The 115,343-nt window shown below is 54.1% G+C and carries 100 protein-coding genes, 1 tRNA gene and 3 pseudogenes (2 of these 104 only partly in view); 51 read left to right on the forward strand and 53 right to left on the reverse strand.

Annotation, left to right across the window (positions count from 1 at the left end):
- The 14 genes and pseudogenes from EPD59_RS05845 to EPD59_RS05910 form a co-directional block, all read left to right on the forward strand.
- Positions 1-169, forward strand: the 3' end of a protein-coding gene (locus EPD59_RS05845) for a quinol:cytochrome C oxidoreductase (protein WP_133271971.1). 1,148 nt of this gene lie to the left of the window's left edge; the window shows 169 of its 1,317 coding nt (coding positions 1,149-1,317); its start codon lies beyond the left edge, outside the window; the stop codon is at positions 167-169.
- A gap of 95 nt (positions 170-264) precedes the next feature.
- Positions 265-1,332: a cytochrome c oxidase subunit II gene (locus EPD59_RS05850; RefSeq protein WP_133271972.1), complete on the forward strand. Its 1,068-nt coding sequence runs from the start codon at positions 265-267 to the stop codon at positions 1,330-1,332.
- A gap of 27 nt (positions 1,333-1,359) precedes the next feature.
- Positions 1,360-3,216 carry a cytochrome c oxidase subunit I gene (locus EPD59_RS05855; RefSeq protein ID WP_240731636.1) on the forward strand — a complete coding sequence of 619 codons (1,857 nt, stop codon included), beginning with the start codon at positions 1,360-1,362 and terminating at the stop codon, positions 3,214-3,216.
- A 162-nt stretch (positions 3,217-3,378) separates the two neighbouring features.
- Positions 3,379-4,455, forward strand: a complete 1,077-nt coding sequence (locus tag EPD59_RS05860) for a COX15/CtaA family protein (protein WP_133271973.1) — start codon at positions 3,379-3,381, stop codon at positions 4,453-4,455.
- Positions 4,456-4,507: 52 nt separating this feature from the next.
- The gene (gene cyoE, locus EPD59_RS05865) at positions 4,508-5,359 is read left to right on the forward strand and encodes a heme o synthase (protein WP_133274605.1); all 852 of its coding nucleotides are present in this window, start codon (positions 4,508-4,510) and stop codon (positions 5,357-5,359) included.
- 12 nt (positions 5,360-5,371) lie between these two features.
- Positions 5,372-5,959, forward strand: coding sequence for a cytochrome c oxidase subunit 3 (locus EPD59_RS05870; protein WP_133271974.1), 588 nt, complete (start codon positions 5,372-5,374; stop codon positions 5,957-5,959).
- A gap of 21 nt (positions 5,960-5,980) precedes the next feature.
- Complete coding sequence (locus EPD59_RS05875) at positions 5,981-6,754, forward strand: cytochrome c oxidase subunit 3 (RefSeq protein WP_133271975.1); 774 nt, start codon at positions 5,981-5,983, stop codon at positions 6,752-6,754.
- Positions 6,755-6,836: 82 nt separating this feature from the next.
- Positions 6,837-7,178, forward strand: a complete 342-nt coding sequence (locus EPD59_RS05880) for a cytochrome C oxidase subunit IV family protein (protein WP_133271976.1) — start codon at positions 6,837-6,839, stop codon at positions 7,176-7,178.
- A gap of 3 nt (positions 7,179-7,181) precedes the next feature.
- Positions 7,182-7,859, forward strand: a complete 678-nt coding sequence (locus EPD59_RS05885) for an SCO family protein (RefSeq protein WP_133271977.1) — start codon at positions 7,182-7,184, stop codon at positions 7,857-7,859.
- Positions 7,831-8,387, forward strand: a pseudogene (locus EPD59_RS05890) (DUF420 domain-containing protein). Before EPD59_RS05885 ends, EPD59_RS05890 begins: the two are co-directional and overlap by 29 nt.
- A 130-nt stretch (positions 8,388-8,517) precedes the next feature.
- The gene (locus EPD59_RS22295; RefSeq protein ID WP_240731637.1) at positions 8,518-8,679 is read left to right on the forward strand and encodes a hypothetical protein; all 162 of its coding nucleotides are present in this window, start codon (positions 8,518-8,520) and stop codon (positions 8,677-8,679) included.
- A 118-nt stretch (positions 8,680-8,797) separates the two neighbouring features.
- Complete coding sequence (locus EPD59_RS05900; protein ID WP_133271979.1) at positions 8,798-9,409, forward strand: hypothetical protein; 612 nt, start codon at positions 8,798-8,800, stop codon at positions 9,407-9,409.
- The gene (locus EPD59_RS05905) at positions 9,298-12,522 is read left to right on the forward strand and encodes a sensor histidine kinase (RefSeq protein WP_133271980.1); all 3,225 of its coding nucleotides are present in this window, start codon (positions 9,298-9,300) and stop codon (positions 12,520-12,522) included. The genes EPD59_RS05900 and EPD59_RS05905 overlap by 112 nt, the downstream gene beginning before the upstream one ends.
- A gap of 125 nt (positions 12,523-12,647) precedes the next feature.
- Positions 12,648-16,199, forward strand: a complete 3,552-nt coding sequence (locus tag EPD59_RS05910; RefSeq protein WP_133271981.1) for a hypothetical protein — start codon at positions 12,648-12,650, stop codon at positions 16,197-16,199.
- A gap of 6 nt (positions 16,200-16,205) precedes the next feature.
- On the opposite strand, the gene EPD59_RS05915 is transcribed toward EPD59_RS05910, so the two are convergent.
- The 7 genes from EPD59_RS05915 to EPD59_RS05945 all read right to left on the reverse strand — a co-directional run bounded on the left by EPD59_RS05915 (position 16,206) and on the right by EPD59_RS05945 (position 25,105).
- Positions 16,206-18,305 carry a beta-N-acetylhexosaminidase gene (locus EPD59_RS05915; RefSeq protein WP_133271982.1) on the reverse strand — a complete coding sequence of 700 codons (2,100 nt, stop codon included), beginning with the start codon at positions 18,303-18,305 and terminating at the stop codon, positions 16,206-16,208.
- 200 nt (positions 18,306-18,505) lie between these two features.
- Complete coding sequence (locus tag EPD59_RS05920; RefSeq protein WP_133271983.1) at positions 18,506-19,855, reverse strand: DUF58 domain-containing protein; 1,350 nt, start codon at positions 19,853-19,855, stop codon at positions 18,506-18,508.
- A 50-nt stretch (positions 19,856-19,905) separates the two neighbouring features.
- Complete coding sequence (locus EPD59_RS05925) at positions 19,906-20,841, reverse strand: AAA family ATPase (protein WP_240731638.1); 936 nt, start codon at positions 20,839-20,841, stop codon at positions 19,906-19,908.
- Positions 20,842-21,070: 229 nt separating this feature from the next.
- Positions 21,071-22,345 (reverse strand): DUF4350 domain-containing protein, encoded by a 1,275-nt coding sequence (locus EPD59_RS05930; RefSeq protein WP_165963489.1) that lies wholly within the window; start codon positions 22,343-22,345, stop codon positions 21,071-21,073.
- Complete coding sequence (locus EPD59_RS05935) at positions 22,342-23,067, reverse strand: DUF4129 domain-containing protein (RefSeq protein ID WP_133271986.1); 726 nt, start codon at positions 23,065-23,067, stop codon at positions 22,342-22,344. The genes EPD59_RS05930 and EPD59_RS05935 overlap by 4 nt, the downstream gene beginning before the upstream one ends.
- A gap of 53 nt (positions 23,068-23,120) precedes the next feature.
- Positions 23,121-24,131: a hypothetical protein gene (locus tag EPD59_RS05940; RefSeq protein ID WP_133271987.1), complete on the reverse strand. Its 1,011-nt coding sequence runs from the start codon at positions 24,129-24,131 to the stop codon at positions 23,121-23,123.
- A 20-nt stretch (positions 24,132-24,151) separates the two neighbouring features.
- Positions 24,152-25,105 (reverse strand): stage II sporulation protein M, encoded by a 954-nt coding sequence (locus tag EPD59_RS05945; RefSeq protein WP_133271988.1) that lies wholly within the window; start codon positions 25,103-25,105, stop codon positions 24,152-24,154.
- Between the two features lie 137 nt (positions 25,106-25,242).
- Here EPD59_RS05945 and EPD59_RS05950 point away from each other — a divergent pair, with 137 nt between their 5' ends.
- Positions 25,243-25,980: an RDD family protein gene (locus EPD59_RS05950; RefSeq protein WP_133271989.1), complete on the forward strand. Its 738-nt coding sequence runs from the start codon at positions 25,243-25,245 to the stop codon at positions 25,978-25,980.
- A 178-nt stretch (positions 25,981-26,158) separates the two neighbouring features.
- Here the strand turns inward: EPD59_RS05950 and EPD59_RS05955 are convergent, their stop codons facing one another.
- Positions 26,159-27,697: a bifunctional GNAT family N-acetyltransferase/carbon-nitrogen hydrolase family protein gene (locus tag EPD59_RS05955; protein WP_240731721.1), complete on the reverse strand. Its 1,539-nt coding sequence runs from the start codon at positions 27,695-27,697 to the stop codon at positions 26,159-26,161.
- Between the two features lie 496 nt (positions 27,698-28,193).
- Here EPD59_RS05955 and EPD59_RS05960 point away from each other — a divergent pair, with 496 nt between their 5' ends.
- Positions 28,194-28,442 (forward strand): hypothetical protein, encoded by a 249-nt coding sequence (locus tag EPD59_RS05960; RefSeq protein ID WP_133271991.1) that lies wholly within the window; start codon positions 28,194-28,196, stop codon positions 28,440-28,442.
- A gap of 78 nt (positions 28,443-28,520) precedes the next feature.
- Here the strand turns inward: EPD59_RS05960 and EPD59_RS05965 are convergent, their stop codons facing one another.
- The 9 genes from EPD59_RS05965 to EPD59_RS06005 form a co-directional block, all read right to left on the reverse strand.
- A complete protein-coding gene (locus EPD59_RS05965) occupies positions 28,521-29,177 on the reverse strand; it encodes a 3-oxoacid CoA-transferase subunit B (RefSeq protein ID WP_133271992.1) in 657 nt (218 codons plus the stop codon).
- A 25-nt stretch (positions 29,178-29,202) separates the two neighbouring features.
- Positions 29,203-30,510 carry a serine hydrolase domain-containing protein gene (locus tag EPD59_RS05970; RefSeq protein ID WP_133271993.1) on the reverse strand — a complete coding sequence of 436 codons (1,308 nt, stop codon included), beginning with the start codon at positions 30,508-30,510 and terminating at the stop codon, positions 29,203-29,205.
- An 84-nt stretch (positions 30,511-30,594) separates the two neighbouring features.
- Complete coding sequence (locus EPD59_RS05975) at positions 30,595-31,296, reverse strand: CoA transferase subunit A (protein ID WP_133271994.1); 702 nt, start codon at positions 31,294-31,296, stop codon at positions 30,595-30,597.
- Between the two features lie 70 nt (positions 31,297-31,366).
- Positions 31,367-32,320 (reverse strand): bifunctional riboflavin kinase/FAD synthetase, encoded by a 954-nt coding sequence (locus EPD59_RS05980; RefSeq protein ID WP_133271995.1) that lies wholly within the window; start codon positions 32,318-32,320, stop codon positions 31,367-31,369.
- Positions 32,321-32,331: 11 nt separating this feature from the next.
- The gene (gene truB / locus EPD59_RS05985; protein ID WP_133271996.1) at positions 32,332-33,162 is read right to left on the reverse strand and encodes a tRNA pseudouridine(55) synthase TruB; all 831 of its coding nucleotides are present in this window, start codon (positions 33,160-33,162) and stop codon (positions 32,332-32,334) included.
- A complete protein-coding gene (locus EPD59_RS05990) occupies positions 33,159-33,947 on the reverse strand; it encodes an undecaprenyl-diphosphate phosphatase (RefSeq protein WP_133271997.1) in 789 nt (262 codons plus the stop codon). Before EPD59_RS05990 ends, truB begins: the two co-directional genes overlap by 4 nt.
- A gap of 3 nt (positions 33,948-33,950) precedes the next feature.
- Entirely contained in the window at positions 33,951-34,274 is a 324-nt protein-coding gene (locus EPD59_RS05995; RefSeq protein WP_133271998.1) for a DUF3098 domain-containing protein, read from the reverse strand.
- A 59-nt stretch (positions 34,275-34,333) separates the two neighbouring features.
- Positions 34,334-35,233, reverse strand: coding sequence for a cell division protein FtsX (locus EPD59_RS06000; RefSeq protein WP_133271999.1), 900 nt, complete (start codon positions 35,231-35,233; stop codon positions 34,334-34,336).
- A 120-nt stretch (positions 35,234-35,353) separates the two neighbouring features.
- On the reverse strand, positions 35,354-39,922 hold the full coding sequence (locus EPD59_RS06005; RefSeq protein ID WP_133272000.1) for a translocation/assembly module TamB domain-containing protein: 4,569 nt from the start codon (positions 39,920-39,922) through the stop codon (positions 35,354-35,356).
- 305 nt (positions 39,923-40,227) lie between these two features.
- On the opposite strand from EPD59_RS06005, the gene tsaD reads away from it, so the two are divergent.
- From tsaD to EPD59_RS23530, 7 genes are all read left to right on the forward strand, one after another.
- Positions 40,228-41,238, forward strand: coding sequence for a tRNA (adenosine(37)-N6)-threonylcarbamoyltransferase complex transferase subunit TsaD (gene tsaD / locus EPD59_RS06010; protein WP_133272001.1), 1,011 nt, complete (start codon positions 40,228-40,230; stop codon positions 41,236-41,238).
- 153 nt (positions 41,239-41,391) lie between these two features.
- Positions 41,392-41,805: a thioesterase family protein gene (locus EPD59_RS06015; protein WP_133272002.1), complete on the forward strand. Its 414-nt coding sequence runs from the start codon at positions 41,392-41,394 to the stop codon at positions 41,803-41,805.
- Between the two features lie 28 nt (positions 41,806-41,833).
- The gene (gene smpB, locus EPD59_RS06020; RefSeq protein ID WP_133272003.1) at positions 41,834-42,304 is read left to right on the forward strand and encodes an SsrA-binding protein SmpB; all 471 of its coding nucleotides are present in this window, start codon (positions 41,834-41,836) and stop codon (positions 42,302-42,304) included.
- 138 nt (positions 42,305-42,442) lie between these two features.
- Positions 42,443-43,234 (forward strand): C40 family peptidase, encoded by a 792-nt coding sequence (locus EPD59_RS06025; protein WP_240731639.1) that lies wholly within the window; start codon positions 42,443-42,445, stop codon positions 43,232-43,234.
- 141 nt (positions 43,235-43,375) lie between these two features.
- Positions 43,376-43,867: an HNH endonuclease gene (locus EPD59_RS06030; RefSeq protein WP_133272004.1), complete on the forward strand. Its 492-nt coding sequence runs from the start codon at positions 43,376-43,378 to the stop codon at positions 43,865-43,867.
- A 142-nt stretch (positions 43,868-44,009) separates the two neighbouring features.
- On the forward strand, positions 44,010-44,594 hold the full coding sequence (locus tag EPD59_RS23525) for a fatty acid desaturase family protein (protein ID WP_317128464.1): 585 nt from the start codon (positions 44,010-44,012) through the stop codon (positions 44,592-44,594).
- A gap of 56 nt (positions 44,595-44,650) precedes the next feature.
- Complete coding sequence (locus tag EPD59_RS23530) at positions 44,651-45,073, forward strand: fatty acid desaturase family protein (RefSeq protein WP_317128465.1); 423 nt, start codon at positions 44,651-44,653, stop codon at positions 45,071-45,073.
- 67 nt (positions 45,074-45,140) lie between these two features.
- On the opposite strand, the gene EPD59_RS06040 is transcribed toward EPD59_RS23530, so the two are convergent.
- Positions 45,141-46,019, reverse strand: coding sequence for an alpha/beta fold hydrolase (locus tag EPD59_RS06040; protein WP_133272005.1), 879 nt, complete (start codon positions 46,017-46,019; stop codon positions 45,141-45,143).
- A gap of 398 nt (positions 46,020-46,417) precedes the next feature.
- On the opposite strand from EPD59_RS06040, the gene rpsA reads away from it, so the two are divergent.
- From rpsA to cphA, 3 genes are all read left to right on the forward strand, one after another.
- A complete protein-coding gene (rpsA, locus tag EPD59_RS06045) occupies positions 46,418-48,556 on the forward strand; it encodes a 30S ribosomal protein S1 (RefSeq protein ID WP_240731640.1) in 2,139 nt (712 codons plus the stop codon).
- Positions 48,557-48,752: 196 nt separating this feature from the next.
- Positions 48,753-48,823, forward strand: a tRNA-Cys gene (locus EPD59_RS06050).
- Between the two features lie 294 nt (positions 48,824-49,117).
- On the forward strand, positions 49,118-51,757 hold the full coding sequence (cphA, locus tag EPD59_RS06055) for a cyanophycin synthetase (protein WP_133272006.1): 2,640 nt from the start codon (positions 49,118-49,120) through the stop codon (positions 51,755-51,757).
- A gap of 85 nt (positions 51,758-51,842) precedes the next feature.
- On the opposite strand, the gene EPD59_RS06060 is transcribed toward cphA, so the two are convergent.
- Positions 51,843-52,790, reverse strand: coding sequence for a hypothetical protein (locus tag EPD59_RS06060; RefSeq protein WP_133272007.1), 948 nt, complete (start codon positions 52,788-52,790; stop codon positions 51,843-51,845).
- Positions 52,791-52,921: 131 nt separating this feature from the next.
- Here EPD59_RS06060 and EPD59_RS06065 point away from each other — a divergent pair, with 131 nt between their 5' ends.
- Positions 52,922-53,521, forward strand: a complete 600-nt coding sequence (locus tag EPD59_RS06065) for a methyltransferase (protein ID WP_133272008.1) — start codon at positions 52,922-52,924, stop codon at positions 53,519-53,521.
- Between the two features lie 16 nt (positions 53,522-53,537).
- Complete coding sequence (kdsA, locus tag EPD59_RS06070) at positions 53,538-54,362, forward strand: 3-deoxy-8-phosphooctulonate synthase (protein WP_133272009.1); 825 nt, start codon at positions 53,538-53,540, stop codon at positions 54,360-54,362.
- A gap of 19 nt (positions 54,363-54,381) precedes the next feature.
- Here kdsA and EPD59_RS06075 read toward each other — a convergent pair whose 3' ends face one another.
- On the reverse strand, positions 54,382-55,212 hold the full coding sequence (locus tag EPD59_RS06075; RefSeq protein ID WP_133272010.1) for an O-methyltransferase: 831 nt from the start codon (positions 55,210-55,212) through the stop codon (positions 54,382-54,384).
- Between the two features lie 58 nt (positions 55,213-55,270).
- Positions 55,271-55,657, reverse strand: a complete 387-nt coding sequence (apaG, locus tag EPD59_RS06080) for a Co2+/Mg2+ efflux protein ApaG (protein WP_133272011.1) — start codon at positions 55,655-55,657, stop codon at positions 55,271-55,273.
- A 107-nt stretch (positions 55,658-55,764) separates the two neighbouring features.
- Between apaG and EPD59_RS06085 the strand changes: the two genes are divergently transcribed.
- On the forward strand, positions 55,765-56,430 hold the full coding sequence (locus EPD59_RS06085; RefSeq protein WP_133272012.1) for a uracil-DNA glycosylase: 666 nt from the start codon (positions 55,765-55,767) through the stop codon (positions 56,428-56,430).
- An 84-nt stretch (positions 56,431-56,514) separates the two neighbouring features.
- Here the strand turns inward: EPD59_RS06085 and lepB are convergent, their stop codons facing one another.
- From lepB to EPD59_RS23540, 7 genes are all read right to left on the reverse strand, one after another.
- Positions 56,515-57,675 carry a signal peptidase I gene (gene lepB / locus EPD59_RS06090; protein ID WP_133272013.1) on the reverse strand — a complete coding sequence of 387 codons (1,161 nt, stop codon included), beginning with the start codon at positions 57,673-57,675 and terminating at the stop codon, positions 56,515-56,517.
- 149 nt (positions 57,676-57,824) lie between these two features.
- Complete coding sequence (dapB, locus tag EPD59_RS06095) at positions 57,825-58,544, reverse strand: 4-hydroxy-tetrahydrodipicolinate reductase (RefSeq protein ID WP_133272014.1); 720 nt, start codon at positions 58,542-58,544, stop codon at positions 57,825-57,827.
- Positions 58,541-59,149 carry a DUF5683 domain-containing protein gene (locus EPD59_RS06100; RefSeq protein WP_133272015.1) on the reverse strand — a complete coding sequence of 203 codons (609 nt, stop codon included), beginning with the start codon at positions 59,147-59,149 and terminating at the stop codon, positions 58,541-58,543. The genes dapB and EPD59_RS06100 overlap by 4 nt, the downstream gene beginning before the upstream one ends.
- A 55-nt stretch (positions 59,150-59,204) precedes the next feature.
- Positions 59,205-60,152 carry a ParB/RepB/Spo0J family partition protein gene (locus EPD59_RS06105; protein WP_133272016.1) on the reverse strand — a complete coding sequence of 316 codons (948 nt, stop codon included), beginning with the start codon at positions 60,150-60,152 and terminating at the stop codon, positions 59,205-59,207.
- 170 nt (positions 60,153-60,322) lie between these two features.
- Positions 60,323-61,129 (reverse strand): ParA family protein, encoded by an 807-nt coding sequence (locus EPD59_RS06110; protein ID WP_133272017.1) that lies wholly within the window; start codon positions 61,127-61,129, stop codon positions 60,323-60,325.
- A 99-nt stretch (positions 61,130-61,228) separates the two neighbouring features.
- Positions 61,229-61,603, reverse strand: a complete 375-nt coding sequence (locus EPD59_RS23535; RefSeq protein ID WP_317128466.1) for an MBL fold metallo-hydrolase — start codon at positions 61,601-61,603, stop codon at positions 61,229-61,231.
- Positions 61,604-61,620: 17 nt separating this feature from the next.
- A complete protein-coding gene (locus EPD59_RS23540) occupies positions 61,621-61,851 on the reverse strand; it encodes an MBL fold metallo-hydrolase (RefSeq protein WP_317128467.1) in 231 nt (76 codons plus the stop codon).
- Positions 61,852-62,000: 149 nt separating this feature from the next.
- Here EPD59_RS23540 and EPD59_RS06120 point away from each other — a divergent pair, with 149 nt between their 5' ends.
- Entirely contained in the window at positions 62,001-62,399 is a 399-nt protein-coding gene (locus EPD59_RS06120) for a hypothetical protein (protein ID WP_133272018.1), read from the forward strand.
- Positions 62,384-63,667: an ABC transporter substrate-binding protein gene (locus EPD59_RS06125; protein WP_240731641.1), complete on the forward strand. Its 1,284-nt coding sequence runs from the start codon at positions 62,384-62,386 to the stop codon at positions 63,665-63,667. Before EPD59_RS06120 ends, EPD59_RS06125 begins: the two co-directional genes overlap by 16 nt.
- A 72-nt stretch (positions 63,668-63,739) precedes the next feature.
- Here EPD59_RS06125 and yidC (EPD59_RS22300) read toward each other — a convergent pair whose 3' ends face one another.
- The 3 genes from yidC (EPD59_RS22300) to EPD59_RS06135 form a co-directional block, all read right to left on the reverse strand.
- Entirely contained in the window at positions 63,740-64,714 is a 975-nt protein-coding gene (gene yidC, locus EPD59_RS22300; RefSeq protein ID WP_317128522.1) for a membrane protein insertase YidC, read from the reverse strand.
- Positions 64,600-65,586, reverse strand: coding sequence for a membrane protein insertase YidC (yidC, locus tag EPD59_RS22305; RefSeq protein ID WP_240731642.1), 987 nt, complete (start codon positions 65,584-65,586; stop codon positions 64,600-64,602). Before yidC (EPD59_RS22305) ends, yidC (EPD59_RS22300) begins: the two co-directional genes overlap by 115 nt.
- A gap of 254 nt (positions 65,587-65,840) precedes the next feature.
- The gene (locus EPD59_RS06135; RefSeq protein WP_133272020.1) at positions 65,841-67,490 is read right to left on the reverse strand and encodes a CTP synthase; all 1,650 of its coding nucleotides are present in this window, start codon (positions 67,488-67,490) and stop codon (positions 65,841-65,843) included.
- 259 nt (positions 67,491-67,749) lie between these two features.
- Between EPD59_RS06135 and EPD59_RS06140 the strand changes: the two genes are divergently transcribed.
- On the forward strand, positions 67,750-69,126 hold the full coding sequence (locus EPD59_RS06140; protein ID WP_133272021.1) for a D-alanyl-D-alanine carboxypeptidase/D-alanyl-D-alanine-endopeptidase: 1,377 nt from the start codon (positions 67,750-67,752) through the stop codon (positions 69,124-69,126).
- Positions 69,127-69,129: 3 nt separating this feature from the next.
- Here the strand turns inward: EPD59_RS06140 and serA are convergent, their stop codons facing one another.
- The 7 genes and pseudogenes from serA to EPD59_RS06165 all read right to left on the reverse strand — a co-directional run bounded on the left by serA (position 69,130) and on the right by EPD59_RS06165 (position 74,756).
- Positions 69,130-71,031, reverse strand: a complete 1,902-nt coding sequence (gene serA, locus EPD59_RS06145) for a phosphoglycerate dehydrogenase (RefSeq protein ID WP_133274607.1) — start codon at positions 71,029-71,031, stop codon at positions 69,130-69,132.
- A gap of 160 nt (positions 71,032-71,191) precedes the next feature.
- On the reverse strand, positions 71,192-71,908 hold the full coding sequence (locus EPD59_RS06150; protein WP_133272022.1) for a DUF421 domain-containing protein: 717 nt from the start codon (positions 71,906-71,908) through the stop codon (positions 71,192-71,194).
- An 87-nt stretch (positions 71,909-71,995) separates the two neighbouring features.
- Positions 71,996-72,295: a DUF2179 domain-containing protein gene (locus EPD59_RS24035; protein WP_394347225.1), complete on the reverse strand. Its 300-nt coding sequence runs from the start codon at positions 72,293-72,295 to the stop codon at positions 71,996-71,998.
- A pseudogene (locus EPD59_RS23550) lies at positions 72,281-72,894 on the reverse strand (YitT family protein); the annotation flags it as partial. The pseudogene EPD59_RS23550 and the gene EPD59_RS24035, both read right to left, overlap by 15 nt.
- Positions 72,895-73,018: 124 nt before the next feature.
- Positions 73,019-73,303, reverse strand: a complete 285-nt coding sequence (locus EPD59_RS23130; protein WP_262712929.1) for a serine hydrolase domain-containing protein — start codon at positions 73,301-73,303, stop codon at positions 73,019-73,021.
- Complete coding sequence (locus EPD59_RS23135; RefSeq protein WP_262712930.1) at positions 73,249-74,190, reverse strand: serine hydrolase; 942 nt, start codon at positions 74,188-74,190, stop codon at positions 73,249-73,251. The genes EPD59_RS23130 and EPD59_RS23135 overlap by 55 nt, the downstream gene beginning before the upstream one ends.
- Before the next feature lie 239 nt (positions 74,191-74,429).
- Positions 74,430-74,756, reverse strand: a complete 327-nt coding sequence (locus tag EPD59_RS06165; protein WP_133272023.1) for a hypothetical protein — start codon at positions 74,754-74,756, stop codon at positions 74,430-74,432.
- Positions 74,757-74,951: 195 nt separating this feature from the next.
- Between EPD59_RS06165 and EPD59_RS06170 the strand changes: the two genes are divergently transcribed.
- The 5 genes from EPD59_RS06170 (at position 74,952) to EPD59_RS06190 (ending at position 79,323) form a co-directional block, all read left to right on the forward strand.
- On the forward strand, positions 74,952-76,151 hold the full coding sequence (locus tag EPD59_RS06170) for a helix-turn-helix domain-containing protein (protein ID WP_133272024.1): 1,200 nt from the start codon (positions 74,952-74,954) through the stop codon (positions 76,149-76,151).
- Between the two features lie 152 nt (positions 76,152-76,303).
- On the forward strand, positions 76,304-76,810 hold the full coding sequence (locus tag EPD59_RS06175; protein ID WP_133272025.1) for a hypothetical protein: 507 nt from the start codon (positions 76,304-76,306) through the stop codon (positions 76,808-76,810).
- Positions 76,811-76,877: 67 nt separating this feature from the next.
- A complete protein-coding gene (locus EPD59_RS06180) occupies positions 76,878-77,435 on the forward strand; it encodes a YceI family protein (protein WP_133272026.1) in 558 nt (185 codons plus the stop codon).
- Positions 77,436-77,506: 71 nt separating this feature from the next.
- Positions 77,507-78,697 carry a serine hydrolase domain-containing protein gene (locus EPD59_RS06185; protein ID WP_240731643.1) on the forward strand — a complete coding sequence of 397 codons (1,191 nt, stop codon included), beginning with the start codon at positions 77,507-77,509 and terminating at the stop codon, positions 78,695-78,697.
- A gap of 47 nt (positions 78,698-78,744) precedes the next feature.
- Entirely contained in the window at positions 78,745-79,323 is a 579-nt protein-coding gene (locus EPD59_RS06190; RefSeq protein WP_133272027.1) for a YdeI/OmpD-associated family protein, read from the forward strand.
- Positions 79,324-79,464: 141 nt separating this feature from the next.
- Here EPD59_RS06190 and EPD59_RS06195 read toward each other — a convergent pair whose 3' ends face one another.
- Both EPD59_RS06195 and EPD59_RS06200 read right to left on the reverse strand, forming a co-directional pair.
- Positions 79,465-80,421: an aldo/keto reductase gene (locus EPD59_RS06195; protein ID WP_133272028.1), complete on the reverse strand. Its 957-nt coding sequence runs from the start codon at positions 80,419-80,421 to the stop codon at positions 79,465-79,467.
- A gap of 150 nt (positions 80,422-80,571) precedes the next feature.
- Positions 80,572-83,373 carry a TIM-barrel domain-containing protein gene (locus tag EPD59_RS06200; protein WP_133272029.1) on the reverse strand — a complete coding sequence of 934 codons (2,802 nt, stop codon included), beginning with the start codon at positions 83,371-83,373 and terminating at the stop codon, positions 80,572-80,574.
- A gap of 384 nt (positions 83,374-83,757) precedes the next feature.
- On the opposite strand from EPD59_RS06200, the gene EPD59_RS06205 reads away from it, so the two are divergent.
- On the forward strand, positions 83,758-84,108 hold the full coding sequence (locus tag EPD59_RS06205; RefSeq protein ID WP_133272030.1) for a hypothetical protein: 351 nt from the start codon (positions 83,758-83,760) through the stop codon (positions 84,106-84,108).
- A gap of 99 nt (positions 84,109-84,207) precedes the next feature.
- Positions 84,208-84,549: a hypothetical protein gene (locus tag EPD59_RS06210; protein ID WP_133272031.1), complete on the forward strand. Its 342-nt coding sequence runs from the start codon at positions 84,208-84,210 to the stop codon at positions 84,547-84,549.
- Between the two features lie 71 nt (positions 84,550-84,620).
- Here EPD59_RS06210 and ggt read toward each other — a convergent pair whose 3' ends face one another.
- The gene (gene ggt, locus EPD59_RS06215; protein WP_317128470.1) at positions 84,621-86,387 is read right to left on the reverse strand and encodes a gamma-glutamyltransferase; all 1,767 of its coding nucleotides are present in this window, start codon (positions 86,385-86,387) and stop codon (positions 84,621-84,623) included.
- Positions 86,388-86,634: 247 nt separating this feature from the next.
- Between ggt and EPD59_RS23555 the strand changes: the two are divergent.
- The 3 genes and pseudogenes from EPD59_RS23555 to EPD59_RS06225 all read left to right on the forward strand — a co-directional run.
- Positions 86,635-86,988: pseudogene (locus EPD59_RS23555) on the forward strand (1,4-alpha-glucan-branching enzyme); the annotation flags it as partial.
- An 89-nt stretch (positions 86,989-87,077) separates the two neighbouring features.
- The gene (locus tag EPD59_RS06220) at positions 87,078-88,676 is read left to right on the forward strand and encodes an alpha-amylase family glycosyl hydrolase (RefSeq protein ID WP_317128471.1); all 1,599 of its coding nucleotides are present in this window, start codon (positions 87,078-87,080) and stop codon (positions 88,674-88,676) included.
- A gap of 150 nt (positions 88,677-88,826) precedes the next feature.
- Entirely contained in the window at positions 88,827-89,261 is a 435-nt protein-coding gene (locus tag EPD59_RS06225) for a VOC family protein (protein WP_133272032.1), read from the forward strand.
- Between the two features lie 75 nt (positions 89,262-89,336).
- On the opposite strand, the gene EPD59_RS06230 is transcribed toward EPD59_RS06225, so the two are convergent.
- The 3 genes from EPD59_RS06230 to EPD59_RS21515 are packed head-to-tail and all read right to left on the reverse strand — an operon-like array spanning position 89,337 to position 90,792.
- Positions 89,337-89,822, reverse strand: coding sequence for a DUF1905 domain-containing protein (locus EPD59_RS06230; RefSeq protein WP_133272033.1), 486 nt, complete (start codon positions 89,820-89,822; stop codon positions 89,337-89,339).
- Positions 89,823-89,863: 41 nt separating this feature from the next.
- Positions 89,864-90,415, reverse strand: a complete 552-nt coding sequence (locus tag EPD59_RS06235; protein ID WP_165963490.1) for a glycosyltransferase — start codon at positions 90,413-90,415, stop codon at positions 89,864-89,866.
- Entirely contained in the window at positions 90,352-90,792 is a 441-nt protein-coding gene (locus EPD59_RS21515; protein WP_165963491.1) for a hypothetical protein, read from the reverse strand. Before EPD59_RS21515 ends, EPD59_RS06235 begins: the two co-directional genes overlap by 64 nt.
- A gap of 194 nt (positions 90,793-90,986) precedes the next feature.
- Between EPD59_RS21515 and EPD59_RS21760 the strand changes: the two genes are divergently transcribed.
- Positions 90,987-91,796, forward strand: coding sequence for an alpha-glucosidase domain-containing protein (locus EPD59_RS21760; protein WP_205703486.1), 810 nt, complete (start codon positions 90,987-90,989; stop codon positions 91,794-91,796).
- Positions 91,763-93,415: a glycoside hydrolase family 31 protein gene (locus EPD59_RS06240; protein WP_205703487.1), complete on the forward strand. Its 1,653-nt coding sequence runs from the start codon at positions 91,763-91,765 to the stop codon at positions 93,413-93,415. The genes EPD59_RS21760 and EPD59_RS06240 overlap by 34 nt, the downstream gene beginning before the upstream one ends.
- Before the next feature lie 86 nt (positions 93,416-93,501).
- Here EPD59_RS06240 and EPD59_RS06245 read toward each other — a convergent pair whose 3' ends face one another.
- From EPD59_RS06245 to EPD59_RS06260, 4 genes are all read right to left on the reverse strand, one after another.
- The gene (locus EPD59_RS06245; protein ID WP_133272035.1) at positions 93,502-94,608 is read right to left on the reverse strand and encodes an esterase/lipase family protein; all 1,107 of its coding nucleotides are present in this window, start codon (positions 94,606-94,608) and stop codon (positions 93,502-93,504) included.
- Positions 94,605-95,558 (reverse strand): T9SS type A sorting domain-containing protein, encoded by a 954-nt coding sequence (locus tag EPD59_RS06250; protein WP_133272036.1) that lies wholly within the window; start codon positions 95,556-95,558, stop codon positions 94,605-94,607. Before EPD59_RS06250 ends, EPD59_RS06245 begins: the two co-directional genes overlap by 4 nt.
- Positions 95,559-95,646: 88 nt before the next feature.
- Entirely contained in the window at positions 95,647-96,564 is a 918-nt protein-coding gene (locus tag EPD59_RS06255; protein ID WP_133272037.1) for a rhomboid family intramembrane serine protease, read from the reverse strand.
- Positions 96,565-96,583: 19 nt separating this feature from the next.
- Entirely contained in the window at positions 96,584-97,408 is an 825-nt protein-coding gene (locus EPD59_RS06260; RefSeq protein WP_133272038.1) for a hypothetical protein, read from the reverse strand.
- A gap of 139 nt (positions 97,409-97,547) precedes the next feature.
- On the opposite strand from EPD59_RS06260, the gene EPD59_RS06265 reads away from it, so the two are divergent.
- The 4 genes from EPD59_RS06265 (at position 97,548) to EPD59_RS06280 (ending at position 100,593) form a co-directional block, all read left to right on the forward strand.
- Positions 97,548-97,871, forward strand: a complete 324-nt coding sequence (locus EPD59_RS06265) for a hypothetical protein (protein WP_133272039.1) — start codon at positions 97,548-97,550, stop codon at positions 97,869-97,871.
- Between the two features lie 50 nt (positions 97,872-97,921).
- A complete protein-coding gene (locus EPD59_RS06270) occupies positions 97,922-98,242 on the forward strand; it encodes a hypothetical protein (RefSeq protein WP_133272040.1) in 321 nt (106 codons plus the stop codon).
- A 192-nt stretch (positions 98,243-98,434) separates the two neighbouring features.
- The gene (locus tag EPD59_RS06275; protein WP_133272041.1) at positions 98,435-99,667 is read left to right on the forward strand and encodes a serine hydrolase; all 1,233 of its coding nucleotides are present in this window, start codon (positions 98,435-98,437) and stop codon (positions 99,665-99,667) included.
- Between the two features lie 311 nt (positions 99,668-99,978).
- Positions 99,979-100,593, forward strand: a complete 615-nt coding sequence (locus EPD59_RS06280) for a M15 family metallopeptidase (RefSeq protein WP_165963492.1) — start codon at positions 99,979-99,981, stop codon at positions 100,591-100,593.
- Between the two features lie 18 nt (positions 100,594-100,611).
- Here the strand turns inward: EPD59_RS06280 and EPD59_RS06285 are convergent, their stop codons facing one another.
- Both EPD59_RS06285 and EPD59_RS06290 read right to left on the reverse strand, forming a co-directional pair.
- Positions 100,612-101,034: a response regulator gene (locus EPD59_RS06285; RefSeq protein ID WP_133272043.1), complete on the reverse strand. Its 423-nt coding sequence runs from the start codon at positions 101,032-101,034 to the stop codon at positions 100,612-100,614.
- A 27-nt stretch (positions 101,035-101,061) separates the two neighbouring features.
- Entirely contained in the window at positions 101,062-103,908 is a 2,847-nt protein-coding gene (locus EPD59_RS06290; RefSeq protein ID WP_133272044.1) for a PAS domain-containing sensor histidine kinase, read from the reverse strand.
- A 586-nt stretch (positions 103,909-104,494) separates the two neighbouring features.
- Here EPD59_RS06290 and EPD59_RS06295 point away from each other — a divergent pair.
- The 3 genes from EPD59_RS06295 (at position 104,495) to EPD59_RS06305 (ending at position 110,977) form a co-directional block, all read left to right on the forward strand.
- Positions 104,495-106,126, forward strand: coding sequence for a glycoside hydrolase family 10 protein (locus EPD59_RS06295; RefSeq protein WP_240731723.1), 1,632 nt, complete (start codon positions 104,495-104,497; stop codon positions 106,124-106,126).
- 301 nt (positions 106,127-106,427) lie between these two features.
- Complete coding sequence (locus EPD59_RS06300; RefSeq protein WP_240731644.1) at positions 106,428-109,625, forward strand: SusC/RagA family TonB-linked outer membrane protein; 3,198 nt, start codon at positions 106,428-106,430, stop codon at positions 109,623-109,625.
- A gap of 32 nt (positions 109,626-109,657) precedes the next feature.
- Positions 109,658-110,977, forward strand: coding sequence for a RagB/SusD family nutrient uptake outer membrane protein (locus EPD59_RS06305; RefSeq protein ID WP_133272046.1), 1,320 nt, complete (start codon positions 109,658-109,660; stop codon positions 110,975-110,977).
- 73 nt (positions 110,978-111,050) lie between these two features.
- Here the strand turns inward: EPD59_RS06305 and EPD59_RS06310 are convergent, their stop codons facing one another.
- The 3 genes in view from EPD59_RS06310 to EPD59_RS21765 are tightly spaced (at most 57 nt apart) and all read right to left on the reverse strand, a layout consistent with a single transcriptional unit that may run on beyond the window.
- Positions 111,051-112,301: a hypothetical protein gene (locus tag EPD59_RS06310; RefSeq protein WP_133272047.1), complete on the reverse strand. Its 1,251-nt coding sequence runs from the start codon at positions 112,299-112,301 to the stop codon at positions 111,051-111,053.
- 55 nt (positions 112,302-112,356) lie between these two features.
- A complete protein-coding gene (locus EPD59_RS06315) occupies positions 112,357-113,898 on the reverse strand; it encodes a SusD/RagB family nutrient-binding outer membrane lipoprotein (RefSeq protein ID WP_133272048.1) in 1,542 nt (513 codons plus the stop codon).
- Between the two features lie 57 nt (positions 113,899-113,955).
- Positions 113,956-115,343: the 3' portion of a TonB-dependent receptor domain-containing protein gene (locus EPD59_RS21765; protein ID WP_205703488.1), read on the reverse strand. Its footprint extends 505 nt past the window's final position; only the last 1,388 of its 1,893 coding nucleotides appear in the window; its start codon lies off the right edge, out of view — the gene reads right to left on this strand; its stop codon occupies positions 113,956-113,958.

The following is a 115,343-nucleotide window of genomic DNA, read 5'->3' on the forward strand; positions in this document are numbered from 1 at the left end:
GATCATGCCTGCAACTATGAAAGGTGAAAGTGGGTTTGTAATTGAAATTGGTATTGCACTGATCTTTTTGGGCTCTTTCCTGTTGTTGTTTACAAAGCGTCTGTCTCAGGCGTCATTGGTGCCCGTGAATCATCCCTTTCTTGATGAAAGCGTGCATCATACAACTTAAAATTGATTTGAGTATCGGGTGGCATAGCATTCTAATTAATTAGTAGTGCTATCTACATTGCTCATAATCGCTGTACTCACATCTATCCCTAGATAATGATTGCTCTTGGTATCCTGCTGGTATTGGTGCTGCTTCTAGTCGTATTCGGCTTGTTGTTTCGCCTCCAGATCCTTACTTCCATCTTTTCTGGTAGCCTAACTCGTGAAATCGGGATGAGCAACCGAGTCAATGCTATCCTTATGATCATCTTCATGGTGGTTGGTGGAGGCGCATTCGCTTGGTCATTCATCGACAACTACGATAAGATGAATCCTCCTATTGCTTCTATTCATGGATATGCAGTGGAGAATATGTTCTGGACCACAATGATCATCTTGGGTGTAGCGTTTGCTCTCACCCATCTTATGCTGTTCATCTTCTCTTATCGTTATCAACATAAGGATGGACGTAGAGCTTTCTTCTTTTCTCACAACAACAAGATTGAGATAATCTGGACGTTGATCCCAGCAATCGTGATGGCAAGCTTGGTGTTTGCAGGCTGGAAAGAGTGGACCAAGATCACAGGGCCAGCTCCGAAGGACGCTATCGTTCTGGAAGTAATGGGTAAGCAATTCAACTGGCTGGTTCGTTATCCGGGTCGCGACCAAAAATTAGGTGTAGTTAACTACCGCTTAATTGACGCTACTAATGAATTCGGATTTGATCTGAATGACAATAATGCCATGGATGATTTCACTGTTAATGAGATCCATGTGCCAAAAGGACATCCCGTATTGCTCAAGATTCGCTCACGTGATGTACTACATGGCGTTTACATGCCAAACTTCAGGGTTCAGATGTACGCTGTGCCAGGTATGCCAACCAAGTTCTGGTTTACGCCTACTAAAACTACTGACGAAATGCGCGCTCAGTTAGGTAACCCAAAGTTTAATTATGAGTTAGCATGCTCCCAGATTTGCGGACGTGGTCACTTCGCTATGAAGGCAATAATAGTTGTAGATGAACCTGACGATTATGTAGCTTGGTTTGCTCAACAGAAATCGTTTTCAGAACAGAACCCTGATGTTTTGGCTAGTTTCAAACAGAAGTCTGATAAATTGGTTAAAACTAAGAATGCTGATGCGGCCGCTGTCTTAACTCCGGCTAACAAAGCTTCGCTCTAACTTACTTTATAACGCACGCTCAACTGTATGGCTGCTAATATTCCCACCAACGCTCCTGTGCATGGAACGCCCACTGTGCCTCATATTGAGCACGATGAGCACCTGCATCATGATGAGCACCACGAGCAAAGCTTCCTGACCAAGTACGTTTTTAGTCAGGACCACAAAGTAATTGCTAAACAATTTCTTATTACTGGTATTTTTTGGGCCATTTTGGGAGGCGCACTTTCTAGCCTCTTCCGAATCCAGTTAGGTTGGCCTGAGTCAACTATGTCATGGTTGACGCCTGTATTGGGCAAATGGGTTGAAGCGGGTAAACTTAATCCTGAGTTCTATCTTGCTCTTGTCACCATGCACGGCACTATCATGGTGTTCTTTGTGCTAACAGCTGGGTTAAGTGGAACATTTTCCAATTTTCTAATCCCACTACAAGTCGGAGCCCGCGATATGGCTTCAGGATTTATGAACATGCTTTCATACTGGTTTTTCTTTGCTTCCAGTATTATCATGTTCACCTCAATTTTCCTTGAAGCTGGCCCCGCGTCAGCTGGTTGGACAATCTATCCTCCGTTAAGCGCATTACCTCAGGCAATTCCAGGTTCAGGAGCTGGAATGACACTTTGGCTAGTGAGTATGGCTCTGTTCATCATCTCTCAATTGCTGGGTGGAGTTAATTATATCACAACAGTAATTAATCTACGGACACGTGGGATGTCAATGTCCAAATTGCCACTTACAATTTGGTCGTTCTTCTTAACAGCTGTTTTAGGTCTACTTTCTTTTCCAGTATTATTCTCTGCCGCTTTACTGCTAATATTTGATCGTTCGTTTGGCACCAGTTTCTTTTTGTCAGACATATACATAGCTGGTCAGGCATTGAGCAATACAGGTGGTAGCCCTATCCTGTTCCAGCATTTGTTCTGGTTCTTGGGACACCCTGAAGTGTATATTGTTATCATGCCAGCAATGGGTATGGTTTCAGAAATTCTAGCTACCAATTCACGTAAGCCAATCTTCGGCTATCGCGCAATGATTGGTTCACTATTGGGTATTTCATTGCTTTCCTTCGTCGTATGGGCTCACCATATGTTCGTAACAGGTATGAATCCCTTCTTGGGCTCAGTGTTTATGTTTCTTACATTGATCATTGCTGTGCCTTCTGGGGTTAAAGTATTTAACTGGTTGGCTACATTGTGGCGTGGAAATATCCGCTTTACTACGGCCATGCTATTTTCAATTGGCTTTGTATCACTGTTTATTTCAGGCGGCCTGACTGGTATTGTACTAGGCAACGCCGCTCTAGATATTCAGATGCACAATACATATTTCGTAGTAGCTCACTTTCACCTAGTGATGGGTAGTTCAGCGTTCTTTGGATTGTTTGCCGGTGTATATCATTGGTTCCCAAAGATGTTCGGACGTATGCTCGATGAAAAATTGGGTTACGTTCACTTTTGGCTCACCTTCATCGGTGTATACCTGGTATTCATGCCAATGCACTATGTTGGCATTGCTGGTTTTCCTCGTCGCTATTATGCCTTCACTGGATTTGATAGCTTCAGTCAATTTGCTGATTTGAATAAATTCATTTCTGCCGCTGCCATATTTGCATTCCTTGGTCAGTTCATTTTCATCTTCAACTTCTTTTATAGCATCTGGCGTGGTCGTCGTGCTACTGAGAATCCATGGAACTCGAACACATTGGAATGGACCACTCCTATTAATCCTGGTCATGGTAACTGGCCTGGCGCTATTCCAGCCGTACATCGTTGGCCGTACGATTATAGCAAACCCGGTGCTGAGAAGGACTTCATTCCCCAGAACGTACCATACTCACAAACCCAGTCATCTAATTTGCCGAATGAGCGGGAAATGGCGGAGTAGTCATTCCGAATTTTAAAAATGGAGTTGCCGTAACTACGGCAGCTCCATTTTTCATTAAAAGGGAAGTTCAGTATCGGCTGGCCGACCTGAATTTCCCTTTTTTTGGGTAGAAAAGTAATTCTGATTGTTGTATACATAACAATCAGACAATCCTTCAGTACAATGAAACCTGCCTTCGTGCGCCGCTTTCGCTTTATCGGTATCCTTACTGTTGCTGCTGTTTACTTACTTATTCTCGTAGGTGGAGTAGTAAGAAGCACTGGGTCAGGAATGGGGTGCCCTGATTGGCCTAAGTGCTTTGGCTCTTGGGTGCCACCAACTCATATCAGTCAACTCCCTGCTGACTATAAGCAAGTGTATACTGCTCAACGAGTAGCCAAAAACAAACGATTGGCAGCTACGCTACAGGTGTTCGGATTTAAGCAAGTCGCCAGCGACATATTTTCACACCCTACCCAATACATAGAAACTGATTTCAACGCTACTAAAACATGGATTGAATATCTGAACAGGTTATTAGGCGCGCTGATTGGAGTATTTGTTTTTCTGACTTTGATTTTTGCACTCCCTTACAGGCACCATGATAAGACTGTTTTTTGGCTTGCCTTCGGAAGCTTTATTCTGATAGGAGTGCAAGGGTGGTTAGGGTCATTGGTTGTATCTACCAACCTATTGCCAATAATGATAACGATCCATATGGGCTTAGCACTAGTGATAGTAGCTATGCTCATTTACGCTGTTGATCGCTCGCAACAAGACACAGAACACACCGAAATGATACCTTTTTCACCGATGCTAACGGCTGGGCTGTGGACGGTGACCTTGTTGACTTTCATACAAATAGTATTGGGTACACAAGTGCGGGAAGAAGTGGATTTAGTAGCCTCAGCCATGAGTTATGATAACCGTGCTAACTGGATAGATCAACTAGGGAGCATTTTTAAGGTGCATCGCACATTCTCTGTAGTGCTCCTACTATTGAACATATACGTTGCGTATCATGTGTATCAACTACCATCCAAACGGCTGCATGTCTTAATTACTGCGGTGCTTGGTTTCTTAGGATTGGAAATCCTGGCTGGTATGGTACTCGCTTACTTCGCATTGCCCGCTGCTGTACAGCCTGTACACCTTATGGTAGCTACGTTGTTGTTTGGGGGGCAATTTCTGACATTGGTAGCCTATCATCGAATGGCTAAATCAGTAGCGAAGGCCACTTATCCGCATGTTGTTGCGTAACTTTGCGGCCCCGTTTGACAAAGTTCAGACGGGTGTTTTGTACCCATCCTTGATGACGAAACTCAAAGCTTATTTTCAGCTGCTCAAATTCCGGCTTTCAATCACCGTGGCCTTCTCCAGTGCTATCGGCTACCTGCTAGGTGTCCACGAACTGGACTGGAGTCGTGCCTTGCTAGTAATGCTTGGCGGGTTAGCCGTAACAGGGTCAGCCAATACCATAAATCAGATTCATGAGCGAGATTTAGACAAGCTTATGAAGCGCACTGCTAAACGGCCTTTGCCTACAGGAGTACTAAGTATTTCAGAAGCTTGGGTGTTCGCAATAGTCTTAGGACTAGCAGGTTTAGGCTTGTTGGCTACTTATTTCAACTTGCTAACCGCCGCTCTATCTCTATTATCGCTCATCCTGTACGGCTTCATTTACACCCCACTCAAAACTATCTCCCCAATCTGTGTTTTTGTAGGAGCTATTCCAGGTGGTATGCCGCCTCTTATAGGCTGGGTAGCCGCTACAGGTGTATTAGGAGTTGAGGCTTGGGTATTATTCGGGATACAGTTTATGTGGCAGTTTCCGCACTTTTGGGCCATTGCGTGGGTTCTAGATGAGGACTATAAGCGAGCGGGATTCAAGATGTTACCTACTCCGGGGGGCAAAGATTTGCGCACAGCTTTCCAGATAATGACTTACACGCTTTTGCTCATTCCACTAAGCCTATTGCCTCTTCAGTTTGGAATGGCGGGTAAGATATCAGCGATGATTGCGGTGGTGTGCGGAGTATTGTTTCTCATGCAAACCTTTTACCTGATGCGCACTTGTTCCAAAAAGGCGGCGATGAACATCATGTTTGGGTCGTTTTTGTACCTGCCAATTGTTCAGATTGCGCTGGTGTTCGATAAATTATAATGCTTTTGCTGTATGCATCCTTCTGAAACGCTTACCGATAAAGAGACTGGCACCGGCCTGCATCCCTTACGGTTACTGCTCATTCTGCTCATTATTAGTATTCTGATGATGTTTGCGGGCTTAACAAGTGGCTACATTGTCCGCCGTGATGAGGGCAACTGGCTAGAGTTTGATCTGCCTACCGGGCTGCTGTTTAATACAATTATTATTGCCATTAGCTCTGCCACAATGCAATGGGCTTGGTTTGCTGCCCGCAAAGACAATCTGCGACAGGTTAAAATCGGAATGCTGGTAACCCTGGCTTTAGGGTTGCTTTTTCTAATTGGTCAGTGGCAGGTGTGGAGCGAATTAGTGAGCAACAGGGTATACTTTGGTGGGGCTGATTCTAATCCATCAGGCTCCTTTATGTATGTACTCACGGGGCTTCACGGATTTCACTTAATCACCGGACTTATTTTTCTCGTACTGGTAGTAGTTAAGAGTCTGCGCTATCAGGTGCATTCTCGCCAAATGTTGGCTATCACAAATGGAACTATCTACTGGCACTTCCTAGGAGCTCTTTGGTTGTACTTGTATTTGTTCCTACTTTTGAACCACTGATTTCGTCCTTACCCGCTTTATATGGCCACTACCTCCACGACACAGACTCTATCCTCGCCATCTACCCAAGAACAGCCACGCACTGGCACTTGGGATGGGGGCAATGAGCCTTTCAAGGCTAGCTATGGCAAGCTGATGATGTGGTTCTTCCTGTTGTCGGATGCCTTTACGTTTGCTGCCTTTCTGACCACTTATGGCTTGATGCGTCATCGCCATTTAGCTTATACCGGTACCAATGAGGCGTTTGAGTTTTCCACGGCTTATTGGCCTATTCCGGATAAAGTTTTTAACGCTTTTCCTGGACTTCACGGCATAGATTTGCCTCTAGGATTCGTGGCACTCATGACCATGATTCTCATTTTCAGCTCTGTCACAATGGTATTAGCTGTAGAGGCTGGCCATCGTATGGATAAGAATGATGTTCAGAAGTGGTTGCTATGGACAATTTTGTTTGGTGCCACCTTTTTAAGCTGCCAGGCTTGGGAATGGTCTCACTTTATTGCCGGAACAGATGAAGGTACGTTAATGGAAGACGGTACGCGTTTCTTCGGGGCCAACCTGCAAAGAAACCAATACGGTCCAGTACTTTTCGCTGACTTGTTTTTCTTTATTACTGGTTTCCATGGTACCCACGTATTTAGTGGTATCTGCCTGCTGATTTGGTCATTCATTGCTACTACCAATGGCACCTTCGAGAAAAGAGGTCACTATGAGATGGTGGAGAAAATTGGTCTGTACTGGCACTTTGTAGACTTAGTATGGGTGTTCGTCTTTACTTTCTTCTACCTCGTTTAATTTCTTCAAAGCGCTACTCCTCATAAGAACGATCTGCATAATTGCATTTAATCGTTTGAGTTAAGATTTAATTTCAAAAGTTATGGCTCAACATAGCAGCAACCAGCCTCAACAGCTAGGCGAAATCCCGAAGCCCAATACGGGTTGGATTTGGAAGACATTCTGGGTACTTGTAGGTATTACAGCACTTGAGTTCGTATTCGTATTCCTTATGGATCCGGGTACCCTGCGTAATACAATATTTATTATTCTTACGATTTTCAAAGCCTTCTTTATTGTGGCTGAATTCATGCACTTGAAGCATGAAACGAAAGGACTAATCTGGACTATCCTGATTCCTATGGGTCTCCTGATTTGGCTATTGGTAGCCTTAGTTAGTGAAGGATCTTATGTAGGAGAGTCGATTCAAAATGCTCTTAAGTAAGTAATGAGGCCCAAACAAACATTGTTTCTGGGCCTCATTCTTTTGGTACCGGTACTGGCTTTTTTATTTCTTAAGTCATTCGGTACAAACCGTTACGCGTTGCCATTTTATTTACCTGATCGTGTTGATTCAACACTAATTGGTGATAAGTGGCAACGCGATACTGTTTTTCATCAGTTAAAGGATTACAGCTTCTCCTCTCAAACCGGGCGAGTTATTGGCCAGAAAGATTTAAAAGATGGCCTTTATATAACAAGCTTCTTTTACACAGCCTGCCCTCAAGACTGTGCACAACGATACAGCCAACTCACGCGTGTACAAGAGAAGTTTCGCCTAGAGCCAAGGGTTCGGTTAGTTTCTTACACCGTAAATCCAACGCAGGATTCAGTATCTGTGTTGGAGCGTTACGCGGAGCAATACGGGGCTATAGCAGGTAAATGGTTCTTTTTGACTGGTGACAAAAATCAACTTAACCGGTTATTAACGGAAGAGTACCGACTTCCTGCTCTCAAGGGGGAGACACCAGCTATACAACACAGTCAGCAGCTGTTCTTGGTAGATCGTAACCACCGGATACGAGGCATTTATGACGGTACAAAAGCGAGAGAAATTGACCGCCTGATCACCGAAATTACCGTGTTGCTTTACACTTATGACCACAACAACGAACCCCGCTCTTAAGCCGGGTGATTTTACGAAATACAAAATCATTTTGGGGATTCTAGCAACTGTAGTGCCCCTGCTGGTTGCTATTCTGCATTACTTCCCCAATACATTTCGCGTTCCAGGTGCAGAAGTAAAGTTTTTGCCGGCCCTTAATGCCATCCTGAACTCACTAACAGCCATATGCTTGCTACTTGGCTTTTACTTTATTAGGAACAAGCAAGTAGCACGTCACCGAGCTATGATGTCTACTGCATTCGCGCTGGGGGGCATTTTTCTCCTTTCCTATGTGGTATATCACTCTCAGGTCGATTCAACTCGGTTTGGGGTGAGGGCACCATCAGGTATGTATATTTCTTTTTACTGCTCACGCATATTGCCTTGGCTGTAGTAACGGTAGGGTTGGTGTTATTTACGCTCTACTTTGCTTTGACTGAGCAGTTTACCAAACACCGTAAGATAGCCCGTTGGGCATTTCCGGTTTGGCTTTACGTATCTGTAACGGGTGTTATCGTGTACTTTATGATTTCGCCTTACTATACCTAGAAGTAAAGAAACTTTGTCCTTAAGAAAGTGTTGAAATAGTATGAGAAAGGCAGCTATTACCGGTTTGTTTACCTTCCTGTTGGGCTTATTGCTTTGTATAGCCCCCATTTCGACACAAGCTCAATGCTCCATGTGCAAAACTCAGGTTGAGTCGGCGCGAGGCGATAAAGACGAATATGACGCATCTGGCCTGAATAAAGGTATTTTGATGCTTATGACGGTGCCTTATGTATTGATGGGAGTTGTTGGATTTATTTGGTATCGGCACAGCCAGGCGAAAAAACAAGGGTAAGTGTACTGACGTCCTGATAAAAAGCAGGGTTTCTAATAGAATAGGAAATGCCGCCGAATGGCGGCATTTTTGTTGAAAGCCTATTCTCATCTGTAGTGCTTCAGCATCCTAATTGCCTTTGAAGTTAGTCCGTTCGTCTCCACTGGTTTTGCTGTTGGCCGCCACGCTTTGCTTTGTGGCCGCCTACCTGAGCAATCGTTATGGCCAAGTGCCGGCAGTACTATTGCGCGCCGAAACGACGCGTCTGCAAAACCTAGTTATTGAGGCGCAACGCACAGCGGAGCGCGAGGCTGACGAAGTTGCTGAGCGCTTACAGGGACAAACTCTCAATTTCAATTCCCTTGTTGGTTTAACAACGTATCCGTGTTTCGTATTTGAGGGCGAGAAGCTGCTGTATTGGTCTGATCATACAATTCGGCCGGAGGTCGCTAATGTGGTCCAGAACTTTCGTGAGAAGCTGGTGGACATGCGGTTTGGGCAATACTTGGTACTGCGCCGCCCAGTAGGTTCTCACATTATTCTAACCTATATCCCTCTGGAAAAGCGGTACGGAATCAGTAACCGCTACCTGCGCGAGGGCGCTGAACAAGCTTTGTTTCGGGGGCAAATGTTCGGCTGGTGGTCAACAACAACCCCCGATTACCCCGCCTGTTTTCTGAGGAGGGCGACTACCTCTTCTCCATTGAAAGTTCTGCTCCCGATCCGGTTACGGGCAAATATCTGCCTGTAGGGTTTTTGCTGTTGGGTTTCGGGTTGTACTTAGCGGGCTGGCTCCGCTTGGCTATTGGCTTCTTTTCTGCAGGCAAGGTATTAGCCGGAGTAGGCTCCGTCGTATTGTCACTCATGGCAATGCGAGCAGCTTTGCTGTTTTTAGGGCTTCCCTTCTCGCTGGTAGAAGTTCCTCTGTTCGATCCGCGCCTGTACGCTGCTTCGTGGCTTTCGCCTTCACTAGGCGACCTGCTAATCAATGCCTTCCTGTTTGTGGCATTGTCCTATTACGCCCTGCTATTATTCCGACGCTACGGCATCGTGCGCCGGATACGGCAGATCCGTCGTTTTTATTTGCTATTCATTATAGGCACTGCGGCGGTATTGAGCTTTTATGGCTTATTACAGCTTCTATTTAGCTTTTACTCCAATAGCTTCAATAACTCCCAACTCGTACTCGATGTGACGCAGAGTATCGACGTGTCGGTATTCAAAGGGCTGTTATGTCTGGCTATCATACTGCATACGGGGAGCTACCTGGTCGGTTTTTATATGCTGTCCCAGCTATTTATCGCCTCCGTTCGGCCGGCTACGCGCAGTGTAGGTATCATATTATTAGGGCTGACTACGCTTACAGTTTTGCCTTTGGGGCTGGCCTTCAGCCTGACCAGTGGAATACTGCTAGGACTTACGTTGCTCTTCTTCTTCATCGTGCGGCTGACGGGCTTACGTCAAGTAGCGTCGGTGGTACCATATCAAGTGTACCTGTTTATCTTCTTGATGCTGGGCGTAAGCTCCGTAGTGGGAGCTTTGGCCTTGTATGAGCACTTTGATCGGCAGCTAGTCATAAATAAGCAGCGGATTGCTAGCAACTTATTGGTGGATAATGACTTACAAGGTGAGTACCTGCTAGCAGAGCGTTCGCGCCAGATGGCCGCCGACCCATTGATCCAAACGATGCTGGCGCGCCCCTTCGCCAACCAAGATGTAGTGCGGCAGAAGATCGTGAAGTATTATTTGCGTGACTATTTCGATAAATATGAGATTGTAGTCACGCTCTTTGACCCGGCCGGCCGCTCGCTGGACGGTAATGAGGAGACACTGAATTTGCCTCAGCTCCGGCGACGCCTTTTGCGTACGGCCCTTTCTACGGACCATCCCGACTTATACCTCATTCATAACAGCAACTCCTTTAGCTCCCGGCGCTATGTGGCTTTTGTGCCGGTCGTGACTTCCGCAGGAGGCACAAGTACCGTTCTGCTGGAGCTTTCACTTAAAAAGCTGACAGCCTACAGCGTAGTACCTGAGCTGTTGGTCGATCAGAAGTTTTTCCAGCCTGGTCTCGGCTCCGACTTAAGCTATGCCGGTTACGAAAACGGACGTCTTGTGTATAAGGAAGGTGATTTTGATTACGTAAACCAGCTTACTCCGGCTCAGCGACAAGATCCGCGCTTATACAGTGTGGGGTTATCAGTTGATGGCTTCCACCATCTGGCCGTTCGGGGTGCCCAGCATCGCATGGTGGTAGTGACAACGGCCACCTATGCTTTCGACGATTGGTTGGCTAACTTCTCCTTCCTGTTTTTGCTGCACACTTTCTTTAGTCTGCTGGTGCTGGGGGGCTATATGCTGGCGCGGGGACAGTATTTCCAAGTATTTCGTACTACGTTCAGCACCAAAATTCAGCTGTTTCTCAACTTTGGTATCCTCGTTCCGCTTCTTATTGTGAGTATCGCGACGGCTAGCCAGGTGACCTCGTCGTACCAGCGGGATTTGCGGCGCACCTATGAGCGAAGGGGCAAAACGGTGCAGGAAAATCTGCTGAAAAATCGGGCGCTACTGGCTGATTCGTCTGGCCGGGCCGCCCTGATTGATTTGGCTGAAAACGTGTCAGATCTGACTGAAACCGATTTGAATCTGTATGGCGCCGATGGTAGCTTACAAGTGAGCAGCCAGCCCTTGATTTTTGAGTCAGGTCTGCTGAGCACCTTGATGCACCCGCGAGCAGTAGCTGAGTTGTCGGAAAAAGGACAGCCGCAAGTATTGCTTACCGAAACAGCTGGCTCCCTATCTTTTAATACTCTGTATCTGCCGCTGCGAGCGGTGGTGCGGCCCGGCCGCCCCGATGTAGTGGTTGGTTACGTTGGAATTCCCTTCTTTGACTCCGAGAAAGAGCTTGATAATAAGCTTATCGAGTTGATTTCCACCATTCTGAACATCTTCACGGTGATGTTCATCATCTTTTTGGTGCTGGCATTCGTCGCCTCCCGAATCCTAACAGCTCCACTCAAAATCATCACGGAGAAACTCAAACAAACCACGCTTACGGGCCAAAACGAGATGCTGGCCTACGAGTCATCGGATGAAATTGGGCTGCTGGTGCGGGAGTATAATACGATGCTGCTGAAGCTGGAGGAAAGTAAGCAGGAGCTGGCAACTCAGGAAAAAGAAGCAGCGTGGCGCGAAATGGCGCGCCAAGTGGCACATGAAATCAAGAATCCGCTGACGCCCATGAAGCTTTCGCTCCAGTATTTGCAGAAAGCCATTGCCGAGCGCCGCCCTAATACGGAGGAGTTGATTGGTAAAATATCCCAAACACTCATCACGCAAATCGATGTGCTCAGCGACATTGCTACGTCGTTCTCTACCTTCACCAACCTGCCGGCCATGCGGCCCGAGCGGCTGGATGTAGTGCCTATTTTACGACGTTGCGTGAGCTTACACAAAGGTGGAGTGGGAGAGGGCAGCATTCGACTAAAAGTGCCAGCTGACGCGAAGAGTGGCCGGTACGTAGTCTTTGCCGACGAAAACCTGTTGGTTCGTACGTTCAACAACTTGCTTATCAACGCCATGCAATCGGTGCCGGAGGGAAGAAAGCCGCAGATCAATGCCAGCCTGGAGCTTCGCGGAACCGACCGTATTGTAATTTGCATCGCCGATAATGGCGCCGGTATTCCCGAGGATGTGCAGGCGAAGGTGTTCGTGCCTAACTTCACTACCAAAACCTCCGGGTCGGGAATTGGCTTAGCCGTGGCCCGGCGAGGAATTGAAAGCGCTGGGGGGCAAATTTGGTTTGAGACGGAGGAAAATGTGGGCACACGGTTCTGTATTGAGCTGCCATTGGCACCCGAGTAAAAGTTGAGTGTGGTGTCACGTACCTTTTATCTGCTTGCTTAGCTCTATTCCAGCATAGCGGCACGAATCTCGCGGCTTCGCACGTTGTGAAGCTGAAAAAAGCCCCCGCTTGAAACACACGTAGCATGAGTAGCAGCTTTACGCAAAGTCTTCCGCGTTTCAGCCTGCTGCTCACGTTTTTGCTGTTGGCTCAGATGGTGGCAGCGCAGCAAATAGGTCCGCCTACTACACGCCGGTGCCGTTGGGTGCGCCTGCTGGCTAACCGTGATACGACAGACTTTTCCTTGCCCGATACCCTAACGATTGTTCCGGCGTCGGTAACGGCTAATGGGCGCTCCGTTGGCTACAATCCCAATACCGATCAATACCGGATTATCCGGCCGTCGCGGCGTTTTCCGGCCCCTGATCCTGGTCACCCGGATATCATGTTCCAGCCCACCGGGCCCGATTCAGTGCTGGTCTGTTACCGGGTGCTGCCGTTGCGGTTGGCGGCCCCAGTAGCTCGCCGCCCGCGCACGCTCATCGACAGCGTCAATTTTGCCCCCCGCTCATTCGGTTACAATAATTTTGCGGTGAAAGAGCAGATTCTAGCGACGCCGGGCATCAACAAAACGGGTAGCTTGGCGCGGGGGATTTCCTTTGGTAATACGCAGAACGTATTTGTGAACTCGGCCTTGAATCTGCAATTGGAGGGCAAACTCACCGATCAGATTAACCTCACGGCCGCTATTTCCGACCAGAATGTGCCGTTTCAGCCCGAAGGCAACACCCAGCAGTTACAGGAATTCGACCGCCTTTATATCACCCTTACCCACCCGCGCTGGAGCCTGACAGCCGGTGACGTCGTGCTGCGCAACCGCCCCGATTATTTTCTGCGCTTTTACAAAAACGTGCAGGGCGCCGCTGTGGAGGCAAAGCTGACACAGGGCGTCGGCAAACGCAGCGTAACTACTGCCGCCGCCGGTGTTGCCAAAGGAAAGTTCGCCTCCATGGAATTGCCGCCTCTGGAAAACGTACAGGGGCCATACCGATTGCGCGGCACAAATGGTGAGCAGTTTATCGTGGTTCTGGCTAATTCCGAGCGGGTGTACCTCGACGGCAGGCTGATGACGCGAGGCTTCGATTTCGATTATATCATTGATTACAACCAAGCTGAGGTTACGTTTTCGCCCCAGCACCTTATTACCCGTAACTCACGCATCCGGGTCGATTTTGAGTATTCTGACTTCAATTATGCCCGCTCGCTTTTCGATCTGAATCATTATCAGGAGCTAGGCAAGATGAGCTTGCATCTGAATTACTACCGTGAGTCTGACAATCCGGACAACTCACCTAACCTGATTCTAAACGAAACCGACCGTGAGCTGCTGCGCAACATCGGCGATAACGTGAGCTTGGCTACTACTCCTGGCGCCGACTCAGTTGCCTACGACCGCCGCCAAGTACAGTATCGCCGCGAAGTCCTGACGCTGCCCGGCCAAGAGCCCTTGCCCATCTTTGTGTACAGTACTGACTCCACACGGGGCGTGTACAATGTGCGTTTCACGAATGTAACTCAAGGCGAAGGGGATTACATTCTGAGTACCAGCGCAGATAATATTAACGCAAATGGGCGCGTATTTCAGTACGTAGGAGGGGGGCAGGGTAATTACCGGGCAGAGCGTCGCTTGCCCACGCCTTTGCAAAAGCAGCTCGTGACGGCCGGCGCCAGCTACCGCGTCGATTCGACCACTACTGTATTTATGGACTTAGCTTCCTCGGAGCTGGATTTGAATCGATTCTCGCCGCAGTCAGATCAAGGACGGGCTTTTCGGGTGGGCTACGCGGTGCTTGATAAGCCAGTGAATCTGCCATTATTCAAGCAATACAAGCTGCGCTCTACGCTCGACTATGAATACAGCAGTCGGCAGTTTGCGCCCATCGACCGCTACCGCGATATCGAGTTTGACCGCAACTGGAGCACCGCTAGCACGGTGCAAGGCAATGCTGCTTTTCGGCCCGCCCGCGAGGATAATATCTTTAACTTCTCGGCTGGCTTGGTAAAAAACGAGAAGAATGCATTTTCCTACCGCCTCAGTCGGCGCTACCGGGCCGGCGAGGTGAGCGGTCTACAGCACTGGGTGGATGCAGCTCAGCAAATTGGTGACGTAGAGCTGCGTGGGGGGCTTTTTTTACTGAACTCGGAGGCAGGAGCACGCCAGTCGAACTGGGCGCGAGGTGAGGCAACAGCCCGATTTGTTCGGGGGGCAATTGTGCCGGGCTACGCATATCGTTTCGATAAAAACCGGGTGTCGTTGCCCGATGGCACTTCGCTCACATCGGCCAATTACTTCGATGAGCACTCTGTATTTGTGCAAAGCCGCGACAGCGCCACCACGCGCTTTCGCCTCGACTATACTTACCGCCGCGACCAAGCGCCACTCAATGACGAGCTGCGCACGCGCGGCCGAGCCCAAACGTGGCAAGGAATGTTTGCGAGTCGCTTAGGCAAAAACCAAGATTTATCCGTGCTGCTTACCTACCGCGACCTCGCCGCCCGCGATAGTGCTCGCCAACGCACCGTGCTGGGCAAGCTCGACTGGAATGCTTCTTTCTTCGATAATATGCTGCGCTCGGAGCTAAGCTACAGCGTAGCCACGGGCCGCGAATTGCGCCGCGACTACTCTTTTCTGCCCGTGCCGAATGGGCAGGGAACCCACTTTTACGCGGGCGATGCCAACGCTAACAATCGGCAGGACAAGGAAGAGTTTTTTGAGGCCCAAACACCCGACGCGCAGTATCGCACGCATATCAAGGTATTTCTGCCCACCGATGACTACATCATCGCCTTCACCAACCGCTTCAGCTACCGGCTCACTAGCAGCTTGCCCCGGCAATGGCGCGATCAGCCAGGTATTCGTGGTTTCGCAGCGCGGTTCACCAGCATCAGCACGGTTTCGTTGGATCGGCGCACCACCGAACGCGACCTTAGCTCTCGTCTCAATCCATTTGCCTTTCAAACCGAAGATGAGTTTTTGCTCTCGCTAAATAAGTTGCTACGCAATACACTGTATTTCAATCGATCCAATCCCATTTTCGGGGCTGAGTTCACAGTACAGCAAACCCAGCAAAAGGCGCTGCTCACCCAAGGCACGGACATTCGCAATCTGGCCAGCCAGTCAGTACTGTTGCGGCGGACGCTGGCTCATTCGTTTACGGGCCGCCTTATCACCACGCGCAGTATTCGGGAAAACACGTCGAACTATCTAGAAACCCGCAACTTTCGGGTGCTGCTCTACGAAGTAGCGCCCGAATTGAGCTACCAGCCAAGTCCTGCCTTGCGCTTTACCGGCACCTATCTGCATGCCAATAAGCGCAACACCTTCGCTGGACCTGATGAGAATACGCGCGGCGTTTTCGACGAATTGGGAGTAGAAACGCGCCTGAGTCAAGTGAGTAAGCGCACGCTCACAGCGGCTACACGGTATGTGCGCATTGATTTTGAAGGAAATCAAGCGTCGGTAGTAGCCCTGGAAATTCTGAATGCACTGCGGCCCGGCAACAATCTGACTTGGAACCTGAACGTGGAGCAGCGCCTGAGTAACGGTCTTAACGTTACGGTAGCCTACGACGGCCGCAAGCCTAACGGCCTAAGCGCCGTGCATACGGGCCGCATGCAAGTATCCGTGCTGTTTTAGAATAGCTTATTTGCTCTCAATCAACTTTCGGACACTGGCTACTATAGCCAACTCCGCCTGCCCGGCCGGCGCTTTCGCCACGTCGAGTTGCTTGAGGGCGGCGGTTTGCCAGGCGATGGGGGGCTTTTCGCCCTTCTCCATTTGCCGCAGCCGCTCCAGCGCCAGGGCCGAAATGCTGCTGAGTTGGGCCGAAAGTGGCGCATACTCCTGCAGGCTGGGCTGAGCAAGAAGCAACGGGCGCACGAGCGCATCGTTTAGCTGCCATTGGCGTAGCGGCGTCGTGACGGCCACGGCGGCTACTTTAGCTTCGGGAGTGAGAGCAGTGGATGTCTGGGGGGCATTTTGGCGCAGTCGCAGCAGATTTTCAACCGCTACGCCAAACTCACGCGCCGCATCCGATTCGGCGGGCGCGGCATCTACCAACCGATTTAAAGGCGTCAGGGTTGTGTACTTCATACCCTGAAAGTGCCGCTTATATTCCTTCACCGGCTCCAATACGCTGGCCAGGGTGCGCAGCGGAGCTACCTCTTGGCCAGCAGCCAACTGCGTCAGCAGTTTCTCCGGCGCACGCCGATGCTGCAGCCCCAATGTTTCGAGCAGGGCAGAAATGCCCCCCAGTCGGCGGTACATATCCGGCACGTCCTTCACGGTAGCCGGTGACCAAAGCCGTTCGGCAATAGCCGCCGCGCGTGGCCAGATGCGACTATCGACAATAACCGAATCGGCAAACTCCGCCCACATCGTAGCCTCCCCACCCAGGATGCGCTGCTTTTCTACGGCGGTTAGCGGTGCATCGGCAGGCAACGGGTCGTTGAGGTAATGCGAGGCGGCGCTGTAGTTTAAGTCGATGTAATAGCCATTAGAGAGGATAGTGGTGTGACCGGCTTTCGCGGCCTCATATAGGCCTTTACGGCCGCGCCAGCTTTGAATAACGGCGTTGGGGGGCAAACCGGGCCCAAGGATTTCGTCCCACCCCACCATCTTCTTGCCACGTGCTGTTACCATCTGCAGAATACGACGATTGAAATAGGTTTGCAGGGCATGTTTGTCAGGTTGGCCTTTCGCGGTCATGAAACCTTTTTCCTTCATAAACTCTACGATGCGCGGATTGCGCCGCCACTGCCGCCCGTCGTTTTCATCGCCACCAATGTGGAAATATGGGTCAGGAAACAGCGTCGTCATTTCCCCAATTAAGGTGTCGAGAAGCTGATAGGTCGTTTCTCGGGTCGGATCCATAGCGATGTTGAGCACTCCCCAGCGTTGTGCCACACCATATATGGAGTCGTTGCTGGCCAGCACCGGGTAGGCGGCCAGCCAGCTAGTCGCATGACCGGGCATATCAAACTCCGGAATAATCCGAATGCCGCGGGCCGCAGCGTAGCGTAGCACATCGCGCACCTGTGCCTGGGTGTAGTATTGCCCTTCACTTCCTACTTCATGAAGCTGGGGCAATGTCTTGCTCTCTACCCGAAAGCCCTGATCATCCGACAAATGCCAGTGCAAAACGTTGAGCTTCACCGCCGCCATACCATCCAAATTGCGCTTAATAACGGCTACCGGCATAAAGTGGCGGGCCGCGTCAATAAGCAAGCCCCGCCAAACGAATCGGGGCTGATCGGTGATATCTACTTCGGGGAAATAAAAATTCTTCTTCTCTTTGGTCAGCAGTTGGCGCAAGGTTTCTAGCCCCCGCAAAGCCCCTAAGCTGGTGGGCGCATCCAGCGCAATTCCCGCCGGTGTCACCCGCAGACTATACCGTTCCTCATCGCCGGCCTCCACGCGTCCCGCCCGCCCGTAGCGTATGGTAAGATCGGCAGCTCCGGAAGTTGTAAACTCGGAAGTTAGGCGCTTGCCGTCGGTTTGCTGAATCAACCAGTTGCTCAAACGCTGCGCGGCGGCGAGCACGGCAGAGTCGGGAGCGGCCGGGGCATTGAGTTGGGTGCGCCAGGTATTTTTCAGAGCAAAACGACTCGTGCCCCATTTTACTTGGGCTGGCACCGGCAGTAAGTTGCGCGTTTGCGTCGAAGGCTGGGCGAAGCCGCTATAACTGCAAAACAGGAAGAAACAGATGAGAAAAGCGGAAGGCAAATAGAAGGGACGAGGCATACCAAAGCTGGAGCGGATGTGCGCTAAAAATACCAGGTTATTTCGTCCCGCCCCATCAAGCTCCGACTTTAGACCAGCACAGACACATGTATTCGCGCCTGCCTCACTGCTGAATTTGTTGTTGGCGCGCGGCTCCTGTCGTCCAACGGTTAGAAGTAAGGTTGAGCCTTTATCTAAAACACGACAGGAGGTAAAGATTTCTAAATCAGCCCGCGCGCTTTAAATTCTAGGTAGCGGTTTAATGTATTCACCGTTAATTGGTCGGGCGGGGTAAGGAGAGCGTGAATCCCGTAGCGCTGCAACTCGCGTACAATCTGACGTTTTTCTTGGGCGAATTTTTCCGCAATAGTTTGGTTATAGACGTCTTCCGTAGTGGCGGCAGGCGTGTCGAGAAACTGCCGAAGCTCAGTGTTTTCGAAGAAAATGACCAGTAGCAAATGGTCTTTGGCCAAGCGCCGCAGGTAGGGCAACTGCCGCTGCAAGCCGCTGAGTGTTTCAAAATTGGTAAACAGCAGAAGCAAGCTACGCTGCCGGATGCGGGTTTTGATATTAGTATACAGCAGCTCGAAATCTGTTTCTAAATACTTCGTGCGCTGCTTATATAGTACCTCTAGTAACTTCAATAAATGCCCCCCACGGCGGTCGGCGGGCACAATAGCGCCCATGCTATCGGAGAAAGTGACGAGGCCCGCTTTGTCGTGCTTGAGCATAGCAATATTGCTCACCACTAGCGTAGCGTTGATGGCATAATCGAGCAGGCTCAGGCCGTCAAATGGCATGCGCATCACCCGACCTTTATCGATCAGGCAATACACCTGCTGAGCGCGCTCATCCTGAAAGTGGTTGACTACCAGCGTATCGGCACCGCCGCTCGCTCGCCGGGCGGAAGCCTTCCAGTTGATGCTGCGCGGATCGTCGCCGGGCACGTAGGGGCGTATTTGTTCAAACTCCAAGCTGTGGCCCACGCGTCGAATACGCTTGACGCCTACTTCGCTGAGCCGATTGCTCAGGGCCAGCAACTCGTACTGCCGCATCTGCAAAAACGACGGATATACCGGTACCACCTGGTCTTGCCCATACCGAAACCGCCGCCGAACCAACCCCACTGGCGAAGCTGCAAACACATTGACGGCGCCGAAATGATATTCGCCGCGCTTTACTGGCCGCAACTGGTAGCGAATGACCTGCGTTTCGCCCGATTGAAGCTTCAACTGAAACAGCACGTCGCGGCGCTGAAACTGATGCGGAATTTCATCGATCACCTCTGTGCGGATGGTGAAGCGGTAATGATTTTCGAGATAGATGGCTACTTCGTTATCGCTGCCGTTGGCCAGCTTACTACCAATTACCCGCCGCCCAAATACGTGCCCGGCGCCCGAAGTGCCCGGCGCATATAGTAACAAACCATCTAGCAGCATCAGGGCCGTAAGGATGGCCAATACTGCTTGGGTTGGAAGTAGTAGCACTGGCAGGAAAAACGCTACGACAAACCCGGTCACGGTAAGTGCGAGGGCTAGAAAGAAGCGCCGGGTGAGGAAAAGCGTTTTCAACTAAGTAGGGTTGTCCAAAAGTTTGCCTGATAAATCTAAGCCTTCTGCATTTACCGTGGTACTTCAATCTGCTGCATAATCTGTTTCACAACTTCATCCGGGGTGCCGCCTTCCATCTCGCGCTCGGGGGTGAGTTGAATCCGATGGCGCAAAACAGGAGCTGCCAGAAACTGTACATCCTCGGGCGTTACGAAGTCGCGGCCACGCAGGGCGGCTAAGGCTTTAGCGCCGTTGAGCAGGGCCAGCGAAGCGCGAGGCGAAGCACCCAGGTAGAGGGCTTTGTGCGCGCGGGTCTGACCGACAAGGCGAGCAATATAGTCGAGAAGCTTCGGCTCTACATGCTGCTGCCGAACCTGCTGGCGCAGCTGCGCAATATCGGTGGCGGAAAGAACTGGCTGAACCGCTTCCAATGGTGTGCCACCAAACCCGGCATGATGCCCCTGCAGAATGGCTACTTCCTGCTCCAGATTAGGATAGCCAACACTTATCTTAAATAGAAAACGGTCGAGTTGGGCTTCCGGCAGACGATAAGTGCCTTCTTGCTCAATCGGGTTTTGAGTGGCTAACACCAGAAACGGCTCCTGCATGGGGTAGGTCACGCCGTCTTGGGTGATGTGATGCTCTTCCATTACCTCAAATAATGCCGCCTGCGTCTTAGCTGGGGCACGATTGATTTCGTCGATGAGCACAATGCTGGCGAAAATGGGACCAGGACGAAATTCGAATTCAGCCTTATTGGGGCGGAAAACGGAAGTGCCCAGCACATCTGAAGGCATCAGATCGGGCGTAAACTGCAGGCGGCTGAAAGGCACATCGAGGGTGCGGGCCAGTAGCTTGGCGGTGAGCGTTTTGGCTACACCAGGCATGCCTTCCAGCAGAACATGGCCATCGGCCAGTAAGGCAGTGAGCAGCAACTCTACCACCGCCTCTTGCCCCACGATAACCTTACCCAACTCCCGGCGAACAGCCTCAGCGCTGCTGCTCAAATGACTGAAGTCGCTGCGGGGGTAAATACTGGGTTTGGCTCAACCGCTGGGAGGGTAGTGGGGGGCAAATTTTCTGCTGGAGCCGAAGCGGCACTAGAGGTCGGGGAGAACGATTCTGATTCCATGAAAGGATTTGGGAAGAATATGTAGCGGCTAAGCTTTTAACACGATAAGCTCCTGCGCGATTAGATGGTTATATACCTCGATTTGTTGGTAACTCACAACATAACTACCGGCTCATGCGCCGAAACTCGCTAATGGCATGACTCAGTTGAAGTAACTGATGATCTGATACTTGTGGCGCGGTCCGAGTAAAGTTAATCAGGCGCAGTAGCTTGTCGACAGCCTCGCGCGTCACCCCGGACTTATGAGCTAGTCGTTCCCTGAAATGCTCGTCGTTGAGGTCTAGCTCGGGCTCGTGAAAGCGGGTGCGCAGGTATTCCAAAAACAAGTTTATCTTCTTGTCTGCCAGTTGGGTGTGGTCGTTTCCCTGACGGTAAAGCGCCGCTACCGTGTGAGTGAAAAGCAGCGTCGTATTGGGCAAAGGCTTGAGGATGGGAATAATGCGTTGGCGGCGCTTGGCCTCAAAAAAGATAAATAACAAACTACCAATACACGTCAGGTAAAAGGCCGCGCGCAACGCCGGATAGCGGAGCAGCACCCCTAGTAAGGATTTGCCCCCTAAGCGGCCCTGCTTCTGATATTCGTCCCACCAGGCCGGTCGCTCGGCGGGCAGATGGGAGAGGCTAGCAAAGGCGAAATCGCTGGTTTGAGGGCTAAGTACAAAGACGTTGGTAAACGCAATGGGTACCGAACACAGGTAAAAATGCCCCCCACCGTGCGCAACGCGTACCAGGACCGGGCGCCGCCGCTCATCACTAGCCAGCACGGTTGCTCCGGGCGGCAGACTATCGGTTACGAACCGCGTAGCCGCCAAGGTAGCAGGGTAGCGAAACCGACGAAGTGGTGCTAAGCCCGGCGTTTGAAAGCGCAACGTCACGGAGTCGGGCCGAACGGCAATAGAGTCAGATTGGCTGTCTGTCCTGAAGTGTGGGCGAAAGCTGAGAGCTTCGGCCGTGTCGAAGTGCAGGGTGTCGCGTAAGTCGCGGTCAAATTCCTCGGCCGCAATAAAGACATCATTGCCCTGAGCCACAAAGCGCAGCAGCGCGTGCGCATCCAATGAATCGAGGCGAAAAGTAGGTTGAATGAACACGTAGGAAGCTGCTGCCCTTCTGGCATTTGCCTTCCCCGAATTCCTTTTAGATTGTTTTGCTTGCCAAGCAGTTAGCTGGTTAAATATGGGTTCTCGCACCGTCTGCACGGAGTCGCGTAGTAGGTCGGGCAATAAGTCATAGAGGGCGTAGGTGCCGTAAGGAATCTTGTCGCGGTTAATGAACGTCTGGGTACGGTCTGCTGGCTTTGGCCGGTAATAATCGACGGCTATGTATATGCCAAACAGAACTAGAAGTCCCAGCAGATACAGTTGAAATTGACGATTTTTCATCGGGCGACAGTCTGAGGTACTTTCGTAATCAGGCCTACCTGGGCGGCGCGCACCTCGGCGTACTGGGCCGGGCTCAACTCCCATTCCCCATACCATGCGTACTCAAACTGCCTGGCCACTGTAATAAAAGCGGGCCGTAAGGCGTTGGGGGGCATTTCTGCGATGTAATCTGCGTTGGTTTTCTCCGGTCGCCAGTCAAGCAAGCCACGGTCGGTGAGTTGCTTCAATACACTCAGAAAACCCAGGCGCACTGCTAGGCGGTAGTTACCCGATTCTTCAGCGGCCGCCAACCGGGCCATGAAGTCGGGAGCGTAGATATCATCGGCCTCCGCAGTGTAGGAAAGGGTAGCCCGACGGGGTGCCCGACCAAATGCGCCCGTAAGATCGACCTGCAACAGACGTAGCACAATGAACACAAACGCTGCTAAAAAGCCGCCGTAGATGATATAGCGCCAGCCGTTTTTATAAGCAGGTGTTTGGTACCAATTGCTTATCCAACGCAGAAAGCGCCGCCATAGCGATTGGCTGGTATCGACAACGGGTGCTTCTTCCTCATACTGTAGCTCACGCTGCTGTCGTAGTGCTTGCAGGCGCGCCTGAGCCGGCCGCCGTACCTGCACACCATTAACAGCGGAATCTACTGGCTGAAGGGCGCGCGGGGTTGCCAGTAGTGGCCGCAGCACCAACAGACTCAACAGCAAAAAGATAGCCCGAAGCGACAAGGAGCAGAAGTAAAATAATGGCGCTGAAAATCAGTGAAATTTGCCCCCCAGCATTAGTATTCGCCCTCTTCTTCGGCGCGGTAACGTGCGGCGGCCACAGGCTGATCTGCCACGGCCGGTTGCCCAATGCGGCCCACCAGTCTATGTAGCCCTTCGCCCTCTTTGCGCTCTACCAAGTTGAAATACTGAAAAGCAATAGCCAGAAATAGCAACGGGTAAAGCATCATCAGGGCCATTGAACTCACCGTGTTTACGGCCACCACGAGCAGAGCATTGGGGGATGCAGCGTCCGGTGTGATAATAGACGTTATGTTGAGGAACGATTGGGGAATGAAAAATACGATAGCCATCATTCCAATAATCAAGAGCATGACCATAATCAGCCCAAACGTAGACCACCACTTACCCCATACAAGGTAGAAGCACCGGCGCAACGTGGCAAAAAAACCGAGCTCCTCTCGCACCCAAATAATGTGAAACAGGCTTAAGCTAAACATTACATAGAATGTAGCTATGTAGGCTACAGGCAAAAGCAACCCCGCCATCGACCCCAATACGGATAATAATCCGAATACCCCTAGAATCGGCAAAGTCGCGGCTATCATCACTACCGCCAGGCCAAGCGTAGCGAGCAGTGTACCAAAGAATCGGCGGCGCACGAGCGCCCATACATCTGCCACTTCGATGTCAGCAGCTGAATCAGCTTTCGACAAGGTAAGCGTCATGTAGCCGTAAGTAGTCAGAATAAGCAGCATGAAAGTTAAAAGGCTACCTAAAATAGCCAATACATACTCCGGGCTACCTATAAAGTCTACTAGTGGGGCCATAGACGCGTTCCCAGTTTTAGCAGCAGTTTTTACCTGCTGCATATACAGCTGCAAGCGTGATTGCATCAGTCCTGCCCCTATGCCACTTAGCAACGCCGCAGGCAGCACGATATACAGCATGCACTTGCCAAAGGGGCGAAAATGGGCTCGAACGAAGTCAAAAGATGCTTCGATTTTTTGGCCGAAATCGCGCTCTTTCAGGAAGTCGGCTGGTTGAGTAAAGGCAAGACGAGGCATAATAGAAAAAGATAACAGAGTCAGATAACGCGGTCGGTACGCCGGTGTAGCCACCACGGATAGACCACGAAGTAGCCCAGAATAAAGGTTAAGGAACCTCCAATGATGAGCAGGCTTAGCGCCAGTGGCATCTCGGTATGACGGGTCACGAAGCTTTCCAAAAAGCCGGCCACTACAAAAATCGGGACCAGGCCCAGGGCTAGCTTCAGGCCGTCGCGGGCACCCCGCCGGAAGGAATCAGCGCGCGAGTAGGTGCCCGGAAACAACAGGCTGTTGCCCATCACAAAGCCCGCCCCACCAGCCAGCACAATGGCCGAGATTTCCAGGGTGCCGTGAATCCAGATGGTCAGCACCGACTGTGCGCCTACGCCCTGGGCAAAAAAGAAATACTGGAAAGCGCCCAGCATTACACCATTCGTGAACAGCGACCAGGCCGTACCGAAGGAAAGGAGCGCGCCCATGGCAAAAGTGCGTAAGGCCACGAAAATGTTATTGCCTGTAATCATCAAAAACATCTCGGTTTGGCCCATACTCTTGTACACGGCCATCGGGTCGCCCCGGCGGATGTTGTTGAGGGTCTGGTTCACGTACTGGTCACCCAGGATCAGGCGCACAAACGTGTCGTCATAAGCTGCCGACAAAGTCCCGATGGCCGCCGACAGGCAAAAGAAAGCTAGGGCCCATAGTAGCGGCCGATGCGAGCGAGCCACTAGCAAGGGTAACTCAAGTCGCCAAAACCGCCCAAAACGGCCGGTATTCTCCTTTTTGTTTTTGTATAACGCTTGGTGTAGCTTGCCCGTCAGCTCATTCAGGTACTGCGTGGTCGTGGAGTCGGGGTAGAAAGTACGCGCGTACGATAGATCGTCGGTGAGTTCTACAAAGCGCGCCGCCAGCTCATCCGGATCGGTGGTGGGCTGACTGGTATAGCGTTGCCACTTCTGGGTATTTTGCCGCAAAAAAACCGCTTCACGCATACTGGTTAAAGGGCAGCTAAAGAGAAAGTAAGAATAGTTGGAAGCGGCAACACGCGGCGGCGGGCACTCTGGCAAATATATTGATTATCATCAGCGGGCCGTACGGACGGTGCCTGTTGTTTTGCACTTTTTTTAGCATGCGCACCATTCAGGTTCAAACCCCCCAGAACGTCACCGTCGAGTATGAAATCGGGGGCATTGGCGACCGCATCTTGGCGGCCCTCATCGATTACCTTGTCCTCTTCGTTTGGGGAGTAGTGTGCTTTGGGGTCGGAGCAGTGTTGCTGAGGACAGCATCAATCTCAAAAGCTGGAAATAGCTTAACGGTATTCTTAATTGCTTTTCTGGTCGGGATTCCATGGGTGTTTTATCACCTGCTCAGCGAAATATTCCTGAATGGCCAAAGCATCGGTAAGCGTGCCCGCGACCTAAAAGTTATTCGCCTTGATGGCACCCAGCCTGGCCTGGGTGACTATTTCTTGCGCTGGCTCCTGCGCCTGATTGATATCAGCCTGATGTCGGGCGCGGTGGCGGTTATCACCATTCTGATTAATGGTAAAGGCCAACGCCTCGGCGACCTGGCGGCTGGCACTACCGTCGTGCGCGTTAAAGCCAGTACACGGCTGGATGAAACCATCATGCTGCCCGATGCTAACTATCAGGTAGTATTTCCGCAGGCGGCTAGTCTCACTCCCGAAGATATTACGCTTATTCGGCAGCTCTTTCAGCAAGGCATGCAGCGTCAGAACTATCTGCTAATTAATGAAGTAGCCAATAAAGTAAAGAGCATAGCGGGAATCAGAACCGATTTACAGGATGAGCCTTTCCTACGCACCGTGCTCCGCGACTACGCCCACCTGCTAAATCAGGTATAAGCTGGCTGGGGGGCTTTTTAGCAAACCACCTGACGTCATCAAGCACCTGGCGAAAGAGGGAATGATTTAGGTTAATTATCATAACTGTTACCAGCCAGATACACTTGGTATATATCCTAGTAAAAAAGCCCCCAGAGACGTTTCTGGGGGGGCTTTTTTGCTAGGATGTCAGCAGAAGCTAGCCGGCTGCAATAGCTCTGCGCTTGCTCGTACGGGGTGCGCGCTCTTCGCCTTGGCTAAGCAATTCGTCATCGCGCTCGGCTTTTTTCACCACCCAGCTTACTGAATACAAATCCTTGCGACGGTCGCGGAGGTTACGCACGGCGCCGCTGCTGTTCAGGTCTTTGAGCAAGTCGAGGTCGAGGTCAGCAATGAGGGTCATCTCGGTGTTTGGCGTTGCCTCGGCCACAATGGCATCATGAGGGAAGGCAAAGTCGGAGGGACTAAACACGGCCGATTGCGAATACTGAATATCCATGTTCTCAACGCGGGGCAAGTTGCCCACGGAGCCTGTAATGGCTACATAGCACTCATTTTCGATGGCACGCGCCTGCGAACAGAGCCGCACCCGCTGATAAGCATTCTTGGTATCGGTCCAGAAAGGCACAAATAGGATTTTCATGCCCTCATCGGAAAGCATGCGAGCCAGTTCGGGAAATTCTACGTCGTAGCAAACGAGGATGCCAATTTTGCCAAAGTCAGTATCGAAGCACTTTAGCTTATCGCCGCCACGCATACCCCAATAGCTGGCTTCGTCGGGTGTTACGTGGAGCTTATACTGCTCGTCCATGGTGCCATCGCGGCGACAGAGGAAAGCCACGTTGTACAGCTTGCCATCTTCGTACACGGGCATGGATCCAGCCACGATATTGATGTTGTAGCTTACTGCCAGCTCCATCATCTTAGCTTTGATGGGCTCCGTAAATGCTGCCATAGCCCGAATGGCCACTGAAGGAGAATCTTCGTTGGTAAGCGCCATCAGCGGAGCGTTGAAAAACTCCGGAAACATCACGCAGTCCGACTTATAGCCGCTAACTGTATCTACGAAGAACTCAATTTGCTGCAACAGGTCTTCTAGGCTACGAGTAGCGCGCATTTGCCACTGTACAATACCAATGCGGACGTTACTTTTCTGGTTACCAATAAGCTTTTCCTCTTCCTCGTAGTACACATTCAGCCACTCCAACAACGTTGCAAAGGCTTTCGACTCAGAATCGTAGGGCAAGTAGCCACGAATGATTTTGCGCACGTGAAACTCATTGGAGAGCTGGAAAGTCAGGATTGGGTCGGTGATTTCCTTGTTGCGCACCATCTCCACGTATTTAGCCGGGGTCATTTGGTCGGCGTAGGCTGCGTAGCCCGGAATTCGCCCCCCAGCCACCATGGCGCGAAGATTCAGGTTTTCGCACAGTTCCTTGCGAGCATCGTAGAGACGACGCCCCAGGCGTAGAGAGCGATACTCAGGATCAACGAATACATCGACACCATAAAGCGTATCGCCATCAGGATTGTGGGTGTCGAACTTACCGTTGCCCGTTATCTTGGCGTAAGTATGCCGGTCGCCGAAGTCGCTGTATTGCACGATGATAGCCAACGCCGCTGCCACTAAGGTGCCATTGTCTTCAATACCAATCTGCCCCTCCGGAAATTTGCGAATCAGCGCCGCATACTCATCCGACGACCAGGAGCCCTCCATGTTGGAGTACACCTTATCCATTATGCCTTTCACCGCTTTAAAGTCGGAGCGGCGTAAGGTGCGGAGTACTAGCTTGTGCGCTGGGATAGCCGTGGGCGTAAGCAACTCCGGAATTGGCAGTGCTGGTTTGTCTGTTATTTTTTTGGCGTGGCTGCCACCGGTGCCGGTTTTGCCATTTGAACTGGTTGCCATAGGTAGTATGTGATATTGTAAACGAAATCGAAAGAAAAGGCCATTATCCAAGCAGCAGTGAGCTGCTAACAGACGACTTTACGGGTAGGGTACTCCGCATCGGGGCTTAAGGTTTGTACAAGGCTGTATTCAGCACCTGAATGGCCGCCGCCTTGCCCCGTCTCCGCCTGCAAGAAAACTGCTTCTAAGGCTGACTACCCCAGATGGAAAAGCGCATACTCGCCTAATAGGCCCTACACAAGATAAGCACTTGGCCGTGGCAGATAACTACTAGGGTATAAGATTCGTTTCTGGTAGTACAAATTCACCCTTAGCCTTTAGTCCCATGAATGCTGCGCGCCTTTTTCTGCTCCTTGCTGTTGCCTCCGTTGGGGCGTGTACCTCCGATCCGGCTGCTTCAGATGCCCCTACCACTACGGCTGATATGACTCCTCCGGATCCTTCAGCTGCTACTGATACGTCAGCTGTTGCTGAGCGAGTTGACTCAGCTGGCCCCGTGCGCCCCATCCCCAAGAATGTACCGTCTACGGAGTATTCAGCGCCAGCTACCAAAACCACAACAACAGGCAATTAGCATCAGTTGCCGTTCGGTGTACACGAGAGAAGCGGGCCATATAACCCGCTTCTTGCAACACATTCAGAGAGAAAGTAGCTACAACTGCATTTCAGGTACGTCGCCCTCAGGAACTACTAGCTTGCCGGCTGTTGCGGCCTTAATCTGCTCTACAGTTACGCCAGGTGCCCGCTCACGCAGCACAAAGCCATCGGGTGTGATGTCAATGACGGCTAGTTCTGTCACAATCTTTTTCACGCAGCGCAGGCCGGTAATGGGCAGCGTACAATCGGTGAGGAGCTTGCTGCTGCCGTCGCGGGCTACATGCTGCATGGCCACGATGATGTTTTTGGCCGAGGCCACCAGATCCATAGCACCCCCCATTCCTTTCACCATTTTGCCCGGAATCTTCCAGTTGGCAATGTCGCCGCGCTCGGATACTTCCATTGCTCCCAGGATGGTCAGATCGACGTGCTCGCCCCGAATCATACCGAAACTATCGGCTGAGCTGAAAAGGCTGGAGCCGGGTAGCGTGGTTACGGTTTGCTTGCCCGCGTTGATAAGGTCAGGGTCAACTTCGGCCTCTGTGGGGAAGGGCCCCATCCCCAACAGGCCGTTTTCAGATTGTAGTTCGACGTTGATTCCGGCCGGAATATAATTGGCGACCAGCGTCGGAATACCAATGCCTAAGTTGACGTAGGAACCATCGCGCACTTCCTGGGCGATACGTTTGGCGATACCGTGTTTGTCTAACATAATGGATGTGGGAGGAGAGGGCGGATTAGTTAGCGGAACCAGAAGCGGCTGGCGGCCCAGCAACTGCCTGCCGGACTTGCAGCTTGTATTTGCCGGCCAAGTCGCGGGCAGTAGTGTTTGGGTATTTTTGGGTATAAAGCAAGGCCACAATCTTTAGCTTGGGGTCAACCCAGTACGTAGTCCCAAAAATGCCCCCCCATTCATAAGAACCCTCAGACAGGCCGGATACTTCCGTGGTTTTGGGGGTAGTAATGCTGAAGCCCAGCCCAAATTTGTTCTGACCCTGCTCAATGGCTCCTATTTGATTACTGGTCATGAGGCGCACGGTGGCTGGTTTTAGGTAGCGTCGGCCGTTATATTCACCCTCGTTGAGAAGCATTTGTAAGAAAGCGGCGTAATCATCGATGGTTGAGGACAGACCTGCCCCGCCCGAGAAATACTTGCCGGCTTCTTTGGGGTAGTCGGGATTCATGCCGTACAGGCCGGTTTGCTTTACCGTGGCTTTCGCGGCATCCTCGGTGTAAAGCGCCGCCAGGCGGCTCTGCTTGTCGGCGGGTAGGTAAAAATAAGTATCGCGCATACCCAGCGGCTCAAATAGCCGCGTGCGCAGGTACTGATCAAGGGTTTGCTTACTGAGCACCTCAATGAGGTAGCCTAATACATCTACGCTCAAGCCATACGTGAATCGCTCGCCTGGCTGGTGCATCAGCGGAAGGGCACCTAGAGCGTTCATAGAGGTAGCTAGCGTACCATTTGGCGTACCAATACCGCTCGGAATGCGGGCTTTCGCGTAAATAGCCTTCGCTTCCTTCGAGCCGATAACGGGATAACTGATGCCCGAAGTGTGCGTCAGGAGCTGGCGGATGGTAACCTCTGATTTGGCTGGTACAGTGGTGTAGCTGGAGTCTTTTTCGTTAAAACTAGCCAGCACCTTAGGGTTTCGAAACGCTGGTAGGTATTTAGAAATAGGGTCGTCGAGCTGGAATTTGCCTTCATCGTAGAGTAGCATCAGCCCGACGCTGGTGATGGCCTTGGTTTGGGAAGCAATCCGGAAAATGGCGTCGGGCTTGAGGGGCGTTTTGGCCCCCGTATCATCAAAGCCAAAAGCTTTACGGTAGATGATTTTCCCATCGCGGGCAATCAGGGCAATAGCACCGGGCACGCGGTTATCGGCCGTGTATTCCTCCAGCAAGCGGTCGATGCCCGGTAGGGGGGCTAAGCTGGTAGTAAGAGTTCGCGGCTTGGTAGACTTCTGTTTCGGCGACGTGGCCGTTTGGGCGTAGGTGTGGCTGCCAAAAGCCAGCGTAAGGAAAAGAAGAACCGTGTTTTTCATAGCTAGCGTAGAGGCTTCTGCAGTTTGCGGAGGTGAGGCGGCTTCATACTGGACTCAGGCGTCGGCGTAGAGCAAGCCCAGACTTTAGCTGACGGTCCGTACAGTCCGTTGCTCAATACGCTTCTCGTAGTTTTTGCCCTCAAATATGCGCTGCACGAAGATGCCGGGCGTATGAATCTGGTTTGGGTCCAGCTCGCCGGCCGGCACGAGTTCCTCTACTTCGGCCACGGTAATTTTGCCGGCCGTTGCCATCATCGGATTGAAATTGCGGGCCGTGCCTTTATAGATAAGGTTGCCGGCCGTGTCGCCGCGCCAAGCTTTTACAAATGCATAGTCGGCGGTGAGGCCAGTCTCGAGCAGATACATCTTGCTTTTAAATTCCCGACTTTCCTTTCCTTCGCCTACCTCGGTGCCATAGCCTGCGGGCGTGTAAAACGCCGGAATGCCTGCCCCACCGGCCCGAATGCGCTCAGCCAGCGTGCCCTGCGGAATGAGCTCTACTTCTAACTCACCGGATAATAATTGCCGCTCAAACTCCGCATTCTCCCCCACATAGCTCGATATCATCTTGCGCACCTGCTTGGTTTGCAGTAGAAGCCCAATACCAAAATCGTCGACGCCGGCATTGTTACTGATACAGGTCAGTTCTTTTACTCCGAGGCGCAGCAGCTCCTGAATAGCATTCTCGGGAATGCCGCATAGGCCGAAGCCGCCGAGCATGAGCGTCATGCCGTCGGTGATGCCGTGCAGGGCCGCCTGGGCGTCGGCTACAACTTTGTTTATCATATCAGGTGGGTGGGGTAGTTGGGAGCGGGAAGTTAAAAGGATAATAGGTTTCGCGGAAGCAGACTACAAATTAGCCCCCCACTAAGTGCTGTCGAGCCGCATCGGCGTCCTTGGCCAATTGCGCCTTCAGCTCATCCAAACCCGTAAATTTCTGCTCATCACGCAGGCGGGCTATCAGCTGTATGGTCAGCGGCTGGGCGTATAAGTCGCCCGAGAAATCCAGCAGATGTACTTCAATGGTCTGCGCTAAATTGCCCCCCACGGTAGGGCGCACCCCGATATTGAGCATGCCCTGCTCTACATCGCCGGCGGCAGTGGTAGCCATTACGGCGTACACACCCTGAGCCGGCACCAGCTTAGAGTCCTCTGCCAGCTCCAGATTGGCGGTAGGAAAACCGATAGTGCGGCCGAGCTGCTTACCGCGTACAACAGTGCCAGTCAGGGAGTAAGAGTAACCGAGGTGGCGGTTGGCGGTGGCAATGTCGCCGCTAAGCAGGGCGCGGCGGATACGAGTGCTGCTTACCCCAACCGCGTCCACGTCTTCGCGCGGAATCTCTTCTACTTCCAGCCCGTAGCGGGCGGCGTTTTTGCTGAGGTATTCAAAGCCTCCTTCGCGGTTTTTGCCAAACCGGTGGTCATAACCAATCACCAGCTTTTTAGCGCCTACGGTGCGCAAGAGGAGTTGCTGAATGTATTCCTCGGAGGTCAATTGTGCGAATTCGCGGGTAAAGGGCACAATGAGCAGGTAATCAACGCCAAAGTGTTCGAGGCGCTCAATTCGCTCATCCAGAGTGGAAAGCAATTGCAAGTCGAGCGGCTCGGGGTGCGTGGGCGGCGGGTCCAGCACTAGGCGCGGGTGAGGCCAGTAGGTAATGACCACGGCGGGGCCGCCACTTTGCCGAGCCACTTCCAGCAGCCGGTGCAGAATTTTCTGGTGCCCTACGTGTACGCCATCGAAGGTACCGCTCGTTACGACGGCTTGACCTAGAAACGGGAAGTGCGCCGGGTCACGAAAAACTTGCATCTGCTGGATGGCTAAATGGCGGTAGAACTATTCCTGGGGGCTTTTTCGGCGTCGGTGGCAGAAGCTGCCGCAACGGTAGAAGCGTCGTAGTACGCTAAACCCTGACGCACTGGCCGACGTCGTTCGCCGGCCGGGCGCGTTGGCTTGGCTGGGTCAGCTTCGGGCCGCGGGGGCCGCAGTGCCTCAAGATCGGCTATGGTGAGAGCGTCCGATAAGGCGTACTCTCCAATGCGAGTGCGGGCGAGCTGAGTAAGATGCGCGCCACAACCAAGTGCTGCCCCAAAATCGCGGGCGAGGCTGCGGATGTAAGTGCCTTTGGAGCACACCACCCGAAACTGCACGTTGGGCAAGTCTATGCTCGTGAGCTCAAACGCGGTAATGGTAATCTGTTTGCTCTTGATTTCGGCAGTATCGCCGCGGCGAGCTACTTCGTAGGCCCGCTCACCGTTGATTTTTACGGCCGAGAATAGCGGTGGCGTCTGCTCAATAAGACCGATGAAAGGCGCAGTAGCAGCTTGCAGATCATCTTCAGTGAGGTGAGCGTAGGGAAGCTCCGCATCGACGGGCGTTTCGAGATCGAAGCTGGGTGTGGTCTGGCCAAGGCGAAAGGTACCAGTATATTCTTTCTCCTGCGCCTGAATGGTATCGATATCCTTGGTTTTCTTGCCGGTGCACAAAATAAGCAAGCCCGTCGCCAACGGATCGAGCGTGCCCGCATGCCCGATTTTCTTGATGCGCAGCATGTTTTTCACCTTGCGCACCACGTCAAACGACGTCCAAGTAAGCGGCTTATCCAGCAACAGAACCTCGCCGGCTTCAAAGTCAAACTCTTTCTGCTTCATATCAATTGCAGATCAATACCCAACCCTATCATTATCAGAATAATAACGCCGATGCCAATGCGATAGATGCCGAAAGACCGGAAACCAAAGCGCGAAACGAAGTTTACAAACGAATTGACCGCCAATAGCGCTACCACAAACGCCACCACGTTGCCAAAGGCCAGTACTTGCAAATCGCCGGGCTGGAGCGGGGTGATTTTGTAAGCTTTATAGAGTTGATACGCAGTAATAACAAACATGGTAGGCACCGCCAGCAGAAACGAAAAGTCGGCAGCGGACCGGCGGTCGAAGCCCTGGCTAAGACCACCCACAATGGTGGCCGCCGAGCGCGACACGCCCGGAATAAGGGCGATGCACTGAAACAACCCTATTTTAAACGCCTGCTTGAGGTTTGGCGTCGTCACTTGCTTACGCTCTCCACTGAACCACTGATCAACAAACAGTAGAATAATGCCCCCCAGAACCAGGGAAATGGCTACTACCGTCACGCTTTTCAATAATTCGGTGATTACGTCTTTCAGCACGAAGCCCAGAATGCCAAATGGAATGAAGGCAACGGCCAGCTTGAGATAAAAATCGAAGCTCTGCAAAAAGCGGCGCCAGTACAGCGCAACCACCGACAGAATAGCCCCAAACTGAATGGAGGTAATGTATACTTCCGTAAATGGAGCCTGCCCGATACCGAGCAGATTGGCCACAATAATCATGTGGCCGGTGCTTGATACCGGTAAAAACTCCGTCAGACCCTCCACAATAGCGAGGATCAGCGCATGCCAATAATTCATCTATTAACGCTTATAAGTAGGGCGCGCCGCCGGGGTAGGAACCGCTACTGGTGGCGCGACGCTGGCCGTTGAGGCCGCCTCCACTGAAATTGTCTCGGTGGGAGTCGAAATTTGCCCCCCAGGCTTGGCCATGATGGCAAAAAACTCAATTACAAACCCGACAACCAATAAAATGGGACCGAGTGTGATGCCCATAAACCCAAGGCCGTAGTCCGCAGTATCGAGGGTCATGGTGATAAAGCCCGCTACCAATACGGCCAAGCCTATAAACATGAGCCGATAATTACGGGGCCCAAATGCGAAATGGGAAGTGGGGCGTTGTTCCATGGAATCCAAATGGGGTTTCAAGCGGTGGTTCAGGCCAGCTTGATAAAAGTGAATTGATGTTAATATAAATCGTCGAGCGACATGCCCAGATACTTGCGTACGGCGCGGTAGGAGCTAAAAAAGCCAATAACACAGCCCAACACGACCATTAGCACCAGCAAAGCGCCGATTAAGCGTTCGTCGAGCAAAAGGCGAAGCTCATCTACCTGCAAGTACGCGTATTGCTGCAGCGCCAGCAGAATCAGAGCCGCCAATGCGCCGCTAACGAAGCCTTGCCAGGTAGCGCGCCGCAAAAATGGACGTTGAATAAAGAAGGAAGTGGCGCCTACTAGCTGCATGCTCCGAATAAGGAAACGCTGGGAGAATAGCGCCAACTTAATGGTATTGTTAATCAGAATGGTTACAACGAGCGTGAGTACTACGGCAAAGCCCAGTAGCACTAGGCTAAGCTTGCGGACATTCTGATTAATGCTCGTAATCAGGCTCTGTACGTATTGTACCTCGTGCACGCCGCTTTCGGCTCGCAGCTCCTGCTCTATTTTGCGTAGGTTGAGCGAGTCGGTGTACTCGGAATTGATGCGTAGGATATAGGCATCACGCAACGGATTATCGCCCAGAAATTGCTGAAAATCTTCGCCGGTTTGTTCAATGAACTGACGGGCACCTTCTTCCTTAGACAGGAAACGCACTTGAGGCTGCCGGTCGCGGAAGGCGATAAAGGGCTTGCTCGAAAAGGCTTGCTGCAAGCGCAGAAGCTGTGCTTCGGGGAGGTCGCGGTCTAGGTACACCTGCATTTCCAGGTTCTCTTTTACTAGGTTGGAAAGCTTGTGGGCATGAACCAGCAGCAGCCCAAAAAGCCCAATTACCAGCAACGCCAGCGTGATACTAAACACGACCATCGTGTGCGGGTAATTACCCAGCTTTTTCTTACGAGTGGACGAACGGGGAGGGGAAGCCATGCCGCAAAGGTAGGATTAGCAATTAGCAATGAACGCAATTACCCAATTTGAATTCGAAAAAAGCCCCCCAGGACCATCACAACGCAATCGTAGCCTTTCTCGATACAGCATAAATGCCGCTTACATAATGGTGCGAGGATCATCGTCGACGATGATGGCTTCGCGGGCTTTGCGGGCGGCTTCGTCGCGGCGACGGACGCGCTTACGGGCAAAAAGCTCCTGTAGCGAGTCAAATTGCTCCGTATGCAGCAAGCTGACGGCCGCGCGGGGTTGGTTGATGGTTTCTAAGTCGCGGGGCGTAGTCTGGTAGCGGAGGCGAGCCCGAAAACGGCCGTCAGCCTGGAGATAGTATTCTAGGCTTAGGTCGCCGAGCAGGGATGTTTGGGCCGTCTGATCGATGTCGCCGGAACCTGGTACGGTGCCCAAGTTGGTGGAATTGGTAAAGCCCCCTTCGCGGGTCACGCGCAGCCGGCCATTCATAAAGCTGTAACTCAGGCGCACTTGCAACGCCTGAAGCTGCTCTTGGGAAAGCCCGTTGAGGTTGAAGTCAATCTCCAGGTTCTGGTCAATTTGAGAGGTGAGCAGACCCAGTTGCGTCGAAAGAACTTGGCCCAAGCTGTTGCCCACCGTATTGTTGCTGCCGCTCAAGGAAAGCTGCGCGAAAGAGCCGGGGGGCGAAAGCTGCTTGAAGACCAGTAAGCTGAATACTTGGCGGTTCAGCTCCTGCTCATCATTGCGCAAAGAGTTCGTAAACGAAGCCAAATCGCCCTCCAAAGCGGAAGGAGCATCATTAAACTCAAGCCCTAGCTGAATGGCCGGTAGCAGCAACGGGCCCGTCAGGTTCATAACGGCCGTAACGGGAACCACCGCGCCCGCGCTGGGAGTAGCCGTGCCGAGCACTGGGGCCAATGACGTGCGCTGGGTGTAAGCAGCCGTTACGTTCATCTGGCCGTCCAATGGGTTGCCGTTCCAGGAAATGGTGCCGCCCGGCCGGACCACAAATTCCTTATTAATCAGGCCTTGCAAGGTGAAATTATAAGCCCCCCGCACGATTTCAATCTGCCCGTACATATTGAATTCGCCGCGGGTATCCACGTTTAGGCGCAACTGACCCACAGCCGTGCCCCGAATTACGTCGCCAGTGCTTTCGTCGAGAATAATCTCCACGTAAGCATCCTCGGTTACTGTCAGGTTGAAGTTGAGCTGCAGGCCCGAAAGATCCACGCGGCCAGCCGCTGCCGCTACGATGGGCACGGTGGAGGTGGTATCAGTAGGCAGATTACGATTCACAAACTTGATATAGCTGGCCTGCTCGGCTTTGGCTGCATTATCGAGGGGGAGCGAAACCCGGGTGCCGGCCTCGCTGCGTGCCGTAACGTTCACGGTTAAGTTATCGACGGGGCCGAATACGCGCGCCTCGCCCGTGCCGTAAGCGCGGCCGAAGTAGAGCTCGTTTTCCTTGCGGGTAGTATTGAGTAGCTGGAGCTTTCGGAAATCGGCACTCAGATTAAGCACCATGTTCTGAAAGCCTTGGTGTCGAATCTCCCCGTCGAGCGTGCCGGTATTGCCAAACACATCCCGCAGATTCACGTCCCGGAAGACAATACGGTCTTCGCGGAATGAGATGCGGTCGGTGAACCGGTAGGTAGTGCCCAGGTAGATGAACTTGAAGCGGCCATTACTTACATCCACATCGCCCACAAGATTGGGCGCGGCAAGCGGACCAGTCAGCCGCAGCCGACCAACGGCCGTGCCACGCATATTGTCGAAGAGCGTGCTTAGGAGCGGCTCCGCTATTTTCACCGGTGCACTATCCAGTACCGCGGTAAGGTCGAGCTGGCGGATTGGCTCGCGCGGCGCGACGGTGCCTGTCACTGTAAGTACCCGCTGTTGGCTGTTCATCACATCTAGGTTCACCCCCAGCTTACTGGTGGTATTATCCCAGTCGCTGCTGCCGGTGACGTTGCCGATCAGGATATCATCAAACCGAAGCGAATCGACGGCCAGCGAGCTATTAACAACCAAGGCTCCAAAAACGCCACTTACGGTTCCTTGCGCGTTAGCTACTCCCGTAACATTCTGCTTAGTGAGGGAGCTAAGCGTGGCCAACTCCAGATTCTGAACAGCCAGCTGTAAGGTTTTGGCCGGATCGGTGGAAATGAAACCCTGGGCACTCACTTGTTGAGCGCCATTCGAAAGAGTCAGGCTGCGAATGTCAATCTCTTTGCCTCCATTAGAAATCAAGACTACGTTTTCAGGCGCCAGCGTCCAGTCTTTGCCCAACAGGTTGACGCCCGACTGCCGGAATATCACCTGCACGGCTTGTGGTAAAAAAGCCACTGAGCCATTAATTGCCCCCCGGTTGGTGGTGCCGGTCTGGGCGAGCGAAGTCGAAAAATTAATCTTGTCCTGATCCCAGACGCCTTCCACGTAGAAGTTCTCCGTCTCCTTCAAGAGCGGAAGTTTTTGCTTTGCGGAAGTGATGTTAGCCTGCGCGAGTATTTCGGGTTGATAGGGCAGCTTGGAGGTGAGCAGTTCCATCGACGTATTTATGGCCCGAATGCTATCGTAGCGCAGGCTGTCAAATTGCCCGGCGAGCGTAAAAATAGAAGTGGGACCATTGCGAAAAGAACCGTCAACTCGTGAGTAGTCGGATATCTCCAGCTTTGGCACAAATAGCTGAATAACCGGATTCGCACGCTTCAGATAAAGATCTAAGTCGATAGCATACTCAGGAATTGCCCCCTGACGCTTCCGGCGGTAGTAGTTAGCGGTTTCAGTGTCGTTGCTCTCGAAGTTGAGCTGATACTCCTTGATGAGCGTTTGTACGTCGCGGGCTACGGTCGTGAAATTGAAGTCGCCGTTGGCCGTAAGATTCAATACTTCGGAGCGCACGGCCACGTTGCGCTGCCCATTCTGGCGTTGGCTTACAATATCGAGCGTATCGATGGCCACGTTGCGGCCGGCGTAGCCTACTTTAGTTTCGCGCAGGATAATGCGGCCAATCAGGTCATCGAGCTTCAAGCCTTGGAAACGCAGATCCGCTTTGGTGGCAACAGTAACGGCCTGATCGGTGAGGCCGAGGGCGCGCAGATCGGCGCGGCGTACCTGCGCGCGCACGTCGAAGGCTTGGCGGGCTTTGTTCAGGTCTACGCGGCCGTCGGCGGATATTTGCAGGGCAGGGTCATTCACAGCCAATTTACCCTCAAAGGTTTCGCGGCTGAACTGGCCATTGGTGGTGATGTTGCGGAGGCGGTAACCTTTCAGCCAAATGCTTTGCACCGTGGCATTGGCGCGCAGGCGGGCCCCTTCCGGCGTAAACCCAACGCCCTCTACCCGGCCGCTGAAGGCAATGTCGCGCACGGTGCTCTGGTCGCCCAGAAACTTGCCCAGCTGGAAGCCCGTTGTTTTTACTTGGCCTTCATAAGTAGAATAGCGAGGATCGGTTTTGAACTTGATGTTCACGTCCGACACCACGTTGCCAAGAGCAGTATTGAAAGAGCCGTTAGCGACGAAGTCGTTATAGAAGCCCAGAAATTGCCCTTTGAGCTGCACGGTACCTAAGCGCTGCACATAAGCCCAACCCTTCGCAGGTACGAATTTGCGGATGTCGCGCCCATCAATTACGGAGGGCTGCAAGCGCATTTCCACGAAGCTTTCCTTCAGGTTGGGCAGCCCTTCCACGTTGATGTTGCCCACCACGTGCGTGTTTTGCCCGTAGCGCACATCAAGGTTGCGGGTAGTAAAATTGGTGACGTAGCCTTTGGCCTCGCCGGAGAACAGCACCGTTTCGTTTAGGTCGCGGAGCTGGGGGGCAAAATGGGCGATGTCATCGGAGAAAAGTCGGGTGGGTCCCAGCCGCGCCGTTACGCGCACCGAATCGTTGAAGTGCGTGAAGTTGAGAAAGCGCTTATAATCGAAACGTACGTAGTCTTTGAGGTAGCTGCGGCCCACGCGCAGATCGGTGTTGGCAAACTCCCAGTAGGTGGGCGCAAACGTCATGTCAGTGTCCCAGTGCTGCACGCGGGTTTTCGAAGGCGTTTCCACGGCACGCATATCCCGAATTCGGGTGATGATGGTGTCGCCGTTCATTTTGATGCCCGAGAAGTCAGCATAGATGCTGTCGACCTGCATGTGCGCGTAATCGATGCCATATTTGACGCGCGGCTGGTTCTGTCTCTCCAGCACAAAGCGGCCGTTGCGGAGCCCAACGCTTTGAATCTGAAAATCGAAGGGCTTCTTGACTTTGGTGGTGTCGGTGGGGCCGAGAAGACGGCGCACAGCGGATACAAACTGACTTAGGTTGGTAGAGTCGGGTGCGTCGGCGTAGGTGACTAGGGCAAAACGCGGCTCATTTAGCACGAGTTGGCCCACGTGCAGATGGCGCGGATTTAACAGCGAAAACAGCTGGATGTCCGCTTCTGCCTGCCCAATGTGAAACAGCTCGCCTCCGCGCCGGTCCAGCACCTGCACATTCTGGAGCAGCACCCGCGAAAACGGCCGCACATCTACCCGCCCGATGCTAACGCGCTGACCCAGCTTATCCGACAAAAATGTGGCTGCTCGTTGTGCTACCCGCGTCTGCACGCTTGGTATCCGCAATGCCACCAACACCGTGCCCACAGCCAGCACCACAAGCAGGAGCAGCCCCAGCAGGATTTTGAGCAGTACGGAGATAAAACGGGGCACGGGAAGTAAATGAGCGAGAAGGAATGTAACGACGAAGATGCTGCTTTTCAGCTAATCGTTGTCCGGCCTTGGCTGTAGGCTGGGAGAAGGGATAAAAAAGCCCCCCGCTTCGCCACAAGCGCCACTGGTAGTAAAAGCTGAACTTGAGTACGCGTCAGACCATTTAACAAGTCAGAGGTTTAATGATTTAAACGACCTTTGTCTTAAAATATGCGGCCACAGACAAAAGTAATCCGTGCCCGTTTGATTTTTTATGTTGTGTTTCCGGCCCAATGCACCACGAGGGCTTTGATTTTCTGCACGCTATGTCATATCCTATAATTCTGGCCATCGAATCATCCTGCGACGATACCTCGGCTGCCGTGCTGGCTGGGGGGCAAATTCGCTCTAACGTAGTTGCCACCCAGCGCGTGCACGAACAATACGGCGGCGTGGTGCCGGAGTTGGCTTCGCGGGCCCACCAGCAGCACCTGATTCCGGTGGTGCAAGAGGCGCTGCGCCAGGCTGGCGTGACTAAAGCGGACCTCGACGCGGTGGCTTTCACCCAAGGGCCGGGGCTGCTGGGCTCGTTGCTGGTTGGTAGCATGTTTGCCAAAACCTTCGCGCTGGCATTAGGTAAGCCGTTGCTGGCCGTGAATCATATGCGTGCCCACATTCTGGCGCACTTTATTAATGAGCCACGGCCCACGTTTCCCTTTTTGTGCCTCACCGTGAGCGGCGGCCACACCCAACTGGTGGTGGTAAAAGGCCCCCCAGACATGCAGGTAATCGGCCAAACCATCGACGACGCGGCCGGCGAAGCCTTCGACAAAACCGGTAAGCTACTTGGCCTGCCGTATCCGGCTGGTCCGCACCTCGATAAGCTGGCCAGTACCGGCAGCCCCACGCGTTTCCCATTTCCGGTGGGCGCGATGCCTGGCTACGATTTCTCGTTTAGCGGCCTCAAAACGGCTGTGATGTACTTTCTGCGCCAGCAAACGGCCAAGAACCCGGAGTTCATCCAGGAAAACTTACCCGACCTCTGCGCCAGCATTCAATACACCATTATCCAAACTTTGCTGCGTCAACTCCAGCGCGCCGCCGCCGATTTGGGCTTGACACAGATTGCGCTGGCTGGCGGCGTGGCCGCGAATTCTGGTCTGCGTGCGGCTTTGCAGGCGTTGGCTGTGGAGAAAGGGTGGGCGGTATTTATTCCCGAGTTTCAGTACTGCACTGATAATGCCGCAATGGTTGCTATGACGGCTCACTTCCAGTTTGAAGCCGGTGATTTTGCCCCCCAGCTCGTTAGCCCTGACCCACGGTTGAAGCTGGGGTAGAAATGGTGCGAGTAAATAGGTAGGCGGTCATGCAGAGCGGTAGCGAAGCATCTCGCGTGCTGATGTTAGGTTAGTGATCCAGCTAAACACGCGAGATGCTTCGCTACCGCTCTGCATGACGGTCTGATTTCACGAGTCTTCACGTTACATGACATGAAAAACCCCTTTCAACCGGGCGACGTCAAAACTTATTCTTTCATCGTCACGGCGGCTGACTTTGCTACGATGGAAGGCCACACAGTGCACGACGTGCTAAGCACGTTTGCGCTGGGGCGAGGCATGGAGTGGGCGGGGCGGCTGTTTGTGCTGGAAATGCTGGAAGCAGGGGAGGAGGGGATTGGGACGATGCTGCACGTGGAGCACCACGCGCCGGCCTTCGCAGGCGAAACCGTTGAATTTCGCGCTACTTTTGCCGCCCTGGAAAATCGGGAACTGACTTGCGCCGTAGAAGTCCGAGTGGGTGCACGGCTGGTCGCAACTGGTCGTACCGGACAGCGCATCGTACAAAGCGAAAAACTGGCGGCTCGTTTTGCTGCCTTGCGCGCCGGTTCCCCAACATCTGCTTAATCAGCGCCTCACCGCGCTTTCTATTAGTATGGCCAAAGAAAAAGACGCTCCGCGCAAAGTCAATATTGTGAATCGCCGGGCCAGCCACGAGTATTCTTTCCTGACGAAGTACGACGCGGGCATGATGCTGCAAGGCACCGAAATAAAGAGTATCCGCGACGGCAACGTGAACATGCAGGATGGCTTCTGCATTTTCCACCCCGATGGCAGCCTGTGGGTGCACAACCTGTCTATCTCCAAGTACACCGAAGGCACTTACAACAACCACGAGCCTACCCGCGAGCGGAAATTGCTGCTCACCAAGCGTGAGTTGCGCCAGCTTTCTGATAAGAGCCAGGAGCAGGGTCTTACCATTATTCCCATCCGTTTGTTTGTAAGCGACCGGGGTTTTGCGAAGCTCGAAATTGCGTTGGCCAAAGGCAAAAAGCTCTACGACAAGCGCGAAGACATCAAAGCCAAAGACCAGAAGCGCGAAATGGACCGGGCGCGCGACTACTAAAGTTTAGGGCTAAATAGGGTGCATTTCCCTTATTAGGAATATAGCTTTGCCTGTGGTTGTTAGAAAACCGTTGCTACCAGACCGAATGGCCGGTAGTAGCAAGCTTTCTGGCTTCAAAACTTAAACTTTCGAACTTCCTTGGAATACGGAATTTGCCCCCTGAGCGTGGTGCCGGTGCGGGCCGAGCCTAATGATCGGGCCGAAATTGTCACCCAACTCATTTTTGGCGAGTGCTATACTATCGTGCTCGTTCAGGGCAATTGGTGCCAAGTGCGCATTGCCGCCGACCAATACGTGGGCTGGATGGACGTGAAGCAACACCTGCCCGTGACCAGCACCTACTTTGCCGAATGGGGCGCACATGCCCACCCGCGCAGCCTCGATGTGGTGCAAATGGTAAGCGATTCCGACACGCGTCAGCCTATTTCCTTGGGCGCCCGCCTGCCTTTTTTTGATGGTATGACCCTGCGTTTGGGTGAGCGGCAACTCTTTTATAATGGAGCCGCTACCAATCCGACGTCTAATGGCGACCCGGGGCGCAAAGCCGCGCTGCTTCAGAAAATGGGCCAGGCCTTTTTGAAGGCGCCATACTTATGGGGGGGCAAAACGCTTTTCGGCGTCGACTGCTCGGGCCTCATGCAGCAGTTGTATGGCTTAGTGGATATCCAACTGCCCCGCGACGCCCGCCAACAGATTGACCACGGCCGTACCGTTCATTTCGTTTCGCAGACCCAGCCCGGGGATCTTGCTTTTTTTGATAATGCCGAGGGTAATATCGTGCACGTAGGCATGCTGCTGGAAGACCAGCAGATTCTGCACGCCAGCGGGGAGGTTCGCATCGACCCGCTCGACCACAATGGGATTTACAACCGGCAGCGCCAGAAATACTCGCACAAGCTGCGCCTGATCAAGCGGCTGTTGCCGGATTGAAATAACGCTAAGCCAAAGCATGCTGCTATTTCTCTAAAAAAAGCCCCCCACGGCCCTAGGCTAAAGGAAACTTAACTCAGCGGCTGTTGTTAATGCGCTAAGAATCACCTAGCTTTCGCTAACCGGATTCTCCCTGAGCGTATGGATCAAAAAGTGCTTGTCTTAAACGGTGACTACACCGCGATTACGCTTTGCAGCGTGCAGAAGGCTTTTGTGTTGCTTTTTTTGGACAAGGCTGAGATGATAGCCAAGTCGGATGGTACGCTGCGCTCCATTAGCCAGTCTTTCCCGAAGCCTAGTATTATCCGCTTGCAGCGCTATGTACGCGTGCCTTACAAAGGCATTGCCCTGAGTCGCCACAACATCATGAAGCGCGACCATTTTGAGTGTCAGTACTGCGGCTCAACCAAAAACCTGACGTTGGACCACGTACTGCCTCGTTCTCGCGGTGGCGAATCGTCGTGGACAAATCTGCTCACGGCGTGTGCCCGCTGCAACCACGCTAAAGGGCATCGCACACCACACGAAGCGGGCCTCACGGTGCGGCAGCAACCCAAGAAGCCTACCTTGGCGGGCTTCCTGAAGCTCTCAGCCGGTACGATAGATCAGAACTGGCACGACTACCTGAATTGAGCTACGAATGGGGCGGTAAACGAAGGTTTGCCGCCCCATTTCCTTCTCGTACCAAAAGGAATTACTGCGCTGCTTTAAACTAACCGTCGCTGGTTGAGGTTAGAGGCATACCTTTGCCCCCCATTCCACCCAATCAGCGTTCATGTCAGTTCCTAAGTTTGCGGCTTCCCGCTCTTTTCACACCGAGCTAAAATCTCGGATTAACGCCTACTTCGAGGAAGCGGGCAAATCGCAAACCGGCAACTCCGGGCTTTTTGTTAAGGCGCTTATCCTGACGACGGCTTTCGTGTTGGTGTATCTGCACTTGGTATTTTTCACACCAAGCGCCTTTCTAGGTATTCTGGAGTGTATTCTGCTCGGCGGCATTGGAGCGGCTATCGGCTTCAACGTCATGCACGACGGCGCCCACGGCAGCTTCAGCAAGTCAAAGTGGCTCAACCAGTTCGCGGCGTTTACTCTGAATGTTCTGGGCGGCAATAGCTTCATGTGGAACATGAAACACAACCTCATCCACCACATGTATACCAATGTGGACGGTGTGGATGATGACCTCGACGTGCAGCCATGGATGCGCATGAGCAGCACCCAGCCCCGCCGCAAACTCCACCGCTTCCAGCATCTTTATTTCTGGTTTCTCTACGCCCTGCTCTACATCGCGTGGATATTCTTTATGGATTACCAGAAGTATTTCAAGGGTAAAATCGGGGGATGCCAATCAAGAAAATGACGGCCACTGACCAGTCGGTTTTCTGGGGCTTCAAAGTGATTCACCTATTGCTATTCATGGCTCTTCCAATTTACACGGTAGGCTTCGTGTCGTGGCTGGTAGGTTTCGTAATCTTCGCGGCCGTAGCGGGCTTTACTCTGAGCTTGGTATTTCAGCTGGCACATACCGTAGAACATGCTGCCTTTCCCATGCCCGACGAAATCACGAACAAATTGGAAGACGAGTGGGCTATTCATCAGATTAAGACTACCGCCAACTTCGCTACGCATAACAAAGTCATTAGCTGGCTCGTGGGTGGTCTGAACTTTCAGGTAGAGCACCACTTATTCCCCAAGATTTCGCACGTTCATTACCCTGCTATCAGTAAGATCATCAAGCAGATGTGCGAGGAATTTGACATCACTTACAACGAGTATCCTAAGATGCGTTACGCTGTGGCATCGCACGTATCCTACCTGCGCGAGATGGGCAGAAAGTAGATTGTTTATCATATAAAAAAGCCCCCAGAAACACTTCTGGGGGCTTTTTTTATGCGCCGTGTACGACCTAGTAAGTCGTTGTGCTTTGGGCACCTCGCACCTGTTCTTGACCTTGTCCAATGAACTGTAGCAAGTCACGGTTTAGCTTGTCTTTATCGGTAATAAATACACCGTGTGGGCCTCCGCTATACTCAATATAGGTAGCATGCGGCAGATACTGCTGCATCCGGGCGCCGCTGTTTTTGATTGGGACTGTTTGGTCGTCTTCACCGTGAATAACTAAAGCAGGCACCTTTATATTCTGTAGATCCTGGCGGAAGTCAGTGCCACCGAAGGCCCGTACGCATTGCTCCGTCGCACGCGGCGAGCCGAATTGGGCCAAAGCTTGAGTCCAATCAAGCGTGGCTTGGCTGACGGGGTGGCTGATAACGCCTACCCCATAGAACTTCTTGCCAAAGGAAGAAAGGAAGTCGAAACGGTCTTTGTTGATATTTTCAATCATATCATCGAACACCGACTTATCCACGCCGTCCGGGTTGTCGTCCGTCTTGAGCAAGTATGGCGTCACGGCCGATACGAACACGACTTTGCTCACGCGAGCCCCGCCGTGCCGGCTCATGTAGCGCGCCACTTCACCGCCGCCCATCGAAAAGCCGACTAGCGTTACGTTATTCAGGTTCAGCTCGTCAAGCACAGCCTTCAAATCGTCGGCGAAGGTATCGTAGTCGTAGCCATCCCAAGGCTTATCGGAGTTGCCGAAGCCGCGGCGGCTGTAAGCAGTTACGCGCAGACCGTGCTTAGGCAACTCGTTCAGTTGGTATTCCCACGACTCGTAGCTCAGCGGCCAGCCGTGAATAAGCACCACGGGCGTGCCCTGGCCCAAATCGGTGTAGTGTAGTTTAACGGGGTTGCCTTGGGCATCTGGCCCGGCTTTGATGTAACTCATAAGAAGAGTGTTTTGGGAATGAATAGGGTTGTATTCACTCCTTACTGATCTTGCCTTTTATGGGTTACGGAGGCGTCTGGGGGGCTTTTTTTAGGTTTGTAGAGTTCGCGCTATGAATTAGGAAAACCGCACGATGAACTAAGCGAGACGCTAGCCAAAGAATTAATGAGGAAAGCGCATTTATAGTAATGGAGCGCAGAGGGGATTTGAGTCTTCATCGAGAAGCAAATAGCTTTAGCAGATTACCATACTAACTATATAACGTGCGCTAAAAACTCCGTACCTTTGCCGCCCCGCCAGGGTGGCGGGTCTGAAGCCTCAGCTTCAGGGAGTTACTCATAACGCGTTTCGGTAGGTGGCCCTGAGCCGGACGTGTAGATAAGGGCCAAACAGTAACTATGGCAGAAGTAGCAGATAACTTCGACTGGGACAACGTCGGAGCGACCGGCTTTGGTGGCAATTATAGCCCCGAGCAGCGCGCCGAGATGGAGAAAATGTACGGCGACACGCTGACCACCGTCCAGGAGGAAGAAGTAGTGAAGGGCACCGTAGTGGGCATCACCGACCGCGACGTTATCCTGAACATTGGCTTCAAATCCGACGGCCTCGTGCCCCTATCCGAATTCCGCGACCTGGTTGACCTGAAAATTGGTGACCAAGTTGAGGTGTTCATCGAAGACCAGGAAGATTTGAACGGCCAGTTGATTCTTTCGCGCAAGAAGGCGAAGATCAAGCAGGCTTGGAAGTCGATTTATGACGCTCTGGAGTTTGATAACATTCTGGAAGGCGTAGTAAAGCGTCGGACTAAAGGTGGTCTGATCATGGAACTGGACGGCGTAGAAGCCTTCCTGCCCGGATCGCAGATTGACGTGAAGCCCATCCGTGACTTCGACATCTATGTTGGTCGCCGCATGGAAGTGAAAGTGGTAAAAATCAATGCCGCTTTCGACAACGTAGTTGTTTCGCACAAAGTCCTGATTGAGAAGGACCTGGAGAAGCAGCGCGAAGCCATCCTGAACAACCTCGAAAAAGGTCAGATTCTGGAAGGTGTCATCAAGAACATGACAAACTTCGGTGTGTTTATCGACCTCGGCGGTGTCGACGGTCTGTTGCACATCACCGATATCTCGTGGGGCCGCATCGCTCATCCGAGCGAAGTGTTGCAGCTTGATCAGAAACTCAACGTGGTTGTGCTTGACTTCGACGAAGCCAAGAAGCGTATCTCGTTGGGCCTGAAGCAGCTGACTCCTCACCCATGGGATTCGCTGCCCGCCGATATGGGCGTAGGCTCGAAAGTAAAAGGCCGCATCGTGAACGTCGCCGACTATGGTGCCTTCATGGAAATCGTGCCTGGCGTAGAAGGCCTGATCCACGTTTCAGAAATGAGCTGGAGCCAGCACCTGCGCAACCCGCAAGACTTCATCAAGCAGGGCGACGTGGTAGAAGCGCAGATTTTGACACTGGACCGCGAAGACCGCAAGATGAGCCTTGGTATCAAGCAATTGAGCGAAGACCCATGGACTCGTGGTGACTTTGGCGGCAAGTACGCTGTAGGAACCAAGCACAACGGCCTCGTGCGCAACCTAACCAACTTCGGCCTGTTCGTAGAACTGGAAGAGGGTGTAGACGGCCTCGTGCACGTGTCTGACCTGTCATGGACTAAAAAGATCAAACACCCATCCGAAGTGGTGAAGGTAGGCGACCGTCTGGACGTGCTCGTATTGGAATTGGACGTTGCGAACCGTCGTTTGGCTCTTGGTCACAAGCAGTTGGAGGAAAACCCTTGGGATACGTTCCAGACGGTATTTACCCCTGGTTCGGTGCACAAAGCCACTATCACGGAGAAAAACGACCGTGGCGCGGTACTCGAGTTGCCTTACGGCATCGAAGGTTTCGCTTACCCCAAGTCGTTGGTGAAGGAAGATGGTTCGAACGCCGAGAACGGCGAGTCGCTCGACTTCCGTGTAGTTGAGTTCTCGAAGGATGATCGTCGTATCGTGTTGTCGCACACTGCCGTCTTCAATCAGGCGCAGCAGGAGGAAGACACTCGTGCTTCGAAGTTCGCGAAGAAGAAGCCAACTGCTGGCCAAGCTGCCGGTGCTGCTCAAGGCGAAGGCAAGCTGAGCGACCTCAAGAAGCCGGCTACTGCCGACAAGTCGACCCTCGGTGACCTAGATGCGCTGTCCGCTCTGCGTGACAAGATGATGGGCAACGAGCGCGACGCTGGTGTTCAGAAGTTGGAAGCACAAGCTCCGAAGGCTCCAAAAGCCGCTAAAGCCGAAGAAGCTCCTGCTGCTGAGGCTGACACTACCGAGGAGGCGCCTGCTGCTACTGGTGGTATTCTGGCTGCCGTAACCGGTGCTGCCTCTGCTGCCTTCGACAAGGTATCGGAAGTAGCTGGTGATGTAGTAGACACCGTAGCTGATTCGGCTGCATTCGCGAAAGCGAAAGAAGTAGCTGGTGATGTGGTTGAAAAAGCAAAGGACTTACTGCCTGGCAACGAAGAGGCCGACAAGAAGGACGAAGAGAAAGCCTAGGTTTTCTTAGCTTATGCCTAAGAAAAGGCCCTGACATTCGTCAGGGCCTTTTTTATGTGTTGTTGGTAGCTTAATGATAATAGTCTTCTGATTCTACTTCGCACGCAACCAAGAGCTTAGACGGAACAGAGCTGAAAAAAGCCCCCCAGGTTTGGCGAACCTCAGATAATGGCGTAAGTTTGCACCCTCATTACCCGGTGACGTGACCGAGTGGCTAGGTAGAGGTCTGCAAAACCTCCTACGGCGGTTCGAATCCGCCCGTCACCTCTTTCCTGTTCCTGTTTTCTTTTGCTTAGTACCCCGGTTGATTAGCCCCAACCGGGGTTTTTTGCTTTATTCTCTGACTGTTATGATAGCTGAACAGTTGAGCTAGCTCTTGTACAAAGCCTTAAGCGCGGAAAGAAGCAGACACACGCTATCGAAAGGCCACTATATTGGCTGAACGCTAGTCTAAGGACGTATTTTGCGCGGCGATAAATGACTTTATGCGCGCATTATCCCTACATTTCATTTGTGCGTACAACTGCCCGCTAGCATTACCTCTTTTCGCCTCAACTTCCTATGAAAATTACCGACCTCCGCACTATGCGCGGCCCAAGCTATTGGTCTGTCAAGCACCTGAAGCTTATTGTGATGAAAGTAGACCTGGAGGATCTGGCCGATAAATGGTCTAACGCCATACCAGGCTTGGCGGGTCGGCTCACGAAGTTGCTACCTGGAGTAGGCCAGCCTTGTGCTTCACCCGACTCATCCAAACAGGCTATTAAGCACCCCCCGTTAACCCAAGAGCAGCTTACGGATGGTGAACCACTAGGCCACGTGATTCAGCACGTAGCCCTTGAACTACAGCGTCTTGCTGGTATGCCAGTGTACTGGGGCAAATCATATCCGGCCACGCAGGAGGAAGGAGTAGAATACGTTGTATTTACATATCAGGAAGAGCGCGCCGGGCGCGTAGCCGCAAATGCCGCAGTAGAGATTGTAGATGCTTTATGCCATAAGCAGAAAGTGGATGTAAAGCCCATTATTGCGGAGCTACACAATATTCGGGAGGAAGAATTCTTTGGGCCGAGCACTTACAGTATTGTGTCGGAAGCAGTGTCACGTAGGATTCCTTATATCCGGCTTAAGAACACGTCGGTTATACAATTGGGCTACGGGGTGAATCAAAAGCGCATTCAAGCCACTACCTCATCCTACACAAGCTATTTCTCCGTTGATATCGCCGGCAATAAGAACCGCACCAAAGCGATGTTGGCCGATGCCGGGGTGCCTGTACCGCGTGGTACCACAGTATATTCACTGGATGGTCTGCGCGATGCTATTGAGGAACTTGGCTTTCCCATCGTGACGAAACCATTGGATGGAAATCACGGCAAAGGAGCCAGCATTAATATTCAAGACTGGAAATCGGCTCAAAGTGGTTTTAAAGAGGCGCAGGAATACTCTCGCGCTGTGATCGTAGAGCAATTCATTGAAGGATTTGACCATCGACTGTTGGTAGTGAATGGCAAGTTGGTAGCCGCCGCCAAACGTACCCCAGCCGCCGTGGTTGGTGATGGACACAGCACCATTCAGGAGCTGATTGATCAGGTAAATCTGGACCCACGTCGGGGAGAAGGACATGAGAAAGTGCTGACCAAAATAAAGGCCGACAAGCATACGAATGCCATTCTCAAGGCTCACGATTTGACGCTAAAATCAGTGTTACCGGAAGGGGAGGAGCTATTTCTGAAGAGCACTGCCAATATCAGTACGGGTGGTACCGCTACCGATGTTACTGACTTAGTGCATCCGTATAACGTGCTGTTGGCCGAGCGCGCGGCCGGAATTATCGGCCTCGATATCTGTGGTATCGATCTGCTGACTTCTGATATTGCCATCCCGCTGAACGAGGCGCGCGGAGCTGTGATTGAGGTGAATGCTGCCCCTGGCTTCCGTATGCATATTTCTCCTACCAAAGGCTTGCCACGCAACGTAGCAGCGCCCGTTGTAGATATGCTTTTCCCGCGCGGTTCTACTTCGCGTATTCCCATTATTGCTGTTACGGGCACTAATGGTAAAACCACCACTACACGCCTGATTGCGCATATGGTGGCGGCCCAAGGCTACAAAGTAGGCTTCACAACCACAGACGGAATTTACATCCAAGGTAACCAGTTGCAGAAAGGTGACTGCACGGGCAGTCAAAGCACAGAGTTTGTGTTGCGTGATCCTACCGTGAATTACGCCGTGCTGGAAGTGGCGCGCGGCGGCATGCTCCGCTCCGGGCTGGGGTTTGACACCTGTGATATTGCCGTCGTTACCAACGTAGCCGCCGACCACCTGGGCATGCGCGATATCCATACAGTAGAGGAAATGGCTGCTGTGAAGGGCGTGCTGCCTCGTACGGTGCACAAAAGCGGCTGGGCAATCCTAAATGCCGACGACGACTTGGTATATGCCATGGCCGAACGGTTGCAGTGCAAAGTGGCGTTTTTCAGCATGAACGAAAATAACCCCCGCATTCTCGATCATGTGGAAGCGGGCGGCGTAGCAGCGGTCTATGAGGAAGGCTATGTAACCATTTATCAGAACAGCTATAAGCTGCGCATCGATCGGGCGGCGGAGTTTCCGGTAACGCTGGGCGGACGCGCTGGCTTCAACATTGAAAACTGCCTTGCTGTGGCACTAGCTGGCTATGTAGCCGGCTTTGAGCGCGACGATATAAAGACGGCGCTACGCACCTTTGTGCCGTCGGCAGCCAAGACGCCGGGCCGGATGAACGTGTTCAAGTTTCCCCATTTCGAGGTTATTGTCGACTATGCGCACAATACGGCAGGCATTAGCAAGTATGCTGAATTCCTGAATAACACGCCGGCTACGCACAAAGTCGGGATAGTATCGGGGCTGGGCGACCGGCGCGACGAAGACACACTAGGCTTTGCGCGCATCGCGGGAAGTATCTTCGATGAAGTGGTATTGCGCCAAGACCGTGACTTGCGGGGAAAAACAGCGGAATACCTACAGGAAATTATGATGCGAGGCCTGCGCTTGGATAAGCCTGATCTGCCAATTACCTACATCGAAAACGAAGTGGACGCCATTCGTCACGTGCTGACCACGGCCCGCGAAGGATCTGTTGTTACTATTTTCACGGAAAACATCAGTGCTACAATTAAGCAGATTGAGGAGTTTGAGGCGCAAATTATGCAAGCCTAGAAAACCGATTCACTTTACTATTTGAAATAAAAAAGCCCCCAGAAATAATCTGGGGGCTTTTTTATAAGCGAGAATGCTTTGTGACCTACTTCAGAGTAAAAGTTGATTTGCCGATCATTACACCGCCTTCATACAGTTCAACGGTGTGAAGACCGGTTTTGTAGGCTGCACCTTTCGCGTACACAAACTGTACGGGCTGACGCGTGTTGTCATACACGATGTCCTGCTTAGCGGTGTAGAAGGCTTCTGAGCCATCAATCATGAAAGTGCCACCACCAGTGCTCAGGTTGTACAGGGCTGAGCCATCAGGTTCCACGAGGCGCATCATAATCTGCTTGGTTTCCTTGGGCGATACGTCGTTGCGAGCAAGGTTGAAAGTAACCTTGATTTTCTCCACGCGCTTAGCCCGAAACTCGTTATCGTCGTCGTCCTTCTCTTTGTTGCGAGAGTTAATCACATTCACCCGGATGTTATCGGCCTGAAGGCGGGAGGCTACCGCTACCTTCTCCGTAAGCTCTTGGTTGGTGCGAGCGATGGTCGAAATCGTGTCAGTAAGCTTGTTCTGACGCTCTTTCAGCGTGGTGGTTTCGGTGTACAACACCTCATTGTCAGCTTTTAGCTGAGCAATTTCTTCGTCTTTCTTCCGTAGTTGCTGCTCCAAGTTGGTAGCGCGGTTGCGGAAGCGAGCCTGCTCAGCCAGCGAGAAGCTGCCTTTGCGGAAGGAGCGAAGCTTCAGCAAATCAGAGTTGATTGTAGCAATGCGGGCTTCCAAGGAGTCATTGGCCAAGCCCATGGCTTGTACTTCTTGGCTTTGACGCTCAAAATCGGCTTTGAGGGTCTCGTACTGTTTAATCTGTTCCTCGAGCCGGACATCCTTTGCTTTTACCTCGGCTGTCAGCTGCTCATTCTGCTTGCCTTTCTGATTGTTCATGTAGAAAAGCAGGGCATTAATACCGGCCAGAACCAGAAATAGAGCCACTATTAGCAAAAGACGGCTCTTGTTTTTAGGCTCCGTGTTTTCGTTTTGTTCCATTGAGGAAGGGGATTGGTTAATTAATGTGGAAGTACGCGGCTAGTTAGGACGGTACGCTACCTTTACGCACAAAAATAAAGGACTTACCCACGTGGGCAAGTTTCGGCACTAAATACTCCATTTGCGCAAATATGGATTTACTGCTTGACGAGGCCTACTGGCGGACCCGTTATGTTACCGGCCAAACAGGTTGGGATGTGGGAGCCATAACGCCTCCACTACAGGATTATTTTAAGCAACTAGGTCCGTCCGATGATCGGCGTATCCTCATTCCAGGCGCGGGAAGGGCGTATGAAGCCGAATACCTACACAATCAAGGATTCAGTGAAGTGTTTGTAGTGGACCTAGCGTCAGAGGCGCTGGAAGCGCTGCAGCAACGCGTGCCTGGCTTCCCTCGGGGGCATTTAGTGCAGCAAGATTTTTTTACGCTGTCGGCTGAGCCACCTTACGATTTAATTATAGAGCAGACGTTTTTTTGCGCTCTGCCCCGTGCGCTCCGCTCTGATTATGCCCGACAGTGTGCGCATTTATTGCGGCCGGGGGGCAAATTGGTAGGTCTACTTTTCGAAGCAGATTTTGGCCCCTCATCCGAACCACCTTTCGGTGGCACCCGCGATGAGTACCGCGCGTACTTTGAGCCGTACTTTGAGTTCGTGCATTTTGAGACTGCCTACAACTCCATCAGGCCCCGGCAGGATAGAGAGTTGTTTATTTGTTTGGAGAAAAAGTAAACCTTATAATCTGCTCATGTTTGACTCCCTGGCTAACGCGCTACCCCATTTCCGTAACACCAATTCCGGCCAATTTTTTCTGATGGCTGGTCCCTGCGTAATTGAGGGAGAAGACATGGCCTTACGCATTGCGGAGCGTGTGCGTCATATCACGGATAAGCTACAAATCCCCTACATCTTCAAAGGCTCTTACCGGAAGGCCAACCGCTCCCGTCTCGATTCTTACACGGGCATTGGAGATGAAACGGCGCTGCGCATCCTGCAGAAAGTAGGGCGCGAAATTGGGGTGCCGACCGTCACGGATATTCACGAGTCGGATGAAGCTGCTTTCGCGGCCGAGTACGTTGATGTCCTCCAGATTCCGGCCTTCCTGTGCCGCCAGACGGATCTGCTCATAGCAGCGGCCAAAACTGGCAAGGTGGTCAATATTAAAAAAGGCCAGTTCCTGTCGGGGGAAGCTATGCAGTTTGCGGTAGACAAAGTGCGCCAGTCGGGCAACGAGCACGTGGTGCTCACCGACCGTGGTAACTCCTTTGGGTACGCCGATTTGGTAGTCGATTTTCGCAATCTGCCCGTTATGCAGCGCTTCGATGTACCCGTGGTGATGGACGTAACGCACTCACTACAGCAGCCTAACCAAGCCAGTGGCGTCACGGGCGGTCAGCCGGCTCTCATTGAAACTATCGCCAAGGCTGCTATTGCGGTTGGCGCTGATGGTTTGTTTATCGAAACGCATCCTACGCCAGCCACTGCCAAATCGGATGGGGCCAATATGTTGCCTTTGGATCAGCTGGAGGCGTTAATGGTGAAGCTTACGCGAGTTCGGGATGCGGTTCGGTAGCCAACAGTCCACCTCTGGCTTACGCAGAAAAGCGGCGGGCTCGATCTAATAAATTGTCCAGCACATTATCGAAGCGAAGCGAGAAGTGCTGTTTCGGCTGATTTTTCCTGAAAAACACTAGCCCCATAAAAAACAGGTCTACGGTCAACATCACGTCTGGGTGCGCTTTGATAGTTTGCCAGGCACTCTCCATTTCCGCTGACCAATGAATATCGTCGAAGACGAACACGCTTTGATCGGTGCGGCGAGTTAGGCACTGCTCGAAGTAGCGTACCGTGGGCTCGTAGCGGTGGTTGCCGTCGAAAAAAACGAAGTCGACGGGTGTAGATAGGGCAGCTAAGGTAGGAGCAAGGGTAGCATCCAAGTTACCTTCGATAAGCTCCACATTACGTAGCCCCAAACTGCTGAATGTTTCGCGGGCCACAGCAGCGGTAGCTGGACAGCCCTCAAACGTAAGGACTCGGCTGTGGCTGTTTGGCGTAGCTAAGTAGGCAGTTGTGAGCCCCAACGACGTGCCTAGCTCCAGCACCGTACGCGGCTGAAAATGGTTAACCAACCGAAACAGAAGCTGCCCAAGCTGCCGCGACTTAGCGGCGGTACGCGCAATATCGCGTACGCGGCGCTGTCGGCCGGCGCCCGTATGAGAGCCAGCACCGAAGTCGGTTACGGTTATCGTTTGCTCACTGGCTTGCAATTCAGTGCGGCGGTGCTCCACAGCCTCATAGGGAGCAAAAAAGCCCGTGTGGCGAACCACATGGTTGTAGAGGGCAAAAACGAACGGGGAATGCAGTCCGTGTGCATTCCCCGAGCGGAGCAAAAATTGGATGTAACTGAATGCTTGGTAAAGCAAGTACTTGGGGTTGCGGGTTGAAAGAAGTGAGTTAGAAAGTGAAACCCACAGCTTGCCGCTAATTTAGGCGATATGGTACAACCAACGTGAATTCGGGAATCTCAACTGTGAATTCACGGCCATCGGCGAGGCGCTCCATCTGGTAGGTGCCCCGCATTTTGCCCAGACCGGTCTTAAGATTACAGCCCGATACGTATTGATGTGCCTCACTGGGCTCCAGTACGGGTTGCTGGCCTACCACACCTTCGCCCTCCACTTCGCGCACGACGCCGTTGGCATCATATATATACCAATGGCGACGGAGCAACTTTACTGTATACTCGCTGTTGTTGCGAATATCGATTTTATAAGCAAACACGTAGTGTTCCTGGCCGGGGCTGGAATAATCGGGTAAATAGTTGGTCGTAACACTTACGGTCACTCCCTGCGTAGTGGTAGTATTCATGGCGCCTGTGCGGTTCGGTGGATAACTAACAGCCGTTCTCGGAATTTGGTTTATCTACGCAAGCTATCCACAGAAAGGCTTGCCGAACCTGTAAAAAACTTTTCCCTATGTCCATAAAGATAGAAGAAAGCTGGCGCAAAGTACTACAAGACGAGTTCGAAAAGCCCTATTTTCAACATCTTACTGCCTTCGTCCGGGGCGAGTATGCCACGACTACTGTGTATCCGCCCGGGGGGCAAATTTTTCATGCTTTTGAGGCGTGCCCTTTCGATAAAACCAAAGTGGTGATTCTGGGCCAGGACCCCTACCATGGAAAAGGTCAGGCGCATGGTTTAGCGTTTTCGGTGGCGGAAGGAGTGCGCACCCCACCTTCCTTGCAAAACGTTTTTAAGGAGTTGCAGGCCGATTTACCCGAAACGCCGCCTGCCTCCAATGGCAACCTCGACCGCTGGGCCGAACAAGGCGTGCTTTTGCTTAACGCTACGCTTACTGTTCGGGCCGCAGAGCCCGGTTCGCACCAAAAAAAGGGCTGGGAGCAATTCACCGATACGGTTATTCAGCGCGTTTCGGAACAGAAAGAACACGTTGTATTTATCCTGTGGGGTGCCTATGCACAAAAGAAGGTGGAGCTAATCGACGAGAAGAAGCACTTGGTGCTTAAAGCTGCACACCCGTCGCCCTACGCCGCTGACCGTGGTTTTTTTGGCTCTCGACCTTTCAGCAAAACCAACGAATACCTGCGCCAGCATGGGCTAGAGCCAATTAAGTGGTAAAACAACGTTTAATATGTGAGCCATATAGCAAAAAAGCCCCCAGAATATCTCTGGGGGCTTTTTTGCTTCCAACTTGAAAGTGATTTAGTGAATCACGTCGAAGAGACGGTTCCAACGGATTTTGCTGAAGAAATCAGCATAAGGGTCAACTGAGAGCCATATCAGAACGGCTTTACCTACGATATGATCTTCGGGTACAAAGCCCCAGTAGCGTGAATCAAGCGAGTTGTGGCGGTTGTCGCCCATCATGAAGTAGTAATTCTGCTTAAACGTGTAGCTCGTAAGCGGCTTGCCATTCTGCGACAACACACCATTCGCATACGTCACGCCTTCATTACGCTCGTAGCGCATAATGATTTTTTGATAGATAGCCGTGTTCTGGGGCGTAAGCTCCACTGTCTGACCTTCTTTCGGGATTTGCAGCGGACCATAGTTGTCCCGATTCCAAGGGAACGCGGCCGTAGGAGTGCTGTGCGGGTAATCAGGATTGTTCGGGAAAACCTCCGATTCAGCTTGGCCGGGCTGCGCTACTTCTTCCACTACCCCTTTGATAAAGGGCTGCTGCTTGAAATAAGCCGCAATAGTGGACGTCGTATTGACCACGTAAGCAGGTCCCATGGCTGTCGTCTGCGCTTGAGGAACACCATTTGGCGTGTTGGAGTCGGTTACACCCAAATCCTGAAATACCTTATCACGCACGGGCTCAGCTACCTGTAAGTAGTAGCTGGATTGCATCTGCGGCGGGTTCGCCAGCGGCTGACCGTTGATAAACACTTGGGTCTTCTTTATTTCCAGTACATCACCGGCTACGGCTACGCAACGCTTGATATAGTTGGTGCGCAGGTCGGCGGGGTGTTCGCTTTCAAATGGAATATTAAAAACTACAACATCGCCCCGCGTTACTTCTGAAAAGCCAGGCAAGCGGTAGGAGGGAAGCTGGATAGCGTCGGAGTAGCTCTTAATGTTGGTGCCCCAGATGGTCTGGTGAGTAAGCGGCACCTGCAGAGGCGTTTGAGGCGTGCGTGGGCCGTAGTGCAGCTTGCTCACAAATAGATAATCGCCGACTAGTAAGGAGCTTTCCATGGAAGGCGTCGGGATGGTATACGCCTCAAAAGTGGCCCAGCGAATAAGCGAGGCCACCACCACAGCAAAGAGAATGGCGTCGCCCCACTCCCGCAAAAAGCCCTTCGGCTTTTTCGGTGCTGCTTCGGTAGTGGAGGTTTTCTCCCAGAATTTTACGGCCATAAATCAAGACGAAAACGGGCAGCACGCTGCCCAAGCAAAGCAAGGATACAATTGAATGATTAAATATCCGAATTAATGTAGGAATGTGCTTTGTAGAGGTCAGCCACTAGATAATTGGCTAATAACACACATCATAACAGGGTGCGTTCCTACAATCCGAGTAGCTCCTTCATCCCAAATACACCCTTGCGCCCCGGCAGCCATTCGGCAGCTAGCAGCGCTCCCTGAACAAAGCCATCCCGCGTATGTGCTTCGTGCTTCAACTCAATGGTATCGGCGGGTGAGGAATATGTAACAATGTGTGTACCAACTACCTGACCTGTGCGCTCCGAAAGTACAGCTAACTCTTCCGGAGCCGTAGTAGGTTCGTTGCGCCAGATGGTTTTGGTCGGAAAGTGACGAATGATAGACTCAGCGGCGGTAAGAGCTGTACCGCTGGGCTGATCTACCTTCTGAGTGTGGTGAATTTCGCGAACCTGCACATCGTAGCCCCCAAAGTAGTGCATTTTGGCGGCGATGTACTCATTGAAATGAAAGAACAAGTTCACGCCCACGCTGTAGTTGGAAGCGTAAAAAAGCCCCCCACCCATCTCCTTACATAGGTCGCGGGCTTCCTGAAAATGATGGAGCCAACCTGTAGAGCCACAAACCACTGGCAACCCTTGGCGCAGGGCAGCGCTCACATTAGCGAAGGCAGCATCAGGATGGGTGAACTCAATGGCCGCGTCAACGGTCGTAGCGTCAAAGTCGGAGATGCGTACACCGGGCCGCGAGGGATCCACGATACCAACAATCTGGTGGCCTCGGACAATAGCCTGGGCCTCAATGGCCTGGCCCATCTTGCCGTAGCCAATCAGCAGCAATTTCATTTCGTTGAGCGGGAAGTAGACTTCAAGTTTAAACTAAGGTTGATGCCGGCCGTGGGCTGCGCCGTGGGCATATAGAGCATCGTGGGCTCCCAGCGCAGGCTCAGATCGTCGCTGACGTCGAAGTCGCGTAAGTGGGCATCAACGAGGGCATCAACCACGCCTATGGCATACGCCACGGCGGAAAAGGCAATCCATTTGTCGCGGTTGCGGCGGTAGATAATTAACCCTCGATCTATCGTCGCATTGTCTTCAATGGTGCTGGAAAGAGGCCCAGTATCAATGGTCAACGGATCAGTATCGTTGCGGGCTATTTTGGCTTCCCGGAACTCTTTAAAGCGACTTTGATAGAAAAATTCCACCGTAAGCGCCGTGCCTAACACGCCGTACACAATGGGGAGCTTCCAGTACTTGCGGTTATAAATCTGGCCAGCACCAGGCACGAGCGCCGATAGCATGGCTGCTTTGGCTGGCCGCGTCAGGTGAAGTCCGAACAGCCTTTCGGTGCGCCGCGTGGTATCAGCTACCGCTGGCGTACTAACGCGGGTCGAATCGGGTCCAGTTGTTACCACTTGGGCTTGCGCCGACTGGGCTAGTGGAGCTCCCACTAAGCAAAATAAAAGCGCTGCTTTACAATACCCAGTCATCTGCCGTTGCTACGTACTAAGACGGTTGAAGAATATGGAGAATACGCTGCATATCCTCCACCGAGTCAAACGCAATTCTGATCTCGCCATTGCCCTGGGGGTTTGGCTTTACCTGTACCCGGCTGCCGAAGCGGTCGGATAGGTGACGCTCGGTACGGCGCAACTCGGCTACAGGAACCGGCTGGGGGGCATTTTCGGGCGCTTTCTGACCAGGCGTCGAGGCTGGAGCAGTAGTTGCGCCGCCACCACGCACAATCTGTTCTACACGACGCACCGACAGATCTTCGGCCACAATGCGACGATAGAGCATCAGCTGTTGCTCGGCATCCTCAATGTTGATAAGGGCACGGGCGTGGCCCATCGAAATTTCAGCGTCGCGCAGACCAATCTGAATGTCGGGGGGCAATTTTAGCAGCCGCAGATAGTTGGTTACCGTCGAGCGGTTCTTGCCTACCCGGTCGCCGAGTTCTTCCTGCTTTAAGCTACACTCACTCACCAGACGCTGGTAGCTAAGCGCAATTTCTATTGCGTTAAGATTCTCGCGCTGAATATTCTCAATCAGGGCCATTTCCAGCATCTGCTGGTCGTCGGCCTTGCGGATGTACGCCGGAATCGTATCCAAGCCCGCCAGCTTAGAAGCCTGCAAACGCCGTTCGCCGCTGATAAGCTGATAAGAATTGGTGCCTAGCTGACGGACAGTCACAGGCTGAATAATGCCCTGAATCCGAATAGACTCGGCCAATTCCTGCAATGCCTGCTGGTCGAAGTGAGTGCGAGGCTGATACGGGTTCGCCTCGATATGATTCACCGAAATGAAGCCTACCGAATTGACCGGATGCGGCACCAGCCGTTCACCTTTTTTCTCGTAGCTGCCTTCAATAAGGGCATTTAGCCCGCGACCCAAGCCGCCAATTTTGCGCTTCGGAACTGATGCGGGAGTTTTTTCTTCGTTCTTCTCTGACATACCTACTAACAGCCTAAGCCCAGTACCGGGCCAAAGCGGGATTCAAAAATACACAAACGCCGGGGAAGGACCGGAAATTTTACTCACTACTATCGTCATTGGCCTTAAACGAAAGCTGGCAGATGGAATACCACCTGCCAGCTTTCGTTTCTTTATCAAGAAGTCAGACGTTAAGCTGCTTCATCCTCAGCCGCTTCCGGGTCGGCCGCTACCGAGTTCTTCTCCACAATCTCGCGGGCTAAGTTTAGGTAACTGATAGAGCCTTTGCTATCGGCATCGTGCAGAATAACCGGGATACCGAAGCTTGGCGACTCGCTCAGCTTCACGTTGCGCGGAATAATCGTATCAAAAACTAACTGCTGGAAATGCAGCTTTACTTCTTCTACTACTTGGTTGGAGAGGCGCAGGCGCACATCGTACATAGTCAGCAGAATACCTTCGATTTCGAGCTCAGGATTGAGTCGACTCTGAATGATTTTGATGGTATTCAGCAATTTGCCCAAGCCTTCCAGCGCGAAGTATTCGCACTGAACCGGAATAATCACGGAATGAGCGGCCGTAAGGGCATTTACCGTAATCAAACCTAAGCTAGGCGAGCAGTCGATAATGATGAAATCATACTGATCGGCCAATGGCCGCAACGCCTCTTTCATTTTTTCCTCCCGATTAGGGAGGTTAATCATCTCTACTTCCGCTCCCACCAAATCGATGTGGGAAGGCATGAGGTCGAGGTGAGGCAAGATATTGGTTTGCAGAATGATATCCTGAGCATTGATGCCATCCACCATGCACTCATAGATGCTGTTCTGAATATCCTTGGGGTCGAAGCCAACACCGGAAGTAGCATTGGCTTGCGGGTCGGCATCTACTAGCAGAGTACGGTATTCCAAAGCTGCCAAGCTAGCCGCAAGGTTGATGGATGAGGTGGTCTTGCCCACTCCACCCTTCTGATTGGCTACCGCGATAATTTTTCCCATGTGGGTTTATTCTTACTTGTTTAATAGTTGACAGTTTAAGTAGTAAAAGGCTGAAGGCTGATATTATAAATCAATGATTCAGCTATTTAACTAATTAAATTACAACTCCATTGTCGATCCGATGGCCATCAACACTAATTCTTTTCCGGCTTGCGTGGCCTGTTCACGGGCCGCGTCATGGTCGATTTTAATAGGCGGGAAAGTGTCGTAATGCATGCCGATAAACTGACGAACTCCTACCCAGTTGGCTGCCTCAATTGCATCGTCAATGCCCATAGTGAAGTTATCACCAATAGGCAGAATAGCAAAATCCAACTCATGCCGCTCATTAATGAGCTTCATGTCGTAGGTAAGGGCGGTATCGCCGGCGAAGTAAAAGTTTTTCTCGGCGGTTTCAATCACAAAACCAGCTGCCAAACCTCCATAGGAGCCATCGGGCATGGAGCTGGAATGGGCGGCTGGAACTAACTTCACTGTGCCGAAGGGTAGCTTTAATTTGCCCCCAGATTCATTTTGTAGTTGGCTTTCAGGCCCTTTGCTTCAAACCAGCTTAGCACCTCAAACATGCCTACCAATTCGGCGCCTGTGCGCTTCCCAATTTCCTCGACATCGGCTACGTGGTCGCCGTGGCCGTGGCTGAGTAGGATAAAATCAGCCTCAATTTTCTCAACGTCAATATCCTTAGCCAACTCATTGGGGCGGATAAAAGGGTCGAAGAGCACCTTAGTGCCCCAGTCTCAGCCAAGAAGCAGGAGTGGCCGTAATAGGTCAGTTTCATAAATAAAGCGAAGCGGAAAGGAGCGGTCGGACGCCAATTTAGCGTTACACTTGCACCGAACTTAGCACAAATATACACTGTTTCGCCTTTCTCATGTTTCCGTTTTTGCGTCGTTTTGCTGGTTTTGCCTTCCCGTTGCTCACGGCATTAGCTAGCTGCGGTGGCCCAAGTGGCTCCACCGACGAGCGCCGCGTTTTTCGATATAACCAGCCGGAAGCGCTTACTTCTCTTGACCCTGCTTTTGCCCGCAACCAGGCGAATACTTGGGCCGTGACGCAGTTATATAATGGCTTGGTCGAACTCGACGACCAGTTGAAGCCCGGACCGGCAGTGGCTCGGCACTACGATATTTCGCCCGATGGTCGGCGGTACACGTTCACGCTGCGTCCTAACGTATTCTTCCACGACAGCGAGGTGTTTCCGGGGGCAAAGGCCGGCGCGTCACCGCTCAGGATTTTGTATACAGTTTTAAGCGTTTGCTCGACCCTGTGACGGCCAGCACTGGTGGCTGGATTTTTCGAGGGAAAGTGCTGGAAAACGCGGCGGGCGAGCCCTCGGATACGGCTTTTGTGGCCGTGAATGACAGCACCTTACGAATTCATCTGCAGGAGCCATTTATTCCCTTTCTGAGCATCCTGACCATGCCGTACGCCTATGTAGTGCCTCGTGAAGCGGTGCAGCGCTACGGCAAAGATTTCCGGGAGCACCCAGTGGGTACGGGCCCCTTTCTGTTTAAAGATTGGGACGAAGGCAATGCCATTGTGTATCATCGCAACCCGCATTATTGGCGCAAAGACGCGCAGGGGCGGGTGCTGCCGTATCTCGATGCCGTTCAGATATCTTTCATCCAGGACCGAAAAACGGAGTTCCTGACGTTTCAGCAGGGTAAGCTGGACTTTGTAAGCGGTATCCGAGCCGGCTCGCGCGACTTGATTCTGCACCCCGATGGTACTGTTCGTGAGGATTTTGAGGGAAAATTTCGCTTTGAGAAAGTACCGTATTTAAATACAGAATACCTGGGTATTCAGCAGGACCCCACTAATCTGCGGGGGGAGGGAGCCAATCCGGCGTTGCGCGATAAGCGGGTGCGGCAAGCTTTGAACTATGCGCTCAACAAGCCCGAACTCATTGCTTACTTCCTCAATAATGTGGGCCGGCCTGGCAACTCGGGGTTTGTGCCCGCCTCTTTACCGTCTTTCAGCGAAAAGCTGGTCCCTGGCTACACCTATCAACCCGAAAAGGCCCGTGAGCTATTAAAAGCTGCTGGATATGGTGCTGGCAAACCGTTGCGCCTGCGCTTGGGTACGGTGGCCGAAACAAAGGAAATAACCGAGTACCTCCAGAAGAAATGGGCTGAAGTAGGTGTGCAGGTGACCATCGATGTGAGTCAGGGGGCCGCGCATCAGGAGAACGTGGATAACGGCCGGGCAGCATTTTTTACCAAATCCTGGCTGGGCGATTACCCCGATGCAGAAAACTATCTGGCGTTGTTTTACAGCAAGAACTTCTCGCCGGCCGGCCCTAATAAAACGCACTTCAAAAGTGCCGCCTACGACCGTTTGTACGAGCAGGCCCAACTAGAGCAGGACACTGAAAAGCGCTATGATCTGTACCGCCAGATGGACCGTATTATTGTAGAGGAATGCCCGGTTATTCCCATGTATTATGATGAAGTAGTGCGGCTTACGCAGAATAACGTGCAAGGCCTGAAACCCAATCCGATGAACCAACTAGTGCTGGAGCGGGTCCGCAAACTATAACAGTACCTAGCAATACGAAGCATAAAAAAGCCCCCAGCGAGTCGCTGGGGGCTTTTTTATGAGGTAAAGACCTTACTTGGTTTTTGGTTTAGCGGGCCCTTGCTTGCGGGCTTCGGCTTCCCGCTCCTGGGCGGTTTTCATGGCTTCCGCGAGGCGGGCCTGGAAGCCGCCAGGCTTTTTATCCTTGTTCTTTACCTTGTTGGCTTCAAGCTGAGCCCGCAGCTTGGTCTCATCTACGAAGCGGCGCGTAAGCGCCTGCTGCCCGAAGGTAATGACGTTGGAAACGAAGTAATACCACGTGAGGCCGGCGGCAAAGCTGTTCAACACGAACAGGAAAATCAGCGGCATCAGGTAGCTGTAGAACTTCATCGGGCCCTGCATGGCGGTGTTGAGCTGATTGCTCTGCCACGTCATGAGCAGAGTAGAAGCAGTCATCAGTAGCGTGAACATACTGATGTGGCTGCCATAATACGGGATTTCGAAGGGCAGCTTAGCGAATACGTCGTAGCTACTCAAGTCTTTGGCCCACAAGAATGCCTCTTGCCGCAGCTCAATGGAGTTGGGGAAGAAGTTGAACATGGCAAACACAAGAGGCAGCGTCAGCAGCGTGGGTACGCAGCCACTGAGCGGGCTCACACCCATTGATGTGTAGAGCTTCATCGTCTCGCTCTGCACTTTAGCCTGGTCGTCGCCGTACTTTTCCTTAATCTCGTCTAGTTCCGGCTTCAATACCTTCATGCGCGCCTGCGACACGTAGGTTTTGTAAGTCAAAGGCCAAGTAACCAACTTGATAAGCAGTACTAGCAGCGCGATAATAATGCCGTAGCTGCTGATGAATTGCTCCAAGAAATGGAACACTGGAATCACAATGAAGCGGTTCATCCAGCGGAAAATGCCCCAGCCCAAGTACACGTTGCGGTCGAAACCGGGTGCTACTTCCTTGAGAATCTGGAAGGAATTTGGGCCGAAATAATACCGAAACTGGCCTTTGCCCCCAGCACATCGGCGGCGGGCACCGTGAGCGTGGTGCTCAGCGTTTTGATGAATTTGTTGGTAGAGTCCGTGGCAGCAGGCACATTGGAGTTGAACTTACCCGTGCTGAACTGGTTCTGGGCAATCAGGCCGGCCACGAAAAAGTCGTGCTTGTGCGCGGCCCACTTCACGGGCTCGTTAATGACGATTTCCTCGGGATCTTCGCTGGTTTCGGACAAGGAGCCTGGATCATCATTGGCTAAATAATGATTGATGGTCGTATGGTTGCGATTCTGAGCGCGGTCTTGCTCCGTCTGGCGCACACGGTCGAGGAAGGTGAGTGTCATCGGCTCTTGGGCAATAACATTGCCCAGGCCAGCAAAGCGCATCTCGTAGCCAACTTCGTAAGAATCATTGTAGAGCGTATATACTTGCTCAATTTGCCCCCCGGCCACGGCAGCCGTAAAAGTTAGGCGCTGGCCTTGGCGGTTGCCCTCTGTGACAGATTGCGCGGCGCTAGGCTGAAAGTACAGATCAGAGAAGCGCACCGTGCGGCCGTCGGTGGTACGAAAGCGAGTATCAATTTTGGCGCTTTCCTTATCCAGCAGGTCGAAAGGCTGCCCAAAGAAGGTCTTGTACTTATTGATGCGCACGGCTTGCACCTGGCCACCTTTGGTAGAAAAGGTAATGGTCAGGTCGTCGTTGGCAAGCTGCACATCTTGGGCTGTGCCCTGAGCCGCCGCAGCAAAATTACCCAGGGCCTGTGCCATCGCGGCAGAGTCGAGGGGAGCAGGCGTAGCGGTGGCAGCTTTGGCGGGAGCAGTACTAGCAGTAGCCGCCGGCTTTGCGGGGGCTTTTTCCGGCTCCGACTTCGGCGCGAAGAAAAACAAATAGATGAGGAGCAAGGCCGAAATCAAGAATAGGCCGGTTGCTGAGTTCTTGTCCATTGAAGGGTAAATAAATGCGTAGGTATTCGGTACTAAGAAAAGAGCTGGAAAAATGCGCCCAGCACGCTATTGTTGCCAGCGAAAATTCGGCAGCGCTGCTACAAAGGTCGGTAGTAGCAGCTTATTTTATGCAGAAGCAGAAAAATCGGGCGAGGTGGCAGGAAAATGGACCCGTTGTACAAGCAAGAGAGGAATCTGGCTGAGTAGTGAACATGAACTCAACCAAATTCCTCTCTATGTTAACAATCAATTAGTTACACCTCATTCTTGTGGTGCTGAATAGCGGCCCGCACGAAGCGTACAAATAGAGGATGAGGGTTCTCTACGGTGCTTTTCAACTCGGGGTGAAACTGCCCGGCCACGAACCACGGGTGGCCGTTCAGCTCTATCACTTCCACTAGACCCGTGCCGGGGTTAACGCCTGAAGCTATCATGCCTGCCGCCTCGAAGTCCTTCAGATACTCGTTGTTGAACTCGTAGCGGTGACGGTGACGCTCACTGATGTGGTTGCGGCCGTAGGCCTTGGCTGCTTTGGAGCCACGACGCAGGTCGCAGTCGTAAGCGCCCAGTCGCATGGTGCCACCTTTCTGCGTGATATTTTTTTGCTCCTCCATCATGGCAATGACGGGGGTGGGCGTCAAAGGGTCCATTTCGGTGGAGTTGGCGCTGTTCAGCTGCAATACGTGCCGGGCAAACTCTACCATGGCTACTTGCATTCCCAGACAGATACCGAAAAAGGGAATATTATTCTCGCGGACGTAGCGCACCGCGCATACTTTGCCTTCGAAGCCCCTTTCACCAAAGCCCGGTGCTACCAATACCCCATTTACACCCTGCAGCAATTGAGCAACGTTCTCGGGCGTAATATGCTCCGATTGGATACTACGCACCGTGACTTTGCACTCATTATGCGCCCCAGCGTGCACGAAGGACTCGTTGATGGACTTGTAGGCATCGGGTAGCTCCACGTATTTGCCCACCAGCGCAATGGTTACTTCCTCCGTAGGATTTTTGAGTCGGCCCAAAAAGTCTTTCCAAACTTCCAGATCGGGCTGCTGGGCACCGCCCGTCAGCCGCAGGCGTTTGATAACCCGCTCGTCGAGCTGCTCCTTGAGCATGAGCAGCGGCACAGAGTAGATGCTTTCCGCGTCGAGGCTTTCGATTACGGAGTTGATCTTGACGTTACAGAAAAGCGCAATTTTGCGGCGCATTTCCGGTGGAATAGGGTGCTCGGAGCGGCACACCAGAATGTCGGGCTGCAAGCCAGCTTCGCGTAGGTCGCGCACTGAGTGCTGCGTGGGCTTGGTTTTGAGCTCGCCAGCCGCCTTTAGGTAGGGGAGTAGCGTGAGGTGAATCACCAACGAGTCGTTGGGGGGCAATTCCCAACGTAGCTGGCGCACAGCCTCCACAAACGGCAAGCTTTCAATGTCGCCGATGCAGCCACCAATTTCGGTAATGATGATATCAAATTCATCGCCCTGACCCAGGAGCAGCATACGCCGCTTGATTTCGTCGGTGATATGGGGCACCACCTGCACGGTTTTGCCTAGGTAAGCGCCTTCGCGCTCCTTGCTAATCACGTGGTTGTAGATGCGGCCCGTGGTGACGTTGTTGGCCTGGGATGTAGGCGTGTTCAGAAACCGCTCGTAGTGGCCTAGGTCAAGGTCGGTTTCAGCCCCATCATCCGTCACGAAGCACTCGCCATGCTCATAAGGATTGAGCGTGCCGGGGTCGATATTGATGTAGGGATCGAACTTTTGGATGGTGACCCGGAAGCCGCGGGCTTGCAGGAGTTTGGCTAGGGAGGCGGAGATGATGCCTTTGCCCAGGGAGGAGGTGACTCCGCCGGTGACAAAGATGTACTTGGCCGTCGCAGTCGGAGAAGAGATATTTCGGTCTGGCATAACGGGAAACAAAGTTAGGCGGAATATCCGGGGCAGCGAAGCTTTCGGCCATCGAATCCCAACTTTAGCTTGCTTTGACCCCGGCAGCGCGGAGATTAGGCTGCCAACGGCGCAGTTGTTGCGGGTGCAGCTTCGGGCTCAACTGTGCCCAGCACAAATATTGCTGCCCACAGTAAGGGTCGTTGAGTAGTAAAAAAGCCCCCCAGCGCTTCCTTTCCGATATAATGCTGTGCAAATTGCATAGATAACTGCTTGCACCATGCCGTCTTTCCTGCGTTCACTGCCGTTTTTGTTTTTGTTGCTGTTTCCGCTGAGCGCCGCCGCGCCGCACTCTGGTATGGCCAGCGATGACGAAGAGGAGGAAATGAGCGCGAATCGGGGAAAAGGCCCCCGCTGGCTAAACAAGATGATTGCCGAGTCTCCGGTGCTACGCCAGCATCAGGTGGGAGTTTCTATTAGCGAGGTAGCGTCGGGCGAAAAGCTATATGAGCTCAACGCTGACCGCTATTTTACGCCGGCCAGCAATATGAAGCTATTCAGCTTCTACGCCGGTTTGCACTTGCTCGGCGACTCCCTGCCCAGCCTGCGCTACGTCGTGCGCGGCGACTCTCTGCTGTTCTGGGGTACCGGCGACCCCACGTTGCTCCACGGTGATGTGCCTTCGCGCAAGGCCTTTGATTTCCTGCAAAATCGCCCTGAAAAACTGGTTTACCGCGAAATCCCGATGGCTCAGGCAGCCTTTGGACCGGGCTGGAGCTGGGACGACTACAACTATTACTACCAGCCCGAGCGCTCGGCTTTTCCCGTGTATGGCAATGTTATTCGCTTCTATGCGGGCCCAAACCGGCGGCCCGCCGTGCGCCCACGCTTCTTCAATCCCGTTGTGAAGGAAGCACCGGCCGGGTTCCCGCACCCAGCCGATGACCACGTGCGCCGCGAGCTAACGGACAATCGCTTCGTGTACTTTACGTCGCCCAAAAAGTGGATAGACGAAACGCCGTTTCGCCCTAGCTCGCAGCTAGTCCTTCAACTGCTACAGGATACTCTGCGTCGGCCCGTGCTAAATGCCCCCTGGCGCCCTGTTCGGCCGCAAGAGGCGGTGCGTACCCTCGCTGGCTTGCCCGCTGATTCGTTGTATCGGCGGATGCTACAAGTCAGTGACAACCTGCTGGCCGAACAGCTGCTACTCATGTGCTCCGCGCGCCTGCGCTCCGATTCGCTGAGTACGCAAAGCGTTATTCGGGCCGTGCGCACGCAGTATTTGCAGGATTTGCCTGATGCTCCGCATTGGGTAGATGGCTCCGGCCTCTCGCGCAAGAACCTGATTACGCCCCGTACCTTATCAGCCTTGCTGCTCAAGCTGCACCAGGAAGTGCCGGAACCTCGGCTGCTGAGTTTGCTGGCGGCGGGTGGTGGCCACGGCACTCTGCGCCGCGTGTACCGCGATGCTGCCGGGCCGTGGTTTTGGGGCAAAACCGGTACGCTCAGCAACAACCACAATGTGTGCGGCTATCTAAAAACGCGCAAGGGTAAGCTATTGGCGGTCAGTTTCATGAATAATAACCACGTAGCTGAAACTACCGTCGTGCGCCACGAAATGGAGCGGGTGCTGAAAGAAGTGCGCGAGCGGATGTAGGGGCTAGTAGAGCACCCGAAACTTAATCGTGTGCTCTACTTTGCGCAGTGCCCCAATTACCTCCGGCGCGTATTCCTTATCAATATCCGTAATCACGTAGCCAATGTGCTCGTTGGTTTTGAGGTATTGACCGAGGATGTTGACCTGATGGTCTGCCAATACATTGTTGATGCTGGCCAGTACGCCGGGCACGTTGGCGTGCAAGTGAATAAGACGATGCGCCTGCTGCACCGGAAGTTGGATGTTGGGCAGGTTCACGCTTTGCTGAGTGTTGCCGGTATTCACGTAGCCCATAATGCGCTCGGGCACAAACTCGGCGATGTTGCGCTGGGCCTCGGCCGTACTGCCACCGATGTGAGGCGTGAGCAGGACATTGGGCAAGCCTCGCAGTTCACTTTCGAAGGTTTCGTGATTGGTTTTCGGCTCGTAAGGGAATACGTCGATGCTGGCGCCGCCAAGATGACCGCTACGCACGGCGTCGGCCAGCGCCGAAATATCCACGATATGGCCGCGGCTGAGGTTGAGAAAAATGGCCCCCGGCTTCATGTGCGCAAATTCTTCGGCCCCGATGAGATTCTTATTCTCGGCGCGGCCATCTACGTGTAGCGTCACCACGTCGGCCTGCTGCAAGAGCTCCTGCAACGTGCGGCACTTCACGGCATTACCCAGTTGAAGCTTCTCGGCTATATCATAGTAAAGCACTTGCATGCCTATAGCTTCGGCCACCACCGAAAGCTGGCTGCCGATGTTGCCGTAGCCCACAATGCCCAGCTTTTTACCCCGAATCTCGAAGCTGCCACGCGCCGATTTGTCCCATTCACCCAGGTGCATTTTGGGGTTTTTATCGGGGATGCGGCGGGCCAGTACGATGATTTCACCCAAGGCCAGCTCTACCACTGAACGAGTGTTGGAGAAGGGCGCGTTGAACACGGCCACGCCCTTTTTCATGCAGCTTACCAAGTCAATCTGGTTGGTGCCAATGCAAAAGGCTCCGACGGCAATCAGGCGATTGGCCGCTTCAAGGACGCGGGGCGTTACCTGCGTTTTGGATCGGATACCGAGAATGCTCACGCCTGCAATGCGCTCTACCAGTTCATCTTCATCGAGGCCGCCGGGCACACTTTCCACCTGGTAGCCTTCCTGCCGGAAAAGCTCGGCGGCGCGAGCGTCGGGGTTTTCAAGCAAAAGTACGCTGATGCGGTTTTTGGGGTAGCTGAGCGTCATGGGAAGCTTATTTTGGTAGAGAAACTCGTCGAATGACGGAATAACTTCGTCGGCCTGGGCCACGACGGCGGCGCGGGCCACGTTTTCGGTGAAGGCGTAGAAGCGGTTGGCTAGGCCGGCTTCGCGCATCTGATAATCGGTGTAGCCGTCGCCGAGCACGTACACGTCGCCGGCAAGATCAAGCTGGCGGAGCTGCTCAATTTTGCCTCCGTCGCGGGTCAGCACGTTGTCGGCGTCGAAGCCCGTAATTTGCCCCCCAGTATCGTAGGTGAAGGTATTGGCCAGCACGTGGTCGGAATCAATGCCAAAGTCGGCTACTACGGGCTCAATAAACTCCCGGAAGCCACTGCTCACGATATAGATGCGGCCCCGAAACCGCTCAAAAAAGCTGCGATTACGCACAATGCTGTCTGATACCTTGGTTTTGAGCTGTGCCACCAGCAGCGGCAAGTGCTCGCGCCGCGCTTCCAACAGTGCCAGACGTTGCTTCAGCGACTCGGAGAAGTTCAGCTCCCCGCTCATACCCCGATCCGTGAGGCTGCGAATCTGCCCCACGATTTTTTCCCGCTCTGGGTGATGTTGAAGGGCAATATCCGCCAATTCGTCGAGGCCTTCCACTTGGGTAAAGGTGCTGTCGAAGTCGATGATAAGATAAGGCAGAGGCTGAGTTGCGCTGGACATGTTGGGGGGCAAATTAGCGCCGTCGATACGATTGAACAGCACTTAAAGCAAAGATGATAGGCTGGCTCAAGCAATAGAGTAGGCAAGGCCAATGGCTACAGTTGCTTGACTGTGAAGCCGCAATAATACCACATGAAGTAAAGGCAGGCGCAAAAACTTCTTACGCGATTCGCAAAGCAGAGCAGGCTACTACCCAGGAATCGTGCTGGCAGACGCGACATTTGGCTGCTTCGCCGCGCGCTAGCTCCTGCACGTGTGCGCACTGAGCGCAGGCATGAGAGCCAGCTCCCTGAACCCGGCGGTGCGTGTCGGCCACCCTTTCCGGCCAGATGGGCAAGCCGGCCTTCACATCTTTATCCTCAAAAAAGTAGAGACTTATATCGCCGGTAGCTTCAATGTAAGCGCGCCGCACCTGCCCCAAGTGTTCAACCTGTAATTGGCGCATTTCGCCGAAAAGCTCCTTCTGAGTTAAGTTTTGCTTGGTAAAATTTTCTAGATGGATTCGGCCATCTTCCACCAAAAGCACGGGCGCGCCCTCCAGCCAATCGCTGAAGCGAGGAAAGCGCTCGGTTAGACGGTTGAAGAGCAGATACAGGCCCGACACCATCAAGAATACCACGAGTACGTGCAGGATAGGCACATCATCGTAGAACATGGCATCGCCGGCCGCCGAGCCCAACGCCAGGATAATGCTCAGCTCAAAGAGGGAAAGCTGCCGTACGCCACGCCGGCCCGTGACGCGCAAGGCGCCAATAATAAACAGGTAAGTAAGCAGGCAGCGAAAAGCTATTTCCAAGAGAAATAGCGGCGGCATGTCCTCGGACAGGAAAATACGGTTCCAGTCAAAGGGCTCAATAGGGGCAGCAAGGAAAAGCATAGGGATAGATGATTTCTGCTACCCTAACGCGACAAAGTAGCTTAGTGTTGAGCTAAACCTCCTGACTGTCTGGCTTCTTTCGTATTCTTAATGGAATGGACGCTTTTTAACCATGCCACCTTCCGCATCATCAATGTGGTGCTGCACCACGAACGCCTGCGGATCGAGGCGGCGGATTTCGGCGCGAAGGGCAGGAAGCTCCAGACGCGTAACGACGGTAAACAGGATATCCATTGCCAGGTCTTGGTGCCCCCGATGGCCAAAGCCACGCTTGCCCTGATAGATGGTTACGCCCCGCCCCAGATTGGTGGTAACAGCCTGCCGGATGGCCTCGCTTTGGGATGAAATAATAGTGACGCCCGTGTATTGCTCTATGCCATTGAGCACAAAGTCAAGCGCTTTGGAGGCTGAAACATAGGTCAGAATTGAATACAGCGCCACCTGCACGCCCAGGATAAAAGCGGCCACGCCAAAAATTACGATGTTGAGCAGCAGAATAACGTCGCTGACCTTGAGCAAGGAGCTGCGCTTGCTGATGAGGAGCGCAGCTACCTCCGTGCCATCGAGCACGGCCCCGCCACGCATGGCCAGGCCAATACCCGCACCAATAAATACCCCCCGAAAACGGAGGTCAGGAAGAAATCGGGAGTGACATCGGGGAAAGGCATCACGGCCAAACACAACGCCAAGCCAGCAATAGCGACGGCGCTTTTTATCGCGAAGGCCATCCCTATCTGGCGATAGCCCAGCAGCAAAAACGGAATGTTGATGATAATAAGCAGAAAGGGAAGGGGAATGCCTAGCGTGGATGACAGCAGCATAGAAACTCCCGTGACGCCCCCATCGATGAAATGACTAGATAACAGGAAGCCTTTCAAGCCAAAGCCCGCCGACAGAATACCCGCTATCACCAGACTAGTATTCTTAATGCGGCGGCTCAATGATAAGGCTGGAATATCAAGAGAAGTGGTTTGGGTAGCAGGCATAAAAGAAAAGGAAATGATACTTGAGAAGTTCGCTAGTGCCTAGCGACTTGTCTGAGGCGGATGTGGTTCTTGAAGTTGCTGAGCTATGGTACGTAGGCGTTTTACAAATCCTATATAGCGGCCGTTATTCCCGTACTGCCGCCAGCACCCGCTTAATGAGTTCATCAGGCTTGCCATCGTGCCAACGCCACACGATGACTATATCGTGCTCGGGGTCGATCCAGATAGTGTTGGAGCCGGCACCGAGAGCTGCATAGCTAGTGGCCGGAGCGCTGGGCCAGGCTTTCTGCTCCGTGTTGAGCCACCATAAATAGCCGTAGTCGGGACCGACGGGGCCGCGGGTGGTTGCCTGCTTTATCCAACTGGCGGGTACGAGCTGTTTTGCCCCCCAGCGGCCCTGACGCAGCATGAGGTAGCCAAATCGTGCCTCGTCGCGGGCGCTGATCCAGAGGCCGCCCCCCAGCGGGTGCCGCCACTCACGGAAGGCATTGCCTTACCATCAATTTCGACGGTAGAATTGCGGTACGGTACCCACTGCCATGTGTTTGACGCTCCGATGGGGTTCATTATTTCATCACGAAATACCTCGGGCAGCGGCTTGCGCCAGAGCTGTAGCAACGACAGCGCCATGCGGTTGATGCGCACATCGTTGTACTCGTAGTAGGTGCCGGGCGGCTGAAGGGCCCGGGGCTTGCGCTCACCCTGGCCAAAGGCTTCTTTGCCAAGGAAATTAACATTCTTACCCCATAGTTCCCCGGCCCACTCGCTGGTCTGGCGCAGGTGGTGCTCCCAGGTAATCGATTGATTTTGGGCGGAGGCGTAGCTGCCATCTTTAATGTAGTTGGCTACGGGGTCGCGCACATCCTTGATGATACCTTTCTCTACGGATAGCCCCACAATAGTCGACAGCACACTTTTGGCCACGCTGTAGGTTGGGTCGGCTGCTTTGGTGTCGCCCCACTCGGCCACGATGTAGCCGTGACGTAGAATGAGGCCATTGGTAGCGGCGCGAGTGGTGGGCAACGGACCGAGCGGCTCGCCAAAAATCTCCTTTTGGGTAGAGAAATCAGGCTTCATCTGGGTGGTTTCCTGCTGCTTAGCAAAGGCTACAGCCTGTTCCAGCAGGGCGGCATCCATGCCTACTTGTGCGGCCTCTTTGCGCTGCCAGGCTTCATCGGCAGCGGGGAAATAAAGGCTATTGGAGGTCTGAGTGGTTTGCTGCGCGGTTTTGGAAGGAGTTTTGGCGCAGCCCAGAAAGGCGAAAAGAACGAAAAGGTAGTAAGGTGTTAGACGCATAGATGGCAGGTTCGAGACTGTCAAAGATGCTTATCTTTCCCCGTTCAGTAAAGTGGTGAAGGCTTTCTATTAGGCTTGAGACGAGCGGCGCTGATAGTATCGATGAGCCAGTAGGGAAATTGGTAATCCAATGCAAAGCATCAGAATTCCGGCGTTTATAACTGCCTGCGTAGGGTTAAATGGCCCCGTAGACACCTGCGAGAGCGGCACCACTACCCGGTTCATTACCAGCCACACGCCTATCCCATAAAGCAATCCGCCCAGTACCGGATGCCGCCCCAGCCAAGCCAAGCGTGGGTAGAGCCAAAAAAGAAGACGGTGAATACCAGCGCAATACTAAAGTGGAATACCAGGCCCCAGACCAACATGAGAGGGCTGCCGCTAAAGGCTGCTTTGCCAAACACACCACTGGCCACATAAGGCAGCACCCGCAACGGACTACCGCCCGTCGAAACAGCGAAGTTGGTCATGGCCGCGCTGATATCGAGAGTGCCGGCCAGCAGCGCCGTGCCAGCAATATAGGCCACTCGGTTGGCGAAAAAAGGAGGCGCAGAGAAGGGTGGCATATTGATTCTTCGGACAGTAAAATAGCGAAATGATATATTACTTCATTATTCTCGGGATTAAGCTATCTGCGCTGGTTTCAGTGAATACCAGCTTATAAATCACTTCGAAGCTAGTGCTGTTAAGGGCATAAGGCGGAGGTAATGGCCGGTTGGGAATACGTTACCAATGATGTTCTGAACCACAGAATTCACTTTATGCAGCTCACTATTACCCCGGCAATTGTTCTTCTGTTTGCGGTGCTGGCCCAGGCAGTATTCGCGGCGGGACTGCTGTGGTTTGCCCCCCACAACCAACTCCCAAACCGGTTTCTGGCGTTGCTGCTGCTGGCTATTGCCCTCTGGGTGCTGGACGGATTGTGGCGCGCCGCAGGACTGTATGGCCAGAATGCCAACTGGTATTTTACCCCAATTTACTATTCCCTAGCCTTTGGGCCGCTGCTCTACTTTTATGTGCAAAGTCTAGTAAGTCAGCCCTTTCAGTTGCGTAGGCGGCATCTGTGGCACTTTGTGCCCGTACTGGTGCAGGCAGTGCTTTACTGGTGGCTCCGGTTCGAACCTTACCAAACGCGGCTGTGGTTTTGGGAGCAGGTGCATCAGCCATACACGTACCGGATAGAGTTTATCGGCACCTGGGTGTCGCTGATTATTTATCTGGGTTTGAGCTTGCAGTTGTTGCGGCGCTACCGGCGCTGGTTACCCGACAATTTCTCGGAACTGTCGCAGCTGCGCCTGAAGTGGTTGCGGGTGCTTTTGCTGGCGCTGGGCGTGGTGAGCGTGCAGTGGCTGGTGGAGGTAGTGCTGCGCGAATTCTTTCATCTGTACTACGCCTACGATTATTCTACCTGGCTGCTAGGCGGGGTGGTGCTGTTGATTGGCGTGGTAGGCCTGCGCCAGGCCGACATGCGAGCTGTGCATTTTGCGCCCCTGCAAGCGGCTGAAAAAGCCCCCCAGCCAGTAGGCGAAACGCTATTGCCTGGGGAGACGAGCGGGGGGCTTTTTTCTACCTCCTCCAATGCGGTTGACGTAGCGCCCACGGTGCGCCAGGCGCCGGCTGCGGTTGATGCGGCGGTGTTGGAGCGCATTCGTCAGGCGCTGGAAGACGAGCAGCTGTATCTGAACCCCACGCTCACGCTAGCCGAATTGTCGGCGCATACGGGTCTGGCGCCGCGACTAATTTCATTCACCGTTAATAATGGCTTTGGGCAGTCTTTCAACGACCTGGTGAATGGCTACCGGGTGGAAGCCGTGAAGCGCCGCCTCGCTAATCCTGCCGATGTGGCCCGCCTCACGTTGCTGGGAATTGCCTTTGAATGCGGCTTCAATTCCAAGACCACCTTCAACCGAATTTTTAAGCAATTCACCGGCGTGGCACCCAGCGAATTTGCCCCCCAGTGAGCTGCTGCCATTGACTACAGAGCTCGGAAGCCCCTTTTCGGCGCCACTTAGTGCCACATCATGATCTGGTACGCCCCACATCTGTATCTGGGGCGCTTAACGGAACTAGGTCGCCCACCTTTGGATCGTATTCACCTACTCCACTCGTGGTCATGAAAAACATTCTCTTGGCGCTGGCACTGCTGGCCCTTAGCTTCTCAGCAGCGGCCCAAACCGCCTGGACCGATCATACCCGCGTCCTGCCCGACAAGCTTCGTCAGGTGCCGGTGGGCCTCACGCTCTGGCACACGCCCAACCCCAATTATCCCGAGGCCGACCCCGCCAAGCCAGGCCAATTTGTGTGGAAGCACAGCACGATGCTGCGCGCTGAGGTGGCCGACCTGGAGGTGGTAGAGTGCGGCAGCTTTATCTGGTACAGCGCCGAGGGTTGGAAGGCCAATATGCGCGAAACGCCCGCCGAGTTTGCCGAGCTTTTCAACTGCCCCAACGGCCAGCTGCGCCAAGGAATTACCTACACGTTCGCCAAAAACTACCGCTACGCCACCAGCGCTCAGCAGCTCTACGGCGGCGACGCACTCTGGTACATCCTGGCCAAAGACAAAAATGGCAAGCTCTACAAAGGCATGGGCCTACTAGAAACCGAGGCCACCGTGCGCTAAGCCAGGCTACTGCTTCCGGGGGGCTTTTTTCCTGTCACAATCGAAACTTTTACTTATAAACACGACCATGAAAGCGCTGCTTCTAACACTCGTTGTTACTCTCTGCCTGGCTTTCCGGCCGGCCACTACCACCTACCAAGCACTTCCTGCTGCCAGCCGTCTCACCTGGACGGGCTACGCGGAAGCTGGCTCCTGGGCTCCCAGTGGGCTGCTCCAACTTCGGCGCGGCACCTTCACTTCCGATGGCGCTACCATACGCCAGGGGCGCTTTGAGTTCGATATGAACACCATCACGCATACCGATGTCAAGTTGCAGGAACACTTGCGGGGGGCAGATTTCTTTGATACCGAGCGCTTTCCGGTTGCCGTTTTCGTGCTGCGTGAAGTCGTGAAGGGGCAGGCGGTGGGGGAGCTTACGCTGAAAGGCATTGCCAAGCCGGTGCGCTTTCCGGTCACTGTTACGCCTCACCCCAAAGGCCTACAGATACAGGGCACCGCCAGCCTCGACCGCACGCAGTTTGGCGTGAGTTATAACTCCAGCAGCTTCTTTCAAAACCTGGGTAACTACGCCATCCGCAACGATTTCAGCCTGACGTTTGACATAATTGCCAAAGCTGATAAGTAGTTGGAAAATAGCTAAATAGTGCGTGCTTTACCATCGTAAAGTATAGGTGATTACGACTAATCAGCAAGCCCATGCACACGGCCCTGCAACTACAGAAGCTACTGCTTGCCTTTATGCTGGTGCTGCTGGTGGCTCCGGGCACGCTGGCGCAGAAAGCTACTATCCAGCGGCTTGATGGCAGCCACATATCGGTGCAGGAAATAGAGCGGCTAGTGCCCGCGCTCATGGATTCGGCAAAGGTGCCGGGCTTAGCGCTCGCTATTTTGGAAGACAATAAGGTGCGCTACGTGAAAGCGTTTGGCTACCGCAACGTGCAGAAGCGTCTGCCCCTGGAACCCCAGACGGCCATGTACGCTGCATCTTTCAGCAAAGCGGTGTTTGCCTACCTGGTGATGCAGCTGGTGCAGGAAGGTGCGCTGGATCTGGATAAGCCACTGTATCAATATCTTGGCAAGCCCCTGCCCGAGCTAAAGGACTACCAGGACCTCGCCGCTGATGCGCGCTGGAAGCAGCTTACCGCCCGTATGGCTCTCACCCACACTACCGGCTTTCCCAATTGGCGCTGGTTTGAACCCGATGAGAAGCTGCGGTTTAAGTTTGCCCCCGGTGCCCAATACTGGTACTCCGGCGAAGGACTACAGCTGTTGCAGGTGGCGGTGGAGAAAATCACTGGAAAGGGCCTGTTGCAGCTAAGCGAGGAGTGGGTGTTTAAGCCTTTGGGTATGACGCGCACCAGTTATGTATGGCAGCCAGCGTTTGAGAACAACTTTGCCATTGGCTACATGGAAGATGGCAAGGCGGTGCCCAAGGAAAAGCGCGACGAGGCCCAAGCAGCGGGCTCCATGGAAACCACCATCACCGACTACGCTACCTTTATGGCTGCCGTAATGCAGAGTAAAGGGCTGACGCCCAGGGCGAAGCAGGAAATGATACGGGCGCAGGTAGCCATTCCGTTCAAGGCGCAGTTTGGTCCGCTGGCCACCGTAGTCACCGACGAGAACAAAGCCATCAAGCTGGCTTACGGGCTGGGCTGGGGAGTATTTGAATCGCCATATGGTCCCGCGTACTTCAAGGAGGGCCACGATGATGGGTGGGAAAACCACAGCTTAGCATTCGGGGATCGGAAGAAGGGCTTAGTTATAATGAGTAACAGCTCCAACGCGGATAAGCTGTTCAAAGAGCTGCTGGAAAAGCTGCTTGGCGACACGTTTACGCCGTGGCAGTGGGAAAACTATGTTCCGTATAATTACTCGACCAATTAACCGCTTGCCTTTCCAAAATTGCCCCCCAGTTCCTTCCGCTCATACGTATGGCGCGCATTATTGACAGCTATGAAATTGTGGATGCTCCTGACCCGACCAGTTGGCGCGCGTGGCTGGTAGCACACTATGCCAGTTCGCCGGGTGTGTGGTTGGTGCTGTACAAAAAAGCCAGCGGGCGGCGGCAAATGACCTACGCCGAGGCGGTGGAAGAGGCGCTGTGCTACGGGTGGATTGATAGCCTGCCGCGCTTGCGGGATGAGAATTGCTTCCACTTGCTATTCACGCCTCGCAAGCCTCGTAGCGTATGGTCGAAGGTGAATAAACAGCGCATAGAAACGCTACTGGCCGACGGCCGCATGACGCCTGCGGGCTGGAGCAAGATTGAAGTTGCCCGCCAGGATGGCAGCTGGGACACACTTAACGCCAGCGACGCGCTGGAAATGCCCCCCGAACTCGCAGCTGCGCTGGCTGCCAATGTAGTGGCCCAACACAACTTTGCCGCCTTTCCGCCTTCCGCCAAACGGCAAATCATTCAGTATCTGAATAGCGCCAAACGCCCAGAGACGCGCCAGAAACGAGTGGAGCAGATAGTAGCCTTGGCGGCCGAAAATAAGCGGCTCAGTTAACCTCCCAAATAGCGCAAGAGAGAGCCAGTATCCAGTATTCTACATAAAAAGCCCCCAGCCAACGCTTTGGGAAAGACGTTGACTGGGGGGCTTTTTTATCACTATAGCAGAAGAGTGCGCTGAATGCTGCCCGTGCTGTAGTTAAGCCGCTACGCTGGCGCCTTCTAGTTGCTCTAGCGCCTCGGCATCCAGCTGTAGATCAGTGGCTTTCAGCAATTCTTCTACCTGTTCGGCGCTCGTGGCGCTGGCAATAGGGGCGGTAAGTCCGGGCTGAGCCATAATCCAGGCTAACGCCACCTGAGCGGGCGTTGCCTTGAGGCGAGCACTAACTGCATCGAGGGCCGCCAGAATAGAAAGGCCTTTCTCGTTCAGATACTTCTGGCCAACACCGCCGCCGCGGGCGCTTTTCTTAAGGTCGGCTTCTGAGCGGTATTTGCCCGTCAGGAAGCCGGACGCCAGGCCGTAGTAAGGAATGACGCCGACGTTGTGCTCCTGGCATAAGGGCAACAGGTCCTGCTCAAAATCGGCGCGGTCGTAGAGATTGTAGAGCGGCTGCAACGATTCGTAGCGCGGGAAGCCGTGCTGCTCGCTGGCTTGCAACGATTCGCGCAGGCGCTCCGCCGAAAAGTTGGAGGCACCAATTACGCGCACCTTGCCTTCCTTTACCAGCTGAGCATACGCCTCCAGCGTTTCTTCTACCGGCACCGTCAGGTCGTCTTTGTGCGATTGGTACAGATCGATGTAGTCGGTTTGGAGGCGTTTGAGAGAGCCTTCCACGGCCCGCAGAATATAGTTTTTGGCCAAGCCCTTGTTCTGCGCATTCACTTCCCAGCCTACTTTGGTGGCGATAACCACGTCGTCGCGGCGGCCACGTTGCTTCAGCCACTTACCGATGATAGTTTCGGATTCGCCGCCCACGTGGCCGGGCACCCACACGGAGTAACCATCGGCAGTATCAATGGCATTGCCGCCACCAGCTACAAAGGCGTCGAGCACGGCGAAAGAAGTGGCTTCGTCGGCCGTCCAACCGAACACGTTGCCGCCTAATACGAGGGGAGTTATGGAAAGGGAAGAATTACCTAATTGACGTTTGTTCATGATAATAGTTTGGGTTTTGCTTGGATAAGCCAGGTTAGAAATGCTTCCGGTTTACGTCGAAAAGCGAGTAGGGGTGATGATGTTTTTATGGACGAGTCATCATTTGCCACACGGTAGCCTTACCAGCTGAGTCACGACCAGGGCCAAGAGTTAGTCCGGGCGAACCAGTACCAGCCGCTGATGCTGTCCCAGCATTTCGGCAGTATATACCCCGCCCGGCAGACGACGACCGTTCTGGTCTTCCGCATTCCAGGATACCTCATGAACCCCCATTTCGGTGGCTGCTGCGAAAGTGCGCACTACCTGGCCCTGGGCGTCGCGAATACGAAGCGTGTACTGGCCAGGGGTGTGTAGCGTATAATTCAGGGTTGTGCGGCCGTCAAAAATCCGGTCGCTGGGTGCTGCTAGCGTTAAGCGGTCGGGAGCGGCGGCTGTATAAAAAGTATTCAGGCGCAGGCCCTGTATAGCAACGGTAAGCGGCTGGTTTTGAAAGCGTACCCGCACCTGCAAAGTTTGGGTGGCAGTATCGTAACGCCAGGTATCAGCAGGCGCCGGCTGGCCAGTTACGAGCACAGCGGCAGGCGCGGCAGCTACACGCGGAATCAGCAACTCGATAATGCGGCTGGGGGGCATTTTGGCGTAGCCCTGGCCACTGGTGCTTATGCGAATATCGGTTTGGGTAGCAGAAGTAGCGCCCGCAAAAGCAAGGAGCTGAAATTGCCCCCCAGCCATCGCCTGCGCCGATTTTCCGTCATCTTCATACACGGTAAAGCTGGATTGGGGAACAGCATAATCAGCGTAGAATCGCACGCGCAACGTGTCGGTATGGTAGCGAGCCGTGGTGTTGACGTAAGGAGCCAATGGCAGAAAAGCACCGGCGCGCACGAGTAGCGGCACGCGCTCTAGTGGGGCGTTGCGCCCTACTATTTGCCTCCCAGTTAGGGTTTCATGAGAGTAGAAATCAATCCAAGTGCCGGCAGGCAGTAGCACGTTGCGGCGGCGCTGCCCCGGCTGTACTATGGGCGCTACCAACAAATTAGGGCCGAGTAAATATTGATCGTTTACGTTGCCCAATTGCTCATTATCCAGCCCAGAAGCTGCCTCGTAGTTCATGGGGCGGGCTAGTGGCGCGCCGGTCTGGGCATTCTGCCAAGCTAGCGTGTACAGGTACGGAAGCAGTTCGTAGCGCTGGCGGGCGGCGTTGCGCACGATGCTTTTGTAAGGCTCTGGGTAATAGTAGGGCTCGGGTGGCACGCCTTCGCCGTGGGGACGCATAATGGGGCAGAGCGAAGCCATTTGCAGCCAGCGCGTGTACAGTTCCGGGTCGATGGGGCCCACGCAGAAGCCGCCGGCATCGGAATGCATATAGCCCACGCCGCCCATGCCTACGCCCAGCATAATGGGAATCTGGGCCTGAAAGCCCGACCACGACCGGTTAATATCGCCCGACCAGGGAAACACGCTGTGGCGTTGCATACCCGCCCACCCGGAGCGCGCCAGATTGAACAAGCGCTCTTGCGGATATTCCTGGGCGTAGTTCTCGGCAAAAATGCTGGCCCATGCCTGCCCGTAGGCATTGTGTATCTGGCGGGTGGAGCCCGTGACGTGGTGCATCTCGGTGGGATGGTTTTCGGGCTCACCCAAGTCACTCCACCAGCCGCCGACGCCTTCCGTTTTACGCTTTTTGTAGTATGACCATAGCCATTCGTGGGCGCTGGGCTTAAACATATCAAGCAACGAGGCCGGCCCGGCCCAGAACGAGGCCACCGTGAAAGGCCGGCCCACCGAATCGGTGCCAATCAGGCCCTGGGTGCGCACCACGGAGTCGTTGCGGGAAGCGCGCATCACATAAGGCTCCGAAATCAGAATGGTCTTAACGCCCACCGAGTCCAGATTGCGCATCATGGTGGCGGGCTTGGGAAATTTCTGGTAGTCCCAATCGAGGTTGCCCTGGTCTTTGGTAGTACCAAACCAGTACAGATCCAGCACCAGCGCATCCAGCGGAAATCCTTCGCGGCGCATGCGTTGAGCCACGGCTTCGGTCTCGGCTTGGGAGCGGTAGCCAAAGCGGCTCTGAATCAGGCCCAGTGCCCAGCGCGGAGGCAACGGCTGACGGCCGGTAAGCACCGTGTAGCGGTCCAGAATAATGGCATATGAGTCGCCAGTTACGAGGAAGTAGCCCAGGTTGCGCAAGGCTTCGCCACCGTATTCCAGTACGCTCTTATTGGTGGCACCCAAATCGAGGTAGCCAGCCGTGTGGTTGTCGAAAAAAACCGCGTACCCCCGACTCGATACCACAACTGGCAGCGTTAAATTGAGGTTTTCGGTACCGTTCTGATAGGCATAACGGGCTTGGTTATACAACTCCAGACGGCGGCCTCGGCGGTCAAGCGGCAAGGCCCGGGCACCGGTACCATAAAGCTGCTCGCCGGGCCGCAGCCGGAAGCTCACGCCTGTTTCACTTAAAGATGAGGTAGTTGCGCCGCGCTGAAAAGCCCCCCAAGCCTCCGTTGCTACGGTATCGGTACCTCGCAGCAGGTGCACTCTGAGCGGACGTTTGCTTACCGTTACGCGCAGATTTTCTGGTAGCTTCAGTTCCAGACTTTGCGCGGTTTCTCGCATACCCACTGCCAAATCAGCTGTAGCCGTCGTGACAACGCTAATGGAAGAATCGGGCTGAGTGGGGCGGCCTGCGGGAAAGTAGTCAACCCGCACGACGCCCGTAGCCCACGGGCGTACCCGTAGCGTCGCCCCGTCGGTAGCCCTGATGCTGAGTTGCCCGGCCGTGTACTGATGGGAGCGATACGCGGCAATGGAGCGAGCTAGAGCATTCGGCCTTGGAAATGGGTCGTTTGTAGGTGGCCCATCGTCGGTACGCTGCCCATAGCTAGGCAGGCTCAGCGTAGTGGAGAGCGAGAACAGAAGTAGGCAATAGCGTAAGCGTGGCAACATAGGGTGGGAGCGGAGGGCAGGCGGCTTTTTGGATAAGCAAAGAAACTCTGCAAAGTGTACTCGGAGGTAACACAGTCCTTTGCTTAGACCACAATACAAGCGTAAGGTAGGAAGGGAAGGTTGCGCGGCGAGATTGGGGTACCTGTTAGCTCGGGCTCAAAGGCACAGATAAAAAGCTATTAAGTCTGCTAATGGCCGCAAGACCAAGCGGCTAGCAGGGCAGTGCGTAAGGGTTAGGTGGCCGCTTAACAGACTAGTTTTTCATTTGTTTTAAGTATCTGATAATGAATATTTTGGACATAATTATGTACCGCCAAAAACTCAACTGTACCGAGATGAGCGCGTAAGCCTATTCATCTATCCATTTACCAAAACCCAATCGTTATGCAAGAGGAAAGCAAATCAACCGGTACTGCTCAGCTCGACGCTACTATTCAGGCTCTGCAAGGCGGCAACCTTGCTGGATTAGCCCCCCAGGCTGGCCCCAACATTCAGAGCTGGATCAGTACTCTGCAACACTCCAATAATGGTCAGCTCTCGGGTATTGCCTCGGAGCTGGAGCGCCTGAACGACGCGCTGTCGGGCAGCGCGCCCGACACAATGCAGGTGCAGCAGTCATTAAAAACGCTGGGCGAGCACACGCTACGCGCTGCCGAGTCGGCTGATCCCGGTTCTCAGGACAAAGTGCGCCAGCTCGGTCAGGCGCTTAGCGCGGCCGCTAGTCAGATTCATTAAGCACAAATTTGCCCCCCAGAGATTGGCCCGACGCCGCAAAGGTGTCGGACCGATTTCCGGTACTCTGTTTTCTACTCTTTTCCGACGCCTTTCTCTGCTATGTCAACATCCCCCAACAACCTATCCCACCTCGATTCAACTCTGAATTCGCTGAATGGCGGCCTGCACGAAGCGCGCCACGGCGCCACGCGCAGCATCAACAGCTGGATTGATACGCTCAAGGTCAGTGCCGATACTAAATTAAATGGTGTGGCCCGCGAGCTAGAGAACCTCAAGGATTTGCTCGATTCGCCCATGCCCGACACCACCCAACTCAGTCAGTCGCTGACAAAGCTGGGCGAGCATACCACGAAAGCCGCTGCCGGCGCCGACGGTGCCACGGCCGATAAGCTACAGCAGCTAGGCCAAATGCTTAGTAGCGCCGCCGGTCAGTTGAAGTAAAAGCTGATTAGTATAATGTAAAAGAGGCTGAGTAAAGACTAATTATAGCCTTTACTCAGCCTCTTCTGTTGTTAACGAAGATTGGTTCTAGTAACCCATCGCTTTATCGTCGCCCCGTGGGTCGGCGCCGCCTTGTAGGTGGCCGTCGGGGAGCACACGGATAGCATCGACCCGCCCCACGCACTGCGCGGATTGATCTTGTAGCCGCGGCGCTGGAGCGTGTCGCGGGCGGCGGGAAGGAGGGCATTTTCTTCGGCATCGATCTGGTCGGGGAGCCACTGGTGGTGCAAGCGCGGCGCCGATACTGCCTGCTGCATGGTCATGCCGTAATCGAGCACGTGGATAATGGTTTGGAGGACGCTGGTAATGATGGTGCTGCCACCGGGCGTACCCACTACCATGAACAGTTTGTCGCCCTGCGTAACGATAGTCGGCGTCATAGACGAAAGCATGCGCTTGCCGGGCTCAATCGCGTTGGCAGTACCGCCCACTAAGCCATAATAATTGGGCACGCCAGCTTTCACCGAGAAGTCGTCCATTTCATTGTTCAGCAAAAAGCCCGCGCCGCCCACTACCACTTTGCTGCCGTAGCTGCCGTTGAGCGTAGTAGTGCACGATACAGCATTGCCGGTAGCATCCACGATACTGTAATGGGTAGTTTGGTCGCTTTCGTATACAGGCAGGCCCGCGCCGGCTTGCACCTCCGAAGACGGAGTAGCCCGACCATTATTTTCCAGCGTGCTCATCCGATTTTTCACATAAGTTGGATCAGTGAGCTGGGCTATCGGTACTTTGCCAAAGTCAGGGTCGCCGAGGTAAGTGGCGCGGTCGGCATATACCCGACGCTCGGCCTCCGTGATATAATGCACTGCCAGCGGCGAATGCCACCCAGCGGCGCGCAAATCGTAGGGCTCCAGCATTTGTAGCATTTGCAGCAACGCCACGCCACCGCTGCTGGGTGGGGGCATGGCAATCAAATCGTAGCCTCGGTAGCTGCCGCGCAATGGTGTACGCCACTTGGGCTGATACTTTAGCAAATCCTGCTCGGTAATAATGCCGCCGCCCCGCTGCATCTCAGCTACGATTAGCTTGGCAGTTGGACCTTGGTAGAACCCTGCTCGGCCCTGGTCACGGATGCGCTCCAGAGTGCGAGCCAGGTCGGGGTAGCGGATAGTGTCGCCGGCCTGCCAAGGGCGCGTATCTCCATCGGGCCGCACATAAGCGGGTAAGTTCTTGGGGTTGTACTTTATGAAATCTGGCCGGGTGCGGTTGAGGCCAGCGGCTTCTTTGGCCGTGAGCACCACGCCCCGACGAGCCAGCTCTACGGCGGGCTGCACAAGGTCAGTCCAGGGGAGTTTGCCCAGCTTTTGGTGCACCGTTACCATGCCAGCTACGGTGCCCGGCACGCCTGATGCTAAGTGACCCGCCGTGCTCAGATCAGTGATGACGTTGCCTTGCTTATCCAAGTACATGTCGCGGCTGGCGGCTGCGGGGGCCATTTCCCGGAAATCGAGCGCGCCTACACTGCCCTCATACCCCCGATACAGAAAGAAACCGCCGCCGCCGAGGTTGCCGGCCGTAGGAAATGCCACCGCCAAAGCAAACTGTACGGCCACGGCTGCGTCGTAAGCATTGCCGCCTTTCTGCAACACTTCCAAGCCAATGCGCGACGCCTCCGGGTGCGCCGACACAACCATAGCCTGTGCCGTAATGAGGCTCGGCTCGGAAGACGGCAACGGAGCCGCCAGCGTGTTGGCGGGAGTAACTGAAGCGGTTGGGGTGCTGGTAGTGCAAGCCAGCAGTGCCAATAAGGCGAAAGAGTAAAAGCGGGACTTCATGCAGGTAAGATAGGGCATACAGCCGTTACCAAGCTTTGTGCCCCTTTTAGTAATATAGTCTCGGTAAAATATATTTTTTAAAACGCCCGCAAATTTGCCCCCAGCACCGCATGCTACGTTGAGAAGATAAAAATAAGGCAGCTTTGAGTAGCTTAAGAACCGAACTGCCTCGCTAACACCACTTCCGCAAGAGGAGCCGGTGATAATCCAACGGTAATGATAGTTTTGCCTAAACTCTAGTTGCGCTATGAAAACTCCTGACCTTACTGTTGCCTCAACCGCTATCCTGCCCATCGTGCAGCAGGATTCTTGGCTCGAACCTTTCGAACCTGTGCTGCTGGCGCGGCAAGAGCGCCTGCGTCAGCGTTTGCAGGAAATTGAGCAATCGCATGGTTCGCTGAGCAAATTTGCCACCGCTCACCAACAGCTGGGCCTTAACTACGATGCTCGCCGTCGTGGCTATTGGTACCGGGAGTGGGCGCCGGCCGCAGAAGGCCTTTTTCTGGTTGGTGACTTTAACGGCTGGGACCGCGCTGCTACGCCCCTAAAGAAAGGCGAAAATGGTGTTTGGGAAGTGTTTTTATCCGATAAGGAGTACAAAGACCGGCTCACGCACTACAGCCGCTACAAAATACACGTCGTTACCCACCGGGGGCAAAAGACCGCCTGCCGGCTACGCTGCGGCGCGCCGTGCAGGACACCGAAACCAAAGACTACACAGGTCAGGTGTGGCGTCCCGAAGCGCCCTTTATCTGGACTGATCAGAAGTTTCGGATCAATAATTATGTGCGCGAGCCCTTCATCTATGAATGCCATATTGGTATGGCCACCGAAGAAGGGAAAGTGGGCAGCTACCTGGAGTTTGCCGAAAAAGTGCTGCCCCGCGTGCAGGCTTTAGGCTACAATTGCTTGCAGCTTATGGCCGTAATGGAGCACCCGTATTACGGCTCCTTCGGCTACCATGTGGCCAATTTTTTCGCAGTATCGTCGCGGTTCGGCACGCCCGAGGAGTTGAAGCACCTGATAAACGAAGCGCATAACAGGGGCATCGCGGTGCTGCTGGACGTGGTGCATTCGCACGCTGTGAAGAATGAAGCGGAAGGATTAGCTGATTTCGACGGCTCTGGGGGACAATATTTTCACGCTGGGCCCCGCGGCAACCACCCCGGCTGGGATTCTAAGCTATTCAATTACGGGCAGCCGGAGGTGCAGCAGTTTTTGCTCTCCAACCTGCGCTACTGGCTGGAGGAGTTTCACTTCGATGGCTTCCGCTTCGATGGCGTAACTTCCATGCTCTATCATCATCATGGTGAGGGCGTGGCATTTAGCTCTTATGCGCAGTATTTTGGTCCGGAGGCCGATGAAGACGCTATCTTATACCTACAGCTGGCCTCCACGCTGGTGCAGGAAATAAAGCGCGGCGCTTTGCTTATTGCCGAAGATATGAGCGGCCTTCCCGGCTTATGCCGGCCCCTCAGCGAGGGTGGTGTCGGGTTCAATTATCGCTTGGGCATGGGCATTCCCGATTACTGGATTAAGCTGCTCAAGCACCGCCGCGACGAAGATTGGAACCTGGGTGAACTTTGGTACACGCTCACCAATCGTCGCGTAGGGGAGAAAACCGTGGCTTACGCGGAGTCGCACGACCAAGCCTTGGTGGGAGACAAAACCTTGGCTCACTGGCTTATGGATGCGGCCATTTACTCGCACATGAGTAAAAACGACCCCGACCCCGTGGTGGCTCGTGGTATGGCGCTGCACAAGATGATTCGCCTCATCACACTAGCGTTGGGAGGCGAAGCCTACCTCACCTTTATTGGCAACGAGTTTGGGCATCCTGAGTGGGTCGATTTTCCCCGCCAAGGCAACGACTGGAGCTACCACTACGCGCGGCGGCAGTGGTCGTTGGCCGATAACCCCGACCTTAAGTATCAGTACTTACTGGCCTTCGACAAGGCAATGATCGGCATGGCCAAATCGCGCCGTTTGCTGGCGGCTGCCCATGCCCATCTGCTCAACAACGACCCCGAAAATCAAGTCCTTATTTTCGAGCGTGGGGGGCTAATTTTTGTATTCAACTTCCATGTTGAGCGCAGTGTGCCAGACTACCGCTTCTTCGTGCCCAAGCCAGGTCGCTACCGGGTTGTTCTGTCCTCCGATTCGCCCCAATTTGACGGCTTCAATCGCGTGGATGATGCGTTGATTTATGAAACCTTCCAGGAAGATGAGGTAGACAAATTAAGCCTGTATGTAACCAGCCGCACGGCCTTGGTACTGGCACGGGTATAATACTGGCTGGAAGTAGGCAGGTGGAAATGTGGGGGACAAATTGAACCTAAAATAGTGTCGCAAATGCCCCCTTACATTGTCGCATTTGCACAGTTCCGTTCGCTGGGGTTGCTTTTATCTTTGTTAGGTACTCCTTAAAACCACAACGTTATGGCAACCCAGATCTTCGTAAACCTGCCCGTAAAAGACCTCAACAAGTCGGTGAATTTCTTCACTCAACTCGGCTACCAGTTCAATCAGCAATTCACGGATGAAAATGCCACCTGCATGATCGTAGGGGAGAATATCTACGTGATGCTTTTGGTAGAGCCTTTCTTCAAAACGTTTATCAAGAAGGAGATTGTGGACGCTACTAAAAGCACAGAGACTATTATCTGTCTTTCAGCAGATAGCCGCGAAGAGGTAGATGAGATGGTCCGTAAAGCAGTTAGCGCTGGAGGCACTATAACCCGTGAGCCCGAGGTGCACAGCTTTATGTATGGCCATGGCTATCAGGACCTAGATGGGCACCTGTGGGAAGTCATGTACATGGATCCATCTGGCGTGATGCCTGAGCAGCCCGTAGCCGAGGCTAGTGCTCACTAGGCAGATAACTACAAGCGAAAGCGCCGTATCCAGCTGTTGTGGCTGGATACGGCGCTTTCGCTTGAAACTCGATTTTTACCGAAAACGGCGCCCAATTTTGATTCGCTCAATGGCTTCTGCGACCCGCTCGGCGCGCTTTTCGTATTTCTTGGCCCGGGTTATCCACTGGGCGTACTCTTTGCGCTGCGCGTAGGAAAGTTGCTCAAACTTGGCCAGCAAGTCGTTTTGAGCCAGCGCACTCGTCAATTCGGCCGGAATATCCAGAACGTCTTCTTCCGTGTCGGGAGCCAACACAACATGCACCATTTCGCCCCACGTTTTATCAATCGTGTTGCGAATTTGCTTGTGCACGGTCAGGATATGCTCGCCGTCGGGGGTAGGGGTCAGAGGCAAACGAAACGGAAAACCATCGATGGTGCCGCGCACGTGCAGGGTGCCACGCTGCCCATATACTTCCTCAACACTGAAAGGAACGGTCAGGAATACGCCGCCATCGGAGCGGTGTAGCTCAAGCTGGGCGTCGAAGGTTTGCTCAGAGGCAGTAGGGGAGGGAGTCGTCATCAGTCAATTTTTTGACAAAGAAACAACGCTGCCAGCTACTACTAGTTCCGAGAGATGGATTGTAGCGCCGTAGTCAGAGCTTCCTCATCGTGGGCTGCAACTACTTTTATGCGGTCGGCGGCAACGGAATACGCACTTTGCAGGCGCTCAGCCAAGGCTTCGGACGCGGCCAGAACCAGCGTAGCCCGGCGAAGTGCCAACCGCTCCAGCTCCAAAATCCAGCCGCGGTCATTGAGTGAATCGCGGTCTAGCGCCAGCGAATGTACGTGCAGCACCAACGGCCGACCGGTAAGCTGCCGGATTTCGAGGCCCGCTAGCCATACGTGCCACTCGGGCGCGTAGATCACGCCAAAATCTTCGCGCAATGCCAGCCGCGTAGCAAAGCGCGTGTACTGAATAATCTGAAAATTAAGGTCGCCGGGGGCTTCGGGTAGTGCCGTAAGCAGGTTGCGTAAGGTTGCACGATCAGCCGAAAACTCGATGGGGGGCAAATATTCTGGTTGGATGGGCTCGGCTGGCTTATCCAGTGTCAGATTATCGCCGGGATGGTCAAGGTCGTGGGCCTCATCGGCACCGGGCTCCGAAGCTTCCACTGCCTGCTCATCGGCCAGAAGAAGGTCTGGGGGCTTTTTTGCTGTATGTATCCCGTTTCGTTCAGGGTCGTTTGGCTTGAGTCCGCCCCATCCGCCTGGTTCTGCGTAGCTCCTATGTAAGGTGCCGCCGGCGACTCCCAAGCACCAACCACGCGCGCGGGCTGCAGCTCGTCCAGATCCGCCAGGGTTAGCGTGTCGAGGCTGGTAATACGCGCATTAGAAGGCTGGCCGGTGGGCAGGTGAGGCAGAATAGCCGTCAGAGTGGTATTGGAAGCTAGGGCTTGCAACAGCGGCAGCGACTCTGGTTGCCCCGAGTTGGAGGCTTGCGTAGTCTCATCCCAGCCTAACAACAACACCTTAAGATTGGGATTTTCCATGGAGAAGGGACGGTGACGGGAAAAAAAAGGTCAGCAAAAAACGCCTGTAGTGGCTGTACAGTCGAGTTTTACTTAATCAGCTCCTAAGGTTAGCTAAATTTCGCGGTAATCAGTTTTACCTTGCAGACTTATGTGAAAAAACTTTCCGGCGCGGCCGGACTTTTTTTTGCTCATCTCTACTGCTGCTTACGCTCATGGCTGATATAATTCAGGAAAACAATTACATGGTAAACGATCTGGCTACCAGAGGGAAGCAAGAGCTTTCGCCCGGCCAGATTGTCTCATGTAAGCAAACAAATAACGAGTTTCTCTTTACCTGCGACAATGGCGTGCAGCTGCGTCTGGAGGTAATTACCGATAAAATACTTCGCTTTCGCTACGCCACCGAGGTTGGCTTCGCGCCCGACTTCAGTTACGCCGTGCCCGCCGATCTGCCTCGGGCCGCACTGGACTTTTTGGAGTTTCGGGAAAAGCCGGACCACTATCGCATCACCACCGACCGCCTCATCTGCACTATTTTTAAGGAGAACCTGACTACCCGCGTGCTCGACCGCTCCGGTACGGTGCTGTCGGCCGACGAGAAAGGGTTTCACTGGGAGCACGACGATGACACCGGCAACGACATCGTGAAGATGAGCAAGCAGGTGCAGGGCGGCGTGCATTACTACGGCCTCGGCGACAAGCCCGACAACATGAACCTGCGCGGCAAGCGCTTTACCAACTGGGGCACCGACACCTACGGTTACGTAAAAGGCTCCGACCCGCTGTACAAGAACATTCCGTTTTATCTGGAGCTGCACCAGAAAATTGCTCACGGCATTTTCTTTGACAACACCTTTAAAGCCAGCTTCGACTTCGCCGCCGAGCGCGCCGACGTCACCAGTTTCTGGGCGCAGGGCGGCGAGATGAACTATTATTTTCTCTACGGCCCCACGCTCACCGAAGTAACCCAGGAGTACACTCGTCTCACTTGCCCGCCCGAAATGCCCCCATGTGGGCTTTAGGCTATCATCAGTGCAAATGGAGCTATTATCCCGAGAGCAACTTCCGGGCTATTGGCACCGGTTTTCGGGAGCGGCAGATTCCGTGCGACGCGCTGTATCTGGACATCGACTACATGGACGGCTACCGGTGCTTTACCTGGAGCCCCACCCACTTTCCCGACCCCAAAACGATGGTGCGGGAGTTGGCCGCCGATGGCTTCAAAACCATCGTTATCATCGACCCCGGTATTAAGATTGACCCCAACTATTCGGTGTACACCGAAGGCTTGGCCAACGACTATTTCTGCCGGCGCGCCGATGGGCCACTGATGCGTGGCTCGGTATGGCCAGGTCTGTGCAACTTCCCCGATTTCACTCGCCCCGATGTGCGCGAGTGGTGGGCGGGCTTGTTCAAAGGCTTGATTCAGGAAGATGGCGTGCGCGGCGTGTGGAATGACATGAACGAGCCGGCCGTGTTCGAGAAAGGTACCTTCCCGGATGATGTGCGCTTCAACTACGACGGCAACCCAGCCTCGCACAAGAAGGCCCACAACATCTATGGGATGCAGATGGCGCGGGCCACGGCCGCGGGCGTGAAGCAGTTTACCTATCCCAACCGTCCTTTTACTATCACGCGCAGCACCTACGCTGGCGGGCAGCGCTATTCCTCCGCCTGGACCGGCGACAATATTGCTTCCTGGGACCACTTGTGGCTGGCAAATATTCAGTGTCAGCGCCTAAGTATCAGTGGTTTCTCGTTTGTCGGCTCCGATGTGGGCGGCTTTGTAGAAACACCCGATGGCGAGCTATATGCCCGTTGGATTGCGCTGGCGGCCTTTCATCCGTTCTTCCGCACCCACTCCAGCGGCGACCATGGCGACCAAGAGCCGTGGTCATTTGGCGAAGAAGTAACTGATCTGGCCCGCAAGTTTATCAGTCTACGCTACCAGCTGCTGCCTTACGTGTACACCACGTTCTGGCAGTATGTGAAGCAGGGAACGCCAATGCTTCGTCCACTAGCTTTCCTCGACCAGACTGACACGGATACGTATCTGCGCATGGCTGAATTCAGCCTTGGCGACCACCTGCTTGTGTGCCCTATTACCACCGCCGGCGCCGATGGCCGCTGGATGTATCTGCCTAAAGGCCAGTGGTATTACTGGTGGACCGATGAGGCTCGTACGGGTGGGGCCGAAGTGTGGGCCAGCGCCAACCTCGACCGTATTCCACTCTTTGTAAAGGCAGGCGCTGTTATTCCGCTTTACCCTGTAATGCAGTACGTGGGCGAGAAAGTGGTGGAAGAGGTGACGCTGCATGTATACTACAAAAACGGCACGGAGCACAGCGTCCTTTACGATGATGGCGGCGAAGGCTACGGCTACCAGGAAGGCCACGCCACGACGCGCCGCTTCACCGTCATCGGCACTGATGCCACGCTCACGCTCCGCCAAGAAATAGAAGGCGACTACACGCCCAGCTTTGCTACCTATCGGGTGGTATTTCACGGCTTGCCCTTCGCCCCGCTGAAAGGTACCGTCGATACGAAAGCTGCTCCTTTGACGGAAGCTGCGACTGAAACGGACGCTATGCTGCCTGAAACTGTTGTGAAGGCGGGATTTGCAGAAATTGTGATTAAGTAAGCCTTATAGTTGCACAAAAAAGCCCCCAGAGTTGCTCTGGGGGCTTTTTTGTGCAACTATAAGGCTATTTGAAGCAGAGCGATTCGCTACACATTAGTCCGCAAATACTGATACACCTCCGGATTACTTAGCAGCCCGATATGGCTTTGCTGGGCAAATACGCTGGTAGTTACTACTGTTCCAGCCGGGAGCGCCGGGTCGCCGAAGGTGCGGCCGATGGCGCTGCCGCCGCCTACGAGGCCGTCGCCGAAGTAATGGTCGAGGGCCGAGCCTAGGGTTTTGAGCAGCGAGCCCACCAGCACATGGTAGTGCACGCCGGGAAGGGGCGGAACGACGGTGCGGGGGGCAAAAATGTCGTTGGCGCGCGGGTTTTGCCAATCTTCATCCACTAGCCAAGCGTGTCGCAGGTCCTTGATGCCGTTGCTGCGCTGGTCCATGGCTTTGCTGAGAAAGCGCGTAGGCGCCACATTTATCTTGCGCAGCAGCACGGAAGTAAGGTGGCTGTTTTGCTCTAGAAACGACCCATCGTTGGGTACGCCCAGCAGGAACACCGACTTCAGATGCTTCACCCAAGGCGCTTGCTCCTGACCTTTACGGGCGCCGTAATGGCCCGCGCTGCGAATCACTAAGCCTCCCATGGAATGGCCCACCAGCACCAACTCGCCAATAACTTCAGCGTGATGCTCAAATAGCTCTGTCAGTAATACATTGAGCAGTTGGCCATTTTCCGAAATGTGCAGGCCGCTATTGTAGCGCACATACAGAGACCGCACACTGGCTTCCTTTTGCAGTAGCGGCCCGTAGCGGGGAGTATCGGCCGCGCCCGACTGCCAGATCATCTCGTCGCCCATCAGGCCGTGCAGAAACACGACGGTTTTCTGCGGCTCAGTGCTTAGGCGTAAATCAGCAGCGGCAACATCAGCACCGTGCTGGCGAAAGCTCATCTGAATGGCCCGCCGATCCTGGCGTTCGGCTAGCTGGTCGCCGATGGCACCGTTGAGTACTGGCAGGGTAAAGTGACGGTACGCCTGGCCCGTGCGGTACAGAAAATCAAGGCCCGTGCCGGGCAAGGAAGCCGCCCGGCGCATAGCCGACCTAGCCCGCTGCCACCTTGATGAGGACTCTGGTTTGGGCTCTGGATTAGTAAGGTCAGGGTTGGGTGCAAAACCCTCGGGGGGCAATTCTTCGGTCACTGAATCAATAATTTGCGCGTCAGCGTACCCTCCGGCGTGCTTAAGCGCAGTAAGTAAACGCCCGCAGGCTGGCCCCGCAGACTAATAAGCCGGCCACTGGCGGCGCTGATGGGCGCCGCGCCCTGCCGCTGTACTATACGGCCAGCAGCATCCGAAATGGTAAAAGGCGCCGTAGCTACACTGGGCTTTTGTAAAGAAGCCAGCGAGAATTCACCATTGGCGCTGGGGTTGGGGTAAACAACTAGCGCTGCTTCAAGCTGCGGGCTGCGGTCGGCCGTGACGGTAAGGGGCAATGTCACGTCGTCCACAAACAAAGACGCAGTAGGTGAAGGCGTTGCACCCGTGCCGGCTACAAAGAAAATGCGCAGCGTATCGGGCATGGTGGTGGCGCTGTACGTGATGGGCAGGTTTATCAGACGATAATCCGGTACGCCACCCATAAGCTGAATAGAAGTCTGCCCCACTATGGTTCCTTCCTTCGACAATACTAAGCCCACTTGGCCCGTCTCCGTGGAGGTGCCGGTGTACTTAAACCAGAACTGCATAGCCGTGGGTCGGGCCGTAAACGGGATGCCGCCGGGCCGCAGCCGAAGGATATCCTCCTGTGTGCGCGGCAAGTTATTTGGATTGATTAACGGGGTTTCGGTGCCAAGTAATAACACTGCCGGTATCGGAAAATTACCTACCAACGGAATGCTTATGTTCTTGAAAGTCAGGCGGGCGGCAAACTGGCCGGCGTGCGCTTCCGTCGATTTCGTTACCCCGCCTATTGCTAGCGGTAAGATGGCCGCTCCAATCTCGTCGGAGGTAATCCACTGCGTGGGCGCTTCTACATTGCTTTGCGTAGCCCAAGCCTCAAAGGTGCCATTAGCCAGGGTGCTTTGCGCAGCAGCCGTGCCCGACCACCATAAACCACCGAGTAACAAAAGAGAAAGTAAAGGAGCCTTCATGCAGGTGTCAGATTGAGGTAGGAGTAAAGAAGAATAGAACAGCCGTCCACTCGGTTGTAAGTTATGGGTACACTACGTTGCTAATTAGCTATTGGGTTGTTTGTTTAAAGCTAATTCGAGTAACAAAATAGTAACTGCCGAGCTTTTGGGGGAAATCCAAAAAATCAGGCGCCGCCAGTAGCGCCAGGTAGCCGCGTGCGGCCGAGCAGCGCTCCGACCAATAAACCGGTAAATAAGCCCCCAGATGCGCCGCGTGGTCGATATTGCCCCCCAGGCTGCCCACTAGGCCGTTGAGCATAAAGTAGAAAACGAACCACAGCAAGGTGCGGCGTTGGGTGCGGCCGAAGGGCACCGCGCGCGTCAGAAGCAAAGCCAGCAAAAGGCCGTACAACCCAAAAATGGCCCCCGACGCGCCCACGGAGTTCACCCCCGCGCTATTCCACCACACACTGGCTAGGCTACCCCCAATGCCGCACACCAAAAAGCCCCCCAGCAAGCGCCACCGGCCCAGCAGCGGCTCCAGCAACGACCCCAGAAACAGCAGCCCTAGTCCATTAAGCAGCAAATGAGCCACGCCGCCATGCAGAAAGCAACTGGTAAGCAGGCGCCAGGGCTGCCCATGCAAGGTGAGCGGCGAAAAATTAGACCCCCACCGCACTAGCTCCTCCCCACTCGGCGCGAGCGGATTGGCCGCAGTAAAGGCCAGCAGGGCATAAATCACTATGTTCAGGTCGAGCAGCAGGGGCGTGACGAAAAACGAACCGGCCGGCCACAGCATGGCCCGCAAGCTCCGCAGCAGGAGCCGACCAGTGCTTTCGTCGGGAAGGGGTGGAGATGGAGGGATAGGTGCCGCGGGCCCTTCTGTGGGCACAAGGCCGCGCCGCTGCAACTCACCCACAGCAGCCTGTACCACCGCGGGCGGGAAGCGCTGCGCCTGCCGGGCTAAAAAGAAGAGTTCAGCGTCGGTTTTCTGGGCGTATAAATCGTGGGAGTTATCGGGGTCCATACGGCCATAGAACTGGTCATCAACGCGCTGCCGTCATGTCGATGTGTCGGGTGGGCTGCTTACCGCCACGCAACTCGTAGAGCATATCTTCCACCGGAGCCAGGGTTTTGAGTACTTCGCCATCCATAGGTGGGCGGCCCAGGGAATAGTTTTCGCGCATTTCCTGCAACGACTGCATTCGCCGGTTGGCGATGTCGTGCATCAGGTTTACCCGCTGCTGCATAACGGGTCGCAGATTATGATTGTAAACCAATACGCGCGTCAGCTCGCGCCATTGGTCGTATACCAGCGCGGTTTTGCCCGGAAACGTGGAATCTATCTTGGCTATGGCTACCTGGTTGGCCAAAAATTCGGCTTGCTTTTCGGCTTTCCAAAAACGGCCTGACAGAATCAGGTATTTGCCCAGAGGCTTCTTGTCGGTGCGCTCGCTGGGGGGCAAAAGGCTGGGCTCCGTCTTTAGCTGCGCGGCGGTTTCAACTTCAAAAGTCGGTAACACATTCAGCTCCACCGACTTTAGTTCGGTAGTGACTTTGGGCACAACCGCAAAAGCCGGCGCAGGCTTATGAAACTGAGTATATACCAAGCACCCAACTACCAGCAGCGCCACACCAATACTGGGAGCCAGCCAGCGCCGCTCAACAGGCTCGTTTTCATAGTCGTCGGTTATATAGCTTTCAGTATCAGAAAGATGGGCGCTGGTTGCTACGCCACGCCGGTGTAGTTCTTGCCGAGCCGCTGTTACTACAGCCTCGTGGTATAGGTCAGGATGCTGGAGGAAGTAAAGAAGTTCAGGATTGGTTTTCTGGGTGAATAAATCGTTTGAATTGTCTGGAGTCGATGACATGCGTAAGCTGGGTAGCAAGTGAGAAATAGAGAGGATAATAAACTCCCCAAGTTGGCAAAAAAGCACGGCAATGCCACCCTTTTAAGGCCGAACCCGCGTATAGTTTAGCAAGTACTTTTTCGCTCTAACCACTTCCGCTATGGCAAACGACCAAAACCAACCCGAACAACAATCTACCGATAGCCGCACCATTCAGCAAGGCACTGTTTCCCAATCCGATCAGCGCCAGCCAGAAGGCCGCCAGGCGTCCGGCGACGGCAACGATTCGCTGCGTGGCCTCAACGCCGACGACAACTCGGGCAGCGGCGGCACCGAAGGCGGCCAGGAAATTAAAGGCAAAAACGTAAGCACCAGCACTACCTATGACGAGCCAGGCAATGCCGCCGAGGGCGACGTGGGGGGCAGCACAACCAGCAGCGGCACAGGTGTATCGGGCGGCGAAACTGGCCGAGTAAACCTGTAGCATAGGCTGTTTTAATATCTCATCTCATTCTTAATCCACTGCATACCATCATGGCAAACCACCCACAGAACACCGACTCAACTTCCGAAGACAGCGGCGCAAACCGCGTGAGTACTTCCAACAGTGGCCAGGATGGCACCACTAATAATGAGGCATTATCTACCGCCCAAAAGCACGATCAGAAGCAGGCACAACCACAAGGTGGCCAACATGCTACTACTACCAGCACCCAAGGCAATATGGGTGATGGAGCCGGTATCCGTGGCGACTACGGCGACAGCGACCAAACCAACGGCATGGAAGGCGGAGATGGCGCCGACATGCGTCGTGCCGCTGAGGCTGGCGGCGAAAGTGAGAATTCAGGTCGCTAACCCAAAGCGTTAAAGCCACCCTTATGTAGAATAGGAAGGCAAATTTGCCCCCCAGAGGCCCCCAGTACTTACCTACGCATCATTTGATAGGCTGTAAGCACGCCCCCGCGTATCTTCCCAGCCATGAAAAATACCAGATGGTGCCAAGACAGGTGGTGGGGGCCCTTTTGTGCGGTAATAGTCGGGGTGAATATGCTAATCAGCCCTATCGCGGTGGCCCAGACAGGCAACCCATTGCGCCGCCTGCTGCACGCCGATACCGCCCGCTTTGGGCGTATTTTGCGTGCCCCAAAGCAGTATCGCGTCCAGATTATCTACACCCAGATTAACCGCGACGCCCAGAACAAGCCTCATTTTCGCTCTTACACCTACGGGGGGGCAAATTTGCGGCGCTACTTCTATCCGGCCAGTACAGTGAAGCTGCCAGCGGCCGTGCTGGCGCTCGAAAAGCTGCGCGGCCTGCGCACCCAGCATCCAGCCCTGACGCCAGAATCACCCGTGCGCATCGATTCAGCTTTTACTGGCCAAACGCGCGTCGTGCGAGATTCTACTAATTCTACAGGTCGGGCCAGCATTGCGCACTACATTCGCAAAGTGCTGTTAGTGAGTGATAACGACGCTTACAATCGGCTGTATGAGTTTCTGGGTTCGGGGACGCTCAACGCCGAACTGCACCGTCGTGGCTACCGGCACGTGCGGCTGATGCATCGCCTTTCGGTGGGCGACCAAGAGCCGGGTTCGCGCCACACAAATCCGATGACCTTTTTCGCCGCTTCGTCGCTGCGAATACCAGTGTATCAGCAGCCGGGGGGCTTTTTTGCAGGTGCCTGGCCTCAGCTTAAGCTGAAAGGGGAGAAGATAGGCAAGGGCTATATGCAGGGCGAGAAACGGATAGAGCAGCCTCTCGATTTTAGCACCAAAAATTACATTTCTCTGGCAAGTTTGCAGGGAGTGTTGCGGGCTATACTTTTTCCCGAAAGTCTACCGGCAGAACGCCGATTTCAACTCGATACCGCTGATTATCAGTTTCTGAGGCGGTATATGGCAATGTTGCCGCGGGAAAGTGAGGCCCCGCGTTACGACTCGCTGGAATATCCTGATAACTACGCCAAGTTTTTGCTGGCGGGCGGACCGGCGGGGCCGTTGCCGTCGGGCGTGCGCATTTTCAACAAAATAGGGCAGGCCTACGGGTTTCTTATTGATAACGCCTACATCACGAATGAGGCGCAAGGCGTGGAATTTCTGCTGTCGGCCGTGATTTATACGAATGCAGACGGTATTCTCAACGACGACAAATACGAGTATGATGCAATTGGCTTCCCCTTCATGCGCGACTTGGGACAGGCAGTGTATCAGTATGAACTGAAACGTATCCGCCGCTATCGGCCCGATTTAAGTCAATTCCGGGAAACGCAACGAAAGTGATTTTCTAAATTTTGTAACCTTTTTGGATTCAGGTTTTATATTGCAAGGTGTTGTTTGCAAGTGTGTTAGCAAAATAAATAAGCGTTGAAGCACGGCTGCTCACCGTCTTTTAATAATGAGCAGCAACTAATAGTCAAATGAAGAGTACACACTAATACTCGAAGCTCAGCCTTGTATTCGTTAAGCCTTTTTGGCGTTCGTCGGCTGTATGGAAAGTGGCCGCTATATTGCATTAGTACAAAGCCTGCCTTTACCTATGGGCATGCAGTTGAGAACAGAAAATGCCCCCCAGCGAGTCCATATCCCCGAATATGCATGGCCTACGCATTATTTCCATGCCCGACGATTACCATCGGCAGGTGCGGGAAAATGCAGATAGCGAGTTAGTTGACCTCGCGGAATTTATTCCCAGCATCACGCTGGATATTCGCTATGCCACCGCCGCCAACCTACTTGGCCGCCCGCTCTATCAGCAGCCCAAAGCATATTTGCGCCGTCCTGCTGCTGCGGCCCTACGCGCTGTGCAGGCCGAATTAAATGCCGTCGGAGTGGGCTTGAAGATATTCGATGCCTACCGCCCATATAGCGTTTCGGTAGCTTTCTACGACCATGTGCGCGATGAAACGTTTGCTGCTCCGCCATGGCGCGGCTCCCGCCACAATAGGGGTTGCTCGGTAGATGTAACGCTGGTGAGCTTAAGCACGGGCCAGGAACTCAGCATGCCCACCGATTTCGACGATATGACGCCCGCCGCCCACGCCGATTTCTCAGGAGTTCCAACGCTGGCCCTCCTCAATCGGGCAGTTTTGCGGGCCGTTATGAGCCGGCACTGCTTTGAGCAATACCCCGGTGAGTGGTGGCATTTCGATCATAAGTGCTGGGAAAACCATGACCTCATGGATCTGGAGTTTCAGGCTTTCGGCTGAACCTGGGGTAGCGTTGGGCTAACTAAGGGGAGAAACCGGTAAGCTTCGCTGAAAATGCAGCAGCAGAATCTGGTCAATTTTCTCTTTGGTGAGAGGCTTGCTCACCAGGCCGGCGATATTTAGTTCTTCCAAGCGGCTCAGGTCGCGGGCGTCCATGGTGGTAGTGAGCATGATAATGACCGTGGCGCGGTGCTTAGCGGCAGGCAGCTGCCGGTAAGCTTCGAGGAAGGCAATACCACCCATACCGGGCATTTTTACGTCGAGCAGAATCAGGGCCGGCTCATCAGGGCCAGCGGTGTTAACGATGATGTCCAACGCCCGGGCTCCGTCCTCCGCCGTGAACAGGTGGTCAGTGACTTCGAGTTGCTTGAAAAGCAGCTCATTCAAGAAATTATTGGTCGAATCGTCGTCAACCAGCAGTACACTCGAAAGCTTTTCCATAGAGAATATAGGATAAAAGTAGCCAGCTTACGCGGGCAGGGAAACGGTGAAAGTAGAGCCGACACCGGGCTGGCTCTCCACAGTGATAGTGCCGCCAGCATTGTCCACGAGGCGCTTAACCATGAACAAGCCCACGCCCGAGCCCTCGACATGAGTATGCAAGCGGCGGAACATACCAAATAGCTCGCCCTGCTGAGCTGCGGTAAGCCCCAAGCCATTGTCTTGTACAGTGATTACCAAGTGGTCAGGCAAGCAGTGTGCCTGCAGCAGTACCTGAGCTGGTCGGTCGGGGGCGCAGTACTTCACGGCATTGCTGAGCAGGTTATACACCACTGAGCGCAGGGTTTTAGGGGCTACGCGCACGGCCTCGCAGCCGTTTACAGTCACGCTCAAGGTAGCGGGCGCCGCTTCTAGTATAGGGGCTAGGTCGAGGCGCACACCTTCGATAAGATTGGTCAGGTCCACCATTTCAGCGACTTCGGCCCGTTGCAACTGGGATATATCAGTGAGGTGACCAATGGTTTGCTGGAAGCGTGTTACCGAGCCCTCCATCATATCGAGGAGGCGTGGCACCAGGGGGGCTTGCTGGGCTTCGGGGGGCAATTGCTGGCGCAAAGCCAGTAGCAGGCCTTCAATGTTGGAAATCGGAGCCTTCAGATCGTGTGAGGCGGTATAAACGAAGGTGTCGAGGTCGGCGTTGGTACGGCTGAGGCGGGTGTTGGTATCGTTCAACTCCTTATTGGTGGCCGCCAACTCCTTGTTGAGGGCATGTACCTGCTGGCGGGCCACTACCTGATCGGTTACGTCGATAGCCACGCATGCAATGCGTACAACCTGGTCCTGCGCATCTCGCAAGGGCTCAAATACGAAGCTAAAATACCCCGGGCTATCTGGCTGGTGGTACGGCAATTGAGCCGGCATTTCCTTCACAACAAGGGTTTTACCGATCTGCCACACCTGATTTAGTAGTTCAGGTACTCCCTGACTGACGAGCTCCGGCAACACCTCAAAGTAGGGCTGCCCTACCAGTTGCTCCCGCCTGCGACCCAAAATCTGCTCCATGAGCGGATTTACAATGTTGAACACATAGTTGGGTCCTTCCACTACAAATATGGCCGTCGGCGACTGCTCAAATACCGATTCAACCAACTGCTGCTGAGCTTCGCGTGCTTGACGGGCCCGCACCTGCTCGGTTACCTCATGGATAAACACGGCTACACCAGCAATGCGGTCATTCTCGCGGTAAGCCTGATAAGTAAAAGTAATGTAACGAGGTGGTCCGCCGGGCGTGGCCGTACGCAACGGTTGCTCCAGCCCCTGATACATTTCGCCCGTCTGGTACACTCGGTCGAGGCGGCCGATAACATCCGACGTTGCCATGTTGGGATAGACTTCGAGTACCGTGCGTCCGCGCAGGTTGTCAGCCGGGTATAGCTGCGCGAAAGAATCGTTGAAGTATTCGATGCGGTGGTTGGGTTCGCGCAGCAGAGCCACGGCCACCGGTGCCCGCTCAAACAAACTCAGTAGCTCCTGGCGCTCTTGGGCGCGGCGCTGCACTGCTATCAGTGCCTTAGCCTGTAGCGCCTCGGCTTGGCGGCGCGTACGCACGGCCTCAGTGGTATCCAGAATGAAGGCCAAAATACCCTGAGTTTGGCCCTGACTGTCTTTGAGGGGCTGATAAATGAAGTCGACGTAGTGCTGAAGGGGCGGGCCAGTGGGCTGGTCCAGCAAAATGGCAATTTCTTTTCCTATAAATGGCTCGCCGCTCGAATACACGCGGTCAAGCAACGATAGGAAGCCCTGCTCCACTACTTCGGGCAGCACTTCGGCCGCAGTTTTATACAGAACGGGCCGATTGCCCGTGAGAGTAGAATACTGGTTGTTGAAAAACGCGAATCGGTGGTCGGGCCCGGTGAGCGTGGCCACGGCGGCCGGCACCTGTCCCAGAATCTGGCTCAACAAGCCTTGCTGCTCCTCCAACCGACGGGTGCGCTCCTGCACCCGAACCTCTAAGTCATGGTTGAGCTGCTCTACGCCCTGCCGGGCTTCTACCTGGGCTGTGACTTCGGTGGCCGAGGCAATGATACCAGTAATGGTTTGTTGGATATCGCGCAGGGGCTGATATACAATGTTGAAATACCCCGGAATCAACTCGCCAGTGCCCACGCGGTCTATTTGTACCCACTGCTCGTGCAGGTGATACGGGTTGCCCGTGTGGTACACGTCGGCAAAAATGGCCTCGAAGCCCTGGCCAGTAAGGTCAGGTAAAGCCTCGAAATGCGGCCGACCGATAATCTGGGTTATGGGCCGGCCCCATAGCCAGCCCATGCCCTCGTTGGCAAACGTGACAACGTGCTCCGGTCCGTCCAGGATAGCAATGGCAACGGGCGCCTGCTCCAGCGTGGCTTGTAAGGTGGCCTTCTGCGCATCTGCTTCGGCACGAGCCTGCTGTTCGCGGGCTTGGCTTTCGCGCAAGGCCAGAGCCGCCGCTGAGGGCGCATGTTCACCCCCGTCGGAGAAGCTCACCAATAGTCCCTCTTCCAGACGCTGGGCGTAGGCCCGAATAAAGTTGTCGCCGCTAGCCTGGTAAAATTGGTCGAACTGAGCTGGCGTGCCGGTCAGATACGTGTCGTGACAAAAGGCAAAGGCGCCGTTTGTCGCACTATCCGGCCATTGCTCTAGGAATGTAACCGTAGGCTGCGCGGGCAAACCCAGCGTGCGCTGGGCGGTGGCGTTGAGGTAAGCAAAGCGAAAATCAACTGCCCGACCGTCCGCATCGAGTACCGAAGTGTAGTACACAATGCCGTTGGGCAACAGGTCCAGCAGGGCGGGAAGCGTGGTGGCGGGCAGTCCAGGAGTTGTCAGAGGAGTCATAAACAGGAAAAGAAAGCCACCAGATAACCTTCCAAGGTACAACAATTAGCGTGAGGGAAGCCAGGAAGGTCGTGTAGCCAAAGCCACAGATTTACGCTGGTTGCTCTATGGGCTAGGGTTGAGTTCGGCCAGACTTTTTTTACAACGGTATTCCTTTCGATTTGCCTATCGGGCATGGTTTAAATCTGCCTCCGGGGAGCATGCCGAAGAAAGCCCAATTGCCAGACTGAAAAAGCGCAATCGGACATGTGAAGAGCCTGTACACTGAGACGCGCCACTGGCGGTAGTGCTTCGTGTAAGGTTGGATAAGCCGGTCACGCATACCGCTTCTAGCTGGGCCAGCTGGCTGAGCTTGGTTTAAAAAAGTTAAACTAGTGCTGTTGAGCCAAAAGCCTGTACACTTTGCGTGGCTGGTGTGCGTACTTTTGCGCATTCCTCTATAGTTTGTGCTGATGCCCCGTTATTATCAATTCTGGTTTCTTCCTCTTCTTTTTACAATCCTGGTGGCGGGTAGCTCGCCACTTTACGCGCAAAATGCCCCCCGAAGCGGGAACTGCGTGGGGTCTGGATTGCCAGCGTTGAGAATATTGATTGGCCCAGCCGCCGCTCGCTTACGCCTGAGCAGCAGCGCCGCGAGTACACTCAAATGCTTGATGTACAGAAGAAAAACGGCATCAACGCGGTTTTTGTGCAGATTCGGCCCGCCGCCGATGCCTTTTACCAAAGTGAGCTAGAACCTTGGAGCAAGTGGCTGACCGGGCAGCAGGGTAAAGCCCCCAGTCCCGCCTACGATCCGCTTCCTTTCCTGATCGATGAAGCCCATGCCCGCGGTATGGAGTTCCACGCCTGGTTTAATCCCTACCGCGCCTCCCTCGATTCGGTGACCAGTAAGCTGGCCGCTAATCATCCGTATCGGCAGCATCCTGAGTGGTTTCTGCGCTACTCCGGCAAGCTGCTTTTCAACCCCGGCTTACCCGAGGTGCGGAGTTATATCAATAAAGTTATCCTGGACGTGGTGCGCCGCTACGATATCGATGGGGTTCATTTCGACGACTATTTCTATCCTTACCCGGAGGCAAATCAGGTTATTCGTGATGAAGCCGCTTTCCAGCAGCACAACCCAAATCAGCTGAAGCTGGCCGACTGGCGCCGCCAGAACGTGAATACACTGGTGCGCGATCTGCACACCAATATCCAGAGCACAAAGCGCTGGGTAAAGTTTGGTATTTCGCCCTTCGGTGTCTGGATGAACCAAACCAGCAACCCGGAAGGCTCCGGTACAGCAGCGTTTGAGGGGTATTCGGGCCTGTACGCTGATGCTCGTTTGTGGATGCAGCAGGGCTGGGTCGATTATATAATGCCCCAGCTGTACTGGAGCACCACTTTTAAACCAGCTTCTTATTCAGTGCTGCTGAACTGGTGGGCCCGCAACCGCTTCGATCGGCACTTATATATCGGGCAAGGTGCTTACCGCATCTTCGAAACCAGCAAGCGCGACCCTTCCTGGCGCGACCCCACCGAACTGCCCCGCCAGATTCGGCTGAACCGCTCATACCCGACGCAGGTAAATGGCAGCGTGTTTTTTAGCTCGAAGTCATTGATGGCTAATCCGCTGCATGTGGCTGATACGCTGCGTCAGGATTTGTTTCGCTACCCGGCGCTGGTGCCTTCCATGCCTTGGATGGATGCTGTGCCACCCCGTCCTGCCCAAAACCTGGTGCTTACCCGCACTGGTCGGGCTGTAAGTCTGCTCTGGCAGCCCGGCCCCGCCGCCACCGACGGCGACGTGGCCCGCTACTTCGTGGTGTACCGCTTCGGGCCCGGCGAAACGCCTGCCCCCGATGATCCGCGTCGCATTGTGGCCCTAGTGCCTCGTCCCGCCAACAATCTGCCGGCCTTGGTAGATACTACCGCCCGCCCCGGCGTGGAGTATGCGTACTATATCACCGCCGTCGACCGCCTCCACAATGAGAGCCCGCCCGTGCGAGCCAGCACGGTAGCCGGCGCGCCGGTGCTGGTGGCGCAAGCCCCTCCCGCAGCGCCAGCGCAAACACAAGCCCCAGCTGCTCAGCCAGCAGCCACGCCACCGGCCCGGCCCGTGCCACCCACCGCATCTCGGCCCCCTATTAGCCGCCCGACGCCTAGTACCACCAAGACCAAGGTGAAGATAAAGAAGCGTAAGCGTGGTGGCTTGTTGGAACGCGTATTTGGCCGGTAACTGGCGCAAGAAAGTCGAGCAATAGGCCTTATACTACCATAAAAAAGCCCCCCGGAGTTTCCGGGGGGCTTTTTTATGTGCCTTCAAACGGCCTTAACCAATTTCAAATCCCAGTGGAATGCAGGCAGAGAGTTTGGGATGCAACAACCTGAGAAAAAGAAGCAGCTACCAGAAGCGGCTCTGAATGGAGTTCCTATGTCTTTGATAGGTAAAGTTGTATTCAAACTGGTATTTATCCCATATATTGATAGCACTCAGTTCTTTGCCACTTTCCTTTCTTTCCACCTTAATCTCTCCTTTTATGCGTAAAACTTACTCGATGAGGCTAGTCTTGGCAGTAGGCTGGCTTCTCGTATGCGTACTATTCACTACGCAACTGGCGGCGCAGCCTGGGGGCGGAGGGCGCGAGTCCTACACCTTGCAAGGGCGCGTTGTGGATGAGCGGGGGCAAGCGCTGCCTGGAGCTACGGTCTTGCTGGGTGGTACCACGCTCGGTACCGCTACCGGCGCCGATGGCACCTACAGCCTGTCAGCACAAGTAACGCCCGGAACCTATACCCTCACGTTTTCTATTATTGGCTACCGGCCTCAGTCTCGATCTATCAGCTTGGCAAGCACCCCAACCGTAAGCACTGATGTCACGCTCACGGAGGCCCTTCAGACCCTGGACGACGTGGTCGTAATTGGCTCCACCATCAGCGTAAATAAGCGGGAGCTAGGCAACGCCATTAATACGGTAACGGCCCGCGACTTAGAGCAAACCGGCACTGGGGGCGCGCTCAACGCCTTGCAAGGCAAACTGCCCGGCGCGCAAATCGTGCAGAACTCCGGCGACCCGTCGGGCTCTATGTCGGTGCGGTTGCGGGGTATTCACTCGTTGCGGGGCTCCTCAGACCCACTTTATGTTATCGATGGCGTAATCGTGAGTAATAGCAGCACGAACGTGTCGCAGCAGGCCGCGGGCCCCGACATTGGGACGGCTAATGCCGGCCAAAACCGCCTCGCCGACCTCAACCCTAACGATATTGCCAGCATCAATGTCATCAACGGAGCAGCAGCAGCGGCGCAGTATGGGTCGCGAGCTTCAAATGGGGTGGTGCTCATTACCACCAAACGAGGCAAGACAGGCGCAGCACGGGTATCTGCCTATGCTAGCTTCAATATAAATGAGCTGCGCAAATCCGTGCCCGTCAATACCTACGGCCAACAGTTTGGCTTTGCGGGGCTACGCCTGTACACAATTGGAGCTCCCACCGCCCAGCAGATAGCGGCCAACCCCGGCATTACGACCACAAGCGTTACAAGGGCCGGAGCCACTACACTATTGGCCACCAACTTAGTAGAAACTCCACGCTACAACTACTTCAACGACGTTTTCCGGACGGGCTACGGTACGGATAATGGCGTATCTATTTCGGGCGGGGCAGAGCGGACGCAGTACCTAGTGTCGGTGGGCTACCTGAAAAATCAGGGTATTATTGAAGACACCGATTTTACGCGTTACAATGTGCGGGCCCGCGTCGATCAGCGCTTGGCCAACTGGATCAGGGCTTCGGTGGGAGTGGCTTACAATAACAGCTTTTCCAATGAGAAGGCAAATGGAAACGTATTCTACAGCCCCATCAACTCCATTAACATCACCAACAATATCTACGACATCAGCCAGCGCGACCCCAATGGCAATTTGCTGGCCGTAGAGCCTACCCGCGTTAATCCGCTGTCTACTATCGAGGACATGAAGTTTACGCAGTGTATCAACCGTACCATTAGTGATATTCAAATTAATCTGACGCCGTTCAAGGGTTTTTCGGTTGATTATATCTTCGGGGCAGACACGTATTCCCAGGTGGGGGAGAACTACATCCGGCCTTACCCATACCAAGCTGCGGCCGGCCTGCCGTTACAGCGCTACCCATCCGGGTTTGCAGCCAATGCAAATAATAACGTGCTGCAGCTCAACTCCGACGTGAACGTGGGGTACGACCGGCAACTGACCGAAGACTTTAAAATGACGCTATTGGCTGGCTACAGCTACCAGTTCCTGCGGGGGGAGTTGGTGCGCACGCAGGGCCAAAATCTCGCGCCGTTTATTACCACCGTGAGCGGAGCCGCCAGCAACACAGTAGCTTCCGGCGCCGAATTAGATCGGTTTGATTTGAGTGGAATTTTCGGGCAAGCCACCTTTGGTTTCCGCAACTTGGCTTTCCTGACGGGGGCCATTCGCCGCGACCGATCATCGAAGTTCTCGTCCTCCGAAACCAACCAGTACTATCCTAAAGTGAGTGCTTCGGTGGTGCTCTCCGACCTAGGCTTCTGGAAGGATGCAGCGTACGCCAAGACTTTCAACTCACTGAAGCTGCGCGCCAGCTACGGGGAGGCCGGCAACCTGAACGGTACTGGCTCCTACGACCGGTTTTATCAGTTTACTCCTATTGGCTTTCAGGGCCGAAATACCTTCCTGCCCAATGCGCAGCTGGCAAACCCCCGGGTGCGGCCGGAGCGCGTAGCCGAACTGGAAGTGGGGGCCGACCTGGGCTTCTTTAATGACCGGCTTGGCTTGGGCGTAACCGTGTATAATCAGAAAACCACCGATCTGGTGGTGAACCGGCCGCTGGCGCCGTCGCGGGGCGGTTCATCCATCGTGGAGAACGTGGCTCGGCTCAACAACAAGGGCGTGGAAGTGCAGCTGAGCGCTGCCCCAGTGCGAACGGCCGATTTCAGCTGGGACTTCACGGCCATTTACAGCCGCAACCGCAATAAGATTGTGGACTTGGTGGGTTCGGCGGCCATAGCGGTCGACAACGTGGCCGGCGCGCCGGTGTATCTGATTAATGGACAGCCCGCGGGCGTATTTTATGGCTCGGCGTATGCCCGCAACCCCGATGGCTCCCTGCTGCTGACCCCTCAGGGCTTTCCGCAGGACGAGCGCACTACGGGCCAAGGTGTCGGCTCAATTGACTTCACACCGGCTCGCACCGCCGAGGGCCAGCCCAGCTACGCACCGGGTACTACTATTGCCAACGTCATCATTGGCAACCCAAACCCGGATTGGACTGGCTCATTCAGCACCAGCTTTACGTACAAGAAGCTCTCTTTGCGAGTGCTGCTCGATGCCGTGCAGGGCGTGGATGTATTTAATGCGGACTATCGTACCCGCCAGGGCGTGGGGCTTGGCGAACTGGCCGAGCAGGAACTGCGGGGGGAGATTCCACGCGGCTACATCTTCGCCGTGTATAACACCCAGGAATTCCGGATTGATGATGGCTCGTATGTGAAGCTTCGCGAAACGGCCCTCACGTACACATTGCCACCCATCAGTAAATTCATCAGCGACCTCAATGTGTCGCTTATTGGCCGCAACCTCTATTCGTGGGACGACTACAAGGGCTTCGATCCGGAAACCAGCGCGGGTGGCGCTTCCGATTTGTTTCGGGCGGTGGACTTTGGTAACGTGCCGATTCCGCGCACTTACCAGCTCCGGTTGTCGGCCACTTTCTAATGGGGTTTCCTCTTCTCCAAACTAGCCAATCCATGAAAAAGATACTGATACTGCTGGCTGTGCTGTCGATGGCCATGAGCAGCTGCGACAAAGAATACCTGAACCCCAGCACCGCTAGCGACGTGCAGGTGCTAACCAACGCCGACGGCCTGATTACGGTATGCAACGGTTTGCAGGCCCGCTTCACGACGGGTGGGGCGCTGAGTCCGCTCTACAATACCGTGGCGGCTGGGGGCCTGAGCACCCGCGAGCTGACGGTAATTAACGTCGGCAACATTGAGGAATTTAACGTCAGCCTGGGGGCCGGCAACGTGACGAACCTCAACGGCGTGGTGCGCAACCTCTGGACCCAGTCGCAGCTGGTGCGTGCCAATGCTGACCTTGTGCTGACCAACGCCAACAACGCTACCGACCCTGGCACGCGTAGCGGCATCATTGCCTACGCCAGCATCTTTCGGGCCCTGGCAATTGGTACTTTGGCGCAATACTTTGAGCAGGTGCCCATTGTTACGCAGGCCAACGCGCCATTCGTGAGCCGCGTGCAAGCCCTACAGTCGGCTGTAGAGCAGCTGGAGGCAGCTGCTACCCAATTGAATACTGCGCCCGTATCGGCCGACTTCAACAGCAAAATTATTGGAGGCATTAACCTGCCCAACACCGTGCAGGCCCTTATTGCCCGCTACAGCCTGATGGCCGGCGACTACGACAAGGCCATTGCGGCCGCCGGGCGAGTGGATCTGGCAAGCCGCTCAGTGTTCAGTTTCGACGAGCTGGCCCGCAACCCACTGTTCGAGGTTGCTTTTGGCAACCGCAACGTGTTCGAGCCGACCAACGTGAATCTGGGTTTGACCGGCGCGTTGACTCCCGAAGCCGGCGACCGGCGCATTCCGTTCTATACGCGCGCCAACCCCACCGCTACCCAAAACCGGGGCACGGGCTTCTATAGCGCCAGCGCAGCGCCCATTCCGGTGTATGTGCCCGGCGAAATGCTGCTGATTCGGGCCGAGGCGTATGCTCGCAAAAATGACCTTGCCAACGCCGTGCTGGAGCTCAACCGGGTACGCACCAGCACGGCGGCCGCCACTACTGTTACCGGCGGCCTGCCCACTGCACCTCCCGGTGCTGGCTTGGCGCCGTATGCTGGTCCGCTCACGCAGGAGGCCGTGCTGTTGGATATCCTACGAAACCGTTCTGTAGAGCTGGCTTTCCAGGGTTTCAGGCTGGACGATAGCCGCCGCTTCAATCGGCCTGGGCCGGGGGCGGCTGGCTCCGAGCGCAACCGCAATTTCTACCCATACCCCCGCACTGAGCGTGAGAACAACACAGTTACGCCTGATGACCCAGCGGCGTAGCGCCAAGCAAGCGAATACAAAAAAAGCCCCCGGAACTTCCGGGGGCTTTTTTGCTGAATGGAAAGATGCTAGTCTACAGCGCCTTCACATCCAGCGCCAAGCTTACACCGGTAGCCGTCCGGTTTAGGCCGGTCACCGTGAAGATTACATACTGTTCGCCGCCCCGCACGCGGGCTACATACACGTCGCCTACCAGCACGCTGGCTACGCTGGCAACCTGATTAGCAGCGGTGGCCGTGAGATAAGTCTGACGAACGCTGTTCAAGGTAGCTGCCGTGTACACGGCAGCAGTTGTTTTTACCAACCGGGTAGTGTTCAGGGCATCCAGCTTCACCTGGTTGGTGGCAATGCTGGTGATGGCAATATCCTTCACCGTAGCCGCGTCGGCGGCAGTGGCCGCGCTGAAAGTGGCGAAGTTGAAAGCTGCCAAGTCGCCGCCGGTAGTGCCGGTGTAGGTGAGCGTGATAGGACGCACCGCCGCCAGCGCTGTGGGCGTACCGGGCGTAATAGCAGCCGACGTAACCGAAGCCGTACGGGCCGGTGTGCGCACTTTTGCCTCAAAGCGGAAGGTAACAGGCTGCCCCGCCGAGTTGGCCGGAACCGTTGCATCCACATTCAGCGTGGTAGCCGCGCCGGTTTGGGCTCCAACGGCTGGGAGGCGCTGGCGCAGTAAGCGCCGTTCAGCAGTAGTTCCAACCCGCACGTAGGTAATCAGGCTGTCGAGGTCTTTGTAAAGAATGCTCGTGACAGGAGTTGTAGCCGTGGCTGACGTCACGCCGTTCACGTTCAGCGTCAGGTTGTAGCGCACTACGTCGCCGGCTACTACGGGGCCAGCGGTAGGCGCCGTTACGTTCGCGACGCTATTGATGCGAATGGTGGGCGTGGGTTCAGCTACCCGAAAAGAAGCAGAGCGGGTTTTTGATTGGCCATTTTGGCTCACCAAGCGCACATCTACCCGGATTAGCGCTTTATTGGCCGCCTGGGGCACCACGTAGCGCACTACCAGCGTATCGGCCCGCTTGAGGCGGGAATAAGCCGGCTGATACGGAATGGTTTGGACCACCACAGAGTCGCGACTGGGCTCTACTTTTTGCAGCACCAGTACTTCCTTGATTGGCTCGCCCTGAGAGGCAAAGTTTATCTCCAATGGTACTGTTTCCCCCACCGCATACTTAGTGTCGGGGTTACTGGTGCTCGCCAGGAGGGTTGGGAGTTGCGGCCCGACCTCGGTATAGTTTTCGTCCAGCTCATCATCACAGCTGGTGGTGAGGCCCGTGAGCGTCAGTAGCAGGAGGGGAGCGTAGCGTTTTAGAAAATGCTTCATATGCAGCGTTGCGGAAGTAAGTCAGTGAAAAAGGGGCTGGGGGGCAAATCTGGCCTTATGGCTGATCCCACCATACCGGCTGAGCAATATAATCGGGGGCATTTGCTCCGATGCGCGCAATCTCGTTCGGGTTGTACAGCACTTCCGTGGCGCCGGGCAGCAGGCGGCGTGGGAAACGTATGCTCGCCGGAGTTGTTGGCGTAGCAGCCGTTACTAAAGCCTGATTTACCCCACTTGGTACCCGGAAATTCACGTAAATGGCTGGGTTAAAATCAAAGCGGCGCAGGTCAGACCACGATTCCGGATTCAGGAACATGGCGATGTACTTCTGCTCCATAATGCTCTTCAGGGTCAGGTCGGCGGCGCTTTGCGGCACGGCCGTGCTAGCCAAATAAGCCGTAATCTGGGCTTCGCTGATGGTAGGATACGCGACCACCGGTATGCTGGTGCTGAAACCGCCTACCCCGATTTTGCGCATGTGCGCCCGAATACCTTCTTGGAAAGCGGTGAAAGCCCGCGCCCGGTTGTTGGCCCGGAAAGCGGCTTCTGCCTCAATAAACTTCAGCTCGTGGTAAGTAATCAACTCAAAGTAGCCCAGCTCGCGGGCGTACCAGCTCGCGTAGAAATCCGTCTGCACGGTGGTTGGCTGCGGACCGCCGCCCAGGCCGGGGTCGGCGCCAGTGCTGGTGGCCGTAGCCATAATCGGCAAACGCGGATCGACTACGCCAAACGTGCGCCCGTCCAGGTACTTGATAAAGTTGGCCGAGAAAGTGGAGGTCGCAAAGTTGTTGCGGGTAGTACCAAAGATGTTGGTAGTGCTTACCAAAGGAGCCACAGCTACTTGAAACTGAAGCTGCGCGTCATCGGCCGTTGCCTTAAAGCCTTGGTCGACCAGCGCCAGAATAGCGTTGGGGTCGTAGGAGGCCTTCTTCGTCAGGTGATGATTTTGCCGGGCCTTCAGCGAGTTCGCCAGCTTAATCCATTTGGTTACGTCGCCGCGATACAGAATATCGCCGCTGACGCTAGGCGCGGTCACGTAGAGCGGGCGGAAGTTGGCCGAAGCAGGCTTGCTCATTTCCACGATGCCTTCGTCGAGTAGCCGATTGATAGTGGCATAAATCTCTTCCTGCGGATCGTACTTAGGCGTATAGTTCTGCGCGCCCAGGAAAGCTTCCGTGTACGGAGTGTCGCCGAACATATCGGTGGCGTGGCTGAGAATCAGCGCCATCATGATTTTGCCCGCGCCCACGTAATACACCGAGCCTTCTGCCTCGGCGGCCGCAATCATCGGCGGAATATTGCCCCCCGAGTAGAAGTACGTGTAGTTGAAGGAGTTGGTGCTTTGGGCGTTGGTGTAGAAGTAGTTATCTACGGTGTTGCCGCCCGTGCGGCTGACCAGATACTGCGTAATAAAGGGTGTGCGCAGGGCCGTGAACATCTGCGTCTGCGCGCCGTTGGAGATAATGTTCGGGAGCAGGAAGTTAGGCGTGGCCGTAGTGGGGTTGTTCGGGTCGGTGTTCACGTCGAGGAAATCGTCGCAGGAAGTGAACATACCACCGCCCAGCACCAGGCCCAGCAGGAGAATGAGTTTTTTCATAAAATAAAAGACAGAAAAGCCCGAAAAAGCCCCCAGCGGAGGTCGGGCCGATGAAGTTTAGAAAGTAACGCGCACACCCATATCCACGCCGCGCGTGGCTGGCACGCTACCAAAGTCGAAGCCGTTGGAGCCGCCACCGCGCACGCCGGCACCAGCCGCCGAAGTTTCTGGGTCAGCGCCGGTGTAGTTGGTGAGCAGCAGCAGGTTGCGGCCCGTTACGCTCAGCTCTAGGCCCTTGATGAAGGACTGTCCAAACGTAGCCGCCGGAATGTTGTAGCTCAGCGTAGCATAGCGCAGACGCGTCCAAGACACATCCTCGATAAAGGCCGAGCCTACCGTACCTAGCGTATTCTGGTAGTAGCCCTGAGTCAGCTCCACGGGGCGGGTGTTTTGGGTGTAAGTAGTTGAGCCGTCGGCGTTTGGCGTGGCAATTACGCCGTCAAATACCACTTCCTTGTACCGGTCCAAAGTCCGCTCGCTCAGGCCGCTGGTGCGGGTTGCATACCAGTCGTTGCCGTTCACTACTTTGCCCCCCTTGCGGAAATCAAGCAGGAATGTAAACTGCAGAGCCTTATAAGTGAACGTATTGGTAAGCTGAGTAGTGAAGTCCGGTGCGCGGTCGCCTTGGTAGGTAAAGTTGGCATCTACCAAAGGATAGCCAGTGGTAGGGCTGATGAGCACGCGGCCATCGGGGGCGCGCTGCCAGTCGCTGGCACCAATACCGGTGATGGGCTTGCCGGGGTAAGCGCCACCCTGCGCAAAGTCAATAATAAAAGCGTCCGACTGGTTTACCACCGTCAGCACGCTGGGCAGCTCTACCGTTCTGTTTTCGTTGCGGTAGAAGTTGGCCAGTACGTCCCAGGTAAAGTTGTTGGTTTTCACCGGCGAGCCATTCAAGGAGATTTCGATACCCTTGTTCTCCACGGTGCCGCCATTGATGTACTGCAGAATGAAGCCTGTAGCCTGACTCACGCGGGGGGCAATTAGCTGGTCGGTGGTGCGGGTGCGATATACGTTGGCGTCCAGTCCGAGGCGGTTTTGCAGAAAGCGCAACTCCACGCCCAACTCATACGAGCGGCTACGCTCGGGAATAAGCAGGCTGTTGGAGCCGAAGAAACCGTTGCGGAAGCCGCCACCGATGTAGGTGTTGGCCGCCAAAGGCGATTCCACGCGGTAAGGGCCAGTGTCTTTGCCCACTTCAGCAATAGAACCGCGAATCTTGCCGTAGTTCAGAATGGGGTTCTGCTCTAAGCCTAGCGTGCGGGTAAACTCGTAGCCCGCTCCGATAGAGCCGTAGCCAAAGCCTTTGCCGTAAATCTTGTTCTTGTCGGGGCGGGGCAGGGTAGACGAGATGTCATAGCGCCCGCTCAGCTCCACAAAGAGCTGATCCCAGAACACCATGCTCAACTGGGCAAAGTTACCCACCAAGCGCCGCTGTACGTTGC

Origin of the sequence: Hymenobacter radiodurans (genome assembly GCF_004355185.1) — a bacterium.
GTDB lineage: Bacteria > Bacteroidota > Bacteroidia > Cytophagales > Hymenobacteraceae > Hymenobacter > Hymenobacter radiodurans.

Bases quoted from the DNA above. Each gene is read 5' to 3' on its own strand.
- EPD59_RS05850 (WP_133271972.1), top strand. From the start codon at position 265: ATGATTGCTCTTGGTATCCTGCTGGTATTGGTGCTGCTTCTAGTCGTA.
- EPD59_RS05855 (WP_240731636.1), top strand. From the start codon at position 1,360: ATGGCTGCTAATATTCCCACCAACGCTCCTGTGCATGGAACGCCCACT.
- EPD59_RS05860 (WP_133271973.1), top strand. From the start codon at position 3,379: ATGAAACCTGCCTTCGTGCGCCGCTTTCGCTTTATCGGTATCCTTACT.
- cyoE (WP_133274605.1), top strand. From the start codon at position 4,508: ATGACGAAACTCAAAGCTTATTTTCAGCTGCTCAAATTCCGGCTTTCA.
- EPD59_RS05870 (WP_133271974.1), top strand. From the start codon at position 5,372: ATGCATCCTTCTGAAACGCTTACCGATAAAGAGACTGGCACCGGCCTG.
- EPD59_RS05875 (WP_133271975.1), top strand. From the start codon at position 5,981: ATGGCCACTACCTCCACGACACAGACTCTATCCTCGCCATCTACCCAA.
- EPD59_RS05880 (WP_133271976.1), top strand. From the start codon at position 6,837: ATGGCTCAACATAGCAGCAACCAGCCTCAACAGCTAGGCGAAATCCCG.
- EPD59_RS05885 (WP_133271977.1), top strand. From the start codon at position 7,182: ATGAGGCCCAAACAAACATTGTTTCTGGGCCTCATTCTTTTGGTACCG.
- EPD59_RS22295 (WP_240731637.1), top strand. From the start codon at position 8,518: ATGTGCAAAACTCAGGTTGAGTCGGCGCGAGGCGATAAAGACGAATAT.
- EPD59_RS05910 (WP_133271981.1), top strand. From the start codon at position 12,648: ATGAGTAGCAGCTTTACGCAAAGTCTTCCGCGTTTCAGCCTGCTGCTC.
- EPD59_RS05915 (WP_133271982.1), bottom strand. From the start codon at position 18,305: ATGCCTCGTCCCTTCTATTTGCCTTCCGCTTTTCTCATCTGTTTCTTC.
- EPD59_RS05930 (WP_165963489.1), bottom strand. From the start codon at position 22,345: ATGAAAAATCGTCAATTTCAACTGTATCTGCTGGGACTTCTAGTTCTG.
- EPD59_RS05940 (WP_133271987.1), bottom strand. From the start codon at position 24,131: ATGCCTCGTCTTGCCTTTACTCAACCAGCCGACTTCCTGAAAGAGCGC.
- EPD59_RS05945 (WP_133271988.1), bottom strand. From the start codon at position 25,105: ATGCGTGAAGCGGTTTTTTTGCGGCAAAATACCCAGAAGTGGCAACGC.
- EPD59_RS05950 (WP_133271989.1), top strand. From the start codon at position 25,243: ATGCGCACCATTCAGGTTCAAACCCCCCAGAACGTCACCGTCGAGTAT.
- EPD59_RS05955 (WP_240731721.1), bottom strand. From the start codon at position 27,697: ATGGATAAGGTGTACTCCAACATGGAGGGCTCCTGGTCGTCGGATGAG.
- EPD59_RS05960 (WP_133271991.1), top strand. From the start codon at position 28,194: ATGAATGCTGCGCGCCTTTTTCTGCTCCTTGCTGTTGCCTCCGTTGGG.
- EPD59_RS05965 (WP_133271992.1), bottom strand. From the start codon at position 29,177: ATGTTAGACAAACACGGTATCGCCAAACGTATCGCCCAGGAAGTGCGC.
- EPD59_RS05970 (WP_133271993.1), bottom strand. From the start codon at position 30,510: ATGAAAAACACGGTTCTTCTTTTCCTTACGCTGGCTTTTGGCAGCCAC.
- EPD59_RS05975 (WP_133271994.1), bottom strand. From the start codon at position 31,296: ATGATAAACAAAGTTGTAGCCGACGCCCAGGCGGCCCTGCACGGCATC.
- EPD59_RS05980 (WP_133271995.1), bottom strand. From the start codon at position 32,320: ATGCAAGTTTTTCGTGACCCGGCGCACTTCCCGTTTCTAGGTCAAGCC.
- truB (WP_133271996.1), bottom strand. From the start codon at position 33,162: ATGAAGCAGAAAGAGTTTGACTTTGAAGCCGGCGAGGTTCTGTTGCTG.
- EPD59_RS05990 (WP_133271997.1), bottom strand. From the start codon at position 33,947: ATGAATTATTGGCATGCGCTGATCCTCGCTATTGTGGAGGGTCTGACG.
- EPD59_RS05995 (WP_133271998.1), bottom strand. From the start codon at position 34,274: ATGGAACAACGCCCCACTTCCCATTTCGCATTTGGGCCCCGTAATTAT.
- EPD59_RS06000 (WP_133271999.1), bottom strand. From the start codon at position 35,233: ATGGCTTCCCCTCCCCGTTCGTCCACTCGTAAGAAAAAGCTGGGTAAT.
- tsaD (WP_133272001.1), top strand. From the start codon at position 40,228: ATGTCATATCCTATAATTCTGGCCATCGAATCATCCTGCGACGATACC.
- EPD59_RS06015 (WP_133272002.1), top strand. From the start codon at position 41,392: ATGAAAAACCCCTTTCAACCGGGCGACGTCAAAACTTATTCTTTCATC.
- smpB (WP_133272003.1), top strand. From the start codon at position 41,834: ATGGCCAAAGAAAAAGACGCTCCGCGCAAAGTCAATATTGTGAATCGC.
- EPD59_RS06030 (WP_133272004.1), top strand. From the start codon at position 43,376: ATGGATCAAAAAGTGCTTGTCTTAAACGGTGACTACACCGCGATTACG.
- EPD59_RS23525 (WP_317128464.1), top strand. From the start codon at position 44,010: ATGTCAGTTCCTAAGTTTGCGGCTTCCCGCTCTTTTCACACCGAGCTA.
- EPD59_RS23530 (WP_317128465.1), top strand. From the start codon at position 44,651: ATGGCTCTTCCAATTTACACGGTAGGCTTCGTGTCGTGGCTGGTAGGT.
- EPD59_RS06040 (WP_133272005.1), bottom strand. From the start codon at position 46,019: ATGAGTTACATCAAAGCCGGGCCAGATGCCCAAGGCAACCCCGTTAAA.
- rpsA (WP_240731640.1), top strand. From the start codon at position 46,418: ATGGCAGAAGTAGCAGATAACTTCGACTGGGACAACGTCGGAGCGACC.
- cphA (WP_133272006.1), top strand. From the start codon at position 49,118: ATGAAAATTACCGACCTCCGCACTATGCGCGGCCCAAGCTATTGGTCT.
- EPD59_RS06060 (WP_133272007.1), bottom strand. From the start codon at position 52,790: ATGGAACAAAACGAAAACACGGAGCCTAAAAACAAGAGCCGTCTTTTG.
- EPD59_RS06065 (WP_133272008.1), top strand. From the start codon at position 52,922: ATGGATTTACTGCTTGACGAGGCCTACTGGCGGACCCGTTATGTTACC.
- kdsA (WP_133272009.1), top strand. From the start codon at position 53,538: ATGTTTGACTCCCTGGCTAACGCGCTACCCCATTTCCGTAACACCAAT.
- apaG (WP_133272011.1), bottom strand. From the start codon at position 55,657: ATGAATACTACCACTACGCAGGGAGTGACCGTAAGTGTTACGACCAAC.
- EPD59_RS06085 (WP_133272012.1), top strand. From the start codon at position 55,765: ATGTCCATAAAGATAGAAGAAAGCTGGCGCAAAGTACTACAAGACGAG.
- lepB (WP_133272013.1), bottom strand. From the start codon at position 57,675: ATGGCCGTAAAATTCTGGGAGAAAACCTCCACTACCGAAGCAGCACCG.
- dapB (WP_133272014.1), bottom strand. From the start codon at position 58,544: ATGAAATTGCTGCTGATTGGCTACGGCAAGATGGGCCAGGCCATTGAG.
- EPD59_RS06105 (WP_133272016.1), bottom strand. From the start codon at position 60,152: ATGTCAGAGAAGAACGAAGAAAAAACTCCCGCATCAGTTCCGAAGCGC.
- EPD59_RS06110 (WP_133272017.1), bottom strand. From the start codon at position 61,129: ATGGGAAAAATTATCGCGGTAGCCAATCAGAAGGGTGGAGTGGGCAAG.
- EPD59_RS06120 (WP_133272018.1), top strand. From the start codon at position 62,001: ATGTTTCCGTTTTTGCGTCGTTTTGCTGGTTTTGCCTTCCCGTTGCTC.
- yidC (WP_240731642.1), bottom strand. From the start codon at position 65,586: ATGGACAAGAACTCAGCAACCGGCCTATTCTTGATTTCGGCCTTGCTC.
- EPD59_RS06135 (WP_133272020.1), bottom strand. From the start codon at position 67,490: ATGCCAGACCGAAATATCTCTTCTCCGACTGCGACGGCCAAGTACATC.
- EPD59_RS06140 (WP_133272021.1), top strand. From the start codon at position 67,750: ATGCCGTCTTTCCTGCGTTCACTGCCGTTTTTGTTTTTGTTGCTGTTT.
- serA (WP_133274607.1), bottom strand. From the start codon at position 71,031: ATGTCCAGCGCAACTCAGCCTCTGCCTTATCTTATCATCGACTTCGAC.
- EPD59_RS06150 (WP_133272022.1), bottom strand. From the start codon at position 71,908: ATGCTTTTCCTTGCTGCCCCTATTGAGCCCTTTGACTGGAACCGTATT.
- EPD59_RS23130 (WP_262712929.1), bottom strand. From the start codon at position 73,303: ATGCTGCGTCAGGGCCGCTGGGGGGCAAAACAGCTCGTACCCGCCAGT.
- EPD59_RS23135 (WP_262712930.1), bottom strand. From the start codon at position 74,190: ATGCGTCTAACACCTTACTACCTTTTCGTTCTTTTCGCCTTTCTGGGC.
- EPD59_RS06165 (WP_133272023.1), bottom strand. From the start codon at position 74,756: ATGCCACCCTTCTCTGCGCCTCCTTTTTTCGCCAACCGAGTGGCCTAT.
- EPD59_RS06170 (WP_133272024.1), top strand. From the start codon at position 74,952: ATGCAGCTCACTATTACCCCGGCAATTGTTCTTCTGTTTGCGGTGCTG.
- EPD59_RS06175 (WP_133272025.1), top strand. From the start codon at position 76,304: ATGAAAAACATTCTCTTGGCGCTGGCACTGCTGGCCCTTAGCTTCTCA.
- EPD59_RS06180 (WP_133272026.1), top strand. From the start codon at position 76,878: ATGAAAGCGCTGCTTCTAACACTCGTTGTTACTCTCTGCCTGGCTTTC.
- EPD59_RS06185 (WP_240731643.1), top strand. From the start codon at position 77,507: ATGCACACGGCCCTGCAACTACAGAAGCTACTGCTTGCCTTTATGCTG.
- EPD59_RS06190 (WP_133272027.1), top strand. From the start codon at position 78,745: ATGGCGCGCATTATTGACAGCTATGAAATTGTGGATGCTCCTGACCCG.
- EPD59_RS06195 (WP_133272028.1), bottom strand. From the start codon at position 80,421: ATGAACAAACGTCAATTAGGTAATTCTTCCCTTTCCATAACTCCCCTC.
- EPD59_RS06200 (WP_133272029.1), bottom strand. From the start codon at position 83,373: ATGTTGCCACGCTTACGCTATTGCCTACTTCTGTTCTCGCTCTCCACT.
- EPD59_RS06205 (WP_133272030.1), top strand. From the start codon at position 83,758: ATGCAAGAGGAAAGCAAATCAACCGGTACTGCTCAGCTCGACGCTACT.
- EPD59_RS06210 (WP_133272031.1), top strand. From the start codon at position 84,208: ATGTCAACATCCCCCAACAACCTATCCCACCTCGATTCAACTCTGAAT.
- ggt (WP_317128470.1), bottom strand. From the start codon at position 86,387: ATGAAGTCCCGCTTTTACTCTTTCGCCTTATTGGCACTGCTGGCTTGC.
- EPD59_RS06225 (WP_133272032.1), top strand. From the start codon at position 88,827: ATGGCAACCCAGATCTTCGTAAACCTGCCCGTAAAAGACCTCAACAAG.
- EPD59_RS06230 (WP_133272033.1), bottom strand. From the start codon at position 89,822: ATGACGACTCCCTCCCCTACTGCCTCTGAGCAAACCTTCGACGCCCAG.
- EPD59_RS21515 (WP_165963491.1), bottom strand. From the start codon at position 90,792: ATGGAAAATCCCAATCTTAAGGTGTTGTTGTTAGGCTGGGATGAGACT.
- EPD59_RS21760 (WP_205703486.1), top strand. From the start codon at position 90,987: ATGGCTGATATAATTCAGGAAAACAATTACATGGTAAACGATCTGGCT.
- EPD59_RS06250 (WP_133272036.1), bottom strand. From the start codon at position 95,558: ATGAAGGCTCCTTTACTTTCTCTTTTGTTACTCGGTGGTTTATGGTGG.
- EPD59_RS06255 (WP_133272037.1), bottom strand. From the start codon at position 96,564: ATGGACCCCGATAACTCCCACGATTTATACGCCCAGAAAACCGACGCT.
- EPD59_RS06260 (WP_133272038.1), bottom strand. From the start codon at position 97,408: ATGTCATCGACTCCAGACAATTCAAACGATTTATTCACCCAGAAAACC.
- EPD59_RS06265 (WP_133272039.1), top strand. From the start codon at position 97,548: ATGGCAAACGACCAAAACCAACCCGAACAACAATCTACCGATAGCCGC.
- EPD59_RS06270 (WP_133272040.1), top strand. From the start codon at position 97,922: ATGGCAAACCACCCACAGAACACCGACTCAACTTCCGAAGACAGCGGC.
- EPD59_RS06275 (WP_133272041.1), top strand. From the start codon at position 98,435: ATGCTAATCAGCCCTATCGCGGTGGCCCAGACAGGCAACCCATTGCGC.
- EPD59_RS06280 (WP_165963492.1), top strand. From the start codon at position 99,979: ATGCATGGCCTACGCATTATTTCCATGCCCGACGATTACCATCGGCAG.
- EPD59_RS06285 (WP_133272043.1), bottom strand. From the start codon at position 101,034: ATGGAAAAGCTTTCGAGTGTACTGCTGGTTGACGACGATTCGACCAAT.
- EPD59_RS06290 (WP_133272044.1), bottom strand. From the start codon at position 103,908: ATGACTCCTCTGACAACTCCTGGACTGCCCGCCACCACGCTTCCCGCC.
- EPD59_RS06300 (WP_240731644.1), top strand. From the start codon at position 106,428: ATGCGTAAAACTTACTCGATGAGGCTAGTCTTGGCAGTAGGCTGGCTT.
- EPD59_RS06305 (WP_133272046.1), top strand. From the start codon at position 109,658: ATGAAAAAGATACTGATACTGCTGGCTGTGCTGTCGATGGCCATGAGC.
- EPD59_RS06310 (WP_133272047.1), bottom strand. From the start codon at position 112,301: ATGAAGCATTTTCTAAAACGCTACGCTCCCCTCCTGCTACTGACGCTC.
- EPD59_RS06315 (WP_133272048.1), bottom strand. From the start codon at position 113,898: ATGAAAAAACTCATTCTCCTGCTGGGCCTGGTGCTGGGCGGTGGTATG.